Annotated in this window: 90 protein-coding genes (1 of these 90 running past the window's edge); 50 read left to right on the top strand and 40 right to left on the bottom strand. The window is 38.4% G+C overall.

Going from position 1 to position 115343, the window contains the following annotated elements; translation table 11 throughout:
* The coding region (locus ACYVHJ_RS07505; protein ID WP_460513707.1) for a TonB-dependent receptor plug domain-containing protein at nt 1-1407 on the bottom strand (1407 nt) is incomplete at its 3' end.
* 961 nt (nt 1408-2368) lie between these two features.
* On the opposite strand from ACYVHJ_RS07505, the gene ACYVHJ_RS07510 reads away from it, so the two are divergent.
* Nucleotides 2369-2530 (top strand): hypothetical protein, encoded by a 162-nt coding sequence (locus tag ACYVHJ_RS07510; RefSeq protein ID WP_460513710.1) that lies wholly within the window; start codon nt 2369-2371, stop codon nt 2528-2530.
* Nucleotides 2531-3074: 544 nt separating this feature from the next.
* Here the strand turns inward: ACYVHJ_RS07510 and ACYVHJ_RS07515 are convergent.
* The 3 genes from ACYVHJ_RS07515 to mnmA are packed head-to-tail and all read right to left on the bottom strand — an operon-like array spanning nt 3075 to nt 6539.
* On the bottom strand, nt 3075-4571 hold the full coding sequence (locus ACYVHJ_RS07515; protein ID WP_460513712.1) for a M28 family peptidase: 1497 nt from the start codon (nt 4569-4571) through the stop codon (nt 3075-3077).
* A 26-nt stretch (nt 4572-4597) separates the two neighbouring features.
* Complete coding sequence (locus tag ACYVHJ_RS07520) at nt 4598-5323, bottom strand: pseudouridine synthase (RefSeq protein ID WP_339903639.1); 726 nt, start codon at nt 5321-5323, stop codon at nt 4598-4600.
* Nucleotide 5324: 1 nt separating this feature from the next.
* Nucleotides 5325-6539, bottom strand: coding sequence for an MnmA/TRMU family protein (gene mnmA / locus ACYVHJ_RS07525; protein ID WP_460513714.1), 1215 nt, complete (start codon nt 6537-6539; stop codon nt 5325-5327).
* 119 nt (nt 6540-6658) lie between these two features.
* On the opposite strand from mnmA, the gene gndA reads away from it, so the two are divergent.
* On the top strand, nt 6659-8557 hold the full coding sequence (gene gndA, locus ACYVHJ_RS07530) for an NADP-dependent phosphogluconate dehydrogenase (RefSeq protein WP_460513716.1): 1899 nt from the start codon (nt 6659-6661) through the stop codon (nt 8555-8557).
* Nucleotides 8558-8571: 14 nt separating this feature from the next.
* Here gndA and ACYVHJ_RS07535 read toward each other — a convergent pair whose 3' ends face one another.
* From ACYVHJ_RS07535 to ACYVHJ_RS07545, 3 genes are read right to left on the bottom strand one after another with little or no spacing between them, the layout of a single operon-like run.
* Entirely contained in the window at nt 8572-8889 is a 318-nt protein-coding gene (locus ACYVHJ_RS07535) for a hypothetical protein (RefSeq protein ID WP_460513718.1), read from the bottom strand.
* A gap of 24 nt (nt 8890-8913) precedes the next feature.
* Nucleotides 8914-10200 carry a PepSY-associated TM helix domain-containing protein gene (locus ACYVHJ_RS07540; RefSeq protein ID WP_460513720.1) on the bottom strand — a complete coding sequence of 429 codons (1287 nt, stop codon included), beginning with the start codon at nt 10198-10200 and terminating at the stop codon, nt 8914-8916.
* Nucleotides 10201-10252: 52 nt separating this feature from the next.
* Nucleotides 10253-12709: a TonB-dependent siderophore receptor gene (locus ACYVHJ_RS07545; protein WP_460513722.1), complete on the bottom strand. Its 2457-nt coding sequence runs from the start codon at nt 12707-12709 to the stop codon at nt 10253-10255.
* A gap of 395 nt (nt 12710-13104) precedes the next feature.
* Here ACYVHJ_RS07545 and ACYVHJ_RS07550 point away from each other — a divergent pair, with 395 nt between their 5' ends.
* The 5 genes from ACYVHJ_RS07550 (at nt 13105) to ACYVHJ_RS07570 (ending at nt 19585) form a co-directional block, all read left to right on the top strand.
* Nucleotides 13105-13566: a GbsR/MarR family transcriptional regulator gene (locus tag ACYVHJ_RS07550; protein WP_460513724.1), complete on the top strand. Its 462-nt coding sequence runs from the start codon at nt 13105-13107 to the stop codon at nt 13564-13566.
* A 72-nt stretch (nt 13567-13638) separates the two neighbouring features.
* Nucleotides 13639-15000: a TolC family protein gene (locus ACYVHJ_RS07555; protein ID WP_460513726.1), complete on the top strand. Its 1362-nt coding sequence runs from the start codon at nt 13639-13641 to the stop codon at nt 14998-15000.
* A 39-nt stretch (nt 15001-15039) separates the two neighbouring features.
* Complete coding sequence (locus ACYVHJ_RS07560; protein ID WP_460513728.1) at nt 15040-16089, top strand: efflux RND transporter periplasmic adaptor subunit; 1050 nt, start codon at nt 15040-15042, stop codon at nt 16087-16089.
* Between the two features lie 8 nt (nt 16090-16097).
* Nucleotides 16098-19253, top strand: a complete 3156-nt coding sequence (locus ACYVHJ_RS07565; protein ID WP_460513730.1) for an efflux RND transporter permease subunit — start codon at nt 16098-16100, stop codon at nt 19251-19253.
* A 92-nt stretch (nt 19254-19345) separates the two neighbouring features.
* Entirely contained in the window at nt 19346-19585 is a 240-nt protein-coding gene (locus tag ACYVHJ_RS07570; protein WP_460513732.1) for a hypothetical protein, read from the top strand.
* A 140-nt stretch (nt 19586-19725) separates the two neighbouring features.
* On the opposite strand, the gene ACYVHJ_RS07575 is transcribed toward ACYVHJ_RS07570, so the two are convergent.
* Both ACYVHJ_RS07575 and ACYVHJ_RS07580 read right to left on the bottom strand, forming a co-directional pair.
* Complete coding sequence (locus ACYVHJ_RS07575) at nt 19726-21027, bottom strand: alkaline phosphatase family protein (protein ID WP_460513734.1); 1302 nt, start codon at nt 21025-21027, stop codon at nt 19726-19728.
* Nucleotides 21028-21059: 32 nt separating this feature from the next.
* A complete protein-coding gene (locus tag ACYVHJ_RS07580) occupies nt 21060-23249 on the bottom strand; it encodes a polysaccharide lyase family 8 super-sandwich domain-containing protein (protein WP_460513736.1) in 2190 nt (729 codons plus the stop codon).
* Nucleotides 23250-23769: 520 nt separating this feature from the next.
* On the opposite strand from ACYVHJ_RS07580, the gene ACYVHJ_RS07585 reads away from it, so the two are divergent.
* The 18 genes from ACYVHJ_RS07585 (at nt 23770) to ACYVHJ_RS07670 (ending at nt 45712) form a co-directional block, all read left to right on the top strand.
* A complete protein-coding gene (locus ACYVHJ_RS07585) occupies nt 23770-24867 on the top strand; it encodes an AI-2E family transporter (protein WP_460513739.1) in 1098 nt (365 codons plus the stop codon).
* A gap of 90 nt (nt 24868-24957) precedes the next feature.
* The gene (locus tag ACYVHJ_RS07590; protein WP_460513741.1) at nt 24958-25443 is read left to right on the top strand and encodes a hypothetical protein; all 486 of its coding nucleotides are present in this window, start codon (nt 24958-24960) and stop codon (nt 25441-25443) included.
* 34 nt (nt 25444-25477) lie between these two features.
* Nucleotides 25478-27007, top strand: coding sequence for a serine hydrolase domain-containing protein (locus ACYVHJ_RS07595; RefSeq protein WP_460513743.1), 1530 nt, complete (start codon nt 25478-25480; stop codon nt 27005-27007).
* 273 nt (nt 27008-27280) lie between these two features.
* Entirely contained in the window at nt 27281-27844 is a 564-nt protein-coding gene (locus ACYVHJ_RS07600; protein WP_339902482.1) for a TetR/AcrR family transcriptional regulator, read from the top strand.
* On the top strand, nt 27841-28974 hold the full coding sequence (locus ACYVHJ_RS07605) for a hypothetical protein (RefSeq protein ID WP_460513745.1): 1134 nt from the start codon (nt 27841-27843) through the stop codon (nt 28972-28974). Before ACYVHJ_RS07600 ends, ACYVHJ_RS07605 begins: the two co-directional genes overlap by 4 nt.
* Before the next feature lie 10 nt (nt 28975-28984).
* Nucleotides 28985-29689 carry an ABC transporter ATP-binding protein gene (locus ACYVHJ_RS07610; RefSeq protein WP_339902484.1) on the top strand — a complete coding sequence of 235 codons (705 nt, stop codon included), beginning with the start codon at nt 28985-28987 and terminating at the stop codon, nt 29687-29689.
* Nucleotides 29686-30843 (top strand): ABC transporter permease, encoded by a 1158-nt coding sequence (locus ACYVHJ_RS07615; protein WP_460513748.1) that lies wholly within the window; start codon nt 29686-29688, stop codon nt 30841-30843. Before ACYVHJ_RS07610 ends, ACYVHJ_RS07615 begins: the two co-directional genes overlap by 4 nt.
* The gene (locus tag ACYVHJ_RS07620; RefSeq protein WP_460513750.1) at nt 30840-32114 is read left to right on the top strand and encodes an ABC transporter permease; all 1275 of its coding nucleotides are present in this window, start codon (nt 30840-30842) and stop codon (nt 32112-32114) included. Before ACYVHJ_RS07615 ends, ACYVHJ_RS07620 begins: the two co-directional genes overlap by 4 nt.
* Nucleotides 32115-32127: 13 nt before the next feature.
* Complete coding sequence (locus tag ACYVHJ_RS07625; RefSeq protein WP_460513752.1) at nt 32128-32895, top strand: outer membrane lipoprotein-sorting protein; 768 nt, start codon at nt 32128-32130, stop codon at nt 32893-32895.
* Between the two features lie 43 nt (nt 32896-32938).
* Nucleotides 32939-34096, top strand: coding sequence for an ABC transporter permease (locus ACYVHJ_RS07630; protein WP_460513754.1), 1158 nt, complete (start codon nt 32939-32941; stop codon nt 34094-34096).
* A 48-nt stretch (nt 34097-34144) separates the two neighbouring features.
* On the top strand, nt 34145-35446 hold the full coding sequence (locus ACYVHJ_RS07635; protein WP_460513756.1) for an alpha-L-fucosidase: 1302 nt from the start codon (nt 34145-34147) through the stop codon (nt 35444-35446).
* Nucleotides 35447-35531: 85 nt separating this feature from the next.
* The gene (locus ACYVHJ_RS07640; RefSeq protein WP_339902490.1) at nt 35532-37235 is read left to right on the top strand and encodes a sensor histidine kinase; all 1704 of its coding nucleotides are present in this window, start codon (nt 35532-35534) and stop codon (nt 37233-37235) included.
* A complete protein-coding gene (locus ACYVHJ_RS07645; RefSeq protein ID WP_339902491.1) occupies nt 37228-37860 on the top strand; it encodes a response regulator transcription factor in 633 nt (210 codons plus the stop codon). Before ACYVHJ_RS07640 ends, ACYVHJ_RS07645 begins: the two co-directional genes overlap by 8 nt.
* A gap of 136 nt (nt 37861-37996) precedes the next feature.
* Nucleotides 37997-38296 carry a hypothetical protein gene (locus ACYVHJ_RS07650; RefSeq protein ID WP_339902492.1) on the top strand — a complete coding sequence of 100 codons (300 nt, stop codon included), beginning with the start codon at nt 37997-37999 and terminating at the stop codon, nt 38294-38296.
* A gap of 308 nt (nt 38297-38604) precedes the next feature.
* Nucleotides 38605-39519, top strand: coding sequence for a phospholipase A (locus ACYVHJ_RS07655; RefSeq protein ID WP_460513760.1), 915 nt, complete (start codon nt 38605-38607; stop codon nt 39517-39519).
* A gap of 435 nt (nt 39520-39954) precedes the next feature.
* Complete coding sequence (locus ACYVHJ_RS07660) at nt 39955-41424, top strand: outer membrane factor lipoprotein domain-containing protein (RefSeq protein WP_460513762.1); 1470 nt, start codon at nt 39955-39957, stop codon at nt 41422-41424.
* Nucleotides 41421-42584 (top strand): efflux RND transporter periplasmic adaptor subunit, encoded by a 1164-nt coding sequence (locus tag ACYVHJ_RS07665; RefSeq protein ID WP_339905843.1) that lies wholly within the window; start codon nt 41421-41423, stop codon nt 42582-42584. The genes ACYVHJ_RS07660 and ACYVHJ_RS07665 overlap by 4 nt, the downstream gene beginning before the upstream one ends.
* Before the next feature lie 11 nt (nt 42585-42595).
* Nucleotides 42596-45712 carry an efflux RND transporter permease subunit gene (locus ACYVHJ_RS07670; protein WP_460513765.1) on the top strand — a complete coding sequence of 1039 codons (3117 nt, stop codon included), beginning with the start codon at nt 42596-42598 and terminating at the stop codon, nt 45710-45712.
* A gap of 55 nt (nt 45713-45767) precedes the next feature.
* On the opposite strand, the gene ACYVHJ_RS07675 is transcribed toward ACYVHJ_RS07670, so the two are convergent.
* Complete coding sequence (locus ACYVHJ_RS07675; RefSeq protein WP_460513767.1) at nt 45768-46091, bottom strand: hypothetical protein; 324 nt, start codon at nt 46089-46091, stop codon at nt 45768-45770.
* Between the two features lie 456 nt (nt 46092-46547).
* Here ACYVHJ_RS07675 and ACYVHJ_RS07680 point away from each other — a divergent pair, with 456 nt between their 5' ends.
* The 3 genes from ACYVHJ_RS07680 to ACYVHJ_RS07690 all read left to right on the top strand — a co-directional run bounded on the left by ACYVHJ_RS07680 (nt 46548) and on the right by ACYVHJ_RS07690 (nt 49534).
* Nucleotides 46548-46874 carry a hypothetical protein gene (locus ACYVHJ_RS07680; protein WP_460513769.1) on the top strand — a complete coding sequence of 109 codons (327 nt, stop codon included), beginning with the start codon at nt 46548-46550 and terminating at the stop codon, nt 46872-46874.
* Nucleotides 46875-46980: 106 nt separating this feature from the next.
* Nucleotides 46981-48438 (top strand): CotH kinase family protein, encoded by a 1458-nt coding sequence (locus tag ACYVHJ_RS07685; RefSeq protein WP_460513771.1) that lies wholly within the window; start codon nt 46981-46983, stop codon nt 48436-48438.
* A 451-nt stretch (nt 48439-48889) separates the two neighbouring features.
* A complete protein-coding gene (locus ACYVHJ_RS07690; protein WP_460513774.1) occupies nt 48890-49534 on the top strand; it encodes a LolA family protein in 645 nt (214 codons plus the stop codon).
* A 94-nt stretch (nt 49535-49628) separates the two neighbouring features.
* On the opposite strand, the gene ACYVHJ_RS07695 is transcribed toward ACYVHJ_RS07690, so the two are convergent.
* Entirely contained in the window at nt 49629-50303 is a 675-nt protein-coding gene (locus ACYVHJ_RS07695) for a MarC family protein (RefSeq protein ID WP_460513776.1), read from the bottom strand.
* Nucleotides 50304-50501: 198 nt separating this feature from the next.
* Between ACYVHJ_RS07695 and ACYVHJ_RS07700 the strand changes: the two genes are divergently transcribed.
* From ACYVHJ_RS07700 to ACYVHJ_RS07730, 7 genes are all read left to right on the top strand, one after another.
* Nucleotides 50502-51827 (top strand): TolC family protein, encoded by a 1326-nt coding sequence (locus tag ACYVHJ_RS07700; protein WP_460513778.1) that lies wholly within the window; start codon nt 50502-50504, stop codon nt 51825-51827.
* 11 nt (nt 51828-51838) lie between these two features.
* Nucleotides 51839-53041, top strand: coding sequence for an efflux RND transporter periplasmic adaptor subunit (locus tag ACYVHJ_RS07705; protein ID WP_460513780.1), 1203 nt, complete (start codon nt 51839-51841; stop codon nt 53039-53041).
* Nucleotides 53042-53048: 7 nt separating this feature from the next.
* Nucleotides 53049-53792, top strand: coding sequence for an ABC transporter ATP-binding protein (locus ACYVHJ_RS07710; protein WP_460513782.1), 744 nt, complete (start codon nt 53049-53051; stop codon nt 53790-53792).
* 2 nt (nt 53793-53794) lie between these two features.
* Nucleotides 53795-55015, top strand: coding sequence for an ABC transporter permease (locus ACYVHJ_RS07715; RefSeq protein WP_460513784.1), 1221 nt, complete (start codon nt 53795-53797; stop codon nt 55013-55015).
* 5 nt (nt 55016-55020) lie between these two features.
* Nucleotides 55021-56055, top strand: a complete 1035-nt coding sequence (locus ACYVHJ_RS07720; RefSeq protein WP_460513786.1) for a sensor histidine kinase — start codon at nt 55021-55023, stop codon at nt 56053-56055.
* A 6-nt stretch (nt 56056-56061) separates the two neighbouring features.
* Nucleotides 56062-56796 (top strand): LytR/AlgR family response regulator transcription factor, encoded by a 735-nt coding sequence (locus tag ACYVHJ_RS07725; RefSeq protein ID WP_339905145.1) that lies wholly within the window; start codon nt 56062-56064, stop codon nt 56794-56796.
* Nucleotides 56797-56898: 102 nt separating this feature from the next.
* Entirely contained in the window at nt 56899-57273 is a 375-nt protein-coding gene (locus ACYVHJ_RS07730) for a GxxExxY protein (RefSeq protein WP_339905146.1), read from the top strand.
* A gap of 210 nt (nt 57274-57483) precedes the next feature.
* Here ACYVHJ_RS07730 and ACYVHJ_RS07735 read toward each other — a convergent pair whose 3' ends face one another.
* The 5 genes from ACYVHJ_RS07735 to ACYVHJ_RS07755 form a co-directional block, all read right to left on the bottom strand.
* Nucleotides 57484-58617 carry an amidohydrolase family protein gene (locus ACYVHJ_RS07735; protein ID WP_460513789.1) on the bottom strand — a complete coding sequence of 378 codons (1134 nt, stop codon included), beginning with the start codon at nt 58615-58617 and terminating at the stop codon, nt 57484-57486.
* A gap of 3 nt (nt 58618-58620) precedes the next feature.
* Entirely contained in the window at nt 58621-59172 is a 552-nt protein-coding gene (locus ACYVHJ_RS07740; RefSeq protein WP_460513791.1) for a DUF2911 domain-containing protein, read from the bottom strand.
* A gap of 155 nt (nt 59173-59327) precedes the next feature.
* Nucleotides 59328-61550: an outer membrane protein assembly factor BamB family protein gene (locus ACYVHJ_RS07745; protein ID WP_460513793.1), complete on the bottom strand. Its 2223-nt coding sequence runs from the start codon at nt 61548-61550 to the stop codon at nt 59328-59330.
* Between the two features lie 66 nt (nt 61551-61616).
* Nucleotides 61617-63356 carry a c-type cytochrome gene (locus ACYVHJ_RS07750; RefSeq protein ID WP_460513795.1) on the bottom strand — a complete coding sequence of 580 codons (1740 nt, stop codon included), beginning with the start codon at nt 63354-63356 and terminating at the stop codon, nt 61617-61619.
* A 465-nt stretch (nt 63357-63821) separates the two neighbouring features.
* Entirely contained in the window at nt 63822-63959 is a 138-nt protein-coding gene (locus ACYVHJ_RS07755) for a hypothetical protein (RefSeq protein ID WP_339903672.1), read from the bottom strand.
* A gap of 383 nt (nt 63960-64342) precedes the next feature.
* Between ACYVHJ_RS07755 and ACYVHJ_RS07760 the strand changes: the two genes are divergently transcribed.
* Entirely contained in the window at nt 64343-65314 is a 972-nt protein-coding gene (locus tag ACYVHJ_RS07760; RefSeq protein ID WP_460513797.1) for a protein kinase family protein, read from the top strand.
* Nucleotides 65315-66187: a 3'(2'),5'-bisphosphate nucleotidase CysQ family protein gene (locus ACYVHJ_RS07765; RefSeq protein ID WP_460513799.1), complete on the top strand. Its 873-nt coding sequence runs from the start codon at nt 65315-65317 to the stop codon at nt 66185-66187.
* Between the two features lie 523 nt (nt 66188-66710).
* Here the strand turns inward: ACYVHJ_RS07765 and ACYVHJ_RS07770 are convergent.
* A complete protein-coding gene (locus ACYVHJ_RS07770) occupies nt 66711-67586 on the bottom strand; it encodes a PDDEXK family nuclease (protein ID WP_460513801.1) in 876 nt (291 codons plus the stop codon).
* Nucleotides 67587-67870: 284 nt separating this feature from the next.
* Between ACYVHJ_RS07770 and ACYVHJ_RS07775 the strand changes: the two genes are divergently transcribed.
* A complete protein-coding gene (locus tag ACYVHJ_RS07775; protein WP_460513803.1) occupies nt 67871-69109 on the top strand; it encodes an alpha/beta hydrolase family protein in 1239 nt (412 codons plus the stop codon).
* Nucleotides 69110-70395: 1286 nt separating this feature from the next.
* Here ACYVHJ_RS07775 and ACYVHJ_RS07780 read toward each other — a convergent pair.
* On the bottom strand, nt 70396-71484 hold the full coding sequence (locus ACYVHJ_RS07780; RefSeq protein WP_460513805.1) for a serine hydrolase domain-containing protein: 1089 nt from the start codon (nt 71482-71484) through the stop codon (nt 70396-70398).
* Between the two features lie 274 nt (nt 71485-71758).
* Between ACYVHJ_RS07780 and ACYVHJ_RS07785 the strand changes: the two genes are divergently transcribed.
* The 7 genes from ACYVHJ_RS07785 to ACYVHJ_RS07815 all read left to right on the top strand — a co-directional run bounded on the left by ACYVHJ_RS07785 (nt 71759) and on the right by ACYVHJ_RS07815 (nt 79841).
* On the top strand, nt 71759-72901 hold the full coding sequence (locus ACYVHJ_RS07785; RefSeq protein WP_460513807.1) for a serine hydrolase domain-containing protein: 1143 nt from the start codon (nt 71759-71761) through the stop codon (nt 72899-72901).
* Between the two features lie 47 nt (nt 72902-72948).
* Nucleotides 72949-73662, top strand: coding sequence for a CPBP family intramembrane glutamic endopeptidase (locus ACYVHJ_RS07790; RefSeq protein ID WP_460513809.1), 714 nt, complete (start codon nt 72949-72951; stop codon nt 73660-73662).
* Nucleotides 73663-73831: 169 nt separating this feature from the next.
* On the top strand, nt 73832-74482 hold the full coding sequence (locus ACYVHJ_RS07795) for a hypothetical protein (RefSeq protein WP_339902451.1): 651 nt from the start codon (nt 73832-73834) through the stop codon (nt 74480-74482).
* 174 nt (nt 74483-74656) lie between these two features.
* On the top strand, nt 74657-74779 hold the full coding sequence (locus ACYVHJ_RS07800) for a hypothetical protein (protein ID WP_460513811.1): 123 nt from the start codon (nt 74657-74659) through the stop codon (nt 74777-74779).
* 437 nt (nt 74780-75216) lie between these two features.
* The gene (locus ACYVHJ_RS07805) at nt 75217-76539 is read left to right on the top strand and encodes a purple acid phosphatase family protein (protein ID WP_460513813.1); all 1323 of its coding nucleotides are present in this window, start codon (nt 75217-75219) and stop codon (nt 76537-76539) included.
* A gap of 1183 nt (nt 76540-77722) precedes the next feature.
* Nucleotides 77723-79138, top strand: a complete 1416-nt coding sequence (locus tag ACYVHJ_RS07810) for a sensor histidine kinase (RefSeq protein ID WP_460513815.1) — start codon at nt 77723-77725, stop codon at nt 79136-79138.
* A gap of 43 nt (nt 79139-79181) precedes the next feature.
* Entirely contained in the window at nt 79182-79841 is a 660-nt protein-coding gene (locus tag ACYVHJ_RS07815) for a LytR/AlgR family response regulator transcription factor (protein WP_460513817.1), read from the top strand.
* 640 nt (nt 79842-80481) lie between these two features.
* On the opposite strand, the gene ACYVHJ_RS07820 is transcribed toward ACYVHJ_RS07815, so the two are convergent.
* A complete protein-coding gene (locus tag ACYVHJ_RS07820; protein ID WP_460513819.1) occupies nt 80482-83673 on the bottom strand; it encodes a PVC-type heme-binding CxxCH protein in 3192 nt (1063 codons plus the stop codon).
* A 286-nt stretch (nt 83674-83959) separates the two neighbouring features.
* On the opposite strand from ACYVHJ_RS07820, the gene ACYVHJ_RS07825 reads away from it, so the two are divergent.
* On the top strand, nt 83960-85420 hold the full coding sequence (locus ACYVHJ_RS07825) for an SLC13 family permease (protein WP_460513821.1): 1461 nt from the start codon (nt 83960-83962) through the stop codon (nt 85418-85420).
* Between the two features lie 341 nt (nt 85421-85761).
* On the opposite strand, the gene ACYVHJ_RS07830 is transcribed toward ACYVHJ_RS07825, so the two are convergent.
* The 7 genes from ACYVHJ_RS07830 to ACYVHJ_RS07860 form a co-directional block, all read right to left on the bottom strand.
* Nucleotides 85762-86973 (bottom strand): tetratricopeptide repeat protein, encoded by a 1212-nt coding sequence (locus tag ACYVHJ_RS07830; protein ID WP_460513823.1) that lies wholly within the window; start codon nt 86971-86973, stop codon nt 85762-85764.
* 33 nt (nt 86974-87006) lie between these two features.
* On the bottom strand, nt 87007-89559 hold the full coding sequence (gyrA, locus tag ACYVHJ_RS07835; RefSeq protein WP_460513825.1) for a DNA gyrase subunit A: 2553 nt from the start codon (nt 89557-89559) through the stop codon (nt 87007-87009).
* Nucleotides 89560-89724: 165 nt separating this feature from the next.
* Nucleotides 89725-90723: a hypothetical protein gene (locus ACYVHJ_RS07840; RefSeq protein ID WP_460513827.1), complete on the bottom strand. Its 999-nt coding sequence runs from the start codon at nt 90721-90723 to the stop codon at nt 89725-89727.
* 95 nt (nt 90724-90818) lie between these two features.
* Nucleotides 90819-91331, bottom strand: a complete 513-nt coding sequence (locus ACYVHJ_RS07845; protein ID WP_460513829.1) for a hypothetical protein — start codon at nt 91329-91331, stop codon at nt 90819-90821.
* 119 nt (nt 91332-91450) lie between these two features.
* Complete coding sequence (gene rpe / locus ACYVHJ_RS07850) at nt 91451-92104, bottom strand: ribulose-phosphate 3-epimerase (protein ID WP_460513831.1); 654 nt, start codon at nt 92102-92104, stop codon at nt 91451-91453.
* A gap of 69 nt (nt 92105-92173) precedes the next feature.
* Complete coding sequence (locus ACYVHJ_RS07855; RefSeq protein ID WP_460513833.1) at nt 92174-93811, bottom strand: S8 family serine peptidase; 1638 nt, start codon at nt 93809-93811, stop codon at nt 92174-92176.
* Nucleotides 93798-94487 carry a hypothetical protein gene (locus tag ACYVHJ_RS07860; protein ID WP_460513835.1) on the bottom strand — a complete coding sequence of 230 codons (690 nt, stop codon included), beginning with the start codon at nt 94485-94487 and terminating at the stop codon, nt 93798-93800. The genes ACYVHJ_RS07855 and ACYVHJ_RS07860 overlap by 14 nt, the downstream gene beginning before the upstream one ends.
* A 52-nt stretch (nt 94488-94539) precedes the next feature.
* Here ACYVHJ_RS07860 and ACYVHJ_RS07865 point away from each other — a divergent pair, with 52 nt between their 5' ends.
* The gene (locus ACYVHJ_RS07865) at nt 94540-95169 is read left to right on the top strand and encodes a phosphoribosylanthranilate isomerase (protein ID WP_460513837.1); all 630 of its coding nucleotides are present in this window, start codon (nt 94540-94542) and stop codon (nt 95167-95169) included.
* Here the strand turns inward: ACYVHJ_RS07865 and trmB are convergent.
* The 9 genes from trmB to holA all read right to left on the bottom strand — a co-directional run bounded on the left by trmB (nt 95166) and on the right by holA (nt 105714).
* Nucleotides 95166-95831 carry a tRNA (guanine(46)-N(7))-methyltransferase TrmB gene (trmB, locus tag ACYVHJ_RS07870; protein ID WP_460513839.1) on the bottom strand — a complete coding sequence of 222 codons (666 nt, stop codon included), beginning with the start codon at nt 95829-95831 and terminating at the stop codon, nt 95166-95168. The genes ACYVHJ_RS07865 and trmB overlap by 4 nt on opposite strands.
* 2 nt (nt 95832-95833) lie before the next feature.
* Nucleotides 95834-97141, bottom strand: coding sequence for a bifunctional folylpolyglutamate synthase/dihydrofolate synthase (locus ACYVHJ_RS07875; RefSeq protein ID WP_460513841.1), 1308 nt, complete (start codon nt 97139-97141; stop codon nt 95834-95836).
* A 9-nt stretch (nt 97142-97150) separates the two neighbouring features.
* Nucleotides 97151-98104: an energy transducer TonB gene (locus ACYVHJ_RS07880; protein ID WP_460513843.1), complete on the bottom strand. Its 954-nt coding sequence runs from the start codon at nt 98102-98104 to the stop codon at nt 97151-97153.
* 3 nt (nt 98105-98107) lie between these two features.
* Entirely contained in the window at nt 98108-98500 is a 393-nt protein-coding gene (locus tag ACYVHJ_RS07885) for an ExbD/TolR family protein (protein ID WP_460513845.1), read from the bottom strand.
* 1 nt (nt 98501) lies between these two features.
* Nucleotides 98502-99203 (bottom strand): MotA/TolQ/ExbB proton channel family protein, encoded by a 702-nt coding sequence (locus ACYVHJ_RS07890; RefSeq protein WP_460513847.1) that lies wholly within the window; start codon nt 99201-99203, stop codon nt 98502-98504.
* A 1-nt stretch (nt 99204) separates the two neighbouring features.
* On the bottom strand, nt 99205-99861 hold the full coding sequence (locus tag ACYVHJ_RS07895) for an SPOR domain-containing protein (RefSeq protein ID WP_460513849.1): 657 nt from the start codon (nt 99859-99861) through the stop codon (nt 99205-99207).
* Nucleotides 99862-99999: 138 nt separating this feature from the next.
* Nucleotides 100000-101673, bottom strand: a complete 1674-nt coding sequence (locus ACYVHJ_RS07900; RefSeq protein ID WP_460513851.1) for a TonB-dependent receptor — start codon at nt 101671-101673, stop codon at nt 100000-100002.
* Nucleotides 101673-104675, bottom strand: a complete 3003-nt coding sequence (locus ACYVHJ_RS07905; RefSeq protein WP_460513853.1) for a tetratricopeptide repeat protein — start codon at nt 104673-104675, stop codon at nt 101673-101675. The genes ACYVHJ_RS07900 and ACYVHJ_RS07905 overlap by 1 nt, the downstream gene beginning before the upstream one ends.
* A gap of 13 nt (nt 104676-104688) precedes the next feature.
* Nucleotides 104689-105714 carry a DNA polymerase III subunit delta gene (gene holA, locus ACYVHJ_RS07910; protein ID WP_460513855.1) on the bottom strand — a complete coding sequence of 342 codons (1026 nt, stop codon included), beginning with the start codon at nt 105712-105714 and terminating at the stop codon, nt 104689-104691.
* 121 nt (nt 105715-105835) lie between these two features.
* Between holA and ACYVHJ_RS07915 the strand changes: the two genes are divergently transcribed.
* Nucleotides 105836-106543, top strand: coding sequence for a tetratricopeptide repeat protein (locus tag ACYVHJ_RS07915; protein WP_460513858.1), 708 nt, complete (start codon nt 105836-105838; stop codon nt 106541-106543).
* Here ACYVHJ_RS07915 and ACYVHJ_RS07920 read toward each other — a convergent pair.
* Together ACYVHJ_RS07920 and ACYVHJ_RS07925 are read right to left on the bottom strand one after the other, a co-directional pair.
* Nucleotides 106530-107366, bottom strand: a complete 837-nt coding sequence (locus tag ACYVHJ_RS07920; protein ID WP_460513860.1) for a universal stress protein — start codon at nt 107364-107366, stop codon at nt 106530-106532. The genes ACYVHJ_RS07915 and ACYVHJ_RS07920 overlap by 14 nt on opposite strands.
* Nucleotides 107367-107387: 21 nt before the next feature.
* The gene (locus ACYVHJ_RS07925; protein WP_460513862.1) at nt 107388-108314 is read right to left on the bottom strand and encodes a 2-hydroxyacid dehydrogenase; all 927 of its coding nucleotides are present in this window, start codon (nt 108312-108314) and stop codon (nt 107388-107390) included.
* Nucleotides 108315-108549: 235 nt separating this feature from the next.
* On the opposite strand from ACYVHJ_RS07925, the gene ACYVHJ_RS07930 reads away from it, so the two are divergent.
* Nucleotides 108550-109395, top strand: coding sequence for a DUF2911 domain-containing protein (locus ACYVHJ_RS07930; RefSeq protein WP_460513864.1), 846 nt, complete (start codon nt 108550-108552; stop codon nt 109393-109395).
* Nucleotides 109396-109558: 163 nt separating this feature from the next.
* Here the strand turns inward: ACYVHJ_RS07930 and ACYVHJ_RS07935 are convergent, their stop codons facing one another.
* On the bottom strand, nt 109559-111280 hold the full coding sequence (locus tag ACYVHJ_RS07935) for a sodium:solute symporter family protein (RefSeq protein ID WP_460513867.1): 1722 nt from the start codon (nt 111278-111280) through the stop codon (nt 109559-109561).
* Between the two features lie 96 nt (nt 111281-111376).
* The gene (locus tag ACYVHJ_RS07940) at nt 111377-113866 is read right to left on the bottom strand and encodes a PIG-L family deacetylase (protein ID WP_460513869.1); all 2490 of its coding nucleotides are present in this window, start codon (nt 113864-113866) and stop codon (nt 111377-111379) included.
* A 267-nt stretch (nt 113867-114133) separates the two neighbouring features.
* On the opposite strand from ACYVHJ_RS07940, the gene ACYVHJ_RS07945 reads away from it, so the two are divergent.
* Nucleotides 114134-115078 carry a phytanoyl-CoA dioxygenase family protein gene (locus ACYVHJ_RS07945; RefSeq protein WP_460513871.1) on the top strand — a complete coding sequence of 315 codons (945 nt, stop codon included), beginning with the start codon at nt 114134-114136 and terminating at the stop codon, nt 115076-115078.
* 13 nt (nt 115079-115091) lie between these two features.
* On the opposite strand, the gene ACYVHJ_RS07950 is transcribed toward ACYVHJ_RS07945, so the two are convergent.
* Nucleotides 115092-115343, bottom strand: partial view of a DUF5916 domain-containing protein gene (locus tag ACYVHJ_RS07950; protein WP_460513873.1) — the 3' portion only. The gene runs 1926 nt beyond the window's last position; 252 of the gene's 2178 nt are visible here — the last part of the coding sequence; its start codon lies off the right edge, out of view; it ends in the stop codon at nt 115092-115094.

Genomic DNA, 115343 nt, shown 5'->3' on the forward strand with positions numbered 1-115343 from the left:
TTTCCAGCGGGTTTGCACAATACCCTCTTGGTTGGGCATCCACCATGTTTCCGGATTGCTATATAGAGACATGTCAACCTGTGGTCCAACAGTTAAAATGGCTCTGGTAGGTGTAAGAAAACCATCATTGACATTTGGTCTATTGCCAGAACTTGACTCATTTAAAGAGGTCATTACGGTCACCTCCAAATTATCAGTCAGGTTCATCGTACCATTGATACTGATGTTGTTCTTTTTCAAATCTACATTTGGCATAATACCTTTATTAAGGTAGTTACCCAAAGAAACACGGAAATTGGCCTTCTCGTAGTTTCCGCTAACACCCACATTGTTTACCTGTGTCCAGCCGTTTTGATAAAAATCCTGCTGACGGTTTATATTGTTTTGATGAGAAACCAATTCAGCCGGGCTATCCTGATTTCTTTGTTGGGCAATAAAACCATTGTCTAGCTTAGGCCCCCAAAATTCATAAGCATCATTTTCAAATACAAATGCACCTTCTTGACCTGAAGCATATTCATTTTGAACAGGAAGATAGGCATATGGAGTATCCATAATAAAGGAAGAATTAAAATCTACTCCTAGACCTTTTTTCTCGCCACCACCTGATTTGGTGGTAATCAATACTACGCCATTGGCTGCACGGGATCCGTAAAGAGCCGCAGCACTCGGTCCTTTTAATACGGACATTGATTCTATATCTTCCGGGTTAATGTCTGAAATAGCATTGCCAAGGTCAGCCTGGTTAAATAAGTTGTCCGTGGTATTGTAAACGGGCACACCATCAATGACGAATAAAGGTTGATTGTCTGAGTTTAAAGAGGATGCACCTCTAATCACCATATTCATAGAAGAACCTTTAACCCCGTAAGTTTGAGAAATCTGTACACCGGCAATTTTTCCTTGCATGGAGCTAAGAACACTAGCCTGTGGCGTTTTATTCAATTCCTCCCCATCCACTGTTCCAACGGAATACCCCAAGGATTCTTTTTCACGAGAAATACCCAAGGCTGTGATGACTACTTCATTTAGGCCAACAGCCTCCTCGGTAAGCGTTACATTGATAATGGACTGTGTACCTATTGTCACCTCTTGTGTTTGGTAGCCAATGTATGAAAACAGCAACGTCTCAGCACCGGCCGGAGGTTCAATGGCATAATCACCATCGAGCTTGGTTACGGTACCGTTAGTAGTCCCTTTGGCTAGAACGGCAACGCCAATAAGCGGAAATCCCTCCGAATCTGTTACGATGCCAGTGATAGTCTTGCTCTGAGATTGTTGAGCAAATACGTTATTACTGTTAAACAATGCAGTTTGAAGCATTAACATAATCAAGCACAACCGCAATACCTGATTCGTTTTATTAGGAAGACCGGTTAAATCTTCACAAAATAGATGTTTTTTCATTTTTTTGATTTTCTTAAATAAAAATATTTTGACTCTTTGTGCCCTTCATTGAAGTGCTAGCTATAGTTATTTTAATTTGTTTGGTTTTATGTCATAGGCCTACTATTGTTTTTTTTAAGGTTTATTTATTAATAATATATCGGGTTTTAAGGTCGAAAGCGGGTGAAAACTTTTGACCACTTGCTTAAATTTTCGGCAAGATTGTAATTACAAAACCAAATGCAAGAGCTGATTTTAGAATTTCTACAATCATCATTATTTGATAATATTTGAATAATTTTTTGTTTAAATAAGGAAGGTAATTCCTGAAAATTAGCTTGATTTATTAATAAAATAATAGCATCCTTTATTGGGAGGAGTTTATATTTGTTTTTACTTAAATAAGTCCTTAAACCAATTCTTGGTCAGGAATAGATTCTAAAAATCCAATACTTCAAAATGGACTAATCCTGAAAAATGCTAGGATATACAATATTAAAACTAGGAATATTGTTAAAATTTTATTTTTAATGTTTTTGAAAATTTCAGAAAGATACTGTCAAGAAATCTTTTCAATGTTTTGACAAAGAATTTAAAGGATGAGGTTCAGCTTTCTGTTTTTTAATAATTGGAATAATTTTCAATCCATATTCTCAATAAAAGGAAGAATTTTTATTGTTTAAACGTGATTTTAAGCCAATTACAGAAGATGATATATTTAAAGATATGCAATATTATCACTGGAGTGACTCTATTATTAAAAGAGTATGTGACCTTTACCTCCTATTTTACTCCAAGTGCCAAGTTAATATTTCTGCCTGGCGACATTTTCTAAAATTGCCCATGTCACCTTGCAAAGCCCTAACGGACCTTGGAAATACAAAGAAACTGTTTTTAAGGGTAGGGTAAAGGTTACTGGGATGCCATTTCAGCACACAAACCTAAATTCAAGTTTTTTGAGGGCAAGTATTACCTTTACTATATGGAATATACGAATGAAGATCTAATGGCTACGAATGGTAAATCTTTGGGTCAAAGCATATGGCGTAAAAGGCTAAGGGAAAACCAAAAGACCGGTGTGGCATTTTCTACTTCACTAGATGGCCCATGGGAAAGGCTGGATTCCCCCTCATCCAGCTTTTAGGTCCCATTACCACGATAACAATAAACCCAGCCATAGTTAAGGGAGAAGGTGATCCTTATCCCTTAGTTGTAAAAGGTGATAAACCAAACGATGATGATTTTGTGAGAAACCAAGCAATTGCTATTTCAAACTCACCCCTAGGCCCCTTTAAAATGCAACCGAATCTCGTGATAAATCAAGAGTAAAGAGGATAAGTCTCTATGGTACGATTCGGTGAATCAAAAATTTTATGGCTTTTTCCATGCACATGAATTCATAAGTTTGGTATATTCATCTGACGGAATTAATTGGAAAAAACCTTCAAATTTTAAGGTACTAAAAAAAGAAATCCCCATAGCTATTGGTGATTTTATTCAACCTGACAGCCTGGCAAGTCCTTTTATTTTTTTTGAAAACAATCTGCCAAAAACCTTGTGCTTGGCAGTAAAAAAAGAGGGCCAATCTATTACAGTATTTTTACCTATTGTTTATATTAAAATCTTTTTGCAAAATAATCAAAGGTAATGGATTTGCCTGCCCATTTTATTTATTGAATGGATAATTATTAATACCCAGAACCATATAATGACCTGGCGGCTTCTTCATATTTATCTCCGGATTTCCAAAGTGGCTTTTTCGGATCATTGGCAATTTTCACAGCAGAAAGAATATAAGCTTTCCAGTATTTGAAGGCGTAATCCAAATCAAAATTGTCTACTTGATCAGAAACTTGATGGTAATATTTTCCAATTTCAGCGTCGAATGCAGTAAATCCTAAACTAAAAGTAGGGGCAGGAATGCCTTTCTTGGCAAAGCTTACATTGTCAGAACGGTCATATAACCCCTGCTCCGGTGAGGGGTCGGCAATTGCTTTCAGACCGAAATCTTTTGCTGCAGCTGAAATATGATGATCTACTGAAGATCTACCCAAACCAATGATGGTAACCAAGCTGGTGTCGTTATAGCCCCCATTGTCTATATTCAGGTTGAAAACTATATTCTTTAAAGGTAAAGGCGGATTCTCAGCAAAATACGAAGAGCCTAGCAATCCTTTTTCTTCAGCCGTCCATGCACACAAAAGAATCGATCTTTTAGGAGGATTTTCTCCAAAATAATTGGCTGCTTGGATCAAAGCTGCTGTTCCTACTGCATTGTCCCTTGCCCCGTTATAAATGGAATCGCCTTCAGCATTGGGTTTGGTAACCCCCAGATGATCGTAGTGGGCTGAAAGCATCACATATTCATTTTTTAATTGTGGGTCGGTTCCTTCGATAACAGCAATCACATTTCTTCCCTGAATTTTTTTATTCCGCTTACCTTCTATTTTAATTGACATTTCATTTTTGCCGGCAGCAATGGATTTAATAATTTCTCCCTTCAGATCTTTCATCCAAAGGTAGGGTAAATTATCATTGTTTTCCGGGTCTATATCTAGGGTCAATTGGGATTTATTAAGGTAATTGACCAACATCCTCCAAGGAGTGGTAGGAACATTGTACATTTCTATTAAACCAACGGCACCTTTAGACTTGGCTATGGCTAGTTTCTCTCTCCCGGCTTTAAAAAGAGCTGTAGGTGTGAGCCTATTTGGTGCACCTACCCTAACCACTACCCATTTTCCTTTGACCTCTTTATTGGCATAATCTTCTTCAAAACCATAGCCTGCAACCACCATCTCATATTCTCCGGAAAGGTCCTTTCCCCCCAAGACCAGCAGGTTTTCTCCATGTTTAAACCTGGAACCTTTCCATTTTAAATCCCCAACAGTAGGAGGTGAGGAAGAAACAAAAGGTATATATTGGTAATAGGCATTCAATGTAGTGAGTGGATTGGCCCCGTATTTTTCAAATTGATTGGCAATATAATAGGCTGCAATATCAATTTCAGGACGCTCAGGGTCTCTACCTTTTAATTCATCTGAGGCAAGAAATTTGAAATGAGACAGGGCCTCAGCTTTTTCAATAACCTTATCAATTTGTGTTTTTTGTGCCATCCCTTGAAAACAGACTAAGGCGAACAAGGATGAAAGAAGTATGGACAGTAAATGCTTAAACTTTGTCATAGGTGTTTTTTTAGGCTTGAATACAATTATACTAATTGATTACTTATTTCCTTCTCCGGCCAATTAAAATCTGCCATAATTCTACGAAAATGTATGGGTAGATCGGCATTTATGGTAATTGTTTCATTAGAAAATGGTTGGCAAAAAGACAATTCCCAAGCATGCAAAAGCATATTTTCGAGTTGAAATTGACTGGTAAAGAACTTATTTTGCCTATTGTCTCCATGGGTGGTGTCCCCAATAATATAATGCCTCAAATGTGCAAAATGTCTTCGGATTTGATGCATTCTTCCGGTATGGGGATAAACTTTTGCCAAAGTATACCTGCTACTTGGGTATCTCCCGGTGGAAGCAAAAGGAACTTCACACTGATTTAAAGCCCAATATTCCGTTTTAGCTTCCTGAAGTACAAATTCCAAATCTTTGGCCAAAGGATGATCAATTATACCATGAGCTTCAGGTAAATAACCTCTTACCACGGCCAGGTAATACTTTTTTATACTATTGTCAATGAATTGAGATTGAATGGCAGAGGCAGCTTGGGCACTCTTACCAAAGAGTAAAACACCTGTAGTTGGCCGGTCAATTCGATGCAAAGGGTAAACCTTGTAGCCGACTTGATTTTCTAAGATTTGTACGGCAAATAAAGCCTCCGGATCTTTTTCTAATGGGGTTTTATGCACCAAAACACCGGCAGGTTTATTGATAGCGATGAATTGACTGTCCTCATATACAATTGGGAGTTTTTCCATCTTAATAAATTACGCCGGACCCAATGGTTTCCTCCCCTTCGTACCAAGCAACAAATTGCCCGGATGCAATTCCTCTTTGTGGATGTTCAAACAATACATACAAGCCATTTTCTTTCATAAGTAGGGTAGCCTTAGACAGGGGTTGTCTGTATCGGATCCTGGCAGAATAGGAAGCTGTTTCTCCCACTTTCAATGTTTTATCAGGCCTGATCCAATGTATGTCTTCCTTTTTGACAAAAAGCCCATTGCGTAAAAGACCGGGATGGTCTTCTCCCAAACCTGTATAAATAATATTTTCCTTCGTGTCTGTAGCAATCACAAATAACGGTTTACCTGTACCCCCCACATTGAGCCCTTTTCTTTGTCCAATGGTAAAATAGTGCGCTCCATTGTGCTCGGCTACTTTCTCTCCCATGCTAGCCTTATACTGTAAAGGATAGCAAGTTTCATTCAATTGCTTACTATCCAGATCTTCTAAGGCTATCCCTGCTGGAATCCCTTTATTGGCATAAACCGGTGATTCGGCCGGTACAGTGAGAATATCACCCTTTTTTGGTTTGAGTTGCTGCTGCAAAAAGTCTGGCAACTTCACTTTTCCTATAAAGCACAAACCTTGACTATCTTTTTTCTCAGCCGTTATCAATTCTTGTTCTTTGGCGATCGCCCTAACTTCTGCTTTCTGCAGATGTCCAATGGGAAACAGCGCCTTGCTCAATTGTTCTTGATCCAATTGACAAAGAAAATAACTTTGATCCTTATTATTATCTGCCCCGGCTATCAGCCTGTACATGGCTTGGCCGTCAACATTTGTTTCTTCTTTTTGACAATAATGGCCTGTAGCTACGAAATCAGCCTTTAGCTTCATGGCTGCCTTCAAAAATATGTCAAACTTAATCTCTCTGTTGCAGAGGATATCAGGGTTTGGTGTTCGTCCTGCCTGGTATTCCGAGAACATATAAGCCACAATCCTGGATTTATAGTCTTCACTTAGGTCTATCGCTTGAAAAGGGATGCCCAACTTTTGAGCCACTAACATGGCATCAGTACTGTCTTCTACCCAGGGACATTCATTAGAAATGGTGACAGATTCATCATGCCAATTCTTCATAAACATACCTATCACCTCATAGCCTTGCTCTTTTAACAAATAGGCGGTTACCGAACTATCAACGCCTCCTGAAAGGCCTACTACTACTCTTTTTTTACGCTGAGTCATAATTTGTATTATCCTTGAACCCAAATTCTATTGATAACAAACTAAATAAATGATAAGGTTCAAATCGTAAAATTACTATTTAAAATGGTTTGAACCGGTTGAATTTCATAATTTCGTTTATGATTGTAATTGTTTACGGGGTAACAGGCTGTGGAAAAAGTACCATTGGAGAATTATTGGCAAATAAAATGGGAATTCCTTTTCTAGATGCAGATGATTTTCACCCCAAATCCAATAAAACCAAAATGAATGCCGGCATACCTTTGGAGGACGAAGACCGAATCCCCTGGTTACAGAATGTGGCTGGAAAATTGGAGGATGCTGCAAAAGAAAAAGGAGCTGTATTGGCCTGTTCGGCATTGAATGAAAGATACAGAAATATTTTAAAAGTAACATCAAATATAAAATGGGTGCTACTGGATGGCAACAAATCCCTCGTTGAAAGAAGATTAGGAGAAAGGGTAGGGCATTTTATGAATCCCGCATTACTTGCTTCTCAAATGGAGGCATTGGAAGTACCTGACTATGGTTTAAAGGTGGCCATCGATGGTTCGCCGGAATTAATTGTTCAAGACATCATCAAAAATTTTAAAAATATGGAAAGTAAGTCCAACTTTGGAGTGATTGGGATGGGAGTGATGGGCAAAAGCCTAGCATTAAATTTGGCGGATAATGGGGTGAATTTATCCATATACAACAGATTTGTTTCAGGAAAAGAAGAAGGTATAGCTGCAAAAGTTTTGGAGGAAAATCCGGGATATAATAATATTCAGCCTTTTGAAGAAATTTCGGCATTCGTTGCTTCCCTTTCCTCGCCAAAATCCATATTGCTGATGATTCCTGCAGGAAAAGCAGTGGATCTCCAAATCCAGGAACTGCTTCCCTTATTGGATGCCGGGGACATTATCATTGACGGTGGAAATTCATTTTATAAAGACACCATTCAAAGGTCCGCCTTACTCAAAGAGAAAGGGATTTTATTTGTTGGAACAGGAGTTTCCGGTGGTGAAGAAGGTGCAAGAAGAGGGCCTTCAATCATGCCGGGAGGTGATAAGGAAGGTTTTTCTAAGATAGAAGGCTATCTAAAAATGATTGCAGCCAAGGATTTTCAAGGCAACCCTTGCGTTACCTATGTGGGCCCCGAAGGTGCAGGTCATTTTGTCAAGATGGTACACAATAGCATTGAGTATGGAGAAATGCAGGCCATTGCTGAGGTATATTTTTTAATGCGAAATTACTTGAAATTAGATCCGATCAAAATTGCTTCCATTTTTGAAAAATGGATGGACAGTGACTTGAGCAGTTATTTATTAGAAATCACCGTTGATATATTGAGGAAATATGAGGATGGTGAACCTTTAATAGATAAAATACTAGATCAGGCTGCTCAAAAAGGAACCGGAGGATGGTCATTAAACACTGCTTTGGAATATGGAGTACCTTATGGGGTTTTAGGAGAAGCTGTGATGGCCAGAAATCTTTCGGCAAGAAAAGGGCTGAGGATGATTTCATCCGGCCTTTATGATCTTGAAAGATTTACAGGAATAGAAGATGTGGACAACTTCTTAGACAAATTGCAGAAAGCATACCAAGCCACAAGAATCATCAACCATGAAGTTGGTTTCTCCTTGATGCTAGAAGTTTCCGAGAAAAATCATTGGGCTTTAAATTTTTCCGAAATAGCTAGGATTTGGACAAGTGGCTGTATTATCCGTTCAAAGTTAATGGAAGAATTGGTTGATATATTTAAGGAAAGTAATCATATCTTACTTAATTATGAAGCCATTACGGCCCTGAAGAGTTACCAAGGCGATTTATCCTATGTAGTAGGTCAAGCCTTACAAAATGGATTTGCCGTCCCTGTATTATCCAATGCCATCAACTATTTGCTGGGTGTAACCACGGCAAACTCTCCGGCCAATTTAATTCAAGCACAAAGAGATTATTTCGGGGCACATACCTACCGAAGAAATGACAAAGACGCAGACCAGGCTTTCCATACCAATTGGAAGGAGTAATAGAACAGGTTTAATTAATTAAACAAGAGAAAAAAAGCGATCAAGGACAGGAGGATGCTAATTAGACATAAGGTTTTGTTTTTAAGGACAATTGAAACGAAGCAAAACGCTGTAATGGTCAAATAAGAAAAACCATATGAGCTTGTGGATGCAAGGAATTGCTTGGGTCCACCAAGTTCTTGGAAAGAATAAAATGGAAATAAATAGTTTTCTGTAAACACATTTGTCCACTCATTCCAATAAAAAATACTAACAACGATAAATATATTGCCAAAAAACAAAAGCAGAGGAATTAGATAATGTTCTGTCATTTTATCTGTCTTGGTATTCATATTTCAAGGATTTTTAAATGTACTTTACTTGGCTTTGGGTAATAGTTTCTTAACAATTATTGCAATTAGATAACCATAGAAAGCCATGGCTACCAGTAAAGAAGGAACACCTAAACCCAGCTTCATACTCAAGATTCCAATAATCACAATAGTGCTCATAATTCCAATGGTCCATTGGCTAAGTTGAGATTTTAAAGAGATGGTTTTTCCAAGCCTTGATTTTAATTTTCTGGTACGCTCTAAATAAATGATAAAGCCACTCAAAGAAAGATAGCCTGAGCTCAAGGCCAACAGAAAATATAGTATTTTCAATGAGATTCCGGCAAAATCTCCAAAATGAAAAGACTCCTGAACATAGTATAATTTAGCTCCAAAATTTTGATCACTGATATTGTACTTAAACAGCAATTCCTGTTTTTGTTTATCAAATACAAGTTTGTTAGAACGCCTTTCATAGGCTTGTCCAGGTACATTTCCCAAGACCTGAACAATGCCCTCCCCATTGGTAGTAGGCCGTATAAACCAGGGAATCATATTGGGAAATTCTATCTGAGACTTTTGATAAATGGCATCGAAATCCAGACTATAATTCATGTCTTCTTTTTCGGTAAAAACCTTTTCTTTTCGGCTGAAATTATTGGGCTGTGGGATATCTAGTCCATACATTATATAAGATTGAAGTCCCAACCATGCTCCTGTAATTCCTATCATCATATTGAAAGCAAGAGCACTTATACCGATAAACTTATGTAAATCAGCTTGGGTAATTCTTAGTTTATTAGAGCGAATTTCCCCAAAAGGCTGCTTTTTCATAAACTTACCATAAATAAGTAATCCGGTAATGGTGGATAAAAAAAGAGCGATTCCTGCTAAACCTACGATTTGTCTTCCATAATACGCTTCATAAAACCGGACATGAATGTTCCTTAAAAAATAACTAAAAGATTTAAAATAATTCCTTTCGCCTAGGACCTCACCCGTATGGGGGTTAATGAAAACTTCCCAAATCATGGGATTCAACCGGCTCTTTTCTTTCGGCATAAGGCGAATTATCCAGGTATCTAAGTAGGCCTTTGGCATTTCAACCTCAAAAAGATATTTGTCCGGATGCATGGGTAGCACTTTGGCGACAGCCTCTGTTAATGAAGCTTTTTCAGCACTAGGTTCAACCTGCCTAAGATTGGGGTTAAGCAATTGATCAATTTCCGGTCTAAACAAGGCAGCAGCACCTGTTATACTCAGAAATAGTATGACAATACCGGTATACAGGCCCAGCCAATTGTGAATTTTCCAGAGAAGGTTTTTATTCATACTAAAGTAAAACCACCTTTCTTAAATGGTTAAAGAAAGGTAGTTTGATTATTTAAAATATATAGGAGATGGTTGTCATTGCATTTCTCGGTGCACCCGGGAATGCACGCAGATAATCGTATCCGCCTACCCAGTGTGTCTTATCAAACAGATTGTTGACATTCATTTGGATTTGAAATCGATTCATTTTATAGTAAACGGCAGCATCGAATAATTCATAACTTGGGAATATAGGTGGGTTATCGGATGATCCTAAAGATCCGTATCTTTCAGAAACGAAATTGGCACCAAAACCAAAACCTAAGCCTGTAAGATTCCCTTCTTTAATCAAGTATTTAGTCCAAATATTCCCGGTATTTCTAGGGGCATTTGGTTTTTGTCTCCCTATTAGGTTTTCATCGTCACTCTGTGTAATAACAGCATCATTAAAGGCATAACTAACTGTTATGCTCCAATTGGGAGTGATATTTCCGGCCAAGTCAATTTCTACACCTTTGGATACCTCTTCTCCATTTTGTACCAACAGATCAGGTTGGCCCGGTTCATTGGCATTGTAAAGGGAACCCCATTCTTTCAGGTTATACAATGCAAGACTTCCGCTTAATTTTCCATCAAACCATTCACTTTTTGCCCCCATTTCTAGCAATTCACTGGTCAATGGATCAAATGGGCCTCCCGCGTCCGGGTTATTGATTACTGTGGCTGTTTGCGGTTGGAATCCTTGTACATAGGTACCATAGACATTGATTTTAGGACTGAGGCTGTATACAAGTCCAAGACGGGGAATCAAAGCATTTTGGGTTACCTCTTCTTCTGTTCCTACTTTATAATTCAGGACGTCACTGTAAAACTCTTGCCTTAAACCTAAAAGCACTTTAAGTTTTCCAATACTGGCTTGTTCTTGGATATAAAAACCATGAGAATTAAGTTTTGAAGGCGCAAAATTGCTTGTACTGTAAATGTATTTACTCATATCCCTCATTTGGTTGGCAAATGGGTTTGTCAGGTCAAAATGCGCCACTATTGGCACTGGATTTCCATTGCTGTCAAGCAAGTAATCCGACTTGTTTTCCGAGTTGTAGGAATTTATAGAACGCTGTCCATCTGCACTATAATAGCCTCTTGCTGCCAATTGAGACCCACCCGGAAGCAATACTTGCTGAAAATAATCATACCCTAGCAACAACTTATGTGCAACCTGTTGCGTGGTAAAATCAAAGTTGAAATAATTGCTAAAATTATTATTGCTCCAATTTCGTTTGCGAATGCCAACACGCATACCTACTTTCTCCGGATCAATACTACCATCCCCATTTAAGGCAAATACATTATTAGATCTATGTTCGAGCAAATCTTCGGCATAGTTTGACCGCATATAAACGGAATTAAAGCTAATATTTGAATTAAATTGGTGATTTAAAGAAATGGTAGCGTTTACACTTTCTTCTTTCAGGTAATCATTAACAGCGTTTAAGGATTTGGTGACAGGGACAGAAAAAAGGTCCCCATTTCCAAATACTGCTTGGCCTCTGTCTAATCTTCCATCTGACTGTTGATAGACAAGGTCTAAGTTGAGTCTTGTTTTCTCTGAAGGCAGAAAAGAAAAGGAGGGAGCTACCACCAAATTTTTGTCGTATTGCAGGTCTCTGAAATTCCCTGAATTTTCATAGCCCAAATTCAATCGAAACAACAATGATTCATCTTCCGTCATAGGGCCGGTAAAATCTCCCAAAATCCTAAAGGTGTTGAAACTTCCGATGGTTGAACTTACTGACTTTCTGGATTCCTTCAAAGGCTTCTTGGTTACCCTGTTAATGGTGCCTCCTGCCGAGGCATTACCAAATAGAGCAGAAGCAGGACCTTTAATTACCTCTACTCGCTCTATATGCGGTATCAATTGCTGCTTCCAAAAGCTAGTCATGGCTCTCATCCCATTGACTAAATTTCCCGAAGTCTTTTGGCCTTGTATCCGATGGCCTCTTATGGTGATGTCATTGTAAAAAGTAAACTGGTTGACACCACTGATATTTTTAACCACATCATTCACACGAAAAGCTCCTTGGTCTAGTGCTAACTCTTTTGTTACATATCCTATAGACTGTGGTACATCTTTTAATGCCGTAGCCGATTTTGTCCCAATAAAAGAAGATTTATTCTGGTAAGAGGTTTCCGACCTTCCCAATATTTCAACGGTTTGCAAAGTTAACTCAGACTCGATCAATTCAATATTTAATTCGGTTGTTTCATTTTCTTTAATAACTACTGAATAATCTTGACTTTCATAACCCAAAGAATTTGTGATTACTATTATCTTACCTGTTGGTATGCCTTCAATAAAATAATAACCCTCCTTATTTGTAATGGTACCTGAGTGGTTGTCTTTTATCAATACATTGATAAATTCAAGAGGTTCTCCCTTTTTATTCTTGATTGTGCCTGACAAAGCCCCGGTTTGTGTAAAACCAGGAGTAGCTATTAGCCATAGTAATAAAGGTATAATATATTTCATAGTTTGTTATTTAGAATTATTCTTAACAGTGGCAAAAGTATAGGCTACTGATTATATTCCAAAGGAAATAATCATTTTATTTGGATTGAATCCAAATAAAATGATTTGATTGATGATCTAGAATTTTTATTAGTTTATCTATCGTCTTAATTATTAAGATGGTAGCCTAGTGGAATTAAATTTTTTGGAACCCTTAAAATTTTATTGTTTTGGATAACAATCCAAGTTTGAATACTTAATGGATTTTAGGCAGGATATATATAGGGGCTTATTTTTTTCCTACAGCTTTTTTTAGTCTGTTGAAAAAAATTTCAAACTTTGGTTCACAAAATTATGAACCAACAAAACCTTTTGTATATTTGCAGCGTTAATCGGAGAAAGCAATAAAAGCCAATATGACACTTACTAAAGAACAACAACAGGTAATAGAAAGGATTGGGGTATTCTTTGAAAGAAAAGGTCATCAACCGATATTAGGTAGAATCATAGGATTACTAATGATTGTTGATGAGGCTGAAGCAACATTTGAAGATATTCAGAATGCTTTATTTGTAAGCAAAAGTGCCGTAAGTCAAGCACTTACCTTATTGCAAAGTCAAAATAAGGTTGACTATACTACCAAACCTGGGGAAAGAAAACGATATTTTAGACTGAAGATTCGTAATTGGAAAGAAGATATTCAGGAAGACATTATAGGCGTATTTAAGTTCAATGATATTGTAGAAGAAATCATTGTGCTTAGAGGAGATAAAAATCAGGAGTTTAACGGTTATTTGGTTGAAGTGTCTAAATTCATGAAGTATTTAAGGGATGAGATGCCAAAATTGATCGAAACTTATAAAAAACAAATCGAATAATTTTTTTATTTCGATTGGTTCATAAAAAACAGAACAAACTATTATTTACTAAATATAATACAATTAAATAAAATGAAAAAACAAAACTGGTTACCTCTTATACTAATCCTATTTTTAGGAGGAGTGGTGCATGCACAAGAGGGCATTAAGGGAGGATATACCTTAAAAGAGTGTATTGAATTGGGATTGAAAAATAATGCTCAAATCAAAAAATCTATATTAGATGAGCAAGAAGCAGGATATTTAAGAAAAGAAATAACGGGTACTGGTTTACCACAACTAGAGGCCTATGGTAACTATAACAATTTCTTGGATGTGTATCCGCAAGCAATTCCGGGAGGAGTATTGGATCCAAATTCTGATCCGAATGGAGTGGATGTGATTGCTTTTGGAGTCCCTCAGAGTTTGAAGGGAGGAATTCAATTAAGTCAGTTGGTATTTAGTCAATCCTACCTTGTAGGATTAAAAGCAGCCAAAACCTCTGAAGAGTTTTACAGACTAATCACCGATATGACGACTGAAGACATTATTTATGACATTGCCTTGAACTATTACGGTGTTATTGCGACTGAACTTCAAATGATAAATTTGGAAGCAAACCACGACAAACTTGTGAAGTTAGAAGCAATTATTAAGTCTCAGTATGAAAATGATTTGGCAAGGAAAGTGGATTATAATAGGGTTAAGGTAAACCTGACAAGTTTAGAGACTCAAATGGATAATCTTGAAACGCTTATCGAACAAAGAAGCAATTATTTAAAATTGGTAATGGGTATTCCTGTAGCAGATGAATTGGCACTTGCACCCTATAACTTCGAAGAGCAACACGATCAACAGGAAATATTGCTGGAAGATCCGGATCTTAGCAATCGTTATGACCTGCAGGTATTGGACAAACAGCAGGAGTTAAATGCCCTTAATATTAAGAATATAAAATCAGGATATTATCCCACCATTGCTGCCTTTGCAGATCTTAATTACAATGCATTTTCAAAAAGTTTTGATTTTTTATCAACTAGTCACCAATGGTATAGGGGCTCTTTAGTTGGCATACAATTGAACATCCCCATCTTCGACGGAAATCAGAAAAAAAATAAGATTGCTCAAGCGAGGATGCAAAGTGAAAAATTGAAACACGATCAATATTTGGCAGAGCAAAATGCTCAAGCTTCCTATTTGAATGCGGTTAAGAAAATGAATAATAGTTTGAAAAGTCTAGAAGCTCAACAATCCAATTTGGTTTTATCTGAAACCGTTTTTGATCAAACGAATCAACTGTATAGAGAGGGATTATCTCCTTTGACAGATGTTTTAGATTCAGAAACTGCGCTTAGAGAAGCCCGATCCGCTTATTTTAATCAAATTATCAATGTAAAAACTGCAGAAGCAGAACTCTACCAATCCATTGGTCAGATTGAAAAGATCGCAGAATAAATTAAATAGAAATTAATAAGAAAATTGTTTCAAATAATTATGAAAAAATTAATCACCCCCTTGGTATTTGTGTTTATAGCCGCTGTTATTGGTTTTACACTTTACAAAAACAAGCAAGAAATGGAAGTTAAAGCAGAAGAAGCCATGAAAATAAGTGAGTCAATTCCTGTGAGAACACAAGAAGTTGCCAAAACTTCTAATGCCCTTTCATATACTATTAACGGTACTTTTATTCCTAGCAGGGAATTATTGCTTAAGTCTGAAGGAAGTGGTAAAGTAACGCGTATCTATAAAGAAAAAGGAGACCATGTTTCCAAGGGAGAGGTCATTGCCAAATTGGATGATGAATTGATACAAGCTGAATTGGCCATTGCTGAAACTAAATTTAATCAATATACCAGGGATTTGAGCAGGTATGAAAATCTGGCAGGTACAGAAGCTATCACTGAAAAACAGCTTGAAGAAATTCAGAATGCTCATAAAATGGGGGCTTCAGAGATTAAAATGATCAACAGAAGACTTGCCAATACCGTAATCACTGCGCCTATTTCCGGATTTATCAATAAGGATTTTATTGAAATAGGGACTTTAATGAGCCCGGGAATGAATGTAGTAGAAATCGTCGATGTGATGCCGCTAAAATTAATAGTGAATGTATCAGAGATGGAAATCGCAAATATACAGGTTGGAGATACTGTGAAAGTTAAAGTAGGCGTCATTCCTGATCAGGAATTTACCGGTAAAGTTTCGTTTACAAGTAACAAAGGTGATGCCTCCTTGAAATATCAGGTAGAAATTGAATTAGAAGACGTATCGGAAAAAATAAAACCTGGAATGTTTGCCTATGCTACATTTGAATACCCTGCACAAGAAGCCATTATGATTGAAAGAACTTCACTTATCAGAGGAATAAAAAATCCTGAGGTATTTGTACTAAAAGACGGTCAAGCCAACTTAAAGAAAATCAAAATCGCACAAGTAGGAAATAATAAGCTTATGCTTCTAGATGGTTTGAATATTGGCGATAAGTTGATCACCTCCGGATTGATCAACCTAAAAGATGGAATGTCAGTAACTGAAATTCAATAGTAGAAGCGATGCAAATTACTAAAATATCCATACAAAGATCCACCATAGTGGTGGTACTCTTTACCATATTGACTTCCCTGGGGATTTTTTCCTACAGCCAAATGTCCTATGAGCTATTACCGAAGTTCAGTCCGAATGTGGTTACTGTTTCCACTCTTTATCCGGGCTCTGCTCCATCAGAAGTAGAAAATTCAGTCACTCGAAAACTGGAGGATGCACTGGCCTCCCTAGAAGGAATTGATGTCATGAAATCTACTTCTCTGGAAAGTTTTTCTATTATCACTATTGAGCTAGAAGATGAAGTAGATGTAGATGTCGTATTACAAGATGCGCAACGTAAGATAGATGCTATACTAGGAGATCTTCCGGATGATGTAGATCCTCCTTCTCTGGGCAACTTTAGTTTAGATGATATGCCTATCATGCAGTTGGGAGCTTACTCAACAATGAGTGCCACTGATTTTTATGATTTGATGGATCAACGTATCCAGCCTACTTTGGCTCAAATTGACGGTGTGGCCCAAGTAAATTTATTGGGAGGTACTGAGCGAGAAATAAAAGTAAATCTGAATCAAAATAAGCTTGAGGCTTTGGGGATTTCACCTATTCAAGTGAACCAAGCCATCGCTTCGGAAAATTTAGATTTTCCTACTGGAAAGCTTACCAATGATGATGAGCAAATATTGATTCGATTGGCCGGAAAATTTACATCTGTTGATGAAATAAGAAACCTTGTGGTGGCGCAAAATGGTGCCTCTATTATTAAAATAAAAGATCTCGCTGAGGTAGTTGATTCCAATAAAGAAGAAGAAATCCTAAGTAGATTAAATGGAAATGCAGCGATTGGTGTATCCATTCAAAAGCAGTCGGACGCCAACGCGGTGGATGTTGCCGAAAATGTGACCCTTGCATTGGCCGGTCTTGAAGAAACGTATAAAGACAATAGCCTAAAGTTTGAAGTTTCTCAAGACAGTTCAACCTTTACTTTAGAAGCTGCAGATGCTGTGATTCATGATTTAATTATAGCAGTTGTATTGGTAGCTGTAATCATGTTATTGTTTTTACACAGTATCAGGAATGCCGTGATTGTAATGATTGCAGTACCTGCTTCAATTGTAGCTACATTTACGGTGATGTATTTGGCAGGATTCACACTTAACCTAATGAGTTTATTGGCCCTTTCATTAGTTGTGGGAATCTTGGTGGATGATGCCATTGTAGTGATAGAAAATATATATCGCCATATGGAAAAGGGTAAAACAGCCGTACAAGCTTCCTATGACGGAATTCGAGAAATTGGAGGCACGGTGGTTTCCATTACACTGGTAATTGTAGTTGTATTCGTTCCATTGTCCATGACAGGAGGCTTGATTGCCGGTATATTGACACAATTTAGTATTACCGTTGCAGTAGCTACTTTGATAAGTTTATTAGTCGCTTTTACTTTAATTCCACTATTGACTTCCAGGTTTTCGAAATTAGAACATGTGGATGCTAATAGTGTTTTCGGTAAAATAATCAATGGCTTTGAAAAGATTTTAGACAGTATCGTGGCCTGGCTGACAGGTATTCTTAGCTGGTCATTTAACAACAAAGCCATTACATTAATTTTGACTTTTGTAATGTTTGTCTCTTCCTTTATGCTTGTAAGTAATGGTTTTATTGGGAGCGAATTTGTTGGTCAAGGTGATAAAGGAGAATTCTTGATGAGGGTTGAACTTCCTAAATCTTCTACTTTGGAGGAAACTAATTTTAAAACCATGGAAGCAGAACGTTTCCTTAGAAAATATCCGGAAATTAATGGGGTTTTTACTTCAGTTGGCCAAACTACTGGTGGCTTCGCAGCTGCAACTTCCACCCCATATGCCGCTGAGCTAACAGTTAAAATGGTGCCGGCAGAGGAGAGAAATACCACAGCGCCGGAATTTGCCAGAGAAATGGAAATTGCCTTGGAAGAAAATATTGTGGGAGCCGAATTTACTGCTGTGCCGATTGCCATTACAGGTACAGCCAGTGATGCACCCATACAAATTCTACTTTCAGGTCCGGATTTGGATGTTCTGAAACCCTTTTCAAATAAGGTTTTAGAAGAAGTAAGTAAAGTCCCCGGAACCAGAAAAGTACAAACTTCTTTAGAAGAAGGAAATCCTGAAATAAGCGTTCAAGTAGACCGAGCAAAAATGGCTGATTTGGGTTTAGACATGGCTTTGGTAGGAGGGACCATGCAAGTTGCTTTTAACGGCAATACCGATACCAAATATAGAGATGGTGACTTTGAATATGACATTAACATTAAGTTGGATGAGTTCGATAGAAATTCAGTAGCTGACATAGAAAATCTAGCATTTATAAACAAAAGAGGTGAGGTGATTTTGCTCAAGCAATTTGCCTCTGCCATTCCATCTGAAGGCCCAAGTCAACTTGAGCGCCAGAATAGAATCACTTCCGTTTCTGTAAAGTCTCAGGTTTCAGGTAGACCTACCGGAACAGTAGGACAAGAGATTAAGGACAGGATTGCGATGCTGGACATGCCCAATGAAGTAACCATTTCCTATGAGGGTGATATGAAAATGCAGGATGAAGGGTTTGGTAGTTTGGGAATCGCTTTACTGGCTTCCATTTTACTGATTTATTTAATTATGGTCGCTTTGTATGACAATTACGTATATCCTTTAGTGGTGATGTTCTCCCTTCCACTGGCTATAATTGGAGCCTTATTGGCTTTGGCTTTGTCCGGTTCTTCTTTGAGTATATTCAGTATTCTCGGGTTGATTATGTTAATGGGACTGGTGGCGAAAAATGCCATTTTGCTGGTGGATTTTGCCAATCAACTGAAAGCGGCAGGAATAGAAGTTAAAACAGCGCTTTTTAAAGCTGTGGAAATTCGATTTAGGCCTATTTTGATGACCACCCTTGCCATGGTATTCGGTATGTTGCCTATTGCACTTGCTTCCGGGGCCGGTGCTGAATGGAAAAATGGACTTGCATGGGCATTGATTGGTGGTTTGATCTCTTCAATGTTTTTGACCATGGTAATCGTGCCGGTTATCTATTATGTCTTTGATAGAATATTGGCCAGGTTTGGAAAGGATAAGAAGAAGGAAATTGTGGTAGAAGAAACGGAATTGTCAGAAGAAGATTCCGAAGTAGCTGCCTATGTATAAACAGATTCACATTTAAAATAAAAGTTAGTAATAAGCCGTTTACTCCTAAACAGCTTATTACTAACTTACTACATACAATTAAATCAAATAAGATGAACAATTACACTAGATTAAAAGCAATTGTAGAGGTGATGGGACAGTATGGAATTGCTCCTGTAGCCAAAGTAAGAAAAGCTGATTTCGTAGATGATCTTGGGTTTGACAAGGTTTTCCTCAATGGATTGATCTTTGATGTAGAAAATGTTCTTCAGATGGAGCTAAATGAGGATATTGTGAACTCCTTGAAAAAACCTGAAGATTTAATTCAATATTTTCTTCAGCATCAGAATTAATAACTTATAAATAATTGAAGTTTTAGTTATTTAACAGAACAAGGCAAAACATAATGTGTTGCCCTGTTTTGTCCTATATATAAGCAACCACTTAGCACAGGTAATGGTCTATATGGTCTTGCCTCTCCTCAGGATATTTCTTATTTTGTATTCATTTTACGCAGTACTTTTTCGAATTTTTGGATCGTTTTTTTCCCTTCCTTATCCAATTCTGATTTATTCAATGGGCTTTTTTCGTACAAATCCTGCTTTAGGTTGTAGATTTCTCCATTTTGATACAATTTATAATGGGTGTCATGAATAAATGTTCTTGGAGCAAATTTTCCCCAATTAGGGTCATAATGGCAAAACACCCATTCTCTTACCTCCTTATTATTTTGATTACCGGTAAGTTGTGGATAAAAACTAATCCCATCTGTAAAAGGTTTATTTGCTTTTTTAGCCCCGGCAACATCCAATAATGTAGGTACAAAATCTGTAAAATCGATAAGATTGTTATTGACGCTACCTTCCTTTATTTTTCCAGGCCAATAGGCAATCATGGGTACATGAGTACCCAAATCATTGGTATAACCTTTGTTCCCTCTCAACAGCTCACCATTTACAGAGGATACCACATCTCTATCGGTTCCATTGTCTCCAATAAATAAAATTAGGGTGTTTTCTTCAATTCCCAAATCGTTGACTTTCTTTAGGATTCTGCCAATCAAGTGATCCATATGTGTCACCATATCCGGAAATAGTTCCGGATCATTTAAGCGCGTTTTTGGGTTATAGGCAGGAAATGCTTTTGATGCCGGAACAGGCTCAAAAGGATCGTGGGTCAAGACCATTGGGTAATAGACAAAAAAGGGCTGATTGCCTTGACTTTCCATAAAATCCTCCATATAATCTACAAATAAATCCGGTCCGTACTTACCTTCGAAAAATTCTAGCCCTGTCTCTCGGCTATCTAATAAGGGATCTTTATACCTGGAACCTCGATCATTTACTTGCCAAAGTCTATAATGATCAAACCCTGCTTCCGAAGGAAGACTGCCAACTTTTCCCTCCACTAGCTTTCTTTGAATTTCATTGCCATATAGCTGCCACTTACCGACAATGCAGGTAGTATACCCCTCTTCTTGTAAGAGATGTCCAAAGGTAGTTTCCTTTGGATCCAAGATTCCAAAACCCAGATAATTTCTAAAATTATACTTTCCAGTCATTAACTGAACCCTGGAAGGTGTACACAAAGGCATGGAATGAGTATTTTCAAATTTCATCCCTTTGGCAATCATTCTATCAATCTGTGGGGTTTTGTTAAAATCATTGCCGTAGGCTTCCAAAGCTTCATAACCCAGATCATCTGCCATAATTAATATTATATTGGGCTTTTCTTGAGCGATTATTTTGGTTACAACGGATAAAATTAGTAAAAAGGATAACAATGCATTTTTCATATTGATAAGTAGAATGGTTTATTTTTAACTGACTATTTGAGTTGAAAGCTAATACTTTTTCCGGCAAAGTTTCCCTCCGGCATCCGGATGGTGAAATGGGTAGCATTGGACCGTTTATTTCTTGAGGTAATAACTTTATTGTCTTTCTTCACTTTATATAGACCATCTAGTGTAAACTTTATTTCTTTCTGTTTTCTACTTGGGTCAGAGATTGATATGGACTGTACCTTTCCCCGGTTCAATTCAATCAATACAATGCCTGAATTGTCCATTTTCAAATTTAATTTATTTTCCAGACTGAGGCTTCCGGCTTGATAAAATACTGCCTGCACTTGCTGTTCCTCCTTGTTCTTGACAGCCTGAAGCTCTTTACTATTGGAAAGAATACGATAAGGGGTACCCTCATCATATATGGCTTTTAAACGGTTTTCTGTAATCCCCGGAAAAACCATATAAGCATAGCTTCCGTATTTCGGATTTACTCCATGGTCAAACCATATTTTCAATACTTTTTCTGAGACTAGTTTGTTCGATATGTTTTTTTGATCTGTAATATCCGACCATCGACCTGTTTCCACTTTATTTGATACATGTACACTGCTTTCATTAGGAAATACATAGCCAATATTCCCGTGATGCAGCCATTTTAACCGGCTAATCTTATGCGTACCCTCAGGAAGAGGCGCAGCTTTTTTTCCTGTTTGTAAGGTACTTATTGATGACCTAATGAGTACTTGATCAACTGTAGTAGCCACTGGCAAATCTTTGTCTCCTTTTATGGCTGTTCCTAAACAAACATAACTTTGGTCAAAGAAAAACCAGGCTTTCTTGGCTTTGGTACCATCATGAGGGCTTGTGAAATCAAAACCTACCGCACCATTTTTACCATTTTCTACAGCCCCTACAAAATCCATGGTTCCTGCCTTTTGTATACTTTCACCATCATGTAGTTCCGGTTTTTGTAGAATGGTAGTTCCGGATATTTTTTGCCAGTCGTATATCGGCCAAATATTATGGTATTCATCTCCTTTGAGCATCAGGTAATTGGTACCATCGCCCCTGTGGTGGGTGGTTATTCCCGGCCCGTTATAAGGTTTTTCCATGTTCTTATTCCTACTGGAAAACATTCGGACGGTGGTGTAATAATTTGGCCTTTGCAAAACAAAATGTTCTGACTGCCAAAAAAACTTGGCAAAAGATAGGGTAGGAGTGACTTCCCCTTTTCGTAATTTTATTATTTCTTTTAATTCTTTACTTCGATAAGAAGTACTTCGCAGTAAACGTTCTATCTCCAAAGTCCCTTTTGCTTTGAAGGTAGACCTGTTTGCAATGCTCCTATTCTTTACACTTATGTCTTCGAATACTCCATAAACCAACTGTTTATATACGCCATCAAGGTAATAATCGACCAAATGATTGATTTTATCTTTCTCAAAGGCATAGGAGGTACCTGCAACATAATCAGACCATTCTCCAAAAGCATTGGCATATTTACCATAACCGTAGGAGGTAGTATTGTTTACCCTATCTTTCCTGTGGTGGAAACTATAATCATGTTGCATCCCACGTTCTCCAGTACTGAATTTTATCTCATTCGCAATAATTTTGATTATCTCGTCGAAAGTTGCCTGGTCTTCGATAAATAGCAAGTTTTTAGCTAGAATTCCGGCTATTACAATTCGATCTCCACTAGGTCTGGCTCCGGAAGCATTCATATTGGCCCTACCTATAATGGGTTGCGCTTTATCCACTAGTTTTTCAGGCAATTTTCTTCCAATAAGTAACATTAAATGGACCAAGTTTCCCGGGGTTGTTATTTGGTTATTGTGCCAGTTATCCCCAACGAAATCATTTTCAACCCAATAATTGGTAGCCAATATGATTTTATCTAACAGATCTTTATCTAAATAATAGGGGTTCCCCTCGGTTTCATGGGCTCGAGCTAAAGTTACCAGTCCAGCCGTGTGTCTTCTTTGTGGGAAACTTGCAGTTCTACTTAAATCTTCATAATTAATATTCTTAAAACTTCCATCTGATTGAATATTTTTCATCAACCTTGAGACTTCATCGGCCTTTATCGGATTGCTTTTCAATTGTAAGACTATTCTTTGGCGGATTAAGGCTATCTCATCCACTTGAGCCCATACGTCGGTACAGATTAGTAGGACAAGTAAAAATTGAAAAATGATAATAAGCTTTTTGGGTAAATTATTAATTGTCATTATTTCAGGAGGTTAATTTGAGTGTTTTCATTGCTTACTTTAGGTGTATATTTTTAGAATTATTGTCCAATATTGTGAAGGATTACTTGAAGTATTTGAACAACTAAAATGAAGTAAGGAATGCTATAATGTGGTTTAATAACGGATAGCTTCTTAAAGCCATAGCTAGTCTAATTGCATAAATATAATTTTTAAAAATATATTTTTAAGGAAAATTTTAATTTAGTTAATTTCTTATTATCTACAATACATTTAGATTCGATTTTATCAGGTAAAAAATTTCTGTAATAAAAGTGATGGAAATACTAGATAAAGCAAAGAATCTCAAATGCTCCACTGATTGATTTAAGGTGGGTTAATTGTCTAGACTTAGGATCTAAATTCCATAAGCACTTAAAAGCATTAATAATTATTGAACAATGTATAAAAATTATTAGTTGAAGAACATCAATTGCCTAAGTAAAAAACCTAGCACATTTATTGCTTTTTTAAAATAAGTATTTAGTTCTAAAATATATTCATGAGAAAACAAATTACCCGTTTAAACCCAATAGTTCTTTCTGCCCTAATTATTATCGCTTTGTACTTTTTAGTTTTGGGGTTAATGGCTGCGCAAAAAGTTTTGGCTCCATTGGTCCTTGCCTGGGTATTGGCTTTGTTGGTATACCCCATTGCCCAATTATTGGAAAGAAAAGGCTTACACAGTCTTTTAAGTACCTCTTTTGTGGTGGGAGTAGTATTCGTTGCATTTATAGGAATTTCAGGTGTAATATCTTTGCAAGTAAGGTCATTTTTAGAGGATGCAGATGTGATGAAGGAGCGTTTAAGTCCTGTAGCACATAAAGTTGAGTTATTTGTATTGGCCCATACTCCCCTGGAAAGGAGCAAGTTGGAAGCTTATAAAAAAACATATGGCTTAAACGATGAAAAATCAAAAAAAACAGAAAAATCACCTGAAATGGCTCAGGAAGAAGCATTTTTGATGCTTGGAAAAGTACTGGGAACCGCAGCTGATTTTCTTTTGATGTTTGTCTACCTCTTCTTTTTTATTCATTTTAGACACATGTTCTATACTTTTTTTATCAAATTATTTCCCGATTCCATTAAGAATAAAGTAAGTAGGGCCATGCATGACTCTGCTCGGGTAGTAAGACATTACCTGAATGGGCGTTTGATTTTAATGGTGATACTTTTTGTACTTTACAGTTTGGGAATGTGGATTTCAGGGGCTGAAGATTTCTTTCTCATAAGTTTTATCGCGGCCTTTCTATCACTGATTCCTTTTATAGGAAATATGGCCGGTTATGTTTTGGCACTTTTTATAGGTTTGCTGTCGGGAGGGGAAGTTTATACCTTGGTAGGAATTACTACCACATTTTTAATCGTTCAATTTTTAGATTCATACGTATTCCAACCCATTATATTAGGCAATAAGGTAAATGTGCATCCCTTTTTTATTATTTTAGCGGTGATTATTGGCAATGCCATATGGGGAATTATAGGGATGGTTTTATCCATCCCAATTATTGCCATAATCACTGTTATTCTCCGGGAAACTCCCGATGCCAAGGCATTTACTTACCTATTAAGTAACGGAGATGATAGAAAAAGTAGGTAACAAAGTAAATAGACCAAATCTCAGGTTTATTTGCCTACAGTTTTTTACTATTAATAGCCTTAAAACTCATTTAAAAGACGCATTTTTATAATGAAAATTCCAAGCCTGGTTACAATAAAAAAAGAACTCAAACAAAGAAATGAAGCTGAATTGGTAGATTTGGTTTTGCAGCTAAGCAAATTAAATCGAGATAATAAAGCTTTTTTGTATTTTCAACTTTTTGAAGCGGATAACCATGAATTGTATTTAAACATGGTGAAAGAGGAGTTGGAAGAAGCCTTTCAGAAGGCAAATAGGAGCAACTATTATACTGCTAAAAAATCTGCTCAAGCTATTCGAAGGTTAATGAACAAAAATTTGAAACTCACTAAAGACAAGGTCACAACCCTGGAAGTACTCTTTTATTTTTGTAAAAACTTAATTGAATATGGTTATCTTGGATTTTACCATCCTGTCATTGATAACCTTTATGCCGCACAGGTTAAGAAAATGGAGAAATTAATCTCAGGCCTGCACGAAGATCTTCAGTTTGATTACCAGGAAACCTTGCAACATTATCAAAATCACATTCGGTAATAAACCTATTCACCCAACCAAAATAACACATGCCATGAGGTCCACCTATCAATTTATATTCCTCTTATTCTTTTCTTTTCAGGTTTTTGGACAGGAAAATGCAACAGATTTTCTATACAGTAGCCCTTCCAAAGAAAATGTAGATGCACAAGGAATATTGTCTTTCTTGGATAAGGTGGATGCAAGCGAACATGAACTGCATAGTTTGATGGTTTTGCGTAGGGGGAAAGTCATTGCTGAAGGCTGGTGGGAACCCTATGGTCCTCAATTAAAGCATACCATGTATTCTGTCAGCAAAACTTATACTGCTACAGGCATCGGATTTGCCGTAAGTGAAGGACTGATTTCGGTTGAAGATGAAGTAATTCAATTCTTCCCAAAGTCCTTGCCTGAAGAAGTAAGTGATCACCTTAAAAACCTAAAAATAAAACACTTGTTGACCATGAGTGTTGGTCATGCAAGAGATTATACTTTTTCTATAGTGAAAACCGATGATTGGGCCAAGTCATTTTTTGCTGTACCAATAGTAAATCAACCGGGGGAGCAATTTGTTTACAATACCATAGCTACCTATATGCTGTCTGCAATAGTGCAAAAGGTTTCTGGACAAACCCTCTTGGAATACTTAGAACCTCGTCTTTTTGAGCCTTTAGGTATCAAAGGAGTGGATTGGGAAACAAGTCCACAGGGAATCAATACCGGAGGTTATGGACTTAGGGTAAAAACCGAGGACATGGCCAAATTAGGTCAACTTTTCTTGCAAAATGGATATTGGCATGGACAACAAATTCTGCCGGAAAGCTGGATAAAGGAAGCAAAAAGTTTAAAAATACTCCAAAATCCTGAAGCAAGTAAGGAAGAAAGAGCCAACAGTGATTGGCTCCAGGGGTATGGGTACCAAATGTGGAGAAGCCGTCATAATTCTTACCGTGCAGATGGTGCTTTTGGCCAATATATCTTAATATTGCCCAAACAGGAAGCTGTAATTGTCATTACTTCCGAAACCTCAAATCTTCAAGCCTTACTAAGTGAGGTATGGAACCATATATTGCCTGCTTTTGATAATGAAGGTAGTATTTCCGATGATTTGGCTTTACAAAAACGACTAGAAAACCTTTCTCATCCACCGGCAATTGGCGTTGAAAATAAATGGATGGAAGCAATGCTGGATAATAAAAGAATTGCTTTTGAATCCAATGAAGGGAAGGTGGAATTTAGGTTTAATTTTCAAGAAGATAATTTGAAGATACATTCTATTGAAGAACGGAAAAGTCATCGTTTAATGGCAGGTGAGGCCCATTGGCTTTCAGGAACAACGGAAAGAGAACAACCTTATTTGGTGGCCCAGGCCAAGAATGCCTTAAGTGGACTTGCCCCTTTTAAAATCTTTTCCAGTTATCACTGGGAGGATTTCCAAACCTTGGTAGTTGAGATTAAATACATTGAAAGCCCCCACACCGAAACACTTAAATTTTCCTTCGATAAAAACAAAGTTACCTTTGAATCTAGTAGTCTTGGAAGTAGGGGAAAAACCAATGTACTTCATGGAATGCTAATTGAATAGCAATGGGGTTGACCTTTCATTTAATCCGAGAGATGCAATAGCCCATCAATTACCTACTGAAATCCATTCAAAATCAGCCACTTGGTATAATTGAATTTTAGCAATAGGGTGGTACTTTTTCTTCAATCCTAAGCATTTTTTATCTTATTTTTTTAATTAATTAATAGTCAACTTCTTCAATTTTATGTTACTAAATTTGATAAATGTTACTAAAATCGTATATTAACAAAAAATACGTAACAAAAGAAATTGACAAAGAGAACAAAAAGCCAAATGGCTATTTTAAAAGCTGCCAAGGACTGCTTCTGGAAGTACGGGATCAATAAGGTCACAGTGGAAGAAATATGTGAGAAAGCAGGGGTAAGCAAAATGACTTATTATAGAAATTTCGCCAATAAAAAGGTTGTCGCCATCATGGTATTAAAAGACATCATCTTTAGGAGCGAGCAATTGTATGATGAAATCATGAGTAAGGAGATTGATTTTCCGAACAAAATCAAAGAAGTCATTGTATTGGAACATGAGTTTTCCCGTGGCATTAGTCAAGAGTTTATCCAAGATGTGACCAATAATGAGGATGAGGAATTACAACAACTGATGGATGAAGCCAATAAAAAAGGCCAGCAAAAATTTATTCATCACATGAAAGAGGCACAGAAGGAGGGGTGGATAAGAAAAGACCTGCATTTTCCATTTCTTATCCATATGATGAACGACATCAACATTAAATTAAGGGATGAAAAATTAATTGCCATGTATGATAGTTTAGAGGACTTAATCATGGAATTGGTTAATTTCTTTTTTTATGGCATTGTATCTCATGAAAAATTAAAATGAAGGTTTCAGGCTTTTTATTGGTTTTATTTTTATTTTGGATTAGGCCATCCACTGCCCAAAAGGCATCTTTTCATGGACAAGCTTCGGTTGTAGGTAGTTTCAGTCCTAAAAATGATTTGCCATATTTTTTCGGAACAAGGTATATTCCTGAATTTAGGCTTACGACTAAAATAGATTCCGTAAAAAATATAGACCTGCTGGCCTCAGCCAATTTATCAAGTACGGTTCTTCTTTCTGACTTAAATGAATCCCAAACTAATTTTAACCTCAATCCTTATCGAATATGGCTCAGGTACAGTTCCAAACAGTTTGAATTAAGATTGGGCTTACAAAAAATAGACTTTGGATCAGCGACAATCTTACGTCCCTTGCAATGGTTCAATCAAATAGATCCAAGAGATCCGTTACAACTGACCAATGGTGTCTATGGAATTATGGGTAGGTATACCTTTTTAAACAATGCCAATATTAGATTGTGGGGACTTTATGGCAATGAAAAGGCCAGGGGATTTGATGTGGTCCCTACCAACAAGACAATTCCTGAATTTGGAGGAAGGATACAACACCCGGTGCCCAAAGGAGAGTTAGCTTTCTCCTATCACCATCGTAGCGCAAATACCACAAAACTAGACTTTGTCAATACATTTAGTGAAATTCCGGAAAACCGATTGGCTTTGGATGGAAAATGGGATGTAGGCATAGGTTTATGGTTCGAATCAGTTTATATCCATCGCAAAAAAAACATTGGGAACCTGACCAACCAAACCTTATTGAATCTAGGCGTAGACTATACTTTCCCTATAGGTACAGGTTTAAATGCGGTAGTTGAACACATGCAAATCAATTTTGATGAAGAGCAATTTAAAGTAAACAATGGGATGCACTTATCTGCTGCTACTTTTATGTATCCACTGAGCTTTTTTGATAACCTTAGCACTGTTATTTATTATGATTGGAGTTCGGAAAATACTAGCTTCTTTATAAATTATTCACATCAATTTAAAAAACTAACCGGTTACCTCATGGGCTTTTATAACCCTGAAAGTTCGCAAACCGGTATTCAACAAAATGAGTTATTCAACCAGTTCAAAGGTCCAGGAATTAGGTTGATGCTGGTCTATAACCATTAACAAAAGCATTATGGAACATATCATTTCATTGTCACATGTAACCAAAGAATTTGAAGTAGGAGATGGTCACTTCACAGCTTTAAATGATGTCTCATTATCTTTCAAATCGGGTGAATTTGCAGGCTTTGTAGGCCCCAGTGGTTCAGGAAAAACCACATTATTAAATATTATTGGTTCCTTGGATAGTCCCACCGATGGCAAAGCAATAGTTATGGGAAAAGACATTGCCAAACTCAGTCACAAGGCTTCCGCCCACCTACGGAACTTACACATAGGCTTTATTTTTCAGGTATTTAACCTTCTCCCGGTTTACACAGTGTTTGAGAATGTAGAATTTGCTTTACTTCTTCAAGATGTACCCAAGGAAACCAGAAAAAAAGAAGTAATGGAAGCTTTGGAATGGGTTGGTCTGGAAAAGATGGCCCAAAAAAGACCTGACAAATTATCAGGAGGAGAAGGGCAAAGGGTGGCCATAGCCAGGGCCATGGTAAAAAAACCAAAAATATTGCTTGCAGATGAACCAACAGCCAATTTGGATTCGGCCAATGCACATGCCATATTGAAAACCATGAAAAATTTGAACAAGGAATTGGGAACAACTTTTCTTTTCTCTACGCATGATGAAAAAGTGATGACCTATCTTGATCGTACCGTATCCTTAAAAGATGGAAAGGTTGTTTCTGATGTATGGGATAACCAAAGTATTCAATCATGAAATTGGCCTTTATCCTTGCCTACAAAAACCTAATAGGGGCAGGTTTAAGAACCTGGCTGAACGTTGGTATTCTAGCCTTTACGTTTATCCTTATCCTATTCTACAATGGCTTATTGGATGGTTGGAACCAACAGGCCAAGCTGGCATCAATTGAATGGGAGTATGGCTATGGCGAATTGCGTGCCACCAATTATGATCCCTATGATCCTTTCTCCATACAAGATGGGCATCAATCTTACAAACCGGAAGACTTTAATATGTTAACGCCCATTTTGATCCGACAGGCTTCCATTTATCCTCATGGAAGAATGCTGTCCATTTCTCTTAAAGGGATACCCCATGATCAAGAGCAGTTGAAATTACCAACCACTTTTTTAAACCACTCGCAAGGTGAAATTCCTGTAATCATTGGCAAAAGGATGGCTGCCGCCGCCAAATTAACAGAAGGAGAAGAAGTACTGTTGCGTTGGAGAGATAAGCATGGAACCTTTGATGCCTTGCCTGTTACAATAGTTAAGGTTTTTGATTCTGATGTAGGGAGTATAGATTCCGGTCAAATGTGGATAGGCTTGGCTCAACTTCAAGAAATGACCGGTTTTAAAGATGAAGCTACTTATTTTGTTGCCAGTAAAAATTATACACATCAAGAAAGAAATGGCTGGAATTTTATCCCACAAGAAACCTTACTTGAGGATATAAACAAGCTAATTGCTTCCAAAAAGATTTCCGGATCGATAATGTATCTATTGCTATTGGCCATTGCCTTATTGGCTATTTTTGATACCCAGGTATTGTCTGTTTTTCGTAGACAGAAAGAGATAGGAACTTATATCGCCATGGGAATGACCAGATTACAGGTGGTTGGTTTATTTACGGTAGAGGGCAGTATGTACAGTCTTCTTGCAATGCTCTTTGGCGCTTTAGTAGGAATACCTATACTTAGTTTCTTGGCCGTGAAAGGCATTTCATTTCCTGAAGTAACGCAAGGCATGGGGGTGACCATGGCCGAAAGAATTTTCCCTGTTTTTAGCCTTCAGCTAATTGCAGGAACCATGTTATTGTTGATCATTTCAGCAACTATCGTTAGCTTTTTGCCTGCTAAAAAAATAGCAAATATGAATCCAGTTGAGGCCTTAAAAGGAAAGTTACAATGATTAAATTTTTGTTTAAAGGAATTATTCGGGACAAGAGTAGGAGCATACTTCCAATTGTTGTCATTGCTCTTGGTGTATCCCTTACCATTGTATTGAGCGGTTTTCTCAGTGGTGCCATGACGGATATGGTAGATCAAAATGCAAGATTTGAAACCGGTCATGTGAAGATTATGTCCAGGGCCTATGCTGAAAACAAAGAGCAACTTCCCAATGACTTGGCCTTGCTGGGAGTTGACAGTTTGGTTTCCTATTTAAAGTCTAATTATCCGGATTTACAATGGGTGGAAAGAATTCGTTTTGGAGGATTGCTGGATGCTCCGGATTCCGAAGGTGAATCAAAAGGCCAGGGGCCTGCCGCCGGAATAGCCATCAATTTGCTGGATGCTTCCAGTGGAGAAGTAGAGCGAATGAATATTGAAAAGGCCATCGTCTCGGGTGCTTTGCCTGATGAGGCCAATGAAGCACTTATTGGGGATGAGTTTGCAAAAAAATTAAAACTTAACATAGGAGATGAGGTCACCTATTTTGGTACAACCATGAATGGCAGCATGACTTTTCAGAATTTCACTATCAGTGGTACCATTCGTTTTGGCATGGCAGCCATGGATAAAGGTGCCATTTTGCTGGACATTTCAGCAGCTCGACAAATGCTGGACATGCAAAATGGAGCCGGGGAAATACTTGGTTTTTTTCACAATGGTGTTTATAATGATAAAGATGCTTTGGCATTGGAAGCCTCTTTTAACGATCAATTAAAGAGCAATCCGGATGCGTATGCGCCCCAGATGTTTACCCTTCGCTCACAAAATAATTTGGGAGACCTGCTGGATTATGCCAATAGTATGTCAGCCATTTTTGTGATGATTTTTGTAGGAGCCATGTCAGTTGTCTTATGGAATACAGGTTTGATAGGAGGACTCAGACGGTACCAGGAGTTTGGAATACGACTGGCTTTAGGAGAGTCTAAAGGCAAAATCTATCGTTCATTGGTGATGGAAGCTACCCTTATAGGAGTGATTGGTTCTTTGATTGGTACAGGCATAGGCCTGGTAGGTGCATTTTATTTACAAAATTATGGGATCAACATTGCAGGGATGGTGGATAACTCTTCCATGATGATGCCTACGGTAATGCGTGCCAAAGTAACTCCTAACCTCTATTTTATTGGTTTTATTCCGGGAGTATTTGCAATGGTTTTTGGAAATATGCTTTCAGGTATAGGAATATATAAAAGAGAAACAGCCAGTTTATTCAAAGAGTTAGAAGTGTAAAATCTATTTTGCGATGATTACAACAAGAAATTATACAGGAAAAATGAAAATAAACATCCTTCTTTTCAGTTTTTTATTTATGTGGATAATGCCCGGTCAGGCGCAGGATGCACAGACTATCCTTGACAAGGTAGATAAAAATATGGTTTCGAAAACAGAAATAACGGAATCAGAGATGGTCATAAGAGGAAAAAGAAATGTCCAAACCATAGGTTCAAAATCCTATACCGAAGGCAATAAAAAATCTTTTACAGAATACCTTTATCCGGAACGGGAGAGAGGAACGAAGATGTTAAAACTGGAAGACCGCCTATGGATCTATTCCCCATCAACAGACAGGACCATACAGCTATCAGGTCATATGCTTCGGCAATCTGTTATGGGGTCCGATTTGTCCTATGAAGACATGATGGAAGATAGAAAACTGAAGGAAATTTATGATGCAATCATTGTAGGAGAAGAAACCATTGATGAAAGGAAAACTTGGATTTTGGAATTAACTGCTTCGGTAGAAGATGTGAGTTATTACAAGCGGAAAATATGGGTGGATCAGGAACGATTTATTCCGCTTAAAGAAGAATTATTTGCCAAAAGTGGTCAACTCTTAAAAAAAACAACATTGTCTGACATTTCACAGATTGACGGTCGATGGTATCCTAAAAAAATCAACTTTAAGGATGTTTTAAAATCAGGCAATGGAACAGATTTTATTATTAAGAAAATTCAATTCAATCCAGCCATCCCTGCATATATTTTCACCAAAGCATCCTTAAAAAAATAACGGATAAATTAGCCAAAAATTTCAGTAGTCAATTGAATTGCCCATGAAATTATCCTTTCAGCTTGCCTTTAGAAACCTTATGGGGGCCGGGTTAAGAACCTGGCTTAATGTGGGGATTTTGACATTTACTTTTTTGGTTATCCTTTTCTACAATGGATTACTGGATGGCTGGAACCTACAGGCCAAGAGGGATGCTATCAATTGGGAATTTGGTTACGGTCAATTTCAACACAAAAATTATGATCCATACAATCCTTTTAGTTTGCAGGATGCACATGGTGTATTTAATATAAGAAATACCTCAGGTCTAATTCCCCTACTGATCCGGCCGGCATTAATATTTCCCAATGGTAGAATGCTGTCCGTTACTTTAAAAGGTCTACCCAAAAACCAACAACTGCTAAAAATTCCGGTAGATCAATTGAATGAACAGGTGGGGGCAATACCCGTGGCCATAGGCAAAAGAATGGCAAAAACAGCCAAACTTTCCTTAGGCGATGAAATAAGCTTACGTTGGCGTGATAAAAATGGCACATTCGATGCTGCGAATGTGAAGGTGGATGCCATTTTTAATACAACCATAAATACAGTGGATCAAGGTCAAATCTGGATGCGTTTGGCGGACCTATGGCGGATTACCGGAATGAACAATGAAGCAACCCTTATGATTGCAGATCAGCCTATGCCTGATAGCAGTTTCAAAGATTGGAATTATGTGAGTCAGGAAAAGCTATTACAGAACATTAACGATGTCATTGAAGTGGAAAGAGCCAGTGCAAAGATTATTTATTTTATATTATTGGCCATTGCCTTATTGGCTATTTTTGATACCCAGGTATTGTCCGTATTTCGGAGACAAAAGGAAATAGGAACCTATATCGCTCTGGGAATGACAAAGAGTGACGTCATAGGACTTTTTACCCTAGAAGGCTGTATGTACAGTTTATTTTCCATGTTATTGGGAACACTTATTGGAATGCCTTTATTTGGTTATTTGTCACAAAAAGGAATTTCTTTCGGCGCATTTACCGCGGATTTGGGAATAGGAATGGGAAATAGAATTTATCCATCTTTTAGTCCTTCGCTTTTGATTTCTTCGGCCCTAATAATAATAATTTCTGCCACAATAGTTAGCTTTATTCCTGCCCGTAAGATTGTCACCATGAATCCTATAGATGCTTTGAGAGGGAAACTTCAATAAATATTATGATTATATTAGATTCAATTTGTATAGCCTTTAAGAAACCCAATGTTCACATCCATTCAATTTAATATTGCTGCTTTCTTGCTTGTGTTTAGTTCAAGCCTGCTTTATGCACAAGTACCATTGCCTTCAAAAGCCCAGCTGGCATGGCAGAATGCGGAACAAGTAGCTATTTTCCATTATGATTTGCATGTATTTGATGGAGAAAAATACAATCAAGCGAAAAATAGAATTACACCAATTCCTGATTATAATATTTTCAATCCTACAAAATTAGACACAGACCAATGGGTTAAAGCTGCAAAAGATGCAGGTTGTAAAATCGCTATACTGACAGCCACCCATGAAACCGGTTTTGCCCTGTACCAAAGCGACGTTAACCCTTATTCTCTAAAAGCAGTAAAATGGCAAGATGGCAAAGGTGACCTTGTCAGGGATTTTGTGGCGTCCTGTAGGAAATATGGTGTTTTACCGGGGATCTATATTGGCATAAGATGGAATTCTTTTTACGGGGTGCATGATTTTAAGGTAAACGGAACCAATCAATTTGCAAAAGAAAGACAAGCCCATTATAACAGGATATGTGAAGGAATGGTTGAAGAACTCATGTCGCGGTATGGTGATTGGGCCATTGTTTGGTTTGACGGAGGAGCACACGGGCCTGAACAAGGAGGTCCTGATGTTTTGTCTATTTTTGAAAAACACCAACCCAATGGCCTATTTTACCACAACTTGCAAAGGGCTGATATACGCTGGGGAGGTAGCGAAAGCGGGACAGTTCCTTACCCTTGTTGGGGCACCTATATTACGCCTTCTTGGTTCAATAATAGAGGGGATAAGGATGGTTTTAAACCCTTGAAACACGGCTATCCGGAAGGTAAATATTATATTCCTGCCATGAGTGATGCCCCGCTCAGGGGATACAATGGGAGGCATGAATGGTTTTGGGAACCTGGGGATGAGGATCATATATTTCCTTTGGAAGATTTAATGAACATGTATAATAAGTCGGTGGGCCGAAACACTACACTAATCATAGGCCTAACTCCTGACCAAACGTCTGGTTCAGGTAAAATAATTAGCTTAACTTTACCTTCCAAGGCGAATATTGACCATGTTATAATTTTGGAAAATATCATCAATGGTGAAAGGGTACGGTCTTTTCGCATTAAAGGAAAGCTTGATGGTCATTGGGTGAAAGTATTTGATGGAAGTGTAATCGGCCATAAATTAATTGTTCCGGTTTTTCTTGAAAACTATACTGAATTAAAACTTATCATTGACCATTCAATTGGAGACGCTCAAATCTTAAGTTTTGAAGCCTATAACTCAAAAAAGCCTTATTAATAAAAATTTTGAATATTATCTATTGTTTTTGTTAGGAGAGTTCAAAACAATAATTTTCGATGGGAAGAATAATTTTATTTAATCGATGAAAAGCCTAAGAACATGGATAATCCTATTAATCAATTCTTTGGTGTTTTTGGTGGTGGTTACACTTTCAATTTTTTCATACAAGGAATTTAAAAATGCTTTGGATGAAAGGGTTTTACTTCAACTTTCCTCTATCAAAAAGCTTAAACGAATTCAACTTGAAGCTCTTTTAAAATCTGAGATGGATGATTTTAAAAAATTAAATCTGGAATCCACCGACTCCATATCAGATCCATACAGCCTAATTGGTAAAGATATTAACAATGAATGCCTATTAAAAAAATTGAATTTAATGCCGGAAGGAGAGCGTTTTATTGATATTACCTCATGTGGCAGCGGAGGAGTACCTAAACTGGCCATGGTAAAAAAAACAGGAAGTAGGGTAGATCATATTCAGTTTATTGATGCTAATAAGATTCAGGATATTTTAATGGAACGTACCGGAATGGGAGAAAGTGGAGAAACCTACTTGGTGGGTAGAGATTTACGAATGCGTTCTATTTCTAGGTTTATGCCTGATACCCCTCCCGCACAAATAAATGCACCAACTTTAGGAGCTAAATATGCTTTGCAAGGCATCAATGGTTCTGGAATTATTGATGATTATCGGGGTATTTCTGTCTACAGTTCCTATCATAAATTGGATATAGCTAATTTAGACTGGGCCATTTTATCAGAAATTGATGTAAAAGAAGTAGAAGCTCCTCTATTAATTATGAGAAATAAACTATTCCTCATCTCATTCTTGGTATTGCTTTTCGCTTTGACTTTTTCATTTTTAATTACTGTTGTATTATCAAAACCATTAATGAAAATGCGTCTATTCCTCAACTTTATGACACGAGGAAATTATGATTTTAATATAGATGATGATTATCAGGCCAAGGAAATTAAAGAAATGTTTGTGGCCTTAAAAAAACTTCAAAAATCCATAAGAGAGGCCATTTATTTTTCTACTGAAATTGGAGATATGAACATGAAAGCAAAATACCAGCTTTCAGGTGAGGGTGATGCATTGGGTAAATCTTTAGTGGCCATGCAAAAAAAATTAATGGAATATGAGAATGCAGAGAATATTAATCGATTAATGGCCAAAAAATCTTTAATTGAAGGACAAGAAAATGAACGGAAGCGATTGTCTAAGGATTTGCATGATGGTGTAGGCCCCTTACTTACTAGCCTCAAACTAATGGTGCAGACTTCTGAGCTTTCAGCCCAAAGCAAAAAAAAGATCAATACTGTAGTGGATGGAACCATAGATGAAATACGTAGAATGACCTATAATTTGATGCCTTCGGTATTGGTCGATTTTGGGGTGGGGAGAGCTTTGGCAAGTTTTATTGAAAAGATGAAAAAATCCAGTGGAATCGATATCGTATATGACGATGCGACCAAAGGTAAAGCAGGAAAAATAAGTATGGATTTAGACATATGTATTTTCAGGGTTTGCCAAGAATTAATCAACAATACATTAAAACATGCCAATGCAAAAAAAATAACCATTTCATTGACAGAATTTAATGATAAAATCTCATTGTATTTTTTTGATGATGGAAAAGGCTTTGATCCCCAAACAATTAAATATGGGGCCGGTTTAAGAAATATTAGAGAAAGGATTGAAATATTTAGTGGCTATTTACATACCAGGTCTGACAGGAATGGTACTGAAGTAGAAGTTGAAATACCTTTGAAAGATGAATAAATACAAAATTGCAATTGTTGATGATCACCAGTTATTTCGTGATGGGATTGATTCACTCTTATCAATGCAAGAAAATTTTGAGGTGGTGATAAGTGCAGAAAACGGTAAAGATTTTTTAATGAAACTCAAATCGGGTATCCAGCCAGACTTACTTTTACTTGATTTAACAATGCCGGAAATGAATGGTTTTGAGGTTCTGAACAAATTGAAAAAAAATTACCCTAAAATCAAAACCATTGCTATCTCCATGCATGACGATGGAAACTATATCATGCAATCCATCAGGGGAGGGGCATATGGATATTTATTAAAAAATACCGATGCGGAAGAATTGCTTCTTGCAATCGACACAGTCCTAAATGGGAATAAATACTTTAACAAAGATATTTCCCAGCGGATGATCAATATTATGTCTTTAGAAGGAGTAAGTCCAAAAAGGCTGTCCCCCAAAGAAATGCAAATTTTAGGATTGATTGCTGAGGGCCAAACCACAAAAGAAATAGCACATAAGCTAATCATTAGTACCAGGACGGTAGAAACCCATAGAAATAATATGATGAAAAAGCTCGATGTAAAAAACACCCCCGAACTAATTAATAAAGCTGCTCAATTAAATTTACTATAAAGCCTACGTATTTATACGGAGGCTATCCATCCGTTATTTACCTTACCATAATTTACCAATTTTCTTAGAGTATCTTCGAAGGCTGTTTGGCGTTAATTTTACTAGAAATAAGAAGTTAACTTAAAACGGTATTCCTATGAAAAGTTTAATATTTGCATTCGCTTTTTTAACCATAGCATCAGTTGGATATGCACAAAACAAAAGTGATTTAAAAGGTCCAGCTGCAAAGAATTATAAGCCTTGGCAACAAAAGGACAAAGCTCCTTCAATAAAGGTTTATACTTTAGAAACTGCAACCAAACTACAAGGACCATCCGCGAAAAATAAGAAGTCTTGGGAAATTGAAACCAAAAATTACCAAGAAGCTACTTTGGTTTCAACCAGACCAAAAGTAACCGGACCTAAAGCAAAAAATGCCAAAGTTTGGAGCAATTAAAAATAAACCAAGCACCTTACATTAGCCTTGTCATTTTAAATGGCAAGGCTTTTTTTATGGTTTATATAAGTTATGCTGAGTAGGGTAGATCAATACGCTCTTAATAAAAACTTCCTTCTATAGATTTCCGTTAGTGCTTAATTATTAACAGTTGAAAGTTCTTTTGCCTTTCAAGCGCAAGAGAACCCGATTAATACTTTTTACATGGCATAAATTCAGATGCTTTTGATTATTTTTGACAAAAAGCTTCCAGCATTTATTCAGTACCCAGCTAAAAATCCCATCCTAAACGAAATCCATTTAATAATTTGAGCGAGTTTAAAAGCATTATATCAATATTTAAAAATGGGTGGTTTGTTCTATTTTTTTTAAGTACTTTTTCTCAGAATGCCAATGGGCAAATTAGAGAATTAGAATCCATGTGGAAACAACAACTGGATACCGGTAAGTATGATTTTAGAACACTAAGGTACCTTCAAATTTCTGAGGAGGATTTTCTGAATTTGTATGATACCCAGCCTAGTTTTGGGATGTACAAGGACAATTATTTTATTACAGGAGTACCGACCAACAAAGAAATTAATAAGCAAACTGCTGATGCGAAATACCAAATTAGTATCAGTCAGCGGTTAACCAAATCAAGGTTGCCCTTCAAAACTTCTCTATTGATGACCTATACCCAAAAATCATTTTGGGACATTTACGAAAATTCTTCTCCTTTTGCGGATAACAATTACAACCCGGGAATTACACTGATCAGACCTATTCTCAGCAAACAACAGTTGAAAGGTGGTATTGCCCTGTCATTTGAACATGAGTCAAACGGCCTAGACAGTATCAATTCCAGAAGCTGGAATTATACTACCTTATCAGCTGTGTATTTTTACAATGCCAATATTTCTGTGCAAGGCAAATTATGGGCAGGGGTATTAGGAGATGAAAACAAAGATCTTTTTGATTACAGAGGATATGGATTAATAGCCTTTAATTATCGAAGTTTCAATGATAATTTCTGGGGGAGTCTCGTTATTAATCCAAATAATAATTTTAGCAGGGTAAATACCATTTTAGAGTTGAATTTTAAACCTATTTCTACTGCCAATCAATACATGTTTCTGCAATGGTACAATGGCTATGGTGAAAACCTTTTTGACTATAACCAATATACCTCTATGCTTAGGTTTGGATTATGTATCAAACCGGCCATGAGAAATTTCTACTGATTCAATCAATTTCTCTTTCCCATTTAATGAAAAACACAATATTTTAAATACATCACAACGGGTCAAATGCTTATAATAATAACCTACCCGTCAGTTAGTTCGACCCTCTACAGGGTTGAATCTTACTGTGCCTGTTTTTATTAAACATATGTTCCTTTCAGGATCAGGTATAATTGAGAACAGAAAGATAGTCTACAAAATAAGAGTTAAAAGCAATTGGTTTATATTTAACTCAATACTTTGTCATCAGCCAATCAAACCTAGTACACTCCACAGCAATAATATTTGAATGGGTTCCAATTCCTCAAAATAGAACTAAAAACATAACTTTTTAGTCTAAAACAATATTCAATAAAATGTGTTATAATTTATGAATTAAAAAGTTGTCTTTGTATCCCAATTGATTTTTCTTATCTTAAAAAAAAATGCTGTCCTTTGTTTCAATATATAGACCTTAATTTTACGCTTTTAGAAGCCATCAATATCACTAGAAAATTGCTCCTGCCTTTTGTTTTTGGTCTCACCCTATTTAGTTTGACTTTCGGCTGCGGAAATAAGGTGACCACCAGAAATGTACCGGTTGATTTACCCGAATCCTATTCTTTGCCTACGGGCTCTAGCCCTATGGATTCAAGTTGGTGGATGTCATTTCAAGATCCGGAACTCAATCGCTTAGTGGATTCTGCCATACACCATAACCTGGAATTAAAAAGTTCTTGGTTTCAAGTGGCTCAAGAAGCTAGTAATGTGGCCATAATTGCCTCTCAAAGAGTACCTCAGGTATTTTTAGAATTACAAGGTGGAGCCAGTCGCCCTGCTCCGGATTTCGTAGGGGGAGAAAATACCCAACTGTCCCTGAGAACCAGCTATGAAGTAGATCTGTGGGGAAGGATAAAACAAAGTAAGTTGGCAGCTGAAAACAGGTTGATGGCTACTTACTTGGATTATCAAACCATGGGGATTACCATTGCAGGAGAAGTGGCATTGACCTGGTTTTCCATGCAGGCCTATCAAGAACAAATGAACTTGATAAAAGAACAAACCGAATATAATCAACAAATTTTAGCCCTTATTCGAACGCGATTTGCCAGTGGACAAGTTAGGGGGGTGGATATTTTACGACAAGAACAGTTGATAGAAAATACCAAGGAAGAGGCCTTGGCCATACAAATGGAATTTAAAGTATTGAAAAATAGGCTTGCTGTGCTTTTGGGGAAAGCACCGGGAATGCTGAACCTCAGTGAAGAAGTCCAACTTCCTATTTTAAGCCCAATACCCAATGCCGGCTTGCCCATGGAATTGATCAACCGACGCCCCGATATACAAAGCAGTTTCAATCAATTGGAAGCCGCTGATAGAGAAGTGGCTGTAGCCATCAGTAATACCTATCCACGTTTGTCATTTAACCTAACCGGAGCCCTTAGATCCAATACCCTTACGAATCTCGTTGAATCCCAGGCAGCCTCCCTTACAGGTAGCTTGTTGATGCCATTGTTTTATGGAGGAAGGTTAAAAGCAGAGACTCAGCAAGCTAAGGCTTTTCGTGAGGTACAACTCAATGCCTATGGTCAAACTGTTTTATTGGCGGTTCAAGAGGTAGAGGACGCATTGGTTCGTGAAAACCTTCAGAAAGAGATCATCATTAAACTTGAAAGCCAGTTGGAATTAGCGGAACGTGCTTTTAATCAATTGCGGGTTGAGTACCTGAATGGATCAATTGCTTATTTAGATGTTCTTGTCACCTTGGATCAAATGCAACAATTGAAAAGAGAATTGGTGAACGAAAAATTAAATTTATTGCTATATCGACTTAGCTTATATCGGGCTCTTGCCGGAGGTTTTGAAAGCCCGATTGAAAATGAAGAAAATTTTAGCATTCAGGAAAACACAATCTCAACAAAATGACGCGAAAAAAAACCATATGGATAAGTTTGGGATTATTGGTTTGTAGCATTCTTATAGCCCTAGTCTTTTTTTGGACAGCGCCTGAGGCCGAAATGGAAGGTGCTTCTAAAACCACTGCAATGTTGGTAGATGTGGTACAGGCAGAACATGGGGATTTTAACCCTTCTGTGATAGCTACAGGCCTGGTGCAACCCGCAACAGACATTTCATTAAGTAACCAGGTTGGAGGAGAAGTGACACATATTGCCTCTCAATTCCTACCCGGTGCCTATGTAAAAAAAGGAGAGATGCTATTGCAAATTAATCCTGCAGATTATGAAAATACTTTAACACTTCGAAAAAGTGATCTGGCTTTGGCACAATCCGACTACGAAGTGGAATTGGGACGGCAGGATGTAGCAGTCAAAGATTATGAACTCATAGGTGATGAGTTGTCCTCCAAAAATCAAAACCTGGTACTAAGGAAACCTCAACTAGAAGCAGCAAAAGCCAATGTTAAAGCAGCAGAGGCTGCTGTAAACCAAGCCAATTTAGATTTGCAAAGAACTGCAATTCGGGCTCCATTTGATGCGCATATATTGTCTAGAAATGTAAATCTAGGTTCTCAAATCGCTCCGGCATCTGACTTGGGCAGGTTGGTGGGAATCGATGAATACTGGATCATTGCCAATGTACCACTATCCAAAATAAATTGGCTTGAAATAGGTGAGGGCAAAGAAGGTTCAGGGGCTCCTGTCAAAATTATTCACCCTTCTGCCTGGGAAGATGGCCAATTTAGGAAAGGAAATGTTTCTAGGTTGGTTGGAGCATTGGACGGCCAATCAAGATTGGCCAGGGTTATCGTAAGTGTTCCCGATCCTCTATTGCGTATAAACCCGGACTCCAATAAACCACAGCTGATCATAGGCACCTTTGTGGAAGTTCAAATTGAAGCTCGAAAATTAGAAAATGTAGCTCGGCTGGAAAGACAATTTATAAGACCCGGGAATACAATTTGGGTATTACAGGAGGGGAAATTAGAAATTAGGAAAGTCAATATTCTTTTTGAAGATGGGCAGTATGCCTATATAAGGGATGGTCTGGCAGCTTCAGACCAAATTGTTGCCACTGATTTGGCCACTGTAGTGGAAGGTTCTCCACTTCGATTGGAAGAAGATTAAACGGAAAAACCATGAAAGAAAAATCAAATCATGCGTTAGAGAAAGGTCCCATTGCTTTTATGGCCAGAAACCCGATCATCACCAACCTTTTGATGGCGATATTTCTGGTGGGAGGTGTTTATACCATGTATACCGTCCAGAAAGAGGTATTCCCTCAATTTCAATTGGACATTATTGAAGTATCTGTGGTCTATCCCGGAGCTGCTCCTGAAGAGGTGGAACAAGGCATTGTGCTTCCTGTTGAGGAAAAGGTGCGGGAAGTGCAGGGGATTATGGAAATAATATCTTCGGCCAATGAGGGGTCCGGTACCGTAGAAATTTGGTTGATTCCCGGCACAGATCGAATGAAAGCCTTACAGGACATCAACCAAGCCGTAAGTCGGATACAGACTTTTCCCGATGATATAGAAAGGCCTCAAATTGTATTGCAAAACCAACAGATGGATGTGATGCAAGTAGGGATCTATGGTAATGTAAATGTTTGGACCTTAAGGATTTTGGCTGAACGACTAAGGACCAGATTGCTCAGTGATGAGCAGATTACACAAGTGGAGATAGGCAATGTACCGGATTTCGTTACCCATGTAGAAATTCCTAGAAATACGTTGTTACAATATAATCTCACCTTGGGTCAGGTAGCTGATTTGATTGAAGCTTCAAGTAGGGATATCCCTGCAGGGTCGATAGAGACCTTGTCCGGCGAAATCCTACTTCGCATGGAAGAAAGGAAGCTTATTGCCGAAGAATTTGCTAATATAGATATTATTTCATCAGCTTCGGGAGCGACCATTAAATTGGGAGATATTGCCAGCATTAGGGATGGATTTGAGGAGGTTGGGTTCAATGGACAATTTGAACAACAAAACACCGTAGACCTGGAAGTATTCAGGATAGGAGATCAATCACCCTTAGAAATTGAGGAAAAGGTCAAAAATATTTTGACTGAATTTGAGCCCGGCTTGCCACCTGGGGTGAAAGTAAGAATAGAAAGTAATAGGGCCGAAGATTTTCGAGAAAGACTGTCTTTGCTAACAGAAAACGGACTAATGGCCATCGTCATTGTTTTGGTCATTTTAGGTTTATTTCTTGAATATAGGTTGGCTTTTTGGGTAATGATGGGGATGACGGTGTCCTTTGTTGGTGCCATGCTTTTTCTTCCCATTGTAGGGCTTAGTATCAATATGATCTCCATGTTTGGCTTTTTGATCGTATTGGGAATTGTGGTTGATGATGCCATTGTGGTAGGTGAAAATATCTATGAATTTCGACAAAAAGGCTATTCTTATATCGATGCTGCTATCCTGGGAGCAAAAGATGTATCAAAGCCGGTAATCATTAGTATTTTAACTACTGTAATCGCTTTTGTGCCTTTATTATTTATTCCGGGGGAAACCGGGAAATATTGGTGGCCATTGCCGGTAGTGGTGATTGTGGTTTTGTTTGTATCCTTATTTGAGGCATTATTTATTTTACCTTCCCATGTAACCAAATCTCCTAGGGTAAAAAAACACGCTTGGGTACAAAAACTGGAGACCTGGCAAGGTGCTATTGCTTCCGGCTTTAACAGGTTTATCAACAAACATTACAAACCTTTTCTTGACCTCTGTTTAAGAAATAGATACCTGACTTTTTCTGCTGCCATTTCATTATTGGTTTTGGTGGGAGGTTTTGCTTACAGCGACCATATGGGAACAGTCTTAATGCCGGAGGTGGCCGCTGATGAAATAGAAGCTGCTGTTCGTCTCCCTGTCGGGACTACAAATGACCAGGCAGCAAAAGTGGCCGTCGAAATTACAAACAATACCCACAAGATGTTTGAGGATTATGATTTGTATAAGGTGGCCTATGGTGTCAAAACCAATGTTCGTGGTAAGGATTTTATTGATGTAGAAATTGTCATGAAACCACCGGATCAGAGAGACATGGGTCCTAAAGAATTGATAGAAATATGGCGGGACAATATTGGTGACATAAAAGGAGTGGATCAAATTAATTTTGAAGCTGAACGTGGTCCGGGTGGAGCTCGGCAAGACATAAGTGTGGACCTGAGTCATCCTGACATTGAAGTTTTGGAAAGGGCCAGCCAGGCTTTTTTGGAACGCGTAGAATCCTTTACAGAAACCCGTGATGTAAGCGACAATTACAATAAGGGAAAACGACAATTAGGCTTTGAATTGCTTCCTGAAGGCCGAAATCTGGGCTTAACACCCAATATGGTGGGGCAGCAGGTTAGGGATGCCTTTTTTGGCGCATTGGCCATGCGGCAACTGAGGGGGATCAATGAGTTTGAGATAAGAGTAAAACTTCCCCTTGAGGAGCGAAAAGACATCAACTATCTGGAAGAATTTATCATTCAGGCACCCAATGGAGTATCTGTTCCATTGTTGGATGTAGTTCGGGTCACGGAAGGGGAGACTTTTACCAATATCAACAGGAGAGATGGAAAAAGAGTGGTGAATGTAGGAATGGACGTTGAGCCTCCAGCCGCACAAACCAGGGTGCTTAAAGCGCTAAACCAACAAGTATTGCCACAGCTCAGAGCTGATTTTCCCGGAATTGCTTGGACTTATGAAGGAAGTCAAGCACAAATGCGGGAATCGACTGAAGCCCTCTGGTCGGGCTTTATTATCGCTATGCTTTTGATTTTCTGCCTTTTGGCAATTGCATTGAACAGTTATTCCCAACCTATCATAATAATGTTGGCCATTCCATTTGGAATTGTTGGAGCGGTTATTGGGCATATTCTTTTAGGTTACGATCTTTCTTTAGTTAGCCTTATGGGAGTAATCGCCTTATCAGGGGTGGTGGTCAACGATTCCTTAATTATGATTGACTATGCCAATAAAGCTCGTAAAGAGTTTTCAGCTTACGAGGCCATCCATGAAGCAGGTGTAAGGCGTTTTAGACCTATTATTTTAACAACCTTGACCACTTTTGGAGGATTGACCCCAATCATTCTTGAAACTTCTAGTCAGGCATTTCAGCTAATTCCGATGGCCATTTCATTAGGCTTTGGAATCATTTTCGCCACGGCCATTATTTTGGTTATTGTTCCGAGTCTATATATGATCTTTGAAGATTTGAGAGAAGCTGTAAAGCCCCAAGAAAAGAACAAAAATCTGGCTTAATTAAGCAGTTAATATGTGATTAATCTTTTTTCTCACCAGCAATTAATTTTAAAGTCTAGGCATTTTGGGGCAAAGGTTTCCTGCTAATCAGTGCCCAAAGGGGTTTTCCGTTTTCAGAAGCCCTGGCACCAATTGAAATGAGGAGACTTTTGGTAGTGTCTTCATCTGCTCCAATTACATGTTGTAGTGTCTGCAGATCTCGCCATTCATTAGCATCATCTGATAACATTTTCAAAAGTAAATCTTTCCTCGCTTTGTCTTTTCTGGCGGCAGCCTTTTCTTTTAAAAAATGTGCCAACCAAGTTCCTGCCAGGGTCGATAAGGACCCTATTACTACTCCTGAAAAACCGATAAAAGCAATCCATATATTTTCGGACATATATTTATTCTATTGGTTATCAACATTTTAAAATACATTTTTTTAACTACTGTACCAACATTTTATTCAAAACTATTTCGGAATCTATAAAAATAGAATGGTCAATTACACTATTATTTACTAATACAATCACCAGTGGTTTGGTATAAATCCTTAGCTGGTTTTGAAATATAAAATGATTCGTTTTCAGTTTACCGAAATTTAGTGAAGAAATATAAATAGTGGTATAACCTCCAGAAAATCCCTTCCTTAAAGAAATTTATTAAAAAAAATTAGTCTTTAGATACTGAACTAAATGTATTTTAAGGCGCTCTTTTTCAATATCTTAATCAAAATAAATTATGAACCCCAGGGGTATTTAATTTGCGGAATTTATAAAAAAGTTAAAAATAAATTAAACCTAGAGAGGGATGACTACTCAACCTGCGTCTAAAGAAGAAAATAAAAAAACAATAAATGAAAAAGATATTCATAATGCTCGCAATGGTTGCTTTTACTTCAATGGCTTATGCTCAAGTAAAGAGACCTGAACCTCCAACAACAGATGAAATCATAGAGATGGCTACCAAAGAACTGGGCTTATCCGATGAGCAGGTAATCGAATGGAAAAGCATTCACGAAAAATATGCTGATGTTATGAAGTCCCGAAAAATGGCCAAAGAAGCAAGGGCAAAAATCGATAATGAATTGAAGGCCACTTTAACTGGAAACCAGCTGGAAACTTATTTAGAAATAAAGAAAGAAAGAGAAAACCAACGACCAGCTAGGAGACCTCGGGAATAATGAGATTTAATTCATCTTTAATGAAAGGTCACCATTACTTCTTTCATTCAGCAACAAGAAATTGATGCAGTATTGTTTGAACTCAAATTTGACTAAAATGAAAAAAATGAAAATAAAACCCTTATTAGGGTATTCAAAATACCTGTATTTATTGCCTTTACTATTTGCTTTAGCTTCTTGCGTGGATGAAGTTAAGGATATTGTTGATGGGGAGGAAGAGGAAGTTGAGCTGATCATTGATGATACTGATTTTGAAGCTATTGACTGGACCACAGGTACACATAGCAATGATGCAGCCCCTGATTTTGATGAAGTATTCAATGATCAAGCGGTAAAAAGGCTGGATATTGTTATCACTGAAGATCGCTGGCAAACCATGCTAGGGGATATGACCAATATATATGGCACCTTTGGATCTCGTGGTGGGGGAGGTGGTCCCGGTGGTGGTGGATTTGGTGGAGGTGCCGGCAATTTCCCCGATGAAGACCCTGTTTTTGTACCTGCTGAAGTATATTATGAAGGGAAAGAATGGTACCGAGTAGGCCTCCGCTTTAAAGGCAATTCAAGTTTACAAAGTAGTTGGCAATCAGGCATATTAAAGTTGTCCTTTAAACTAGATTTTGATGAATTTGAGGATGATTATCCACAAATCAAAAACCAACGCTTTTATGGTTTCAAGAAGTTAAGTTTGAAGAACAACTACAACGATAAATCCATGCTGAGAGAAAAGGTGGCGACCGAGATTTTTCGAGATGCAGGATTAGTTGCTTCACATACGGCCTTTTATACCGTATATGTTGACTATGGAGATGGCCCGATTTATTTTGGGTTATATACCATGGTAGAGGAGGTAGATGATACCCTCATTGATACCCAATACGCTGATAACGATGGCAACTTATACAAACCTGATGGTGATGCAGCCAGTTTTGCTTATGGGACTTACGATGAAGATGAATATGTGAAAAAGACCAATGAAGACGAGGCTGATTTCTCCGATGTAGAAAGTTTATTGACCGTATTGCATGATGCTTCCAGGACCTCTGATCCGGCCATCTGGAGATCAAATCTTGAGGAAGTGTTTGATACCGATGTTTTTCTTAAGTACCTGGCGGTTAATACCATCATTCAAAATTGGGATACTTATGGACGGATGACGCATAATTATTATTTGTACAATGATCCGGACACTGATAAATTGAACTGGATTCCTTGGGACCATAATGAGGCCCTTCAAAGTGGAAACCAGCAGGGAAGTTTACCATTAAATTTCTCCGGCCTGAATGCCTCTAGTTGGCCATTGATAGGTTATTTGTATGCAGACGAGGTATATAAGGCAAAATATGATGCCTATGTAGCAGAAGTTATCAATGGAGCATTCAATACCAGTACGGTACAAGCAAAATACACCACTCATGCTGCTTTGGTAGAACAATATGCCACCAGTGAAATCAATGGCTATACCTTCTTGAATAGCAGTGGGGACTTTCAAAATGCAGTAAGCACCTTAATGTCCCATGCCACATCCAGAACAAATGCGGTAAGTAATTACCTTAATGATTAAAAAAATAGTTCATTCAAATATTTAATACCCGATTATAGTTATAAGTAAGTTTAGGTTGTTTATGTTCACCAGTACCGGGAGAAGTGATTTCTTAGAAAAAACTTCTTCAGGTGCTGCTTTTTTTGTTGTCATGGAATAATTAAAACCGGATGATGCAACAGGATCTCCTGAGCTTTCTCGGGGATAGTTGAAATCACAAAAAAAAACTGACTGTTTGGATATTACTACGTAGAAATTGAAGTAGTTACTTCGTTTTTAATTTGAAGGTAATTTCACCATTTAATAGGAGGTCTATATCCTATTTCGGGTTAAAGTTTAACAATGTTTCCTAGACCTAAGAACAAGAGTGATTTTTTGAGTTTTATAAATATTGATTAAATAATTCTATTCATATTGGGTTCAATTCAACCAGGATTTTGTACCTTATAAAGGTAACCTTACAGATAAACCCTTGAGAAAAAATACAGTATGTTTATTGTTCCTTTTTATTACCTGCCTACCTGGGTTTTCCCAAGAGGAGCTAGCGAAGAGCATTCTTAGAGAAGTTAAAGATCATTTAGAAGGTATAAGTGATTTTTCTGCTGATTTTACCTATAGCATTGAAATCAAGACTAATCCAACACGGGTCTCTAAAAATGGAAAATTCCATTATGCCAAAGGCAAATTTGTGGTAATTATGGAGGACCAGGAAATATACAGTGATGGTAAGTCTTTGTGGATACATTTACCCGGTGAGGAAAATTCAGAAGTTAACATTATGAATTATGATCCGGAAGAAAGCTTTAATTTTGACCTCATTTTTTCTCCAGTGTATGAAACGGCGACCAAGTCAATATATGAAGGTAAAAAATCGGTAAATGGAGTAACTTATGACCAAGTTTATCTTCAATTTTCCAATCCGGAACTGGAGTATCATCAGGTCAGGCTATGGATCAATGAAACTTCAAAAATCCAGGAGAAAGTTGTCCTTGTCAATAAAATGCAAACCATTACTACTTACGAATATACAAACATCAAAATAGATCAGGGACTTCCGGAAAGTACATTTGTTTTTGATACTGACAACTTTCAGGGAGAAATTTATGATGAAAGGTGAGGACTCTTAAAATTATTTTTCGTCCAAATAAAACTCAAATTCCTACCCTTTTATCCATTGAATCGGGTAAATATTTAATACGCCATAAGTAACCTTATTTATCTTCTATTTCAACAGCAGAGCCACCTTCCATCCAATTCGGAAATACCTCTCCCAATCCTTCGACCATAAACTGAACGGCAATTGCAGCAACTATTAAACCAAATAATCGAGTAAACCCTACAAAAACAATGTCATCTACCTTATTTTCTACTTTATAGGAAAAACTGAAGACGATAAAAAGTAAAAAATAACTGAGCAATAAAACACCGGATAGTCCTACATAAGTAGTTGAACCACTTGCTCGGAAACTGTACAATAATACGGTAGTAATAGATCCGGGCCCGGCCAACATCGGAATGACAAGCGGAACCATTACTTTTTCAAACCTAAGCTTGGCCAGCCCAAAATTGGTATCAGCCTCTTCTTTTAACTCTTCTAGTTTGGTAGCAGATCCATTAATCATTGACAATGCAGTGAACATCAATAGAAACCCACCGGCAATCTTAAAAACTTCTATATCGATATTAAAAAATACCAAAATATATTTTCCCAAAATTAAAAATAAAAGTAAGGTCACGAAGGAAGTCCCTGTAACCATAAGGGCAATTTTTCTTCTTACTTTTGGTGTGGCGTCTCCGGTCATTTCATACCAAATGGGTATAAGGCCAATGGGATTTACCATGGCCAACATTGCTGCTAAAAAGTTTAGATTCAGGTTCCAATCCATATTAAATCGTATTGGGATTAAACATCAGAAATATTTAGCAGAATGCATGCCAGTTTTGAATTGAACAGTTAAATACCAAAATCTCCCATCGGTAAAAAAAGGGTGTTTGTATAGGCAATAGTGGCAAACGTCTATCACACTTTAATAAAATAGCATATTATCCCACCTTTAAAGTGTTAATCTAAAACACTTTAAAAAATGAAACGGTACCTTCTTATATTTAGCTTATTTTTTGTGCAGCCCATCAGTGCACAGGAAGTTGCACCCAGCCCGGAAATTTGGTCACTGGAAGATTGTATAAATTATGCCCTTGAGAATAATATCACTGTTAAAGATGCTGTACTGAACACAGATTTGGCGGAAGTAGATTATGACAGGGCCAAATCCGCCAGATTGCCGAATTTGTTTGGAAGTGCTTCACAAACATTTACCAGTGGTAACAGTATAGATCCCATTACCAGTGATTTCGTCTCTGAAAAAATCAATAGTAACAATTTAGGTATCAACAGTTCCATGACCCTTTATCAAGGCAATCAACTGAACAACCAGATTGAACAAAATAAATTGCTGATGGAGCAAAGTATTTTTCAAGAAGAAGTAGAGAAAAATAACATTGCCCTAAATATTTTAGAGACCTATTTACGTGCTCTTTACAGCAAAGAAAGTATTAGCATTGCAGAGAACAACTTGGAAGCTTCTGAAAAAGAAGTGCTACGTGCCAAAGCGAGATTGGATGCAGGCACCATCTCCTTATCTGATTATACAGAAGCGCAAAGCCAGGCAGCAACAAACAAGTTCAATGTAATCACGGCAAAAAACACCTATGAGCAATATATCATTGATCTAAAACAATTGTTGGAATTGTCTCCAACACAGGAGTTTGCCATCCAAACCATTGACAAAGAACTGGATTTAATAAATCTTGAACTTAATAAGACAGCCATTTATTACAAGGCGCTTCAATTTTTACCGGAGGTTGAGGTAAGCGATCTTAATATCGCCATCAATGAAAAAGAATTGGCCATTGCCAAAGGGGCATACAAGCCTACCTTATCCTTGAATGGTAGTGTAGGTACCGGTTATACCAGTATCAATTACCTTTCTTTTTCAGATCAATACAATTCCAATTTTAACCAAAGACTTGGATTGACCTTAACCATTCCGATTTTTAACAGAAATCAAACCAAATCAGCAGTAAAATCCGCCGTTTTGAATATAGAAAAAGCGCAGATTCAAAAGCAAAATACAGAAAAAGTCATCTACAAAAATGTTGAAACCGCCTATCAAAATGCCGTTTCAGCCCAAGAGCAACTGCTTGCTGCAAAATCCTCTCAGGAAGCGGCCGAACAATCTTACAACCTTGCACAGAAAAAATATGAACTTGAAGATTTGAGTACTACAGATCTGGTAATCAGTCAGAACACCTATACCAATGCCAGGCAAAATTACTTGCAGGCCAAGTATTTAAATATTCTGTACAACCAATTGTTACAATTTTATCAGGGAAACGACATTAAACTATAATTAATTTTAAAATGAAAACTAAAAAATATGTCATCGTTGGCAGCATTCTATTGGTAATACTTGCTCTTGTAGCCTACAAATTTATCAAAGGAGAGGATGCTGTGGTAATGGAAGCGAAAACGGTTAAAGCCAAAAAGGCGGATGTTACTACCTTGGTCACCGCCACCGGCACCATGGAACCCATCACACAGGTGGAAGTGGGTACACAGGTTTCAGGGGTAGTAGAAAAAATATATGTAGATTATAACAGTGAGGTAAAAGAAGGACAGCTTATTGCCGAGTTGGACAAGACAAACTTAAAAGCTGCCCTTACCCAAAACCAAGCTGCTTATGACAATGCTTTAAGTCAGAAAAAATATACCGAAACCATTTTTGAAAGACAAAAGAAGCTATATGAAAATAAAGTGATTAGTAAGTCTGATTATGATGAAGCGCTTTACAGTTATGAAACAGCCAAAGGTACTGTCACGCAGCGTTTGTCTGACCTTCAAGCAGCCAAAACCAATTTGGGTTATGCCAATATTTATTCACCAATTGATGGGGTGGTTCTTTCTCGTGACATCGACGAAGGGCAAACAGTAGCGGCCAGTTATAGTACACCGACATTATTTACCATTGCACAGGATTTGAAAGAAATGCAAGTGGAAGCAGATGTGGATGAAGCTGATATCGGATATGTCAAAGAAGGACAACGCGTAACCTTTACCGTTGATGCCTATATAGGAGAAACTTTTGAAGGTGAAGTGACGCAGGTTAGATTGGATCCAACAATTACTTCAAATGTGGTGACTTATACTGTGGTCATCCGGGCAGATAATCCAGATCTTAAATTGAAACCTGGCCTGACAGCTACAATTTCTATTTATACCCTGGAATTAAATGATGTGCTTACTGCTGAGGCCAAGTCCATAAATTTTAAACCGGATGTTGAAAGCTTGAATGAATACAATATGCAAAATAATTTGCCACCTACTAAATCAATTAAGCAGGGCGAAAAGACCCAGGTGTGGGTTTTAAATCAAGACCATTCACTGACTGCTAAAACTGTAGCTATTGGAGCTAGTGATGGGGTAAATGTTCAAATTCTAACTGGTATTAACCAGGGCGATGAATTGGTATACAGCTTAAAACAAACCAGCCAGGAAGTTGCAAAAGAAGCTAGTAGCGAAAGTCCTTTTATGCCACAAAGACCAGGTGGAGACCGTAAAAAATAAAATAGCCATGAGCAAAGAAATCATTAACATAAATGAACTAAAGCGCTCCTTCACCATGGGAACGGAAACAGTTCACGCACTAAAAGGAATCTCTTTTACAATAAATAAAGGAGAGTTTGTTACTATAATGGGCTCAAGTGGTTCTGGGAAGAGTACTTTGCTGAACATATTAGGTTGTTTGGATCAACCAAGTTCCGGAAGTTATGAGATAGATGGTGTCAGTATAAAGGATTTAAGTAAAAACCAGTTGGCGAACATAAGGAATGAAAAAATTGGGTTTATTTTTCAATCCTATAATCTACTCCCCAGAACCACAGCCATAGAAAATGTAGAATTGCCACTATTGTACAATAGAAAAGTAAATTCGGCAGAAAGAAAATCCAGCGCCATAAAGGCATTGGAAATGGTTGGGCTAGGGGATAGGTTACACCATACCCCCTCCCAACTTTCCGGAGGTCAACAGCAACGTGTGGCCATTGCGAGATCACTGGTTAACAATCCGGTCATGATTCTTGCTGATGAAGCTACTGGTAACCTGGATACCCGAACCTCCTATGAAATCATGTCCTTGTTTCAGGAATTAAATCGAAAAGGAATCACCATCACCTTTGTGACGCATGAGCCTGATATTGCATCTTTCAGTAACAGAACCATTGTACTCAAGGATGGCAATATAATCAAGGATTATTTCAATACTAATATTTTATCTGCTGAGAAAGAATTGGCAGCATTACCCATTGAAGATCATTAATCATGAGAATTATAAACTTATTGAAAGTTGCTTTTAAAGCCATTGTTCTCAATAAAATGAGAAGTCTATTGACGATGCTAGGGATCATTATTGGTGTAGCATCGGTTATAGCCATGCTGGCCATAGGGGAAGGCTCTAAGGCCAGTATAAGGGAAAGTATTTCCAGTATGGGATCCAATATCATCACCATTCGTCCGGGAGCTGAAGTGCGAGGAGGGGTAAGAGGGAGTTCCGGTGACATGCAAACATTAACCTTTGAGGATTATGAAGCCATCCGGGATGAGGCTACCTTATTGAGTCATATAACCCCCATGGTCAATGGAGGAGGACAAGTGATCAACGGGTCTAATAACTGGCCCTCAACTATCTATGGTGTAAATCCCGAATACCTGGACATCAAAGTAGTAGATCTTCAAAGTGGAAGTATGTTTACCCAAGCGGAAGTACAATCAGCAGCAAAGGTGGCCTTAATTGGGCAAACCGTTGTAGATAATGTTTTTCCTGATGGTGCCAGTCCGGTAGGGAAAATGATTCGATTCAACAATATCCCATTTAAAGTAATTGGTGTATTGGAAGAAAAAGGTGAAAATACATTTGGCCAAGATCAAGATGATGTGGTCATTGCACCTTATACCACGGTTCAGAAACGAATTCTTGCCATAGACTATCTAAATCAGGTAATGGCATCAGCTGTAAGCGAGGAAGATGCCCCTGAAGCCGTAAATCAAGTAATTGATATCATGCGGATTCAGCATCAATTAAGGGATGATGAAGAGGATAATTTTAGCGTACGCTCTATGGAAGAATTGATTTCTACATTTAGTTCCACCACAGAAATGTTGACCATATTGTTGGTAGCTGTTGCCAGTATATCTTTGTTGATTGGAGGAATAGGTATCATGAACATCATGTATGTTTCTGTAAAAGAGCGTACCAAGGAGATTGGCCTTCGCATGGCAATAGGGGGAAGGGGATCAGATATATTAATGCAGTTCCTTATTGAGGCCATACTCATTAGTATTACCGGTGGTTTGCTTGGAGTAGTATTGGGCTTAGGGGCTACGGTTTTTATTGAAAAGTTCTTACATTGGCCAACCAGTGTAGCCTTGTATTCAATTGTTGTTTCTTTTGCAGTATGTGCGATTACCGGAATCTTTTTTGGATGGTATCCGGCTAGAAAAGCTGCAGCACTGGATCCGATCACAGCTTTACGATACGAATAATTAATATGGAGTATAACAAGAAAATAACGACCTTTTCTCACCTTTTGGTGTGGTTTGTTTTATTCAGCATGCCTTATGTCCTGTCCAATGGGCAGGAACAAGAGTTCAATCGGGTAATTGCTCATTTCTGGATTCCTTTGGTATTTTATGCCATTATCTTTTATGTCAATTATTTTCTTTTTATTGACCGATTTTTGTTCCAAAAGAAAATGCTTGAATTTATTGGGGTCAATATTATCTTGTTGGTACTTTTATTATGGATAAGAGAAGGGTTAGACAATACTTTCTTTACTGAGCTTGTAAGAAAACCTCGAGAGGATGGAGACAATGGCCCTTCCTTTAAGATGTTTATTTATGTTCAGTTACTTTCCTATATGGCTCCATTGATTTTTGCCATTGCCATAAAAACTACCCAACAATGGGTTAAAACTGAGGCTGAAAGCAAGGAGGCTGCTAATTATCAATTAAAAACTGAATTACAACACCTGCATTATCAGTTACAACCTCATTTTTTCTTTAACTCCTTAAACAATATTTATTCGCTTGTGGATATTTCTCCGGAAGAGGCCAAAAAATCAATCCACAGTTTAAGTAAGCTGATGCGTTATATGCTTTATGAAACAAATTTGGAAAAAGTCCCCTTATCCAAAGAAATTGATTTTATGAAGAAATACATTGAGTTGATGAAGCTAAGGGTTTCTGATAAAACAACGGTTAACTATCATTTTCCCACTATTAACACAGGCATCACGATTGCACCCTTGTTATTTATTTCTTTGATAGAAAATGCATTCAAACATGGTATTTCAGCCAGCAACGAAAATTTGATTGAAATGGATATGAAATTGGACAATGATATTGTGGTTTTTAAAATTGAAAATGATAACTTTCCGAAAAAAGTAGCCGATAAAAGTGGTTCTGGTATTGGGATTCAAAATCTTGAAAAACGATTGCAGTTGTTATACCCTAATAAATATCAATTTAAGCATGAGCTAATTGAGAATCGTTTTTTGGTTACTTTAAGGATAGAAACTGCTTAAAATTGAATGAAGAATTTAAAAATTTCATGTCTGATTGTAGATGATGAACCTATGGCATTGAACCTTGTGGAAAGTTATGTGAATAAAACACCCTTTCTGGATTTAAAAGGAAAATGTAGTAGTGCCATTGAAGCCATGGAATTTTTAAAATCCACACCCGTTGATCTGCTTTTTCTAGACATTCAAATGCCTGACCTTACCGGTATTGAATTTTCTAAAATGCTTCCCAAAGATACCCGAGTAATTTTTACGACTGCCTTCGACGAGTATGCCTTGGAAGGATTTAAGGTGGAAGCCTTGGACTATTTATTGAAACCCTTTGATTATGCTGAGTTTTTGGCGGCAGCGAATAAGGCCAGTACTTGGTTTAATTTGGTCAGAGGAAAACAAACAGCTCCTGAGCAAGTAGAGAATAATGAGTTTTTATTTGTAAAATCTGAATACAAGCAGGTTAAGATCAAACTGTCTGAAGTGTTGTACTTTGAGGGATTGAAGGATTATATCAAAATTTGGCAAAAAGACCAATCCAAGCCTATTTTGACCCTGATGAGCCTTAAATCTTTAGAGGATGAATTACCTGAAAGTCAATTTATGCGGGTGCATCGTTCTTTTATTGTCTCTCTTAATAATATAAATGTAATCGAACGCAGCCAGATCCTAATCAATGATCAGCGCATCACCGTTTCTGATCAATACAAACCCAAATTTTTAGCTTTTATCAATGGCCATTCATTTAATTAAGATTCTAAAAATGATTTAAGCTAGTTTTCTGTGGCTTTCTTTCTATGTATATTTTTTATTACCTTTAGTATTAGGTGAATTCAATATTTTCTTGGTTTTAATATGGAGTTGAAACATAGTGATATCACAGAAAAGATTATCGGAGCCTCTTTTGAGGTTCATAAATTTTTGGGCAATGGCTTTCAAGAGGTCATTTATCAGCGGGCTCTAGCATGGGAAATGAGACAGTTGAATCTTGAATTTGCCAGAGAAATTGAACAAGACATTTTTTACAAAGGCCTAACAAAACCAATCGGAACTCGAAGAGCTGATTTTGTAGTAGAAGGAAAAGTTTTAGTGGAGCTTAAAGCTAAAATTCATTTAGAAGACGTTCATTTGGCCCAAGTGCTGAACTATTTAAAAGCTTATAGGTTAAAAGTCGGGCTACTGATTAACTTCGGAAGTAAAAGTCTCACATTTAAGCGATTGGTGTTGTAATTGACGTTTGAATCACGGATTAAACGGATGAATCACGGATTAAACGGATTACACAGATTTCACTGAATAAAAAAATCCGTGAAATCTGTGTAATCCAATAAAATCCGTTATAAAATCTGCGAAATTTTTTGGAGATCATTACAAATTTAATCGTACTCAAAATCCGTGCAATCCGTGTAATCCAATAAAATCCGTGATTCCGACATTATATTAATCGACAACCTCCTCAAATAAAGAAGCGTCAATTCCCGGTATCAATTTCAAGGAGTTTTTATAGTAGATTTTTTGAAGGACAGGGTCGGGGAGGCCTAGGCCATACATCTTCCAATGGGCATGCCGCTTTCTGTAATAATCAAAATATTCATCATAAGTCTCCAAAACCCTAAAATAAGTAGAATACTCTTGCTTATTATAACTGTCTTTTCCCATCAAAACCCTGTCTTGATATTGAATCAACCAATTTCTGGCGGTAATAGGTTGCCTTCCCAATTCAGCAAGCACTGCCCCTAACTCCGTATATACATTGGGCATTTCATCTAAAATTTTTCCTAAGCGTGTCAAATCATTCCCAAACCAACCCAAGTGTGCCGCTATAAATTTTGTTTGGGGATGTTTTCTGAAGATGTTATGTTGTTCGGCCATTACTTCTTCAAACGAAGGGTTGTTTTCTGGGTCCTTGTACCTGCTGGGGTACTGTTTTAACTCCAGCCATCGTTCATTGTATTTGTCTTTAGGTAGCCAGAAAGCCGCCGGCTCACCGGTGTGGATCAAAACTGGGATCCCTAATTCTCCACATTTGGCCCATATAGGGTCTAATCGAGGATCATCTACCCGGATCCTGTTTCCTTCATTGTCTTTATCTGTCAAACCAAGGCTTTTATAAACCTTTAGTCCCTTGGCCCCCATTTTTACGGCATTCTCCATTATAGCAAGAGAATTTTCCGGCCAACCTTCATCATCCAATTTTTCAAAGTCAATATTCATAAAAAGTACAAAACGATCGCTATACTTTTTGTTGACATTATCAAGTGACCATTCGAGGTACTTCCCCCTAAAACCACTCAAATTAACCATTACGGCCATATTAAGCTCATCCATTTCGGCCACCAATTTATCAAGGTTTTGGATGGGCATGGTAAATTGATGATTGTGAACATCTACGAATGGATATTTGGCTTGGGTCAATAGATGTTCCGGAACCTTTAAAGTAGACACAGGTTCGTAGGCTTCCACGTCCATTACATGCAGTCGATATTGTATTTTTCCAATCAGCCAATAGCTAAATCCTAGAAAAAGCAATATTGAAAAGGCCAACCACAGCCATTTCTTTTTGGAGAAGCCCATTGTTTATTGAAGGGCTACTGGTATGGTAAAGATCACATCGTCCCATTTAAAGTTGATCACTGCACCGGGTCCTGAAGACTCAATGGCAATGGTAAAAGTCTCAACAATCGTAGGATTCTGCTCTACGGGTGCTTCTACAGTCAAAACATCAAGTTCATGATCAGGTTCTGCTACACCAAAGAATACATCAACTTCACTGTTTAAGGTGACTTTAAATACATCAGGGCCCGGAACTGCATACATCCTATAAGTACCTGCTTCCAACGGCTTTCCACCAAAGACAACATCTTTGTTAAAACTGATTTCTGTGGCAGCATTGGCTCCTAATCGCCAATATTGACCATATGGTTGTAGGGCATCGTCTTCTGCTTCTCCAAAAATTAGCCTGCCTTTTTTGGATGGTTGGCTGTAATCAACAGTAATTTCCAATCCACCTTCATTGTAAGTTGTAGTGGATGGAGGACTTGCCGGTGTGGCTATAAATAATCCGTAGATTACCCAAATAATAAAAATTAAAACAATTACACCTGCTCCAATTAAAATATTCTTTTTCATGATTGCGTTGTTTAGAATTTGAATTTACACAATTTTTATTGCTTTAGCTTTAAAAAGCCCTCACATTAGTAGGTACAACTATTTTAGAAGACAAAATTTATTTTAACCCTTAATAGATAGCAGTGAGAAAACAATGCCTAAATGTTTTGTTTTAATCAATCCGGCAATGAAAATGCCATTACCGATCCGGCTGTATTTTTTGAATTCCCACCAACGGAAAGTACGATGTACTGTTTGCCATCCACTATATAGGTACTTGGATTGGCATTGGCAAACCCGGGTAAGTCGATTTCCCAAAGCTTTTTTCCCGTATCTTTGTCAAAAGCCCGGAATTTGTTGTCCCGCGTTCCTGCTATAAAAACAAGTCCTCCTGCAGTAACTGTGGGACCGGCAGAACCCGCTTCACCCGTCTCTTGTATACCTTCTTGTAGCTCAGGCTTATTGCCCAGAGGAACACTCCAGGCATAGTCTCCTGTATTTAAATTAATTGCATGCAGCTTTCCCCAAGGTGGTTTTATACCCGGTCTTCCTTTCGAATCTCTGAAATACCCGTAAGCTGTAAGGTTCAGGTACCTGCTAAGACTGCCTTTGGTTTGGCCGGATGGTGATGCTCCTTGGTTATTATTTATTTCTTCTAACAAAGATTTTTCTTGTTGGGGGCTTCCTTTGCTTTCATTCTCGAAGAGGTAAGACAAAATAGCTTCTTCCTTGGTTTTATCAGTTATTACACTGGAAAAACTAGGCATTTTACCTCCTCCTTGCTTTATTTTGTTAAGCACATCACCTTCGCTGATTCGACCTTTTAATCCCACTAGGGAAGGATTTCCTTGCTCATCTCCATTTCGATCTCGTCCATGGCAACTGACACAATAGGTGTTATATATCGATTCTCCTTTCCTATAAACGGACAGGTTGGTGATGGCATTTTCCGGCTCTACCTTCTTCATGAGCATGATTTCCGGTGAATTATATGATCTAACATATAGCAGGCCGGTGCTGGCATCAAAAGCCGCACCACCCCAACTTGATCCTCCGCGTGAACCCGGAAACTGTAAGGTTCCTCTCAAGGATGGAGGTGTAAAAAGTCCCTCATATCGATAAGACCGAAATAATTTTACCAACGAATCCCGAGAGGAAGGCGAGTAATTGGCAAGATCTGTTTCGTCCAAATATTGCTTGGTATAGGGTGCAGGTTTTAGTGGAAAGGGCTGAGTCGGCCAAGCTTCTTCACCGGGAACATCGGAAGCTGGTACAGGCCTTTCTTCGATTGGAAATAAAGACTCTCCGGTTTCTCGGTCCAGTACATAAAGAAATCCTACTTTGGAAGTTTGAGCTACGGCATCTATATTTTTGCCATCATGCTTTACGGTTACCAAATTGGGAGGTGCAGGCAAATCGTAGTCCCAAAGATCGTGATGTACCGTCTGAAAGTGCCAGATGTATGCGCCCGTTCGGGCATCGACGGCCACTATGGAGTTGCCAAACAAGTTTTTTCCTTTGCGGTCTGCTCCATAATAATCGTAAGCCGGGGATCCGGTAGAAAAGAAGACCATCCCACGGGAAGCATCCAAACTAAAACCTCCCCAGCTGTTGGCACCACCGGCATACTTGTATGCATCCTTTGGCCATGATTCATAGCCAACTTGTCCTGGTAATGGGATCGTATGAAAAGTCCAAACCAACTCACCAGATCGTACATTATAGGCCCTAACATGCCCCGGCTCTGCACCATAGAGCTCTGAAACCTCAGTGCCCAAGATTAATAAATCTTCGAAAATAATACCCGGTGAAGTAGGGATCACCGATATTTTATCCGGATCACCACGCATACCTTCATTTAAGTCCACCTTACCTTCGTTTCCAAAAGAGGAGATTGGAATTCCGGTAGAAGCATCAATAGCAAAAAGTTTATCCCCACCGGTAAAAAGAATACGTTTGTCTGTTCCATCCTCCCAATACGCTACACCTCTTTTGATTCCGCCTCCTCGCTCACCATCAAAAGGATCAAAACTCCATTTTAATTCTCCATTGGCGGCATCAATAGCAAATAGTCGGCCTCTTGCAGAGGTGCTGTACAAGACATCATCTATGACAATCGGGTTGCTTTCACTGTTTTGTGGTCTGTCCCCGGTAATGCTGTCATTGGGTTCAAAAACCCAGGCCACAGTAAGTTGGGATATATTTTCCTTGTTGATTTGATCAAGTTTCGAGTAACTGGTACTTGCATTATCGGCTTTATAAATGCCCCAATTGGAATAGCTATCCTCTTTTTTTGAACTACAGCTTCCACACCATAACAAAAGTAGAATCATTAGGAGCAACCCGTAAGGTAAAGGGTAAGTCCATTTTTGGGGTCTTGCTGAGAAGTTGGCTTTCATTTTACAGTTTTCTAGGGTTGACTGTGTGTAAATTAATAAAGTTTTTGCAAACGAGAACCTAGTAATTTACTTTACCACTTTTGCCCTGATTTTAGTGACTTCACTAGGGTTGATGGGACTGGCTTTGTTTCCCCATCTGTTTCGGATATAAGTGGTGATAGAAGCTACCGCAAGATCATCCAGAATATTTGCATGGGGAGGCATATAGCCGTTAAAAGTTTTTCCTCGAACAGTGATTTCTCCTTGTATGCCATTTAAAATTGACTCCACGAGGATTTTAGGGTCTCCTAACACACGCTCAGATTGAGCGAGGGGAGGGAAGCGGTTATTATCCCCTTGCCCATTTCGTTGATGACAGGTAGCACAGTAGGTATTGTAAAGAATGCCTCCTTCAAGCAGTGAGCCTTTATCCAAATTATCCACTCCTTCAACAGGTGTTTTGATGTATGTTTTATCTGCGGTTAGTTGGTCCATTTCTTTCAGTTGCTTTTCACCAAACTCCGCTTTACTTCCTTTGTACATGACCCGCCAAATTTTGCCTTTATTGGAATCGGATATATAAAGGGATCCATCCGGACCTTCGGCCAATCCCATAGGTCTGTATAAGGCATCTCCTGTATTTTCTACGGTATCTACTCCGGCAAAACCATCCGCAAATACCTCCCAATCAGCTGCTACGCCATCCACTAAAGGAACAAAAGCGACTATAAAACCTGATTGTGGATATGGCGAGCGATCTGTGGAGCCGTGAAAGGCAATAAAAACACCCTCTTGGTAGCGAGCCGGAAATTGGTCTCCTTGGTAAAACAACAGTTCCATAGGAGCCCAATGACCTGGAAATCCAACTACAGGTAGGTCAAACTTGGAAGCCCTACCTACTATTTTGCCATCTCCACCATAGCCGGGCGACAATACATTTTTGCCTTGGAAATGATCATAATAGGCATAAGGCCATCCAAAATCAGCTCCTTGGGTTATTTTAACTAATTTCTCGGAAGGAAGCACTGCTGCCTGCCAGGAAGAGTAAAGCTTTGGATAAAGGGTGTGAAAATTATCTATTCCATTGACTACTCCATAGAGTTGATTATCCAATGGACTCCAAGTCATGCCCACAATACTGCGAAGGCCGGTTGCAAATTTGACTCCATCTGATTGGACTTGGCCTTCTCGGTTGGCATCAAACTTCCATACCCCGGCATTCATCTCCCTTTCCGGACTTGGGTCCAACCCCTTTCCCTCAGGGGTCCCCGTTGGACCATATATTTCAATATCCTGCCCGGCATCAGAAGGTGATCCAAACGGAATATACATGTTTCCTTTTCCATCAAATGCAGCTGGTTTTGTCGTATGCCAGTTACGGGCTACATTGGGATGAGTATCTGTTAGGATAACTTCTGTTCTGCTACTAGGCACCAATTCTCCGGGGCTTAGTTTATTTCTCAAGACCTGGTTAACAGTGCTCGTGTATAAATATCCATTATAAATGGTAACTCCTACCGCAGAACCGCCAACATCTTCATAGTCTCCAAAACGGACCACTGAGTCAGCTTTTCCATCCCCATTAAGATCCCTAAGACCAATGGTACCTCCATGCTTATCCCGTGAAAAGCGCAGTTTGGCATAAATATCTCCATTATCATTGACGGCAATATGCCGGGTAGGGCCTACACTGTCGATGACGACCAAGGCCTCAAATCCAGCCGGCAGAATCAATCCACCATTGCCTACATCGGATGCAGGTAATTCATTTTGCTTTTTTTCGCAAGAAATGCTGATTAGTAAAAAAATGAAAAGGCTATAACTCAAATATTTTTGGCAAGCGGAAAAATTCAAATAAACAAATTTGGGTAATCTGTGCAAGCTGGTCATGGTCTTTTGTGAATAATTAGTGGTGTTAGCATTTTGAGCTGGTAATTTAACCTTACTGAACCTAAAAACCCGCATCAGGCTTGCCATTTTTATAGAAACTTTTACAGTAGGCGAAGTTTTTCGCCCTTACACCGGTTGATTTCAAATTGTTAAAATGCATTGTCAACCTGAATTAGTTGTATAATTATCCGTCTATTTCAATAGTTATTTAATAATATTATTCACCTAAAAATCCCCCTGACCCCCTTAAAAGGGGGATTTGTGCACGTTACATTTAGCGAATGCGTTCTACCTGATAACTTTATCAATCTGCTGAATTATAGTAAATAAGCATACAATACTCATTTCCAAAAATCCCCCTTGACAAGGGGGCAAGGGGGGATTTTTTAGCAACATCTCAAGTTAAAAAGAAGTTTTAGGAACATCATTTTGCAATTCCCAGTCATCTATATAAGTACCTATTTCCTGTAGAACATAGGACATAGATTTCTTGACATCCCTGTCCAAAAACCTTAGAAAAAAGAGATCCTTTTTCTCCAAAATCAATTGCCGTTTTTTAGTCTTTAACCACTGATTCAGGGTATAAATTTTTATTATTTTATTTAATATTATTCACCTAAAAATCCCCCTGACCCCCTTAAAAGGGGGATTTGTGCATGTTGTATTTAGCGGATGCGTTCTACCTGCTAACTTTATCAACCCGATGAATTGTAGGAAATAAGCATAAATTCCCATTTGCGAAAATCCTGCTTTGTCCGTTTGAAGAGGGATTTACAATATTTCTCAAATTCCATGAAGAATTCGTCTATAAGAAGAAAATTTCGGTAATTTGGATTTCAGTTTGCTTAAGCGAGAAAGTAAAAATATCCAGATTTCCTTATTGGCCTACTTCAACAATATAAACCATTTCCCCAAACAATAGCATGTCTTCCATTGAATCTGAAATTCTAAATTGTACCGGTGCCAAAGCCATTCACGACACAACACAGGTGCAGACCTTATGGAGTGGTTATGGCACCATCAAGCGCTATTATTTGGAAGGAGGTAAGCACAGTTCGGTCATTGTAAAACATATTGAATTGCCGAAATCCGACAACCACCCTAGGGGCTGGAATACAGATTTGTCGCATCAAAGAAAGGTCAAATCCTATGCAATAGAAAGTAATTGGTATAAACATTATGCCTCCTTAACCAACCCAAACTGTAAAGTCCCGCAATTATTGTATGAAGAAGCCGGCGAAAACACACGTTTGCTAATTATGGAAGACCTCAATGCTTTGGGTTTCCCGATCCGCAAGACACCTCAGACGGTAAGCCTTTTAGCGGCCAAAAACTGTTTAAGCTGGCTGGCACATTTTCATGCCGTATTTATGAAAGTTTCTCCTAAAGGACTATGGAAAAAGGGTACTTATTGGTACTTGGATACTCGACCAGAGGAATTGGCCAAAATGACCAATAAGCCCTTGCAAAAAGTCGCTCCGAAAATTGACAAAAAACTGAATGAAGCGAAGTTCCAGAGCTTAGTTCATGGGGATGCCAAGCTGGCGAATTTCTGCTTTGGGCCAAATAATCAAGTGGCAGCAGTGGATTTTCAATATGTTGGCAAAGGTTGTGGAATCAAAGATGTGGCCTATTTTATCAGCAGTTGCTTTGAAGAAGAAGCTTGCGAACAATTTGAGGAAGAATTACTTGACCATTACTTTAATTCCCTTGAAGAAGAAATGGGTAATACCATTGAATTTCAGGAGGTTAAAGAAGAGTGGGCCAGCCTATATAAGTTCGCTTGGGCTGACCTTTACCGTTTCCTGGATGGCTGGAGTACAGGGCATTGGAAGATGCATGGATACAGCGAAAAGCTCACACAAGCAGTAATAGAAGAACTAGAAAGTGAATAAATGTTCGAAAAAACCGTTTTAGATAAGCTTTGCCTGCAAGCCATTGAGGCAAGTATTGCTGCAGGAAAATGGATACAATCTCAAGTTGATGCAGCATATCATCGACGAAAAAAAGAAGGTGGGCATTCTCTGGCTTCACAGGTAGTGACTGAAGTAGATTATAAGGCACAGGCCATAATTTTAAAGCATTTGGCTTCAAGCGTAAATCAACATGACTTGGGTTTGCTTACAGAGGAAGCAGCAGATGACCAATCCCGTTTAGAGAAGGATTATTTTTGGTGCATTGATCCTCTCGATGGCACTTTACCTTTTACCGAGCAACGTCCCGGATATGCGGTTTCTATCGCTCTTATCTCCAAATCCGGGGACCCTGTTATCGGGGTCGTATATGTTCCTGATGAGGATTTGTGTTACAGTGCCATCAAAGGGCAGGGGCTATATTTGAATGGGGAGTCTTTTCTTCCAAAGCCTTCAGCAGACATTTCTTTACATGTTTATATGGACAGAAGCATGCAAGGCGAAAGCTATTTTAATGATTTAGGAACTTACCTGAAACAATGGGCTGATTCGCAAAATTACGGGGAAGTGGTATATCATTTTGGCTATGGTGCGGTCCGTAATGCTTTATCTGTTTTTGCCCATAGGGATTCCTGTTATTTTAAATTTCCAAAAGCGAAAAAAGGAGGGGGTAGCATATGGGATTTTGCAGCCACTCGATTAATTTTTGAGGAGTTGAATTTACCGGTTAGTAATTATAGGGGTGATAAATTACATTTGAATTCTCCTGAAACCACATTTATGCACCTTCAGGGAGTGGTTTATGCCAGTAAGCGAGAACTTGCTAACCATTTAAAGCGTTTCAAAATTTCCTGATAAAAAAATCAATTTATAAGATTGATTTAGGCTATTATTGTTATCAAATTTACCTAATCAAAATGATTTACCAATGTCATTAGATGTATTAAAAGCCGCAGATACTATTATTGCCTTAGAAAACCCGTAAAGATGATTTAATAAGTAGGCTTTATTATAGGTTTATATGATTTGCTACCCATACCAACACCTTATAATTTTGTCTTGTCAGAATCCTATTTTTTATAAATGAACCCCGAAAAATGATTCGACCCCTAAGGGGTCGTTTAACTCGATAATTATCAGATTTGCTTTTCCTAAGGTCTTAGAACTTCATCTAACTCTTAAAAGTTTAATTTCTTATGATGATGTAAATTGTGACGGCTCTAAATACGATAAACCCTGAAGGAGTGATACATTTATAGCCATAGGCACCAGCACATGGTAAAACAATGAGAACAACACGGTTTTGACGGTATTGTTGCCTTTTTTCTGCAACAATACTGACAAAATCAAATATCGAAATTTTATACTGCGAGTTAAGCTATTTCAACTCTATCCTCCATCCTAATTTCTCGGCCTGATTTATGAATGACTTGATATTTTCAGGATGCCATTGGTTACAGGTTGAAATAGCCTGATCCTGAAGCTGGATAACCTCATCTTCCTTTATGTAATGTCTCTTATGACCCAAACGTTGGTATATATCTTCAGCATTGCTCGTTAAATCCACTACACCAAAGCTCCCTTGAATATAATCAGGAAAATCATGTTTTAATTCTGAATAGGTGATTTCAGGATTCCTTTCTACATGCGCTCTAACCACTGCATTGACAAGTCTGCCTTTATTATATTCTTTTCCTTTGAAAATGAATTTTGAATAATCTTTGTTAGAGTAGGAAAAATTGAAATAGGTATCGGAAATCACAAAAACCTCATTTTTATCACTCCGAAATCGCTTGATTGTCATTCCAGCAATTGGGATTTCTTTAAATTCATAACCTTGGGATAAACGCTCTTGTAGCCCAGCACTGATAGATGAACCCACTAGAAGTCCAACCCATTTTGGTGCAGTATTTTCATTCCAATAATCTCCCAAAGACAGTATCTGAGTACTGACAGAAAGATAATCTTCAAGTTGACTAAGACTTAACTCATCGATTTCATTCAATTTGATTTCCACAATTCCCAAATACTCTCCACCGTATTTAGCAAGAATATCGATTCGTCCATCACCCGTTTTCCTTCCACTTTTCAAAGCTAATTCTGCATCTAACACTTCTACTTCTGAGAAATTCTGTTCATCCAACTTTAAAATATCCTCATTTTCCAACAGATAAGCTTCCATAGCCAATTCCTTCCAAAAAGGATAGGGTTTCATAGAAATGCTATTCGCTGTAAATTGTCTAAAAATTGCCATGTTTTTTTAATATCTATTTAAGGTTAATCCATCTTCAATTCATTTAAAACCTACCAATTTTCTAAAAGCTGGACGAATCAAATGAAATATCAATTAGAAAAATTTAAGGTATTTTTCCTTTGCTAAAGATATCGTTTTGAATGAAAACGAATAAATCTTTCTTCAAATAATTGGTTAAAACATTGTAATTAAACTATTTCAGAACCTAACATTCATTTTTAATTCTTCATGATTTCAGTCAAATTATTCTTATTTTGGAACAAATTATTCCAAAAATCATTGGCATGAAAAAACCCATTATAATCGGATTAACCCTATTCTTATTGCGGGGGCTTGTAATGGCCCAAACGGGACTTTCCCTGCCTCCAGCGCTTAAAGGTAAAATACCTTGGGACCTATCAACCTTATCTCAAGCTCCGGAATTTGAATGGCTGAACCAATCGGACTCTGTTTGGTCTTTGCGCTATACGGGTGAGAAATATGAAGGAAAGGTGACGGAAGTATTCGCCTACTATGCTAGTCCGGCCACAATTGGGGCGGAAAATGTAGGATCTGGGGACTTTCCGGGTATTGTACTGGTACACGGTGGGGGAGGAACCGCCTTTCAAATTTGGGTAAAGGAATGGGCAGAAAGAGGATATGCAGCCATCGCCATGGATCTTGGTGGTGATCAACCATTACCTACAGCCGAACAAGAAAATCCTTGGGGTTCCAAACGAACCCGTATGGAAAACGGTGGTCCCAAGCAAGACGATGTCCACAAATTTTTCAGGTTAGATGAGGCTTTTACCGAACAATGGCAATTCCATTCTGTATCCAATATTATCCGCGCACATTCCCTTATTAGATCATTTGAGGAAGTGAATCCGGAGAAAACAGCCATTACAGGCATAAGTTGGGGCGGCTACCTGACCAATTTGACAGTTGGTGTTGATCAGCGCTTTGCTGCGGCAGTGCCTGTATATGGCTGTGGCTTTTTACAAGAAGGCAGTGCCTGGGACAAACAGTTTGATTCTCTTGGGGTCGCTGAAACCCAACGTTGGGTAAAACTTTGGGATCCTTCCAGTTACGTGGGAAATGCAACAGCTGATATGCTGTTTGTAAATGGCACCAATGATTTTGCTTATTTCGTGGAAAACTGGCAAAAAACAGCCAATCTGGCCAAGGATGCACAATTTACGTTAATACCGGAAATGAAGCATAGTCATCTGCACGGCGCTGCCCCTGAGGAAATTTACCGGTTTATCAGTACTCAGTTGGAAGACAAATCCGAATTCATTAGTTCGGTAAAATTAAAACACAAAGGGGGTAAGGTGAAGTATTCTATTTCACATGCTTCGGATAAAATTTATATGGCTTATACCGGCGATGAAAAGCGAAGTCCGGAAAGAGAATGGAAATTGATTCCACTCGATAAAGCAAAAGGCAAAGTTACTATACCTGATGATGTCAAACTTTGGTATATCTATTGGGTTGATACCCATGGAAATCGGAGAAGTAGTGAGGTGAAGGGATGGGAGTAGATTTTAGTAAACCCCTCAAATAAAATAAGGTTTGACAGCCTTGATTTTTTTGGCTCGTTTTATCATCAAGTACTCCCTGAACACCTTAGCGGATCAATTAAGTTTGATTGGGTTAATCTAAGCACCGTGAAACTGAAAACTATATAGAGTTGGATGGAATCAGACTAATAAAATAGGAAGGTTAAATTTTTTTTTATTCGGCAAGTGTTCTTTTAATCTCTTCATTTCTTTTCCCCTGAGTTGCTCGGCTTCAGGGCAGGCCCTGATTCACTTAGGTGTTCAGGGAAGACTTGCTAAAAAGAAACGAAGCAAAGAAATCTCCTGCCAGCAAGGCCGGTCGCCGCCTCGTTCTCTGGCAGACCCCCGCTCTTTTTGCAATAGTGATGCTTTAATAATCCTGGTACTGGAAAGTGTACGAATGTTTAAGGGTATACCTATATTGTAATTTCTATTAATTTCCACATAACTTTCCGCCTTGCAGGTTTTGGCGTTAAGAAATTCGGGCAGCGCGTTGGCAAAGGCATAGGTATGTTTGACGAAGGGCCTGAAAGCATACTTAAATTACACGAATTTATTTTGCCCTGAGGAGTTTGCCTATGTGCGGGCGGAGGCCGGATTTTAGCCAAAAAATGCACAGCGGCGGTTTTTTTTGATTACTTTTTTGAACTGTAGCAAAAAAGTAATGAAGTTAAAATAAAAAATATCCGCTTCAACCCGCTCACCGCTTTACAACCAGGCATTTGTAAAGAATTAGTAAATAATAAGCTTTAAGTTCTGATCAATAGAGGTAGCTTTAGCGGCTTCCTTTCTTTTCCCCTGAGTTACTCGGCTTCAGGGCAGGCCCTGATTCACTTAGGTGTTCAGGGAAGACTTGCTAAAAAGAAACGAAGCAAAGAAAAATCAAGCCAGCAGAAATCTCCTGCCAGCAAGGCCGGTCGCCGCCTCGTTCTCTGGCAGACCCCCGCACTACTCTAGATAGTGATGCTTTAATGACTATGATATTGGAAAGTTTAGGACCTTTTAACCTGGAAACAAAGCTATGAGGAAAAATATCCATATTCTTCTTACCATGCATATTGCGAAATGGAGAAGAATACTAAATTGGATAAAGCCGAAGTTTTAGCGTGGTTTGGAGGAAACAAGGGCTTTTTTGATTTTCATCGGGTTAACTTAAAAAACCATAAAGAGGTCAACGAGAATTTGTTTTTGGAGTAAAATTAAAATTAAATAGGTTACTTAGAGTAACCTATTTAATTTTTTCAGGAAATTCTATTACATCCTGCAGGTTAAAATTCATTTTTGATAATGGCTTCCATGATTTGGTAGCGCTCTTCGCTTTTATCTTGTTCATTGCTGAGCAGGATGATCAATCCTTCTGACTCCGGTATCAATACCAAAAGACTGGTAAAACCATCGATATCGCCTCCATGGTGGTAAATGACCTGATCATTGATTTTAAGGGTGAAAAATCCGGCTCCGGGTACATTGATGTCGTTTTGCGCCAGCGGGGCAGCAAAAACCAATTCCTTTTCACTTTCAGTGAAAAAATTGGAAAGCAGTGCTTTTCCCCATTTTTCAAGGTCTTCAATATTGCTTTCTATCTCACCGGCACTGTAGGCAATCTGCATTTGATAAGGACCTACTTCCTGCCCATTGTCATAGCCTTTGGCCCGCTCTTCTCCGCTTATGGTATCAGGACCTTTGCCCGTATGGGTAAAATTAAGTGGCACATAAATATTTTGGTTTAAATACTCTTGGTAAGACAGGTTGGTAAGTTCTTCTATAAGTAGGCCCAGAATCAAATAGTTGGAGTTGGAGTAAGCGAAGAATTCTCCGGGGGAAAAGTCCAAGCCATCCTCTTTAATGGATTCGAGGATGATATCAAAAATTTCCTCGGTATCAAAGTGGTAATTGTTTTCCTCAGCATAGTCTTCAATTGGCCCCACATAATCAGGAATACCGGACTGATGATTCATCAAATGGTGGATGGTAATTTGGTCTCCATAAGGGAAATCCGGGGCAAAATCACTTAAAGGTTGATCCAAACTATTGATATATCCCTCTCTTTTGAGCTTGACCACCGCCGCGGCGGTAAAGGATTTGGTAATGGAACCGATGCGATAGATAAGCCCGGGATCATTTGGGATATTATTGGCTTGATCAGCCATGCCAAACCCCTTTTTCAATAAATATTCATCTCCTTTGCTGATCAATACACTTCCTGTAAATCCTATTTCTTCCAAATAGGCTTCCGCAGAATCATATCCCGTGTTAGCATCCGTAGGAGGGTTGCCATCCTCCTCAATACAGGAAGCTAAACTTATTAAAAAGGCCATGGCCAACATTACTTTAAATTTTCCCAATAGCGTTGTCATTATATTTTGTTTTTAAATTTTAAGATGATCCAAAATTAGCGGGCAGAGGTATAGCGATCGTCTCAGAATGCATAATGGGACCGGCTTATGAAATTTAGGACTAATTCAGGGCTTCAATGATGTCAAAAAAGAATGTGGGAGCCCTCAACAAGGATTTTAGTAATTATTTTCAATTATTAAGGCTGAAGAAGTCCGAGATCTCACCGGAAGAGATATTTAGAACGATATTCCCCGCAGTTGAAAAGACCTTTGTCGCGTACAAAATCAAAAGAAAATGAAAAAGTTAGCGACATTACTTATTTGCATGACAAGTACCATTGCCTTGCTTGCACAAGAAAATCAGGACAAGGTAATTCAAAGGATTGATCGATTATTGGAAAAGGAATTGAAAAAGGAAAATGTACACAATGTATTCCTGTCCCTTTATTCTCCCTCCGATAATTTCGAATGGCATGTGGCCAAAGGAGCATTCAAGGATGGGAGGGAAGTGAGCACCCAAAACCCATTTTATACTGCCAGCATAGGAAAGACCTTTACGGCAACTGCTATTGGGATGCTGGTGGATCAAGGGAAAATCAATTTCGAAGATCCAATAGCGAAATATTTATCTCCTGAGCTAATGGATGGATTGCATATTCTCGATGGGGTGGATTATGGGGATTCGATCAGGGTTTCACATCTATTGCAGCATACCTCCGGAATTCCCGATTATCTTGAGGAACCCATAGACGGTTCACCGGGGATGCTTGATTTAATAGTAACCGAACCCAACCGATTCTGGGAACCGGAAGAATTAATTGCCTTTTCAAAGGATCATTTCAAACCTACTTTTGCTCCGGGCACTGACTATTATTACACCGATACGGAATATGTTTTATTGGGTTTGATCATTGAAAACATTGGTGAAATGGAGCTTCACGATTTTTTCCTTAAGCATATTTTTACACCTCTTAAGATGGATCATACCTACCTCAACTTAAGGTCTAAACCCATTCAACCTACCGCTCAGATGGCTGAAATGTATGCCGGCACACACGAAATTAGCACGATTAAAAGTTTAAGTGCAGATTGGGCCGGTGGTGCCATTGTTTCTACAAGTAATGATTTGATCCGTTTTCAAATCGCCCTAAGGGAAGGAGATTTGCTCTCGGCCGAAACCTTTAAAGAGATGCAAAAGTGGGTCAAGGAAACCAAAGGCATGTCCTATGGCTATGGTTTACGGAAAATCTCTTTTAAACAACTCTTTCCCATCTTACCCAATTGGGAAGTCATCGGGCACTCAGGAATGAATGGTACTTCGATGTATTATTGTCCGGATCTGGATATGTATTTGGTGGGTACACTCAATCAATTGGAGGCATCAAAGGATGCGGTAATGTTGATGGTAAAAGTTTTAATGGAATGCAAAAAGCGCTAACACCCTCAATACCTAAGGACTATTCGTGAAATTAACACCTAAGATCTATGAAATCCGCAAAAAACTATTGGTTATTGCTTCAAACCATCTTGGCCACTATGGCCTTACCAAGCATTGCTTTTCATCTTCGAGGGATTAAATTATCGGAACAATTTTCCCCGATTATCAACCAGCAGCTAAGCTATCAATTGGTGACACTGCTGTTAGCTGCGGTGATGCTGATGGTCTTTAGCTACTCAAGGAAAGAGGTATTCAAAACCTATTTCCAAAAGGGAGATTCAAATAGAAGATTCCTACCGGCCCCTTATCTAGGAATCAAACCAAAGCCAAATGAAACCTGGAAAAAAGCTGGCATTGAATGGGCCCTTATTATTTCCTTGGTAACTGGGATTGTGATTTATTTGCAGCTTTTCGGGGAGGAGTCAAAGCCCTCACTAGCAAAATTAGCAGAAGTACTTCCTTTGGCCGTATTGGTAGCCTTGGTGAATTCATTTGTGGAAGAAAGCATCTGTAGAATTGGGGTAATTGTCGCCTTAAAAGGAGTCTACGATGATGAAAAAATCGCCATTGTCTCAGGATTGCTATTTGGTTCGGTGCACTATTTTGGAACCCCTGGAGGTTTTACAGGAGCCATTGTCTCGGGATTTCTAGGTTGGTTTTTGGCCAAGTCCATACTTGAAACCAAAGGCATATTTTGGGCCTGGCTAATCCATTTTTTACAGGATATCATCATAATCACGGCATTGTTTGCCATTGGATAGGGTCCGGATCAAAACAAAATTTGAAAAGTACTGAAATACACCAAAGGGTCCAGAATTTCATATCAGGACGATTGACCTTGTATTCTTTCTCAAATTTGAACTGTCAATTGGAACAAATGTCCACTGATAATCACAAAGAAACTTATTTAATAAATTAAACATCTTAATCATGAAAAAGTTACTTATTCTCGTTTTCTGTTTTCAAATTTTTTCCGGCTTTGCTCAAACCAACAATGAGAAAGCCATCGGTTCCGCTGTAAAGTATAAATATCGAGTTAGTCTTCCTGGAATTATTTTACCTCAATTGGTGCAGGATTCCTGGACCGATCAAACCCATACGCAGCATATAGAACTTCATGTAAAACGCAACTTAGACAACAAAAACATCATTGGCCTTAAACTCGCTAGCTGGAGATTATTTCAACCCATGGGCATATTGTGGTGGGACGGGCTTTTGGACAAGGTAGATTCCGGAAGCGAATTTTATCCAGGACATGTACGGGAAACCGGCATAGGCTTTAGCTATCAGCGCATGTTATGGAAAGGACTGTTTGCCACGGTAGAAGTATTGCCTCAGTTCAAAACCTATCTGGATGAGAACAATGAAAAAATTGACAATGGCTTTAAGCTGTACAATTCCTTTCACCTTGGCTACCATATTGGATTTGGTAAAAGCAAACGTTTCTTTATAGAACCTCAGGTTCATTCTCAGTTTTGGGTATTGGACACCAATACACCGGAAGATTTTAAAGCCCTGGATGATAAATGGAGAAATTATTTCCTCTTTGAACCCAATATCTACATAGGCATGAAATTTTAGATCCAGAGGCTTATAAAGACCTAACAGATTAATCTTAACCGATAAAGTACAATCCATCCATAAATAAAACAGAAATACCATGACAACAGACAGAAATATACAAATCGGAACAACAAAGGAGTAGCCATAGGAACCGCTATCGGTATCGCCATAGGTTTAAGCATAGGCATCACCATGCTTGGCTTCCTAAAAGTAGACATGAACAGCCAACTTACATTCTGGATCAGCACAGGAATGGCTGTGGGCGGGGGAATCAGCCTAGTAAAACATGTTTTAAAAAGAGCAGGCAATACTTGATAATCACCCAATGAACCTTTGAAAGCTGCGCAAGGATTTTAGCATTAATAATTCTTGCGTGGCTGTTTTAATTTTTTGGACTATGTATGAGTCCAGAAACTTCAAGATCTTAATTGAGGAAAAAAAGTTTGGTTAATTGAACCCTTGATTTGCTTAATCATAACATCTAACGTCCTATAACTGATTTCATGTTAATCATCCGCTATTCGTCTGATCACAAATCACTATATATGTTATATAATTTATATTATGTTAAATAGAATAAATTTAGACCTACTCATCTGTCTCCTCGCTTCCAAGATAAGCTAGGCTTGCCAATAAAATATGGGATCCTTTCTATTAGCTACTGGATTAATTCATCAGCCTTAACAATCCCTTAATTATTGTCAATAGACCATTTTTAGATTTTGGGGTATATTTGGTAAAACAAATTCACAATGACCAAAGCGATGAACAGATTCCTAAGGCTTCAACTCCTTACACCAATTCTATTTTTTTTATTTGCCCTGCAGGCATCGGCACAAACTTCACCGGTCGGTTTATTCCTCACATGGCAAAATGACCCTACCAGCACCATGACCATCGACTGGCATACAAAGGCTGAGGATCAGGCGATTGATTTGTTGCATTTCAGGGAAAAAGGAACCGGTAGCTGGACATCCCTTACTTCCCTTGCTTTTGATTTTCCCTTTTCGGATCGTAAAATCCACCGTTTAGAACTGACAGGTTTAAAACCTGATGTAAACTATGAATTTCGTGTAGGAGAATTTAGTAGGGTTTTCTATTTCCGAACCATGCCCAAGACCAATGACCGCCCTATCCGATTTGCTGCAGGTGGAGATACCTCCCAGGGAGAAATGTTTAGAAAAATGAATCAAGCTGCCATGCATTATAATCCGGATTTTATTGTTTGGGGTGGCGATCTGGCCTATGCCAATGGTAAAAAGGAAAATATAGCCGCCTGGTACCAGTGGTTTGAAGGTATTATGCGTGACTTGGTTACTGAAGATGGCCGCGTGGTACCACTGGTTGTTGGCATAGGGAACCATGATGTGATCAATCACCATTACCCTGCTTCAGAAAGCAATATCAACAAAGGCATAGGCATGCCGGCATTTATAGCTAAGGTAAAACGTGGAGAAATGGAAGAGCCTACCGATGAAATGCGACTTGAAAAAGCACCATTTTTCTACAGACTATTTGCCTTCCCCGGCCAGCCTGGTTATGGAGTGATTGACTTTGGCAATTACCTAAGCTTATTTATACTGGACAGCTCTCATAGCAACCTTATTAGTGGAAGTCAAACAAATTGGCTTCAAGAACGCTTGGAAGAAAGAAAAGACATCGCCAATATCATACCGGTTTACCACAAGCCTGCCTACCCTTCCGGCCGTGTTCAGCCCGGGGGAAACCGCAACCAATTTTGGTCTCAAGAAGTCCATACACATTGGGTGCCCTTATTTGAGGAATATGGGGTACGTGTAGCCCTAGAAAATGATGACCATACTTACAAACGAAGCTATCCCCTGCTCCGGGATAATATCGATCCTAGAGGCATTGTGTACCTAGGTGATGGTTCTTGGGGCGTGGAAAAAAAGAAGCCCAAAAGTCCGGAGGAAGTTTGGTACCTCAGGAAATCTGCTGAAGAAAATTCCGCCATTATCGCTACACTTCAGGGCAGTCACCAACATTTCCTAATGATCAATGAAAATGGAAAGATCATTGATGAATATCCGGAAACAATAAAAGTAAATCCCTAAAACAAATGCTGAAAACTAAAGAAATAACTATATCTCTTAATCCCTAGGTTCTAATACAGTTATTGGCTTCGACTCCACTCAGCCCCCGGAATAGCATTCTTCTACTGATTAGGTGATTCTTTTGGGTTTGCTTTCCTACTATTTTACTGTCGGGCTTCGATTTTGGTATTACCAAACCTAAACGAAGAAGCCTGAAGGGCTGAAACTATAATAGCCACGGGTGAAGTCCGTGGTAATGGAAAGCTATACGATCTTGATTTTGGCGGCATTGTCGCGCTTTTTCTGCAACAATGCTGACAAAATCATATTTACTTATACGATTTCGACGTTGCAAAGAATTTCGGTTTTTCCAACAAATCCCCTCCCGATTAAAGTCGGGACAGGCTTAACCCCCTTTCGCTAAGGGGGAGTCGCTGGCTATTGAATTTGGAGCGGCTTTTAGGGTCGTGTTATTTTTTAGTAATTTAAGCATCTGATTAGAAGATTCTTTTGGGTTTGCCTTACTTCTATTTTATTGTCGGGCTTCGGTTTTGGTATTCCCATACCTAAAATGTAGAAGCCTGAAGGGCTGAAACTATTATAGCCACGGGTGAAACCCGTGGTAATGGAAAGCTATACGTTCTTGATTTTGGCGGCATTGTTGCCCTTTTTCAGCAACAATGCTGACAAAATCATATTGACGAAAGCGCATTAAGGGATTAAACGATGGATTTAAAACTTACATGATTCGTCAAATAATTTCGGTTTTTCCAACAAATCCCCTCCCGGTTAAAGTCAGAATAGGCTTAGTCACCTTAAAAGGGAGGATTTGATTCGTTTTTTATAATTGTTTACATTAACCTATGGCTTCGACAAGCTCAGCCGCCGGTATAGCGATTAGGAGCATTTCCATCCCTGAATCTCCCCATTTCGTCACATTTCTTTGATTAAAGCTTCTGAATGGAATATTCTTGTGTAAATATTAACAGCCATCTAAACCTGATATTACACGATCCGGATGTTTTCAATGAAGAATCGCTATGACCAAAACCAACAAAAAATGTTTTATACTATTGATTATTGCAGGCTTGCTGTACAATATCTACCTGGCTTATGCTGCCCATAAATATTCCAATCAAATAAACCCACTCAGAACCGAATGCAAAATATTCGGTTTAAATTTTAATTTATAAATTGAACAAATATGAAAAATAAACCTTTGGCATTTCGGCAAATCGAATGGTGGATCGTTACCCTGGTCTTTCTGATAATTGTTTTGGTCAATATACTCAGTGCAGGTAATGGGGGTTATCTTTTGATTAATGATGGTTTAATTAGCTATTTCGCCAAAATTATTATTCCGCTACTATTATTTCTAGTCTTTTTCCTGTTTCATAAGGTACTGATACCTAATTACCTAAAGAATAAAAAAATGGCACGCTTGATTATACTAAGCGTTTTAATTGCCATTTTCTCCTACATCATCATTACTTTATTTTCTGATGGAGCAAATATTACTGAAGCTCCTTTTACGGCCTACTATTTTAAAATAATGGCCATTTATTTAGGCTATTTGGTTTGGGTGATCTTTTTGAAGCAAGTGTTGACCCCTCCAAAAATGAAGGATTTTCAACCCTACAATTCAATTCGCCTAGGTAGTATTTTGTTTTTTCTGACATTATTCCTTCTCCAGGTTAATGAGCTTGTGCATAGGGGGATCGCCCTTGTATTGGCCTTTGCACTACCAACAATTGTTTTGATATTGGTTTATAATTATTTCCTTATTTATAAAAAACGACAGGCGGGAAAAAGAAAGGCTGCCAACTGGTTTAATATTACTTTATTATTCATCCTCCCAGGTACATTTATTTTTATTGGCTTAGTTGAACAGGAAGAAATTCCACTTTTAATTGGTCTGGGCATCGGTTTATTGATCCAACTGGTTATTATCCCCCTCTCCAATCTTGCTTTTGAAAAGTATTTTGGGTTGGTAGGTCAAATTAAAAACCTAAGCCATAAAGTAAATGTGGGCTCGGCCAATTTAAGCTTTCTTAAATCGCAAATCAATCCCCATTTCTTGTTCAATGCATTGAATACACTTTACGGTACTGCATTGATGGAAAACGCTGAGAGAACTGCAGATGGGGTTCAAAAACTTGGAGACATGATGCGCTTTATGATTCATGAAAACCAACAAGATAAAATCCCCCTAAAAAGAGAAATTGAGTATGTTAAAAACTACTTGGACCTTCAAATGCTACGTTTTGAGAATGAAGAGAACCTCTCGGTTGATTTTAAATTACCAACAGCTGAATGTGATGGGAATATAGCTCCCATGTTGCTGATACCTTTTGTAGAAAATGCATTCAAGCATGGCATTAGCACCAAAAACAAGTCTTGGATAAGGATCAACCTACGCTGTATGCAAGGAACGGTACACCTGGATTTGGTCAATAGTATCCATCCAAAAAAAGTGACGGATGATCCCAAAGATGAATCCGGGATAGGATTGGAAAATGTAAGAAAGCGACTGCAACACTATTATTCCGGAAAGTATAGTCTTTCCACCATTTCCAATGAAAGTGAATTTTTCGTACATTTCTCCTTACAACTAGATTGATTTAACCTGAAGACCTTCTATTACCTAGTACAAATTTAACTTTATGTTAAAAGCAATAGCAATTGATGATGAGCGAATGGCTTTGGAGGTAATCAAATCCCACGCCTCCAAAGTTCCTTTCATAAGTCTGGAAGCCGTTTTTTCTGATGGCATTCAGGGACTAGAATACCAAAGCCAACAACCGGTAGACCTTATTTTCCTGGACATCAATATGCCTGATATTTCAGGAATCGACCTGATGGCCATGCTTCCTGAATCCACCATGGTTATCTTTACCACCGCCTATTCAGAATACGCTGTAAAAGGCTTTGAACTCAATGCACTGGATTACCTTTTAAAGCCATTTCCCCTAAGTCGCTTTTTAAAAGCCTGTCAAAAAGCAAGAGATTGGAAAGCTTTGCAACCTTCAGAAGAACCTGAGTTTGTATTTATCAAGACTACAGACAGCCAACAAAGGGTGAATTTTTATGAGCTATTGTTCTGTGAAGCCTCAGGAAATTACGTTAGCCTGCAATTGAAAAATGAAAAGATAATGAGTAGGATGACTTTTAAAGAATTGGAAAAGCTACTTCCCTCCTATTTTATCCGTACCCATAGGTCCTTTATGGTCAATAAAAATAGGATTAATAAAATAGAACGACACCAAGTACAAGTAGATGAGCATTTTATTCCGGTAAGTATGTCTTATACTGATTTTATTTAGCAGACATAAGGGTTTCGAGAATTTACATTTTAATTACAGAATAAATTCACTATATTAATAGTAGATACCATATTTACGAAACGAACACTTGTATTTGGTTGGCTAGAATATGAAAGAGTTATGAAAAACAATTTAATATACCATCTAGTGGCTAATGCTACGTTCGTATTAATACTGTACCCCTGGTTAGAAGGATATATATCTACCGGTCAATTTGTTATCGCTGCTTTTATTTATTCTTTCATTTATCATCCTATTGTTGATTATTACCGACTTAGAGCTTTAGGTAAAATAAGAGAAAAGGATTTTAGTAAGATGTGGAAATGGGGCACATTATACAGATTTAAATATTACTATCAATTAATGTTTGGAAAGTAGGTAAGCATTATTTTCTTCAGGAAATTCTCTTTGATAGCATCCCTATAGTGAAACGGAAAAGCCATCCAACTGACTATTTTTTTTTAATTCACCAAGCGCAGCAAGCCAAAATAATTTTATCCGCCGGACCTTGAGCCTGTTGATGTTTAGACTAAGAAAGGAAATAAAAAAGCCAGTTCAAACAATGAACTGGCTTTTAAAATTTATTTAATTTGGAGTAATATCTGGCTCTTATAATTCCAAATCTATCTTCAAATTATTTCTATTCTTCCATTGGGTGCTCTTGCAATAGCTCGGTAGGAGAATAGAATCCTGTTTTGTCTTTGGTGGCGGCCCTTACGGCCTTCACCTTATCCGGACTTACTGCCGAGGATTCATTGCCAAAGCTATTTCTTACATAGGTGATCACTGCTGCAACTTCCTTGTCGTTAAGCATACCGGCATATGGGGTCATGGGTACCTGACCGGGATATTCCTTGCCCAATACTTCAATTGGTCCCATCAATCCATTCAAGACAATCTTAATAAACCTTTCTTCATCTCCATTTACCCATTTGGTCCCGGCCAATGGTGGGAATCCTGAAGCACTCAAACCTTTGCCATCAGGTTGGTGACAAGTAATGCAAAAACCTTCTTTGCTGTAAATGGTTTTACCCATTTGGAAAAGCGTAAGTTCTTCACCTTTCAACCTTGAATTGGTTGCCTTGGCTTCCTCAGATGCTTGTTGGAATACCACAGATCCATCCGGGTTGATTACCAAATTTTTGACCGACATATCATTCAGGTGTGCCAAAGAAGTCTCAAATGGTTTTTGCATCCAATCATCCATTGGGTTTTCATTGGCTATTTCCAAAATGGCCAATCCATCTTCTTTGTCTAGCCAGGAAGCAGCTACTATGGCTTCCAGTCTAACACGTCCATGAGGATCAGCGGCAGCCTTTTTAAGTAAGTCTACCTGGTCAGCTACTTGATGACCGGTATAGCGTAGAATTCTAGCGACTGCCGCTCTTACTCGATGGTCTTCAGAATCCATTAATTTTTTCAACAAGTCCTGATCTATAGCATTTAGCCCCCAGCTAACCCATAAGCCTTCCAATAAATGATGTTCATACCTGGGTTCGTTTTCATCTAAGTTGGCAATCCATGTTTTCATTTTAGACAAAACCTCTTCGGTATCTCTACCTCTTAGCTCTATTCTCGTGGCATATCTGGCCCTAAACTCAGGCAATTTCAAATTGTCCAATAAAGTTTCAATGGATGCACCATCAATAGTTGGAGGAGTCACCAAAGGCCTTGATGGATAAGTGATTCTATAAATCCTTCCATGTACATGGTCTCTCAATGGATCCCTAGCATTGTGCTGCATGTGGCCTACCAATATATTGTGCCAGTCTACGAAGTATAGGGAACCATCCGGAGCAAATTCCATATCAACCGGCCTGAAATTCCCATCGCTACTTTTGATAAGGTCCACCCTGTGTTCACTGTCATATCCTGTGCCGTCTTCCACCATTCGGTGCATTTTCATACCCAAAAATCCGATGGTATTGTTGATCAACAAGTCTCCCTGAACTTCTTCAGGAAAATGTCTACTGGATACAAATTCCAATCCTGAGGTTGGTCTTACCCTGTGAGCATCTTCGATCAAGTTTGGCCCTTTGTGATTTCCTTCACCGTAACGTGACTTCACTGATCCCGGCATCATCCATCGAACATCAGGTCCGGAAGTCTCGGCAAAGAAATTCTGTCCCCAATCATCAAAAGCAATTCCCCAAGGGTTTGGAATAGGAAGTTGTGCTGTTCTTTCCAATCTTCTTCTAGCTGGATTGTACCGGTAAAAACCGCCATTGGTAGCCCTAACAGGGCCATATGGTGTTTCTACATCTGTATGCAGGAAAACCCCTTCGCCCATATATATGGCTCCTGAAGGATCTGTTACAAAGGCAGAAATATTGTGGTGGGTATCATGATCGTCAAATCCACTTAATAGAATTTCTCTTTTTTCCGCATAATCATCACCATCTTCATCTTTTAGGATGATAAAATTAGTGCCTTGAGAGAGGTAAACCCCTTCGGGAGCAATCTCCATTCCTATAGGTAAATGCAAACTGTCAGCAAAAACGGTTTGTTTGTCTGCTTTCCCATCCTTATCTGTATCTTCTAAAATTAAGATCTTGTCATTTGGTTTAGGATCTCCCGGTTTGTAATGCGGATAACTTGGCATTACAGACACCCACAATCTACCTTTGGTATCAAAGGTCATTTGAACAGGATTGGCCAAATCCGGAAATTCTTTTTCAGAAGCAAATAATTCTACCTTATAACCTTCTGCTACGGTAAATTTATCCAAAGCGTCCTGTCCATAAAGGTATTCTAAGTTTCCATTTTTTTCAGGATTATAGTTGGTTTCAACCTCAGGAAGCTCTATGGTACTTTCATCTGCTTTGGCCAGGTCAAATTGCTCGCCTTGATTGGCTTTCCAAATGGCTTGGTCTCTATTTTCCGTCATTTGACGGATTTTTTTCAATTCATAGGGATAATTGTCCGGGCCAAAGGGATTGTACCTTCTACCAAAAACATGGACCCCGTTTGGAATCTTATAATCATTTTGCCACATCCAGTTCTTTTCTTTTACTGCGGCATGAATGGCTGCTCTATTATCTTCCGCTACCGCCTTGTCTGAACCGAATACTTTATCAGTTAAAAAAGCTGAAAACTTTTTATATCCTTCTTCTGTCAACTGAAAACCATCTATAGTGAGGTATTCATCTGCAGAAGAAAACCAGGAAGAAGAAGGTGAATAAGCATCCACAAACAAGACCTGATTTCTGTCTGCAACTTCCTTCATTGCATCCGTATACATTTTCAGATTCTTGTTTTCTTTTTCTCCATTTGGCAAATCAAAATCACCACTTAGGTCTTCGAAAGCGATTGGAGACACCAAAGCAAGCTGAGGTGGAGCTTCACCGTTGTAAACAGTGTTTTTTGTATGATTAATAAAGGCTTCCAATTCTTTTTTATACATTTCTAAACCCTCTTCACCTTCAAAGGACTCATTGTAGCCAAAGAAGGCAATGATGATGTCTGCTTCATGCCGCTTGATCCATTCATCAGGTGTTTCAAAATGACCTTCACTGCCTGATTTAGTAGCCAATTCGTCCTGAAATTCTTCAGCCCCGGGGAAAGCCCAGGGGGAAACTCTCCCCGCATGGGGTCTAAAACCCGGCGTATCGCCTCCATCACTCATATTCCTTATGTACAATAAAGAATCCGGATAACGAACATGCATTTCTGTTTCAAAATGACCATAGTTCATCATTCTTGATCCCAGGTTATTACCAATCAGGATGATATGATCTCCCTTATTTAAGGTGAGCTTGGGCCCATCTTGGCCACATTGGAAGGCAAAAAATGATAGAATGCCTATTAAAATTAAACTTGTAATTCGCTTCATAAATTTGGGCTTGAATCTGACCATAAGTTTTTTTCTTTCACTAAGCGCAAGCAAAAGAAGTTTATTGATTTTGCTTTTGAATGACCTCAATATTAGTGAATTTTTTCATTTATTTTTAATAATAATACATAAACCTCCTTAATCTGCTGTAAAACAATTGAGATCATTTATAAAAGGAATTGCAAAGCTAGAAAATTTGGTCTCCAATTAAATTGACCGACCATTACTATAAAGAATGCTTTCGATTTTAATCAATTTTAGGTAATCTTAGGTTTTAATCAATTGTATGCAAACTCAAAAAATCGGGTTGTTCCTAGGGCCCATTGTTTTTCTAGGTATATATTTTGGTATTGCGCCTGAAGGACTGTCGGCGGAAGGTGTTTCATTACTTGCTATTACATTTTGGATTGCCATTTGGTGGATTACAGAAGCCATTCCAATAGCCGCCACCGCACTACTCCCCTTGGTGGTCTTTCCCCTTACAGGGGTTATGGAGCTAAAACCTACCTCCATCCCCTATTCCGACCCTATGGTTTTGCTATATATGGGAGGCTTTATGATTGCGGTGAGCATTGAAAAATGGAATCTTCACAAAAGAATCGCACTGAAAATCATCTCTTATTTGGGTACAGATTTAAAAAGAATAGTACTGGGATTTATGGTGGCCACAGCTTTCCTTTCCATGTGGATTTCCAATACAGCCACTTCCCTAATGATGCTTCCCATTGCCATAGCTGTAGTGGTGCAAATGTCTCAGTCCAATAAAGGAACAGAAAACGCTTTTGGTCAATCCTTAATGCTAGGAATTGCATATAGTGCATCAATTGGCGGCATTGCCACCATTATAGGTACACCCACCAATATCATTTTAACCGGCGTGGTGAAAAGTACCTATGGGATAGAGATCAGCTTTGCCCAATGGATGCTCATTGGTTTACCTTTAGCCAGTTCTCTCTTATTTGTATGCTGGTATTATTTGGTGAATTATGCTTTTAAATTTCCTAAAAGTCTTCAACTGGAAGGTGGTAAAGAAGAGATCAACCGTCAGTTGCAGGAACTAGGTCCCATTAGCTTGCAAGAACGGAGGGTGCTTTATGTGTTTATTATGGTGAGTTGCTGCTGGATGTTTAGAAGTTTTATTTTGCAAACCTATATTCCGGTATTGAACGATACCATAATCGCCATCTTCGGTGTATTGTTACTTTTTGTAATTCCTGCCGGAAATGAAAAAAATGAGCGCTTATTGGATTGGAAGGTGGCTGAGAAGATTCCTTGGGGTATTTTAATCTTATTTGGCGGTGGATTATCGCTGGCCAAAGCCTTTCAAGAAACCGGTTTAGCCAATTGGATTGGAGAACAATTTGTATTGCTTAATAATGTTCCTTTTTGGTTGTTTTTGCTGATCATTATTGCAGCGGTTAACTTTCTTACGGAAATCACTTCCAATGTAGCTACAGCATCCATGCTTTTACCCATTCTATCTGCCGTTGCTTTGGCCATGGGTGTTCATCCATATGCATTGATGATTGGGGCAACCATGGCCGCCTCCTGTGCTTTTATGTTACCTGTAGCCACGCCTCCCAATGCAGTAGTTTTTGGATCAGGTTACTTAACCATACCGGTAATGATGCGGACTGGTTTATTTCTAAATCTACTTTCAATAGTCTTAATTCTAATCTTGGCTTTGTTTTACTTGCCTTGGATATGGGAACTCAATCTTCACGAATATCCTTCGGAGTGGAAGTAAGGATTACTGAGAGAGTCTAAATCTCCGTCATTCCTAAACAATTGAAAACCAATACATTTAATTGAATTTACATAAATTTAAATAATAGTCAATTAGATTGAACACAGGTCAGGAACTTTAGACTATAAGAGAGATAATTTAAGACTTTAATAAATTTAAGGTATGCTTTTCAAAAACCATAAAGACAAAAATTTATTCGATATAAATTACTTGAAGTCAGGTTATCTTAGGGTTACCCAATAGCCATTAAGGAGTTTTGAAGCTAAGCCTTATCATAAAAAAACCATTAAAAAAGGCCCGAACAATATGCCCGGGCCTTTCAAATTATATACCTTCAAATATTATCTTTCTAACCAGTTTTCTCCCAGCTTGTCGGAAAGCATTTGGTTATATTCTTCAGCTTTTGCTTCATTTTTCAACCTTGTATGGATTTGGAATAAAATTTCCATAATATCTGTATTGTCAGGTTTCAATTCAGAAGCTTTAGTGAAATAAGGCAATGCTTCTAAATACAGTCCGTCAGCTTCTTTAAGCATTGTTTCAGATTTAGCTTCCCACTCATCATCAGAAAGGTTATTTACTTCTGTAATGATATTTCGGGCTTTGTCCAAGTAGATGGCACCGGCATAATAGTTTCCTTCGAAGAATTCAGGATCAGCTTCAACTGTCTTTTTGTATTCTTCCAAAGCGCCTTCCATGTCACCTGATTTTTCTTTCAAGTAACCATATCTCAACCTAATGGCAGGATTATTAGGATCATTTACCAATGCTTTCTCAATAGAAGTCATTGCTTCATCCATTTTGTCCAATTGTAATAACAACTGAATTTCAAACTCTGCCAACCCTTTATCGTCAGGATACTCTTCTCTTGCTTCCGTTACCACACGGTAAGCTTCTTCAGGATCATTGTCTTCAGCACTTGCGATTTGGATCAGAAAGTAATAGGCATTGAGTTTATTGTATTCAGGAACATCCAATAATTCCGTAAAATATTTTTTTGCAGCTTCGGTATTGCCAATCATATTGGCAGTATAGCCTGCATTGAATACGATAGAAGTATCATTTGGATCCAAGTCAGCCGCCAAGGCGAAAAACTCATGGGATAGTTCCATGTCTTCTTCTTCATATTTGGCTATGGCCTTGTTGAAAGAAGCATTTTTCAAACGATAAATACCTTCTCCTTGAAAATTAGCAGGCATATCCGGTAAAACCTCCTTGAACAAATCTTTACTTACTTTGCTTGTGGAGTCATTGTTTTCCATTTCGAAAGTTTTAACAAAACTTTCTTGCGCTTCTCTCCCCATATCCACGGTGCTTTGAGTATTGGAAGAATCTGCTTCAAACATTTTTGTTTCTATTTTACCTTTGATAAAATAGGTATCTGATTGAGCTCCTGTTTCCTCATCAGCAGTGGCCGTTTTTATTTCGGTATATGCCTCTTCAAGATTTCCCTTTCTAAGGTTTTTTTCAGCAGATCTAACTACCTTCTTTTGGCCAAAGGCAACTGTCGAGGCGATGCCCACCACAGCCAACGATAAAATTAATTTTTTCATGTTACTAGTGCGGTTCTTTATTGGTTTCAATTATTATTCGTTATTAGGATTTTCTTCATTTCCCCCTGTCTGAGCACTTCCGGAATCATTGGTCTCGTCAGTTGCTTCACCATCCACAGCACCTTCAGGTTCTTTTGCTTCAATGTTTTCGATTTTCTCTACAGATGAAATTTCATCATTTTCATTCAATCGAATTAGTCTAACACCTTGGGTAGCTCTGCCCATCACTCTAATTCCTTCAGCAGGCGTCCTAATGGTAATACCTGAACGATTGATTATCATCAAATCATCGGTATCCACCACTTCTTTAATGGCTACCAAACCACCGGTTTTCTCAGTGATGTTCATGGCTTTCACACCTTTTCCACCCCTATTGGTAATTCTGTATTCAGACAAAAAGGAACGCTTTCCATATCCTTTCTCAGTTACAACTAAAAGCGTTGCATCTTCTCTTTGAACACAAACCATGCCAATTACATGGTTTTCCCCACCATCTAGATTGATGGCTTTTACACCGGTTGCCGTCCGTCCCATTGGTCTCACATTGGATTCATGGAAATGAACAGCTCTGCCTGAGCTTGAAGCAATCACAATATTGGAGTCACCATTGGTCAGTTCCACGTTTAGCAACTGATCATCTTCCCTGATATTCAAGGCAATGATTCCATTGGTCCTAGGTCTGGAGTATTGCTCAAGGGTGGTTTTTTTGATGATCCCTTTTTTGGTGACCATCACAATATTGTTATTGTTGATATAGTCTACGTCTCCAAGATCTTTAACCTGTATAATAGATCTAATTCTATCGGAGCTTTCTATATTGATAAGGTTCTGTATGGGGCGTCCTTTGGAGGTTTTACTACCTTCAGGAATGGCATAAGTTTTAAGCCAGAACAGCTTACCTTGATCAGTAAATATCAGCAAATAGTTATGCGTCAAGGCAGTAAATAAATAGACGGTGTAATCGTCTTCCTTGGTACTGACGCCTCTGGAGCCTACACCACCTCTGCTTTGAGATTTGTATTCTGTGAGAACAGTTCTTTTGATATACCCCTGATTGGAAACAGTGATCACTACTTCCTCATTTGGAATCATGTCCTCATAATTGAAGTCCTCAGCATTGTGTTCAATGGTAGTCCTTCTCTCGTCATTGTAACGGTTTTTAATCTCTTCCAGCTCATCTTTGATGATTTGCATTCTTCGGTCCTTATTGGCTAGAATATCTTTCAATTCTTCAATAAGCTTCATCAACTCATCGTATTCTTGCTGAATTTTGGCCCTTTCCATTCCGGTAAGGCGTTGTAACCTCATGTCCAAAATGGCACGTGCCTGTATTTCTGAAAGATCAAATTTTTCCATCAAACCATTTCTGGCTGTTTCCGGATCTCTTGAATCTCTGATCAACTGAATTACTTCATCAATATTGTCTAAGGCTACCAGGTAACCTTCCAATATATGTGCTCTTTTTTCAGCTTCTTTTAGTTCGTATTCCGTTCGTCTTACGACTACATCATGCCTATGTTCTACATAATGCAGGATAAGTTCTTTAAGGTTTAATGTGAATGGTCTCCCTTTGACCAAAGCCACATTGTTTACACTAAAGGACGTTTGCAGTTGGGTGTGCTTGTAAAGGTTGTTTAGCACCACATTGGGTACAGCGTCTTTTTTAAGCTCATAAACAATCCGCATTCCTTGTCTATCCGACTCGTCCCTTATGGCAGAAATTCCATCAATTTTCTTTTCATTGATAAGTTGAGCGGTTTTCTCAACCATGGATGCCTTATTGACCTGGTAAGGAATCTCATTGATAATGATCATTTCCTTTCCGGAAGACTTGGTCTCTATGGTGGCTTTGCCCCTTAAAATTACCCGACCTCTACCGGTTTCAAAAGCTGCCTTTACTCCATTATAGCCATAAATAATCCCTCCCGTAGGGAAATCGGGAGCAATAATATGCTCCATTAATTCCGGAATGGTGATGTCATTGTTGTCGATATAGGCATGAATTCCGTCTATGACCTCCCCTAGGTTATGAGGAGCCATATTGGTGGCCATTCCTACCGCAATCCCCGAAGCACCATTCAGCAATAAAGCCGGAATTTTTGCCGGAAGGACGATAGGTTCCTTTAAGGTATCGTCAAAGTTTAACTGAAAATCTACTGTTTCTTTGTTAATATCCGTAAGCAGTTCTTCAGCAATTCTCCTTAACCTTGCCTCGGTATACCTCATGGCTGCAGGATTATCACCATCAATTGATCCAAAGTTTCCCTGAGGATCTACCAATGGGTATCGCAACGACCATGTTTGGGCCATTCTAACCAAAGTTTCATAAACAGCTAAATCTCCATGTGGATGGTATTTACCCAATACCTCACCAACTATTCTTGCAGATTTTTTATAAGGCTTGTTGTGGGAAACCCCCAACTCCTGCATTCCATAAAGGATTCTGCGGTGTACAGGCTTTAATCCGTCCCTTACGTCCGGTAAAGCCCTGGAAACAATTACAGACATCGAATAATCGATGTAAGCACCACGCATTTCTTCCTCAATATTAATCGGGATGATGTTCTCGTTCTCTCCTTGAGCCATATTTAAATTTTCTCGCTAATAACCTGCAAGATAGCAAAAAGTAAAGGTTTAGAAAAATATTATATTTGATACAAATGAATAATTAGGTATCCTTTTTATATTCATAGAGTTAATTTTCCTAATAACAGGAAATAATATGGAAAAGTAGCTTTCGAAAGCCTAAAATCAGTTGCCATACCACTGTCCTACTTTTCTATTCTGCCTTTTGAAAATAGAGCTCCCACGGTATTCAACCCCATTGTGCAAATGCTTCATAACCACCTTGCAACCCGCGATTTTACAGCGTTTGGTACCCGGCAAACTTATGGCTACCCCTAGCTGTATGGTATAAAGAGATTGTTTGACTCCCTGAATTTCTACGGGATCCACCATATTATAATCATATGGTCTAAACTCTGCCGCAGGTTTTATAAAAACTTTGGAATATTCGCCCAAATCTCGTTCAATCCTAAGTCCAAGCCCATAATATCCTTTGACCACGGCAAGTTGAGGGTCTAAAGATTTTTTAAAGGTCATAGAACCAAATTCACCTTCTAAAGTTAACCTCCAGGGATAATGTTGTCTGGCCCTCTGTCTCAGTTGAGCCTGTACAGAAAGGTTGCTTTCAGAATACTTTCGGTATTTCCACCTTAGAAAAGAAATCCGTTTTCTGGAATCCCAAAGCACCAATCCAACGGTACCATATAATTTATCATAGGTGTATTTCTCCTGCTCCAAAGCAAATGTATTACCATTTCCTGTCAGCCTGTCTAAACTACCCCATTCTCTTCCATAGCCACCACCTATGCTAATAAGGTCAAATAAATTTAAGCGAACGCCTAAATTAACCGGATAAGCATAGCCTGTGCTTCTATACAATGTTGTATCCGGTCCTGAAAATTCTGGAGCCTCCATGGTTTGCAAATCAGTGATGGGGTAGTTTTCAGGCTCCTCACTCAAAAAATCAAGTTGGTATTCATGGAAACCTGCTCCGGAAGATAATTCAAAAGAAAAATTGCTGACCGCATTCCTAAATGCATTGCCAACTTCATTGTCACTTTTTCTGCTTTTTATCTTTTTTTCAATCCCAAAAATATCTTCCTGTGCCCTGCTTTCATAGGTATTAAATAATAGTAGGGATAGAAATAAGGCACAAAGGCAAAACAAATGCTTTCTAGTTTCCATAACAATAAACAATCTTTTATTTACTAACGCAGTAAAATCAAAAAACCCTCAACAAATGAGGGTTTTTTTATTATCTCTACAGAAAATAAATAATATCATCCTGCGTCAGAAGGGCTTTCTTCCTCTTCAGTGCTTCTTTTTTCTTTCAATTGAGCAATTTCACTGTCCACTTTTTCCTTAATTTCAGGATTAGCCTTCATGGCTTTATTAACTTTATTAAAGGTGGAAATTCCCAACACATCATCATTTTTGATCAAGCCAATTTTCATTTCCCTAACCTCTGTGCTCAAAGAACCCATAAATTCTAAAATGGCCTCATAAGCAACTTTCTCCTCATCTGTAATTTCAATTTCTGCAAGCTTGGCTTCATCATCCCATGCACCTTTTATTTCATTGTAACGGGCAGCACCATCTATCACCTCATTGTCTTTGATCATAGATACCAATTCTGCATTCTTTTGTTCATAAAAAGCCATTACAGAATCTTCCATTGCAGCAAATTTAGCAATTTCCTCATCCGTAATTTCTTCAGCAGCTTCGTCTTGTGCTTGTGCATTAAAACCTATTAGACCTACAAATAAAAAGGCCAATCCTAATAATTTCTTCATAATTTTATCTCAATTTATAAAATGCTTTATACCCTCGAATTAAATCAGAATCAACCAATTTAACAAACAATGAACAAAAAAATGCGCTAAAAATTATTTAATAGGGACAATTTTTGAATTTAAACAATACTTTTTAGCTTATTAATAGTCTCAGTTGGATTTTCTGATGAAAATACAAAATTACCTGCTACCAATACATTAGCCCCTGCTTCAAAAAGTTTTTTTGCATTAGCTAAACTTACCCCACCATCAATTTCAATTTTTGCATGAGAACCTGTTTCCACAATTAATTCTCCCAAAGCATGTATTTTTTTATAGGTGTTTTCTATAAATTCCTGTCCACCGAAACCGGGGTTGACAGACATTATTAAAACGGTATCTACCTCTTTCACTATATCTTGCAATAACCTGATAGGTGTATGTGGATTAATCGCAACGCCTACTTTACAATCTAATGCTTTAATTGCTTGTACGGTTCGGTGCAAGTGTGGGCAGGCCTCTAAATGTACAGTAATCTGAGCTGCGCCGGCTTTTTGAAAAGCTTGCAGGTATTTGTCCGGTTCCACAATCATCAAGTGGACATCCAATGGCTTTTTTGCATGGCGATTTATGGCTTCCACCACCGGCAAACCAAAAGAAATATTGGGAACAAATACACCATCCATAATGTCTACATGGATGTAATCTGCTACAGAATCATTAATCATTTCAACTTCTTGCTGAAGATTAGCAAAGTCTGCAGCCAATATTGAGGGGGCTATTAATGGATTCATATGGATAGTATTTAGGTTGATACAATAGTTGTTTAGGATACAAAAAAAGGCATTTTTAAGTTCAATTCCTTATTTCTTCCACAACTTCACCGTTGATACTGAGGAATCGTCTTGTAATTCAACCAGATAGATTCCGGGGTTTAAAACTTTCATACTGGCACTGTAGGGGAAATTACTTTTGCTCCTTTCCAATTCATGCTCACTTACCAGCTTTCCATCACTAGCAAACAACTTCATGGTGCAGTTAATGGAGGTCCCAAATTCAATAAGCAACTCATCTTTGGTAAGGGGATTTGGGTACACCCTTGTAGTGGATTCACCTTCCGGCTCTTCTTCTTCGATGAATTTACCAAACATGGCCCTTGTAAAATCCGGGACTCCATATCCCAGCTCATTGTCCGGCTGATAAAATTGAGATCCACTTAGTAAGATTTGTTCTCTCAATTTCTTATTGGTCCATGTGGGATTTGCTTCTCTTAATCCTGCGGCCAAAGCTGCCACTTGTGGGGCGGAAAATGAAGTACCACTGGAATTACTTGTTCCCTCTTCTTTTCGCCAAAGGGTAACGCCCGTTCCATAAGCCACCAATTCCGGTTTGATTCTATTGTCAGCACTTGGCCCAATAGAACTAAACCCTGCCTTTTTAAAGTTGCTGTTGATGGCTCCTATAGATAGAATATTCTCTGCATCTGAAGGTACGGTAATGGTTTTCCAACTAATATTTCCTTCATTACCGGCACTACTGACCACTAAAATACCTTTTTCAGCTGCCATATGGGCTCCTCTGGTAATGATTGCCGTTTTCCCATCAAGATCTTCTTTAGAGTAATTCATCGCATTATCATCAAAATAATTGTACCCCAAGGAACTATTGATCAATTCCACTCCCAGGCTATCGGCATATTCAGCGGCTTTCACCCAATTGTACTCTTCAATTCTATATTCTGAATCTACATCCTCAGTTATACATAAGATATAGCTGGCTCCATAGGCTCCGGCAATTAGGTTTTCCGGATCGTAGGAAGCCATAAGTGACAGGGTGCCGGTTCCATGCGTGTCTGCCTTATACACATTGTCAGAACCAGGCAAGACAAAATCTTTCGTGGCATAAATTTTCTGTTCAGTAAACAGGTGTTCAAAGGCTGGTATCTTGTCTACATTTAAAAATCCCGCATCAAAAATGGCAACCAAAACTCCTTTTCCGGTAAATCCTGCTTTATGCATGGCTGAAATACCCAAAATGCTGTTTTGAAATTCAAAATCTGAAGGGGCTACAGCACGGTTCTTGCGCTTTTTTTTCTTTTTAACTTTATAATTCTTGGTACTTCTTTCCAAAGTGCCAACTTCTCCCTTGGCTACAAGATTGACTTCACTAACAAAGTCAAGCGAGGAAATGTCTTTAATGGCTTCTTCAGATGCCTGTATGATGGATGCATTTAGCCATTTGGAATGATAAATAAAGCGATCCACATAAGGACTGATGGTTGCTATGTATTTTGAAGAAACAGGTAAGTCTGTGCTGTCCAATAATATATTATCTCTAACTCTTCTTTCAATACTTTTTGGGCTTAGCAAACCTTCAGCTTGTTCAAGGCTTAAAGCCGCATCCGGTTTATACTTATAGTGCACAGCATACCTGTCTTGAGCCAGCACATTGGCAATTGTTAAAAAAATAAAAAGCGCTAGTGCTGTACTAAATTTCACCATAGTCAATAAGCCTCATATGAGTAGAACGGCCTTCTTGAATGATTTGTTCACCCAAACAGTCGTTTCTAGAGCAGTATTGAAATACTTCATAGTAATATTCCACCATCCCAATATTATTTACAAATACCTCATATCTATTGTCCCGAATGGTGATCAAATCATCTTCATCACTTTTTCTAACTTTTACAGCGTCCGAAAAAGCAAATTCATTTAAAATATAGCTGCCAATACTTTCAATAAAATAATTTTCTTCCCCATTATTATTGTAGCTGTTTCCATTCCAACTAAAATCCAAACTTACCGGATATACGAGGATGACTTCTTGTTGATTATTGAAATTTCTGATGATTCTATTTTGTTTAAAACTAGCCGTATAAACTTCTTCATTGGCCCATTCGCTTCTATCCGGTGACTTATTGCGGTGAAACAAATACACCATTTCATTCATCTCATTCAAATAGAAGTCTTTTAGTTCATCCCTATAATAATAATTCGCCGTTTCAAAGTCATTTTCACCAAAGTAAACCGTTTCCACTACGCTATACTCACAATATGTACCAATTTCCAAAGGAAAATAGGTGGAAGAAATCAATTCAGGATCTTCAGTCTCCTCGGCACAGCTTCCCATAAAAATAAGGAGGGGTAGCAACCAATACCTTTTATTAAAAATTTTCATTTTCTATCTTTGAATTCAATTGAAAATTACGCAAATAATCCACTAAAATAAAATGGCTTTAAAAACTTTTGTAAAGATAAGTAATGTTAACAACTTAAGCGATGCACGTTATTGCTCGGGAATGTATGTAGACTTAATGGGTTTTTCTCTGGAAAATGAAAATGAATACTTTGTTAGCCCTACCGCATTCAAAGAAATAACCGATTGGCTATCCGGCCTGGAATATGTTGCTGAGTTTTCAAACAGCCATCCTGCTCAAATCTTAGAAACATTGGCTCAATATGAGGGGTTTGCTTACATTCAAATAGAAGAAAAACTGCACCTTCCCATGCTTAAAAATTCCAGTTACGGCTTAATTTATAAAAGAAACATCAATAACGAAGCAGACCTGGATGACCTTATGGATTATGCTGTCACACTGAAGGAAAACAATGTGATGTTGAACCTAGAAGCAGACCAAGCACTGGAAATAAGTCCTGCAATTCATGATAAACTTAAAACTATTGCTGAGAAATGTGATTTACTGCTTGGATTTGGTTTTGATGAACAGAATATTGAGCAGCTATTGGACCAAACCCGGATCAAGGGTATCAGCATGAAAGCCGGCCATGAAATCAGACCGGGAATTAAAGATTTTGATGAATTGGCTGATATTCTAGAAACCCTGGAAATTGAAGATTAGGCTTCTTTAAAGCCAAATTCAATGTATTTAATTGTTTCTCCTTTGTCCATAAACATCTTCTCGTAACGCGTCATGATGCCATGATGGATGTCTTTCCATTCGGATTGGTAAAAGTCTCGTGTATTTTTATAAATGACAATGTCCTCTCTGCTTTCAAACAAGTCGAAGGTATATTCATAAAGTCCGGTATTATCTGTTTTGAATTGTACATGCCCTTCCCGGCCCATGATTTTTTTATACATTTCTAAAAACTTAGGAGATGTAAGTCTTTTCCTTTCGTCTCTGTCTTTGGGGCGTGGATCAGGAAAGGTTATCCAGAGTTCATCAACCTCTTTTTCCTCAAATGAATCTTCCAAAAGCTCAATTTGAGTTCTTAAAAAAGCCACATTCTCTAAACCTTCTGCGATGGCAATGCTACTGCCTTTCCAAATTCTAGAGCCTTTGATATCCACCCCAACAAAATTTTTTGAAGCATCAACCCTGGCCTGCCCTACGGTAAACTCTCCCCTTCCACAAGCCAGTTCTACCACCAAAGGAGCCTCACTTTTAAACTGCATGGATTTCCAATTTCCCTTGATCTTTTCAAAAATGTCTTTTCCCGGTTGAACCACATTGGCATTTTCTTCATTTTGCCTAAACCGCTCTAGTTTATTTCTTCCCATTATTATAAATCATTTATTTCTGCCACAACAAAGGTACTTCCTCCTATAAAAATTAAATCCTCTTTTGTTGCCTTTTTTTCTGCTGCCATTCTGGCTTGATTAACATTCTCAATAACCTCCACTTTCAAACCCAACTCAGTCGCTAAACTTTGAAGTTCCCTGGCTGGCATTGACCGTGGTTGGTCTGCCTGACAAAAGAAATATTCGGCATCTTTGGGTAGTTTTTCAAGCACCTTATAATGGGCCTTGTCTTTTACCATTCCCAAAATCATGTAAAGCTTTTGCTGCCCTTTTAATACCGACAGCTGGTCAATAATTTCCTGAATCCCATCTGCATTATGGCCTGTATCGCATATGGTTAGTGGTTCTGAAGAGAGAATTTGCCAACGCCCTTTCAGTCCGGTATTAGTGATAATATGGGACAAGCCCTCTTTTATATGTTCGGGATGCAGTTGCAAACCCAATGCATTCAATTGATTTAAGGCCACTATAATTGCCGGGAGGTTTTTGGCTTGGTAACTCCCCAGTAGATCCAATTCTAAATTGGCTACAGTAGCTGCACTACCGGAAAGTGAATATTGGGCCAGGCTTTTATCTTTAGATTGTCTATTGTATCCGGTAAAATTTACTTTCAAAGATTGATCTGCAAAGATAATATTGGCCTTACGATCAGCGGCAATGGAGCGGAAAACACTAGCTGTCTTATCATGGGTTTGTCCAATTACTACCGGCACATGTTCTTTGATAATCCCTGCTTTCTCAAATGCAATTTTATTTAAGGTATCTCCCAGAAACTGCTCATGGTCAAAACCTATATTGGTAATGATACTTAATAGCGGATGGATCACATTTGTACTGTCAAATCTTCCTCCCATACCTGTTTCGATTACTGCATAATCGATTCCTTGTTTGGCAAAATAAGCGAAAGAGAGAGCCACGGTCATTTCAAAAAAACTAGGCTTCAGTTCCAGTAGATAATCTTTATTGGCCTCAACAAACTGTACGACCTCATTTTCGGGGATTTCTATTCCATTTATTTTGATTCGCTCTCTAAAGGATTTTAGATGTGGAGAAGTATAAAGGCCGGTGGTATATCCTGCAGCTTGCAGTACAGCCGCCAGTGCATGAGCTGTACTACCTTTTCCATTGGTTCCGGCAATATGAATACTTTTGAATTTATGTTGGGGGTTTCCGAGGTGGGCACAAAGTTTTAGGGTATTGCTTAAGTCTTTTTTAAAAGCAGCACCTCCAACCCGCTGAAACATGGGCAAGGCCTGAAACAGAAAGTCCAGGGAAGTTTGATAATTCATGGGGATTAATTAATCTACGCGGATAATAAAGGTGATTTTTCCTTTGGAATACTCAGCAATGGTATTTCCACTTTGTGGTTTAAAAGTCAGGCTGTTGACTACTTTCCGGTAATAATTCAATACTTCATTACTTACATTATAAGTATCTGGAATGGCCTGTACAATCCTTCCGCTATCATTGATGGTAATGTTAAAGACAATTTTGCCATTCCTATTGGACACCCGGTCTTGGATATTGGGTTTGGAGGCAAAATCCCAACCTGCCAGGTCCAGGTCATACCCGGCCCCATCTCCGGTATTTCCTTTACCGGACTGTAAAATGGATCGCCCATCTATGGTGCCATTTGGCTTACCTTCATCCCCTGTCTGGGAACTGGTTCCCTGACTGCTTCCGGTTGTTGCTTGATTCCCGCTTCCTGTGGTCCCACCCGCTCCAAATATGGCTCTGGGGTCAACTTTAGGTTCTGGCTTTTCAACTTTTTCAGGTTGTGGTTCTTCTTCAGGTTCACTTTTTACAGGTACTTCTGCCTTTTTTGTGGTTTCCTTAATACTTTCCTTCTTTTCTACCGGCTTGGGTTCTGCTTTTACCGGACTAGGTGCTTTAGAAACAGCTTCAATTTTTGGCTCACTTTTTTGAACCTCAGCTGGAGAAGGATTCGATTGCGGTGGGCTTACAGGTGTTATATTTTCTGTTGGTTCAGGTGCCGGTTCACCCGGGGCCGGTGCCTCTTCGGCCGTTTCTTGACTTGTAGAAGGGGGTGTTTCTGTGGGTTTTGCATCGGATCCCATATCTGAAAAACCCAGGTTTAACTCTAGTCCAAATTGAGACATGGGTGGATCAGGTTGCTTCCACACCATAATAAAATAAAAGCCAATCAATAACATTACATTAATGATTAAAGTAATGATAATTGCTTTTCTATTGTTCTCTACTGTAGCTTTATGGTCCTCCCAAATTTCCATTCTTTACTTAAACGGTTGTGTTGCAATGGTTACATTGGCATCCAAACTTGCAGCAATTCCCCCAATTTCTACCAGGTATTCTACAGGAACTTCTTTGTCTATATGCAATACCACATAGCCTTTGTTCTCATTCAATAAGCTGGTTAGTTCGGCTTTCACCTGATCTCTACTTACCTGCTTGTCATTGACAGCAAATCGTAAGTCCTTTGTAATACTAACGGTCACCTCTTGCATAACGATGTCTGAACTTTCGCTGGAAGGTAAATTTACCGGAAGACCCGAAGGGGTAATAAAGGATGAGGTAAGCATAAAAAATATAAGCAATAGAAAGATAATATCCGTCATGGACGACATGCTGAAACTAGTTTCTATCTTATTTTTTGACTGAAGTGCCATATTACTTTTTATCCTGTAAAAGATCGATAAACTCAATCGTAGTGTACTCCATATTGTGGATCAATTTGGAAACCCTGGTTACCAAATAATTGTAGCCCAAATAAGCCACAATCCCTACCACCAATCCTGTGGCAGTCGTAATCATTGCTTCATATATACCGGTAGAAAGCAATTTTGGAGAAACCATTCCCTCCTCTTGGGCTACTCCTATAAAAGCACGAATCATGCCAGCAACAGTTCCTAGGAAACCGATCATAGGCGCAGCACCGGAGACAGTAGCCAAAAGGCCAAGGTTTTTCTCTAGCTTATAGATTTCTATTTTACCTACATTTTCTATGGCTACTTCAATGTTTTTAAGGGGGCTCCCTATTCTCTCCAATCCTTTGGAAATCATATGGGCTACCGGTGTCTCTTCACCTTGGCATACCATTTTTGCTTGCTCAATATTTCCACTTTGAACCATCATTTTCACTTGGTCTATCATTCCTTTAGGCGTCTTTGATGCCTTTTTTAGGGTGATGATGCGTTCTACGAAAATAAAAATGGCCAGGATAAAAAGTAAATAAAGTGGAATCATCATATAGCCCCCCTTGATCATTAAATCTAATAGACCAATATCATTGGAGCCGGTGCCTTCCATAAGGGCAAGTGAATCTACAGCCGGAAGGGCATCACTGGTTGACAAAGTTTGTAGTAAAGTCATATTAATATTTCAAAACCCATAAGTTTTCTTCAAAATTGTCCTGAAAGCTTTCTCTGGCTTCCAAGGCCAGATCCACATTTTCAAACTGCCCAATGGCCAGCCTGTAATAATGAATCTTTCCGTAAGGATGTATCAAAAACGTATTCTCTCCGGCTTTATTGAGTTTATCCGAATAATCTCTAGCAAGATCATCATCTATAAAGCTTCCTACCACTAAAAAATACCTAGGTGCAGCCTCTCTAGCATCAATTTCTATCAATTGTGGAGTTGTTTCTTCTGCAGGTTCAGATTCCTCAACTACCGCTTCCGGAACTTCTTCTTTGGCCGCAGGTGCTGGCTTTTCAACTTGATTCGTACTGGCTGTATTTTTTAATGGTTGCTGATCGAGTGTATCAAAAAGACCGAAATAATATAGCCCGAAACCCAAGAACAATATCAGCAATAAAATGATCAAAAAGATACCACCTGTATTGTCTTTCTTTTCTTCTTCTGCCGGAGGATTATTTTTGGATGGCTTAGCAGATTTTTTCTTTCCTGAGCTTGAAATTGACCCGGCTGCTTTAGCTCCTTCCAATGGTGTTACATTGACCGGTGGCAAGCCAAAGTCCTCATCGTTATCGGATTGGCTGTTATGATCCTTGGAATTTTTGTCAGACATCTTAAAAATTGTTATTTTAATCCACTAAGCTAAAGCAAAACCAGCAAATCGCCAATATTGATACGAATAAATCCCCCATCCTCAAATTATATTTTTGGGGACTTACCACTCTTTTTTTAATTGGATGGTTAGTAATTATCAAAATTTAAAACTCAGTCCACCTATCAATTGAATCCCCCGAACAGGATAATTGCTAAAGCGTTGGTACTTTTGATTTAGCAGATTGTTGCCATAGGCAAAAGCAGAAAACCTTTTAGTAATTGCATAATCAGCACCTATTTGAAGGTCCACCAATGTACCAAGTATTCTCTGGTTGTCAGATACCAAATTTATCGCATTAATCCCTCCCATGGCATTGACATTGGCATGTACCAACCATTTATCGTCTGGGGTAAAGGTATTGTTTAATTTCACCTCCCACTCCGGTCTTTGCCAGGCAAAGCTAATTTCATCCAATGTATAATGGTAATAATGTGCTGAAGCATCCAATTGATACCAATCATCAAAATTAAAATCTAAGGAAGCATGATATTCCAATACCTTGGAGTTATTGTCATAAATTAACTGAAAACGAGTACTGTCCATTTCATTGTTTCCATAAAAATGCATATTGGTGAAATCACCATACTTAAATCCAATTTTATAATTTACCTGATCATTGGCTTTGCCGGTGATTCCTGCATCTATTTGGAAATTTTGAATGGTATTTTTCAGGTTTTCTGAAGGTCCTAAAAAGGGATTTTCCTGGATGAAGTCATAATAGGTATTTCTAATGACATCCCCTTCGTAAGCTCCATAAATTCCAAGTTCAGGAACCACAAAGTAGGACATTTTCAAAATAGGGAAAATATGAAAATCTCCTGTTTTATTGGGAACAATATCATTCTCCTGGACCACATTCGCCCCTACTTTGATCTTAAAGGACTCTTTGGCATATTGTACGTAAGGTTGTAACTTAAAATAGTTCCGCTTGATATCTTCATAATAAATATCCTGAGGTGAGGTAAAGGCCAAAAGGCTATTGATGCCGCCTTTAAGAAAGTCATTGGCCCTAAAACCTGCATTGGCTCGAATCAATACCTCAGTTTCCTTGGCCTCATATCGATCATTGAAAAGCCTTAAAGCAAGGTTGGCCTCATAATCAAAGGGCTCAGTTTTATCCACACGTCTTAATCCTGCCATGACTTTAAAAGTACCAAAAACCTGACGAATGGAGTCTTGCATTATAGCGGTTTCCGGATCCGGAGTATATCCATAGAAGTGATGCATATCCCTTTCGTATCCCAGCCTTCCAAATATCTCAAAATCATCCCTGTAAAGACTACCATTTAGTAATAGGTCGGTATGGTCTTCTGCAGAGTTTTCCCCATCTACTGGGCCTGTGTAAAAGCCTTGATGCTTAAGGTGAGCTCCATAAGTATAATCGTAATTGTCCAAACTGTGGTAATCTGCTTGGATTAGTGGGGAAGAATAATTGCCATACCCCAACTTTATAATGGCTTGGGTTTGGTCACTTTCAGGCTTAGGAAATGGTTTCTGATAGGGCTGAAAATTTACATCAACCGGAGCAAGCGTTGCCGCAAAATTCTTTACCTGGTAGGTATAATTGATGGAAGTAGTTACCTGAGGTAAGGCAGGACTCTTTTCAAAAAACCTGGATTGCCTTGGTAAGCTTAAAACCCTGTCCTTACGTATAATAAATTCGGTATCCCTTATTTCTCCTCTTTGCGGGTCCGTTGTCTCTTGAGAATATCCTTGAACAACACCTGTCAATACCAACAGCCCAGTTATTAAATTTTTAATATTCTTCATTAATTGGCTAAGTTGATGGTTTGCAATAAAGTTTCTGCTTCCTCTTTGACCGACTCATCAGAGGCATTTTCAATGATGGATTCTAAAGTTGCTTTGGCCTGAAATTTTTCCTCCATGGCTATATAATTCTGGGCAAGGACAATAAACTGCTTGCCATACCAATAAGCGTACTGAGTAAAAGGCTGCGAATTATCAAAAATCAATTCATTGGAAGCTTCATATTCACCCTTTTGATTTAAGCGCAGAGCCATTTTATACAAGGCTTCAGCCCCCTGGACGGTCTTATGGGTTTCCATTAAATGCCGGTAAACTTCCATTGCTTGAATTTCGGCCTTGGTATTTTCTAGTGACTTGGCCTTTATCAAAAGTGCATTGGGCGCTGAGTCTATGGTGATACTGCCAAGTTCAAGTATTTTATCTGCATTGATAATGGCTTCATTGTATTTTTGTGTTTCAAAATAAGCCTGCATCAAACCGTAGGTAGCTTCATATTCCTCCGCTTTGCTCCTAGCATTTTTTGCAATGAACTGGTAATAAGGTATTGATTTTGCAAAATTGCCATTTTCAAACTCAATCTGTCCTATCTTTTGATAAACACGGCTTTTGAGGTTGTTGTCACTGGTATTCTCTATTTCATAGAAGATAGCCAATGCCTTGGTTTTATCTCCCAACCTAAAATTGGCGTCTCCTAAATAATATTTTGCCTCCGGAATTTGAGCTGAATTTGGATAATTTCTAATGAAGTTTTCCAATGCAGTGATAGCATCTCGGTAAGACTGATTGAAAACCAGACTTTTTGCAGCTGAAAATTCAACATTTTGAAGGTTATTATTGCTAGGATTCGATTTTCTATATCCGGACAGGTAAGTAGAAAACTCCTGCGACCTACCTTGTAAAGACAAACTCTCTTGCAAACCAACCAAGGCCGTTTCGCCATTTTCTGAATTTGGATAGTTATCCAAGATCATTTTATAATCCTCTATGGCCTGATCATAGTCTTTCAAAGAATAATTGGCAACCGCTCTGCCCTCTAAAGCATAGGGTATAAATGGACTGTTTGGTTTTTTGCTAATCAATTGAGAAAACACATCCCTTGCTTGGCTATAGTTGAGTTCTTCCATGTGTATTTGTGCCTTCTGATAGAGGGCATCTTCCATGTAAAGGCTATTCGGATAATTGTTAATGACCATGTCCAATTGCCTAATTGCCTCTCTATTGTTATTTTGGAAATTGGCTACCACTCCCCCTCTGAAATAAGCATAATCGCTATATTGATTGTTTTCTGCTACTGCCCTTCTAAAAACATTGGCTGCATCGGTGAATTTCTTCTGAACATAATAGGTATCACCCAACCTCACAAACGCATCTTCATAGTGTTGCTTATCACTGCTGTTTTTTAATTTATCGGTATAGGTTTTAAACTGTCTTTCCGCTTTTTCATATTGTCCCTCATTAAAATAAGCATAGCCTAAACCATAATGCGCCCGGATCAAACTTGGATCCATTGAAGGAGGGTTCATGCTGATCAATCTCTCATAAGCCTGTATGGCGGCTGCAGCATTATTATTGGCAGCATTGGCCTCGCCTTTCCAAAATTGGGCCTGAAATTGAAGGGATTTATTTACCGGAAATTGTAAGGACTTGGTCAGCATTTGTTGCGTGCCTTTCAAATTGTTGTCCCTGTAATAGGTCATGGCTTGATAGAAAGTAACTTTCTGATAGGCTTCTTGAATCCTTCTGGACTTATTGTTCATTTTCTCCATATGGCCGATGGCCCGGAGATAATTGTTGGTATTCACCAGCGCATCACTGAGCAAGTTTTCTGCAGCTGTTTTTTGACTCCCTTGGGGATAATCATTCAGGTACTTGTCCAGGGCAGTAATGGCCTCTTGAAATTTACCCAATTCCAAACTAACTTTCGCATAATTGAAAAGGGCTTCTTCTTTAATTTCCGGCCTAAAGTCCATTTTGTAGGCTGCATTGAAACTATTGGCGGCAAAAGGTAAATTTTTCTGTTGCACATAAGCATAACCTAAAAAATAACTAGCCAAATGACCTAGTTCATCGTTTACCAAAGCTACTTCTTTAAAAAACTGGCTTGCTTCAGCAAACTGCTTGTTTTCGTAATGGGCTACACCAGCCTTGTATTGTTGATCTCTGGAAAGCTTTCCTTTGTTGGCAGATACAAAGCCCATATAGTGAAAAGCTGCTTGGGCATAATTCAGTTTTTCATAATATGCTTCTGCCAATAACAAGTGAATTTGTTCACTACTTTCCAAATTCTTCTTATTTACTATTGGAGCAGCATAGGTAATCAGGGTATCCAATTTATTTTGTCGGTAATAGATACCGGCCAACATATAGGGGACCTTTAGGCTGTATTCAGCAGATTTCTCTGCCTCCTTAAAATCTTTGGCGGCAGCTTCAAAGTCGCCTTCTTCAAAAGAACAATAGCCTGCATAAAAATAGGCACTGGCCAAAAAAGGGCTACGATACCTTTTTGCCCTCTCAAAATAGTTTTTGGCTTGGCCAAAATTATTTAACTGAAAGTAACTGTACCCCATTTTAAAAAACATTTCCGGATGTCTTTCAGTACTTAGGGGTACATTTTTAAGCAAATCAAAATTGCTAATGGCCTTTTTGTAATTCTTGCTTTGGAAATAGTCGTTCCCTAATATCCAAGCTGCTTCATTTCTTAATGATTCATTGGGATAATCCAGTATAAAAGCATCCATCAGGGAAGTCCCTTCAGGGAAATCACCCCGTAAGGCAGATAATGCCCTATAATAAGCAATAGCTACTTCTCGGCTGTTGTTCTCTATATCCGGATGTAAAGTCAACCTATCAAAGGCCTCTCGAGAGGAAGAAAATTGATCTTTGTGAAACAGTTCAAGGGCATCCTGAAATTTAGCTTCCAGGCTTGTTTGATGTAAACTGGATTGGGTATAAGCCTGACTGTAAATTAGCAAGGATAAACCATACAATAGCAATGTTTTTCTCATTCTCAAATAGTGGTCAATGAAGAATTTTAAAAATTAGTTCTTTTAATATTTGACTATCGTCTACAGCATTTGAAGTGGTTACACCTTTGGAACGTAAATCCGCCTCCTTTAGGTATCCCACCACATCAATAATCTTGCCTAAAGAATAATTCTTTGCCGCTATGGTATATTCTTTTACAAAATAAGGGTTTACCTTGATCAGCCCGGCCAATTCTCTTTCGCCAAGATTTTTATTGGCTTTGACCAGCAATAGCCGAGAGAAATGAATGTATAAAAGTGTTAAAATGGGTATTAACGGATGGGATTTGATATTCTGACCAAAGTAATTAATGATGGTGTTCGCCTTATTAACATCTTTGTAACTTAGGGCTTTGGTCAATTCAAAATTGTTAAAATCCTTACTGATTCCAATGTATTGTTGGATATGACTCGGGTTGATTTTAACAGGTTCATTAAAATTGATAATCATTTTATCAATTTCATTGGTCAGCACTTCCATATTATTGCCAATAGATTCAGCAAGAATTTGGCAGGCCTTTGTTTCGATTGAATGTCCCTTTGATTTCACATATTGTTCAATATATGGGGAAAGTTTGTATTCAGGAACTTTGTCTGATTTTACCAGTATGGCTTTTTTATCCAACTCTTTGGCTAGGGCTTTCCGGCCATCCAAAGTTTTGTATTTATAGGCGAAAACCAAAATGGTGCTTGGCAGCGGATTATTGATATAGGCGATCAACTGTTGATCCCCGGCTTCTTTTCCAATTTCAAAAACATTTTGTGCTTCCTTTACAATGACCACTTGCCTGTCTGCCATCATAGGAAAACGTTTTGCATTGGTAAGAATCGAAGCAATAGTCGATTCTTTGCCATACATTATGGTTTGGTTAAAACTACGGTCCTGAGGTGCTAGGGCATTGTTTTCAATGAAATCTGAAATTTTATCAATGAAATAGGGCTCTTCACCCTGAAGAAAATAAATAGGGGCAAATTTATTTGCTTCCAGCTCTTTTAAAATACTTTCCGGTTTACTGGCCATACCTGATTTAAAAATGAAACAAAAACAGTTCAAATATAAAAAGAATAAAGGATTATTAACTGTTGAATGAAACAATACCTTCATTACTTTTGTATGTATTATATCACAAATCAAATTAAAGGTGGAAACAATAGAAACTGGTATCTCTTATTATAAGGAAGGAAAATTTGAAGAGGCTTTGGCAGTATTCAACAGGTTAATCAAAGAAGAAGGATCTCAACCTGCTTACCTGCATTTTAGGGCCAGGGTTCAATCCAGGTTGGGGGCCATGGAAGCAGCATTAATTGATTTTGACTTATTATTAAGAGCAGACCCTTACAATACAACCTATATTTCAGACAAGGCAGTGGTGCTGCATTTACTTGATCGCAACAAAGAGGCGATGGAAGGATTTGACCAAGCGCTTAACCTGGATCCAAACAACCCCTATCGCTACTCTAGTAGAGCTTATTTCAGGGACCGAATTGGTGATTTAAAAGGTGCCATAGCGGATTACGAAAAGGCCATTGAACTTGACCCGGAAGATGCCGTGGCCCACAATAACAAAGGAATCGTAGAGGAGAAACTTGGCTACAAGGAAAAATCACAGCAAAGTTTTTCAGTAGCTGACAAGCTTACCGGATATCAAGCACCCGAAAAAACAAAAGAAAACCCTACTCCGCCACCAAAAATAAAAGAGAACTCAGCCAATGAAAACCTCCCTCCCATTTCTGACAAAAAACCCCTGAGTTTCAGTACCTATTTTAATACTTTGGGAAGTATATTTACGGATAAAAAAACAAGAGATGAATTTAAGTCCTTTATAAAAGAAAAGTTCAAAGGTTTTTGATCACATAAAGTGGTTTATTGATAAAATAAGACATTTTCTTCGAAAGGTTCTTGGTGAATAGGTTTTCAAACCAAGTCTTTTTCTTACTAAGTGTAAACAATATATTTCCCTTGGAAGTAATCAGGTAGTTTTCTAGACCCAAAGCTGCATCATCTCTGTAGGATTTCAAAACAAAGTTCATTTTGTCATAGTGAGCAAAAGGTGCCAATTCCTCTTTTAGGGAAGAGTGCATGGCTTTGTCGATGATATTCGCTTTTGAACTTACATGTACTACGTCTATTTCTGAATCAAACAAACCTGCGATTTTTACTACCTTTTGAATGGCCAGTTTGTCTTCTTCCATATAATCCGTCGCATATACCATTTTTCGGGGAGGTTTAAAAAATACTTTTCTAGGAATAATAAATACATCACAGTTGGCATCTTGAACCACCCTAGATGCTTTGGTCCCTATATAATTTTTTTTGAATTCATTGACCCCTTCCGTTCCCATAATGATAAGGTCAACCTTATTTTCATCCGCATATTCTAGAATTGTATTTACAGCTTTTCCTTCTTTTACCAGGGAATTACAGGCATGTAAACCTTTGTCAAGGCTTTCCTCTTCCACAGTTTTCACCAAACAATTAAGCTTACTTATGGCTGCATGAAGGCTTTCTTCCAATTCTTTTTTCGGAAATAATTTTTTATAATCTTCTGTTTCAGGAACATGAAATAAAATCAATTCTGCATTTAATTTTTCACCCAACCTTGCGGCATATTCTATGGCATTCAACGCACATTCTGAAAAGTCAGTAGGACAAAGAATGGTATATTTTTTCATAATAATTCTTATAATTAAATTTTAATATCCTTGTACAGTACTGACCTCATTAATCAAAGGTCTATTTTCGATTGCATTTTTATAATTGGCAATGATTTGGGGAGCCGCTGCTTTATAATTGGTAATACTAGCGATATGAGGAGTGACCATGATTTCTTCTCTGCCCCAAAAAGGATGCAATTCAGGCAAGGGTTCTTTATTAAAAACATCCAATAAGGCTCCGGAAACCTGACCTGATTCAATAGCTGGAATGAGATCATCCTCAACCAAATGTTTGCCTCTGGCAACATTAATAAGATAAGTTCCAGGTTGGAATTTTTTAAATAGTTCACCATTCAGAAAGCCCTCAGTTATTGGTGTTAAAGGCAATAAGCAAACCACCACATTCACCTTGTCAAGAAATTCTTGAAGTTGAGGACCAAAAAAGTAAGGATGGCGAAAGGAAGTTTTAGGTGTATTTCCATAACCATAACATGAAATACCTAAGGCATGCAACTTATCCAATACATCCCCACCAAGCTCACCTACCCCCATGACACCTACTGAGATGGGAATTTCAGGCTTGGTCATGTCCCATTTTTTAAGCGCTTTATTGGTTATATACCTTTTAAATTGACGGTGAAAATTGAGAATACCCATTACCACATAATTTGTCATGGAAAAAGTAAGTCGTGGATCAACAATTCGGGTGATGGGCACACCTTTGGGAATGTAATCTGCCATGATGTGATCCACACCTGAGCCCATCGAACAAATAAGCTTTAAATTGGGAAATTCTTTAAGAATGTCTTTGGGATGCTGCCACAATACAACTACCTCAACAAGGGCTTTATCTTTAATTTCAGGGTACACTTGAAGGTCGATTTCAGGAGCCAATTCTTGAAAAATACTTCTCCAAGAATTAAGCTCTTTGTCGGGTTTATTTGGCGCAACAATTGCTAATGCCATGAAAGGAATTGGTTGGTTTTGGATAAAATAATTAATTTAAAACTCGCCTAAAGATGCTGCGAAAATATCCAGTCTTTGGATAATTTAAACAGTAAAAAGAGGACAGATATTTAATTAATAACAAATTAACTATCTTTACAAAAGGGTGATATTACCGTTTAAACAAAATAATAACCCATACTGTAAGGTTATCCTTTTCTTTATAGAGCTTTAAGCCAATCTAATTATAAAATCCATGAAAACAAAGAATATTGTTTGCCTAATGATGCTATTTACAGTTGTTCAACTGAATGCATTTTCACAGATTAAAATGCCTCAGGCGAGTCCTAGCAGTAAAGTTTCACAACAGGTAGGTTTGACAACCATTCACCTGGATTATTCAAGACCCGGAAAAAAGAATAGAAAGATTTTTGGAGAACTTGTACCCTATGGAAGGATATGGAGAACCGGTGCCAATAACCCAACTACCCTGGAATTTGATATAGATATAAAAGTAAACGGTTTGCCACTGAAAGCCGGGAAATATGCCATGTATACCATTCCTGAGAAGAAATCTTGGACCATTATTTTTTCAAACAATACAGAACTATGGGGTGCGATGGGCTATGATGCTGCGGATGATGCACTTAGAATCAATGTGCCGGTAACCAAGCTTAAAAAAACAGTAGAGTCCATGCATATAAGCTTTTCCAACCTAACGGATTCAGGCGCACAACTCAATATCGCATGGGACAAAACATCAGTGGGTTTTAAAATTGAAATGGAAGTCGACCAAGTAGTTATGGGTCAAATCAAAGCGCTGCTAATAGACCGTGAAAGCAATGATGCAGGCTTACTTTTTCAAGCAGCCAATTATTATTACAAGCAGGAAAAAGACCTCAATAAAGCCCTTGAATGGGTAACAAAATCTGTGGAGAAAGATGCGAAATATTATACGGTTCACTTGAAAGCAAAAATTTTGGCTGCTTTAGGAAGAAAACAAGAAGCTATTTCCACTGCCCAAGTATCAATGAAATTAGCAGAAGAAGCAGGTAACCCGGATTATGTAGCCCTTAATCAACGTTTGATTGATACCTTATAACCAAAGCTATTAGGTAGTGTAAACCAATAAAATTGAAATGTTGGCCTCTCCAATTAGATAAAAGCCAAACTACAAAGGTTTGTAAACCAGAATATCAGCCTTGAAACAGCACTGTAAGCAATTGCAGTGTTGTTTCAAGGCTTATTTCATGCATTGATCCTATTTAAAGATTGGAAGCTTTAGGTTTGGAGAGCAACAAGTTTAAAATGGTAGCAATTAACATTACCAATAAACATCCAATGGCATTGTACCATAAAAACCCAATGTCAATGCTCAAGTCACCTATGGTTTGGCCATTGAAATAATGGAGGGTTAAAATCAATATTTCTGAAATTATAGCTGCCATAAATACAGCTCGGCCACCTACCCATTTCATAAAAAATGCAACCATAAATATTCCCAGAATACTGCCATAAAACAAAGAGCCCAGTAAATTAACGGCCTGAATAAGGTTTTCAAAAAGGGTGGCATAGGTTGCAAATAAAATGGCAAAAATGCCCCACAGCACCGTAAACCACCTTGAAGATTTCATATAATGATTGGAGCTTTCTTCTTTCTTAATTGACCTTCTATAAATATCGATGGTAGTTGTAGAAGACAATGCATTGAGCTCCGAAGCAGTAGATGACATGGCTGCACTAAATATTACTGCAAATAATAAACCGATAACTCCTTTCGGTAAATAATCCATCACAAAGCGCATGAACACATAATCTGTATCACGGGTCTCAGCCAAGGGATCGTTTTGCACAATCAATTCTTTTACTTTATCTCGGACCTCTTCTTGGGCTTTGGTTTGACTACTGATAGCCCCTTTGTATTTCTCCACAGCCGCTTCATCTTCTGATTCAATCGCACCCAATAAGCTGTGAATACTTTTTTCTTTATTCTCAAATATATTGGTGTATTCGTTTTCCAGTACTTTAAAATCTTCCAAGTACTCACTTTCTTTCAATTTATCGGTTTGAATGGTATTGAAAATAACCGGTGGCTGGTAAAATTGATAAAAGACAAAGACCATCACCCCAATGAAGAGTATAATAAACTGCATGGGTACTTTTAGAAAGCCATTCATCATAAGCCCCATTCTGCTTTGGGTTAGGGTCCTGCCACTAAGATAGCGCTGCACCTGGGATTGGTCCGTACCAAAATAAGAAAGAAATAGAAAAAGCGCTCCTGTAAATCCTGACCAAAAGTTGTACCTGTCTGACAAATCAAATTCAAAATTGACGATATTAAGCTTTTCCATTTTCCCTGCCACTTGCAGGGCCTCGGTAAAGCTTACAGGGATCATTTGAATGACAATTATTCCTGCCAAAACCATCCCGCCCATCATTACTGTCATTTGCTGTTTTTGGGTTACAGATACAGCTTTGGTTCCTCCTGACACCGTATAGATAATCACTACAATACCTATGAAAATATTGGTAAAAGTAAGGTTCCACCCCAACAGAGTAGAAAGAATAATGGCCGGCGCATAGATGGTAATCCCAGCAGCTAAACCTCTCTGTATCAAAAACAGACCTGCGGTCAAAGTTCTTGTCTTTAAGTCAAACCGCTGTTCTAAAAACTCATAGGCAGTATAAACTTTTAACCGATAATAAAGCGGTAAAAAAAACATGCAAATCACAATCATGGCAACAGGTAAGCCAAAATAAAATTGGATAAAGCGCATGCCATCTGAATAAGCCTGGCCGGGGGTACTTAAAAAGGTAATCGCTGAAGCCTGAGTGGCCATGATGGAGAGTCCAATGGTCAACCAATTCATGTCATTCCCTCCCCGAATGTATTTGTCCATATCCTTAGGACCATAAGTCTTATAAATACCATATACTGCTATGGTAAACAAAGTCCCGAATAAGACAGTCCAGTCAAGATAACTCATGAATAGTGTTCAGTTAACCAATAAAATAGCCCTATTAAAAGCCCTAAAACTACCAATTGAAGCCAGTATAGCTTGGTCCATTGGTCAAATGCTTTACTATTTTTCATGGCCTTGTTCGATTAGATTAACAAAAAGCTTGATGGCCCCCGGTACACCAGCAGGAAGCAAGCGAAACCAGGATATGCCGGAATAAGTATAGGTTCCCTTGCCATATTGGGCAAGCAAAAGACTTCCTTTAGACGCATTTTCATCCGGATCCTGCATCAATAGTGGACTTTGATACCTTTCATCCCAGGAGCCGGGAAAATACAAGCCCCTTTCCTGTACCCACCCGTCAAAGTCAACAGACTCAATTGCATTGGGTTGATTGAGCACAGGGTTGTTTTTGAGTAGCACTTTGACAGGGGAATCTTCCACTGTCACTCTATCCCTGGAAAGGGTCAAGGGGTATGGTCCAAATTCATTGCTCAGTAATGAGGCAGTAGTATTGTATTGAACGATAAGGTTCCCTCCTGCTTTTACATAATCCATTAAGGCATCTCTATTAGAAACCATATCCTGGTTCACATTGAAAGCTCTGATTCCTGTGATTATGGTACCATATTTTTGAAGGTCTGAACCAAGCTGAGTCGCATCAATCGTTTCAACCTGATATCCCAGATTTTGTAAGATCTCCGGTACCTTGTCTCCGGCTCCCGGAATGTAACCAATGGTTTGAGAACTGAGATTTAGATTAAGTCGGATTAAATTAAAGGAGACATTTGGAAAGTAGGTTAAATTGGGAATGTGAGGATATAAAATCCTTTTTACTCCTTTATCGAATACTTCATCATTATCGGTAACATAAGATATTTGATGCGCTGATTTCCCTTCTGCTTCCACATTACTTAATGCTACTTGGAAATGAATCGCTTTATTTTTTAAATCTCTAAAAGTTTCATTAACCTTATATTCCCCATCATTTAATCCTTCAATTTTTATTTGCCCTTCTTTTATTTCTTTGCCAAAATTGACCATAACGTCCACTATTCCGGAAGCTTCATTAAGAAGGAAAACATTGTCTTGTTTGACAGCTATGGCTACTTCAGGAACAATTTTAAACGGTTGGATTATCTCACCATTTACCCGATCATTGTAGCGAAACTGTAAGGGTAAGTCCATTTGAAACTCCTCTCCGGATAGGGTAAAAGTCAATTGGCCCGATATTGTCGGTGAATTGTAGGCCTTACCTATCCTTTTCTGATCTTTTACAGTATATAAATTATTTTCAGGTTGGTTTCTAAGCCAATAAGGCTGGGAGTTCAAATGATCTTTAGGAATGGTAAAATCCAGCTCCTTTTCGATGGCTTTATTGTTGGATAGATCAGTATTAAGAGAAATCACCTGATCAAGAATCTGAAAAGAATTTATTTTAATATTTTCATTAGTGACTTGATTTAAAATGATTTTGCTGTGTACTGTAGCAGCCGGAAAATTCAATTCCTTGTCAGAAAGAAATAGCCCTCTCCAGCCCAACGTTTCCATTATCAATTGATCTACAAGCTCTTGCTTCTCTTTGACCCAAGGTAAGTTTTTCTGAACCTTATTCAGCTCCTTCTTTATTTCAATCAATTGATCGATATTATTGGCAGGCGCCACAAAGTCAAAGGAATTGATCAAATGGCTGATTTTATCTGCAATTAAATTCCCATTGGAAAGCTGAAGCCAACGTGGTTCCAGGTCTTCAAAAGGAGAAACATCAAAGGTTTTGCCGTCCACCAGTTCGATAAGATCCATTTCCCTACCAATGCTAGCCGTGGCACCAAATCCCTGTGATTTATGCATGGTTCTACTGTTGGCTGCAATTTGAGAATAAGTCATGCCCAGTATAGGGTTAAAACTACCTACCGGAAATTCAAAATACTTTTTACCGGGTTTTTGATCATATACCCCACCCCAACTGTATGCATTCCAAAAGATTCTTTTGGCAGACCAGGGTTTTACATGATCCAATTGCTCAGGGAAAACGTTGGGATCTCCGGAAACCTTAAATGCTTCCCCTGCAATAATTGCAGAAGTGGTATGGTGACCATGGGTTATTCCCGGGGTAGTATTAAACCTGGTAATGATTATATCAGGCTGAAAATTACGGATGACCCAAACCACATCCGACAATAGTTTTTTCCGATCCCAATTGTTCAAGGTTTCATTGGGGTTTCTACTATAGCCAAAATCAATAGCTCGAGAGAAAAACTGTTTTCCCCCATCCGTTTCCCTTGCTTTTAGGAGCTCTTGGGTCCGAATCATCCCTAGTTCCATCCCAAGCTCTTTACCAATTAAATTTTGTCCACCATCACCTCGTGTTAAAGATAGATAGGCCACATCGGCCATTTCTTCATTGGCCAGGTAAGCAATAAGCCTGGTATTTTCATCATCAGGATGGGCAGCTACATACAATACTTTTTTGGTCTCCTGAAGCTTCAAAAGGCCATGATAAACCGAAGCACTACGTTGCGCTTCTAGATGGCCAATAAAAAATAAACTGAGGATAAAAGGTAAGCATAGACGCATGGGTTTATAGAATTGCTTGAGTTGATTTGGTATCATAATTAAAAGTAAGCATTGTGAAAGGTAAGCTAAAACTAAATTATATTAATGGAAATATAGGCAGATCAAGTCAGGAATTTGCTTCATGGCTGATCTCATTGGAGAAACTAAATAAAATTGTTAACTTTTACTCGGCATTGCATCAATATTCTTACTGAATTCCACCAAAATAGTTTCATAGGGAAATGGTTTTATCGGTAAAATTGAATTGGATTAAGACATTTTTTAAATTGATTAGGGGTATTCTTCTTTAAATAAACTTTCGATATGGGCAGCAATAAAGACCACAAAGATATTCCAGGCAATCCTTCCACAGCTTATTCAAGCAAATTCCACTTGAATGACAGGTCCAATGGAAAGGCATTACAAATATTGACTGAGTCAGATTGGGATTTTTGGGTAAAAAATGGATATGTGATTATTCCTCAGGCGGTACCTAAATCTTATACTGCCAGGTTGTCTCAACTATTATGGGAATTTGAGGAAAAAGATCCGGAAGACATGTCTTCCTGGTATGCCAAACCTTCTATAGATATGGAGATGAAAGAATTAACCAACAGTGGTATGGTGGAAATTTACAACCACCAATACTTATGGGATATCAGACAATATCCAAAAGTCTATGAAGCTTTTACTGATATTTGGGGCATGGATAAGCTCTGGGTAAGCATAGATAGGGCCAACCTCAATCTTCCTTCCAGGCCGGGGTTTGAGTTCAAAGGTTTTATCCACTGGGATTATGACCCTGAAACCAATCCTCAAAATGTTCAAGGTCTAGTGGCATTGAATGACCAAAACAATAAAGATGTTGGCGGGTTTCAATGTGTGCCTGAACTTTATCGGAGCTATGAAACATGGAAAAAGGGGCAGCCAAAAGATAGGAACCGTTTTAAGCCTGATATCAGTGGTTTTGAATTGGAAAAAGTAGAGTTAATGGAAGGGGATTTGTTGATTTTTAATAGCAAACTCCCTCATGGCATCCGACCAAATATTAGTGAAGATCAGGTCCGCATGGCCCAGTATATCTCCATGATGCCTGCTGAGGAAGACAATGAGGAAAAGCGAAATTGGAGAATCACGTCCTGGAAAAATAAGGTAGCCCCTGCAGGTTATGCTTTTCCGGGGGATCCTAGAGAATGGGAGAAAATAAAGTACCCAAGAGCAAAGCTAAGTCCCTTGGGAGAAAAATTATTGGGAGTTACTTCATGGTAACTCCCAATGGGTTTTATAAAGTCCACCAATAGGTGAATTTTAATGCCAATGTTCTATTTTTTACGTAAAATGGTGCGGGGACATAATTGTCTGTATAGACCAAATATAGATCCGATGCAGGCTTAAATCTCCATTGAAACCTTGTATTTAGATTGATATTGTTTATTTGCTCATTGTATTGTCCAAAAGCTGTAAAGAAAAGGGTATTGGTAAAGGTAACATCTACCCTAGGTCCCACCAGCCAAAACTTGGTGTTTCCCCATGG

The sequence above is a fragment of the Cyclobacterium sediminis genome, from assembly GCF_054781075.1.

Bases quoted from the DNA above. Each gene is read 5' to 3' on its own strand.
- ACYVHJ_RS07575 (WP_460513734.1), bottom strand. From the start codon at position 21,027: ATGAAAAATGCATTGTTATCCTTTTTACTAATTTTATCCGTTGTAACC.
- ACYVHJ_RS07595 (WP_460513743.1), top strand. From the start codon at position 25,478: ATGAGGTCCACCTATCAATTTATATTCCTCTTATTCTTTTCTTTTCAG.
- ACYVHJ_RS07925 (WP_460513862.1), bottom strand. From the start codon at position 108,314: ATGGCATTAGCAATTGTTGCGCCAAATAAACCCGACAAAGAGCTTAAT.
- ACYVHJ_RS07860 (WP_460513835.1), bottom strand. From the start codon at position 94,487: ATGAAAATTTTTAATAAAAGGTATTGGTTGCTACCCCTCCTTATTTTT.
- ACYVHJ_RS07800 (WP_460513811.1), top strand. From the start codon at position 74,657: ATGCTTGGCTTCCTAAAAGTAGACATGAACAGCCAACTTACATTCTGG.
- ACYVHJ_RS07820 (WP_460513819.1), bottom strand. From the start codon at position 83,673: ATGAAGCGAATTACAAGTTTAATTTTAATAGGCATTCTATCATTTTTT.
- ACYVHJ_RS07930 (WP_460513864.1), top strand. From the start codon at position 108,550: ATGAAAACAAAGAATATTGTTTGCCTAATGATGCTATTTACAGTTGTT.
- ACYVHJ_RS07580 (WP_460513736.1), bottom strand. From the start codon at position 23,249: ATGACAATTAATAATTTACCCAAAAAGCTTATTATCATTTTTCAATTT.
- ACYVHJ_RS07585 (WP_460513739.1), top strand. From the start codon at position 23,770: ATGAGAAAACAAATTACCCGTTTAAACCCAATAGTTCTTTCTGCCCTA.
- gndA (WP_460513716.1), top strand. From the start codon at position 6,659: ATGATTGTAATTGTTTACGGGGTAACAGGCTGTGGAAAAAGTACCATT.
- trmB (WP_460513839.1), bottom strand. From the start codon at position 95,831: ATGGGAAGAAATAAACTAGAGCGGTTTAGGCAAAATGAAGAAAATGCC.
- ACYVHJ_RS07920 (WP_460513860.1), bottom strand. From the start codon at position 107,366: ATGAAAAAATATACCATTCTTTGTCCTACTGACTTTTCAGAATGTGCG.
- ACYVHJ_RS07745 (WP_460513793.1), bottom strand. From the start codon at position 61,550: ATGAAAGCCAACTTCTCAGCAAGACCCCAAAAATGGACTTACCCTTTA.
- ACYVHJ_RS07605 (WP_460513745.1), top strand. From the start codon at position 27,841: ATGAAGGTTTCAGGCTTTTTATTGGTTTTATTTTTATTTTGGATTAGG.
- ACYVHJ_RS07650 (WP_339902492.1), top strand. From the start codon at position 37,997: ATGAAAAGTTTAATATTTGCATTCGCTTTTTTAACCATAGCATCAGTT.
- ACYVHJ_RS07945 (WP_460513871.1), top strand. From the start codon at position 114,134: ATGGGCAGCAATAAAGACCACAAAGATATTCCAGGCAATCCTTCCACA.
- ACYVHJ_RS07520 (WP_339903639.1), bottom strand. From the start codon at position 5,323: ATGGAAAAACTCCCAATTGTATATGAGGACAGTCAATTCATCGCTATC.
- ACYVHJ_RS07875 (WP_460513841.1), bottom strand. From the start codon at position 97,141: ATGAATTATCAAACTTCCCTGGACTTTCTGTTTCAGGCCTTGCCCATG.
- ACYVHJ_RS07780 (WP_460513805.1), bottom strand. From the start codon at position 71,484: ATGACAACGCTATTGGGAAAATTTAAAGTAATGTTGGCCATGGCCTTT.
- ACYVHJ_RS07725 (WP_339905145.1), top strand. From the start codon at position 56,062: ATGAAGAATTTAAAAATTTCATGTCTGATTGTAGATGATGAACCTATG.
- ACYVHJ_RS07830 (WP_460513823.1), bottom strand. From the start codon at position 86,973: ATGAAAAAATTAATTTTATCGTTGGCTGTGGTGGGCATCGCCTCGACA.
- ACYVHJ_RS07510 (WP_460513710.1), top strand. From the start codon at position 2,369: ATGGAATATACGAATGAAGATCTAATGGCTACGAATGGTAAATCTTTG.
- ACYVHJ_RS07785 (WP_460513807.1), top strand. From the start codon at position 71,759: ATGAAAAAGTTAGCGACATTACTTATTTGCATGACAAGTACCATTGCC.
- ACYVHJ_RS07560 (WP_460513728.1), top strand. From the start codon at position 15,040: ATGAAAAAATTAATCACCCCCTTGGTATTTGTGTTTATAGCCGCTGTT.
- ACYVHJ_RS07935 (WP_460513867.1), bottom strand. From the start codon at position 111,280: ATGAGTTATCTTGACTGGACTGTCTTATTCGGGACTTTGTTTACCATA.
- holA (WP_460513855.1), bottom strand. From the start codon at position 105,714: ATGGCCAGTAAACCGGAAAGTATTTTAAAAGAGCTGGAAGCAAATAAA.
- ACYVHJ_RS07710 (WP_460513782.1), top strand. From the start codon at position 53,049: ATGAGCAAAGAAATCATTAACATAAATGAACTAAAGCGCTCCTTCACC.
- ACYVHJ_RS07890 (WP_460513847.1), bottom strand. From the start codon at position 99,203: ATGACTTTACTACAAACTTTGTCAACCAGTGATGCCCTTCCGGCTGTA.
- ACYVHJ_RS07550 (WP_460513724.1), top strand. From the start codon at position 13,105: ATGACACTTACTAAAGAACAACAACAGGTAATAGAAAGGATTGGGGTA.
- ACYVHJ_RS07620 (WP_460513750.1), top strand. From the start codon at position 30,840: ATGATTAAATTTTTGTTTAAAGGAATTATTCGGGACAAGAGTAGGAGC.
- ACYVHJ_RS07730 (WP_339905146.1), top strand. From the start codon at position 56,899: ATGGAGTTGAAACATAGTGATATCACAGAAAAGATTATCGGAGCCTCT.
- ACYVHJ_RS07905 (WP_460513853.1), bottom strand. From the start codon at position 104,675: ATGAGAAAAACATTGCTATTGTATGGTTTATCCTTGCTAATTTACAGT.
- ACYVHJ_RS07825 (WP_460513821.1), top strand. From the start codon at position 83,960: ATGCAAACTCAAAAAATCGGGTTGTTCCTAGGGCCCATTGTTTTTCTA.
- ACYVHJ_RS07665 (WP_339905843.1), top strand. From the start codon at position 41,421: ATGACGCGAAAAAAAACCATATGGATAAGTTTGGGATTATTGGTTTGT.
- ACYVHJ_RS07545 (WP_460513722.1), bottom strand. From the start codon at position 12,709: ATGAAATATATTATACCTTTATTACTATGGCTAATAGCTACTCCTGGT.
- ACYVHJ_RS07675 (WP_460513767.1), bottom strand. From the start codon at position 46,091: ATGTCCGAAAATATATGGATTGCTTTTATCGGTTTTTCAGGAGTAGTA.
- ACYVHJ_RS07775 (WP_460513803.1), top strand. From the start codon at position 67,871: ATGAAAAAACCCATTATAATCGGATTAACCCTATTCTTATTGCGGGGG.
- ACYVHJ_RS07815 (WP_460513817.1), top strand. From the start codon at position 79,182: ATGTTAAAAGCAATAGCAATTGATGATGAGCGAATGGCTTTGGAGGTA.
- ACYVHJ_RS07590 (WP_460513741.1), top strand. From the start codon at position 24,958: ATGAAAATTCCAAGCCTGGTTACAATAAAAAAAGAACTCAAACAAAGA.
- ACYVHJ_RS07880 (WP_460513843.1), bottom strand. From the start codon at position 98,104: ATGGAAATTTGGGAGGACCATAAAGCTACAGTAGAGAACAATAGAAAA.
- gyrA (WP_460513825.1), bottom strand. From the start codon at position 89,559: ATGGCTCAAGGAGAGAACGAGAACATCATCCCGATTAATATTGAGGAA.
- ACYVHJ_RS07630 (WP_460513754.1), top strand. From the start codon at position 32,939: ATGAAATTATCCTTTCAGCTTGCCTTTAGAAACCTTATGGGGGCCGGG.
- ACYVHJ_RS07885 (WP_460513845.1), bottom strand. From the start codon at position 98,500: ATGGCACTTCAGTCAAAAAATAAGATAGAAACTAGTTTCAGCATGTCG.
- ACYVHJ_RS07700 (WP_460513778.1), top strand. From the start codon at position 50,502: ATGAAACGGTACCTTCTTATATTTAGCTTATTTTTTGTGCAGCCCATC.
- ACYVHJ_RS07900 (WP_460513851.1), bottom strand. From the start codon at position 101,673: ATGAAGAATATTAAAAATTTAATAACTGGGCTGTTGGTATTGACAGGT.
- ACYVHJ_RS07535 (WP_460513718.1), bottom strand. From the start codon at position 8,889: ATGAATACCAAGACAGATAAAATGACAGAACATTATCTAATTCCTCTG.
- ACYVHJ_RS07645 (WP_339902491.1), top strand. From the start codon at position 37,228: ATGAATAAATACAAAATTGCAATTGTTGATGATCACCAGTTATTTCGT.
- ACYVHJ_RS07705 (WP_460513780.1), top strand. From the start codon at position 51,839: ATGAAAACTAAAAAATATGTCATCGTTGGCAGCATTCTATTGGTAATA.
- ACYVHJ_RS07600 (WP_339902482.1), top strand. From the start codon at position 27,281: ATGGCTATTTTAAAAGCTGCCAAGGACTGCTTCTGGAAGTACGGGATC.
- ACYVHJ_RS07555 (WP_460513726.1), top strand. From the start codon at position 13,639: ATGAAAAAACAAAACTGGTTACCTCTTATACTAATCCTATTTTTAGGA.
- ACYVHJ_RS07940 (WP_460513869.1), bottom strand. From the start codon at position 113,866: ATGATACCAAATCAACTCAAGCAATTCTATAAACCCATGCGTCTATGC.
- ACYVHJ_RS07735 (WP_460513789.1), bottom strand. From the start codon at position 58,617: ATGGGCTTCTCCAAAAAGAAATGGCTGTGGTTGGCCTTTTCAATATTG.
- ACYVHJ_RS07855 (WP_460513833.1), bottom strand. From the start codon at position 93,811: ATGGTGAAATTTAGTACAGCACTAGCGCTTTTTATTTTTTTAACAATT.
- ACYVHJ_RS07865 (WP_460513837.1), top strand. From the start codon at position 94,540: ATGGCTTTAAAAACTTTTGTAAAGATAAGTAATGTTAACAACTTAAGC.
- mnmA (WP_460513714.1), bottom strand. From the start codon at position 6,539: ATGACTCAGCGTAAAAAAAGAGTAGTAGTAGGCCTTTCAGGAGGCGTT.
- ACYVHJ_RS07565 (WP_460513730.1), top strand. From the start codon at position 16,098: ATGCAAATTACTAAAATATCCATACAAAGATCCACCATAGTGGTGGTA.
- ACYVHJ_RS07570 (WP_460513732.1), top strand. From the start codon at position 19,346: ATGAACAATTACACTAGATTAAAAGCAATTGTAGAGGTGATGGGACAG.
- ACYVHJ_RS07615 (WP_460513748.1), top strand. From the start codon at position 29,686: ATGAAATTGGCCTTTATCCTTGCCTACAAAAACCTAATAGGGGCAGGT.
- ACYVHJ_RS07895 (WP_460513849.1), bottom strand. From the start codon at position 99,861: ATGTCTGACAAAAATTCCAAGGATCATAACAGCCAATCCGATAACGAT.
- ACYVHJ_RS07795 (WP_339902451.1), top strand. From the start codon at position 73,832: ATGAAAAAGTTACTTATTCTCGTTTTCTGTTTTCAAATTTTTTCCGGC.
- ACYVHJ_RS07770 (WP_460513801.1), bottom strand. From the start codon at position 67,586: ATGGCAATTTTTAGACAATTTACAGCGAATAGCATTTCTATGAAACCC.
- ACYVHJ_RS07760 (WP_460513797.1), top strand. From the start codon at position 64,343: ATGTCTTCCATTGAATCTGAAATTCTAAATTGTACCGGTGCCAAAGCC.
- ACYVHJ_RS07610 (WP_339902484.1), top strand. From the start codon at position 28,985: ATGGAACATATCATTTCATTGTCACATGTAACCAAAGAATTTGAAGTA.
- ACYVHJ_RS07540 (WP_460513720.1), bottom strand. From the start codon at position 10,200: ATGAATAAAAACCTTCTCTGGAAAATTCACAATTGGCTGGGCCTGTAT.
- ACYVHJ_RS07805 (WP_460513813.1), top strand. From the start codon at position 75,217: ATGACCAAAGCGATGAACAGATTCCTAAGGCTTCAACTCCTTACACCA.
- rpe (WP_460513831.1), bottom strand. From the start codon at position 92,104: ATGAATCCATTAATAGCCCCCTCAATATTGGCTGCAGACTTTGCTAAT.
- ACYVHJ_RS07720 (WP_460513786.1), top strand. From the start codon at position 55,021: ATGGAGTATAACAAGAAAATAACGACCTTTTCTCACCTTTTGGTGTGG.
- ACYVHJ_RS07845 (WP_460513829.1), bottom strand. From the start codon at position 91,331: ATGAAGAAATTATTAGGATTGGCCTTTTTATTTGTAGGTCTAATAGGT.
- ACYVHJ_RS07625 (WP_460513752.1), top strand. From the start codon at position 32,128: ATGATTACAACAAGAAATTATACAGGAAAAATGAAAATAAACATCCTT.
- ACYVHJ_RS07810 (WP_460513815.1), top strand. From the start codon at position 77,723: ATGAAAAATAAACCTTTGGCATTTCGGCAAATCGAATGGTGGATCGTT.
- ACYVHJ_RS07695 (WP_460513776.1), bottom strand. From the start codon at position 50,303: ATGGATTGGAACCTGAATCTAAACTTTTTAGCAGCAATGTTGGCCATG.
- ACYVHJ_RS07640 (WP_339902490.1), top strand. From the start codon at position 35,532: ATGAAAAGCCTAAGAACATGGATAATCCTATTAATCAATTCTTTGGTG.
- ACYVHJ_RS07740 (WP_460513791.1), bottom strand. From the start codon at position 59,172: ATGAAAAAGAATATTTTAATTGGAGCAGGTGTAATTGTTTTAATTTTT.
- ACYVHJ_RS07840 (WP_460513827.1), bottom strand. From the start codon at position 90,723: ATGGAAACTAGAAAGCATTTGTTTTGCCTTTGTGCCTTATTTCTATCC.
- ACYVHJ_RS07790 (WP_460513809.1), top strand. From the start codon at position 72,949: ATGAAATCCGCAAAAAACTATTGGTTATTGCTTCAAACCATCTTGGCC.
- ACYVHJ_RS07680 (WP_460513769.1), top strand. From the start codon at position 46,548: ATGAAAAAGATATTCATAATGCTCGCAATGGTTGCTTTTACTTCAATG.
- ACYVHJ_RS07685 (WP_460513771.1), top strand. From the start codon at position 46,981: ATGAAAATAAAACCCTTATTAGGGTATTCAAAATACCTGTATTTATTG.
- ACYVHJ_RS07515 (WP_460513712.1), bottom strand. From the start codon at position 4,571: ATGACAAAGTTTAAGCATTTACTGTCCATACTTCTTTCATCCTTGTTC.
- ACYVHJ_RS07715 (WP_460513784.1), top strand. From the start codon at position 53,795: ATGAGAATTATAAACTTATTGAAAGTTGCTTTTAAAGCCATTGTTCTC.
- ACYVHJ_RS07670 (WP_460513765.1), top strand. From the start codon at position 42,596: ATGAAAGAAAAATCAAATCATGCGTTAGAGAAAGGTCCCATTGCTTTT.
- ACYVHJ_RS07635 (WP_460513756.1), top strand. From the start codon at position 34,145: ATGTTCACATCCATTCAATTTAATATTGCTGCTTTCTTGCTTGTGTTT.
- ACYVHJ_RS07765 (WP_460513799.1), top strand. From the start codon at position 65,315: ATGTTCGAAAAAACCGTTTTAGATAAGCTTTGCCTGCAAGCCATTGAG.